At 53.1% G+C, this 111,689-nt stretch carries 110 protein-coding genes, 8 tRNA genes, 1 pseudogene and 1 riboswitch (1 of these 120 cut by a window edge); of the genes and pseudogenes, 60 read left to right on the top strand and 59 right to left on the bottom strand.

The annotated features are described in order from the left end of the window. Positions 1–185 precede the first annotated feature (185 nt). Entirely contained in the window at positions 186–1,304 is a 1,119-nt protein-coding gene (ald, locus tag Q3O59_RS07635) for an alanine dehydrogenase (RefSeq protein ID WP_305944993.1), read from the bottom strand. Between the two features lie 135 nt (positions 1,305–1,439). Here ald and lrp point away from each other — a divergent pair, with 135 nt between their 5' ends. From lrp to serS, 5 genes are all read left to right on the top strand, one after another. Continuing rightward, positions 1,440–1,922 (top strand): leucine-responsive transcriptional regulator Lrp, encoded by a 483-nt coding sequence (gene lrp / locus Q3O59_RS07630; RefSeq protein ID WP_228589621.1) that lies wholly within the window; start codon positions 1,440–1,442, stop codon positions 1,920–1,922. 139 nt (positions 1,923–2,061) lie between these two features. Beyond that, positions 2,062–4,554: a DNA translocase FtsK gene (locus tag Q3O59_RS07625; protein ID WP_305944992.1), complete on the top strand. Its 2,493-nt coding sequence runs from the start codon at positions 2,062–2,064 to the stop codon at positions 4,552–4,554. Then, positions 4,551–5,159: an outer membrane lipoprotein periplasmic chaperone LolA gene (lolA, locus tag Q3O59_RS07620; protein WP_305944991.1), complete on the top strand. Its 609-nt coding sequence runs from the start codon at positions 4,551–4,553 to the stop codon at positions 5,157–5,159. The genes Q3O59_RS07625 and lolA overlap by 4 nt, the downstream gene beginning before the upstream one ends. A gap of 5 nt (positions 5,160–5,164) precedes the next feature. After that, positions 5,165–6,508 (top strand): replication-associated recombination protein A, encoded by a 1,344-nt coding sequence (locus Q3O59_RS07615; RefSeq protein WP_305944990.1) that lies wholly within the window; start codon positions 5,165–5,167, stop codon positions 6,506–6,508. Positions 6,509–6,571: 63 nt separating this feature from the next. Next, complete coding sequence (gene serS, locus Q3O59_RS07610; RefSeq protein ID WP_305944989.1) at positions 6,572–7,870, top strand: serine--tRNA ligase; 1,299 nt, start codon at positions 6,572–6,574, stop codon at positions 7,868–7,870. Positions 7,871–7,874: 4 nt separating this feature from the next. Here serS and Q3O59_RS07605 read toward each other — a convergent pair whose 3' ends face one another. From Q3O59_RS07605 to Q3O59_RS07585, 5 genes are all read right to left on the bottom strand, one after another. Further along, positions 7,875–8,210 carry a TusE/DsrC/DsvC family sulfur relay protein gene (locus Q3O59_RS07605; RefSeq protein WP_305944988.1) on the bottom strand — a complete coding sequence of 112 codons (336 nt, stop codon included), beginning with the start codon at positions 8,208–8,210 and terminating at the stop codon, positions 7,875–7,877. Then, positions 8,192–8,464, bottom strand: coding sequence for a DsrH/TusB family sulfur metabolism protein (locus tag Q3O59_RS07600; protein ID WP_305944987.1), 273 nt, complete (start codon positions 8,462–8,464; stop codon positions 8,192–8,194). The genes Q3O59_RS07605 and Q3O59_RS07600 overlap by 19 nt, the downstream gene beginning before the upstream one ends. 1 nt (position 8,465) lies before the next feature. Next, positions 8,466–8,828 (bottom strand): DsrE family protein, encoded by a 363-nt coding sequence (locus Q3O59_RS07595; RefSeq protein WP_305944986.1) that lies wholly within the window; start codon positions 8,826–8,828, stop codon positions 8,466–8,468. Further along, positions 8,828–9,202: a DsrE/DsrF/TusD sulfur relay family protein gene (locus Q3O59_RS07590; protein WP_305944985.1), complete on the bottom strand. Its 375-nt coding sequence runs from the start codon at positions 9,200–9,202 to the stop codon at positions 8,828–8,830. Before Q3O59_RS07590 ends, Q3O59_RS07595 begins: the two co-directional genes overlap by 1 nt. A gap of 108 nt (positions 9,203–9,310) precedes the next feature. Further along, the gene (locus tag Q3O59_RS07585) at positions 9,311–9,976 is read right to left on the bottom strand and encodes a Bax inhibitor-1/YccA family protein (protein WP_228589630.1); all 666 of its coding nucleotides are present in this window, start codon (positions 9,974–9,976) and stop codon (positions 9,311–9,313) included. Positions 9,977–10,187: 211 nt separating this feature from the next. On the opposite strand from Q3O59_RS07585, the gene Q3O59_RS07580 reads away from it, so the two are divergent. The 10 genes from Q3O59_RS07580 to Q3O59_RS07535 all read left to right on the top strand — a co-directional run bounded on the left by Q3O59_RS07580 (position 10,188) and on the right by Q3O59_RS07535 (position 15,829). Beyond that, positions 10,188–10,278 (top strand) — tRNA-Ser (locus Q3O59_RS07580). A 70-nt stretch (positions 10,279–10,348) separates the two neighbouring features. Beyond that, a tRNA-Ser gene (locus Q3O59_RS07575) sits at positions 10,349–10,439 on the top strand. Positions 10,440–10,645: 206 nt separating this feature from the next. After that, positions 10,646–11,290, top strand: coding sequence for a UvrY/SirA/GacA family response regulator transcription factor (gene uvrY / locus Q3O59_RS07570; RefSeq protein WP_305944984.1), 645 nt, complete (start codon positions 10,646–10,648; stop codon positions 11,288–11,290). A gap of 26 nt (positions 11,291–11,316) precedes the next feature. Beyond that, positions 11,317–13,131, top strand: coding sequence for an excinuclease ABC subunit UvrC (gene uvrC / locus Q3O59_RS07565; protein WP_305944983.1), 1,815 nt, complete (start codon positions 11,317–11,319; stop codon positions 13,129–13,131). Positions 13,132–13,162: 31 nt separating this feature from the next. Then, a complete protein-coding gene (pgsA, locus tag Q3O59_RS07560; RefSeq protein WP_305944982.1) occupies positions 13,163–13,735 on the top strand; it encodes a CDP-diacylglycerol--glycerol-3-phosphate 3-phosphatidyltransferase in 573 nt (190 codons plus the stop codon). Between the two features lie 122 nt (positions 13,736–13,857). Further along, a tRNA-Gly gene (locus tag Q3O59_RS07555) sits at positions 13,858–13,933 on the top strand. Positions 13,934–13,953: 20 nt separating this feature from the next. Further along, positions 13,954–14,027, top strand: a tRNA-Cys gene (locus Q3O59_RS07550). Positions 14,028–14,062: 35 nt separating this feature from the next. Beyond that, a tRNA-Leu gene (locus Q3O59_RS07545) sits at positions 14,063–14,149 on the top strand. A gap of 31 nt (positions 14,150–14,180) precedes the next feature. Next, positions 14,181–14,256: transfer RNA gene (locus Q3O59_RS07540), tRNA-Gly, on the top strand. Positions 14,257–14,887: 631 nt separating this feature from the next. Next, positions 14,888–15,829, top strand: coding sequence for a hypothetical protein (locus Q3O59_RS07535; RefSeq protein WP_305944981.1), 942 nt, complete (start codon positions 14,888–14,890; stop codon positions 15,827–15,829). 198 nt (positions 15,830–16,027) lie between these two features. Here Q3O59_RS07535 and Q3O59_RS07530 read toward each other — a convergent pair whose 3' ends face one another. Next, positions 16,028–16,324, bottom strand: a complete 297-nt coding sequence (locus tag Q3O59_RS07530; protein ID WP_305944980.1) for a hypothetical protein — start codon at positions 16,322–16,324, stop codon at positions 16,028–16,030. A 305-nt stretch (positions 16,325–16,629) separates the two neighbouring features. Here Q3O59_RS07530 and Q3O59_RS07525 point away from each other — a divergent pair. After that, positions 16,630–16,705, top strand: a tRNA-Gly gene (locus Q3O59_RS07525). A 51-nt stretch (positions 16,706–16,756) separates the two neighbouring features. Here the strand turns inward: Q3O59_RS07525 and Q3O59_RS07520 are convergent. Further along, positions 16,757–18,196, bottom strand: coding sequence for an SLC13 family permease (locus Q3O59_RS07520; protein WP_305944979.1), 1,440 nt, complete (start codon positions 18,194–18,196; stop codon positions 16,757–16,759). A 178-nt stretch (positions 18,197–18,374) separates the two neighbouring features. On the opposite strand from Q3O59_RS07520, the gene Q3O59_RS07515 reads away from it, so the two are divergent. Further along, positions 18,375–19,340 carry an aldo/keto reductase gene (locus tag Q3O59_RS07515; RefSeq protein WP_305944978.1) on the top strand — a complete coding sequence of 322 codons (966 nt, stop codon included), beginning with the start codon at positions 18,375–18,377 and terminating at the stop codon, positions 19,338–19,340. A 69-nt stretch (positions 19,341–19,409) separates the two neighbouring features. Here Q3O59_RS07515 and Q3O59_RS07510 read toward each other — a convergent pair whose 3' ends face one another. After that, on the bottom strand, positions 19,410–21,623 hold the full coding sequence (locus Q3O59_RS07510; protein ID WP_305944977.1) for a hypothetical protein: 2,214 nt from the start codon (positions 21,621–21,623) through the stop codon (positions 19,410–19,412). A 118-nt stretch (positions 21,624–21,741) separates the two neighbouring features. Further along, on the bottom strand, positions 21,742–23,391 hold the full coding sequence (locus tag Q3O59_RS07505; RefSeq protein WP_305945127.1) for an electron transfer flavoprotein-ubiquinone oxidoreductase: 1,650 nt from the start codon (positions 23,389–23,391) through the stop codon (positions 21,742–21,744). A 321-nt stretch (positions 23,392–23,712) separates the two neighbouring features. Here Q3O59_RS07505 and Q3O59_RS07500 point away from each other — a divergent pair, with 321 nt between their 5' ends. The 4 genes from Q3O59_RS07500 (at position 23,713) to Q3O59_RS07485 (ending at position 26,522) form a co-directional block, all read left to right on the top strand. Beyond that, positions 23,713–24,468, top strand: a complete 756-nt coding sequence (locus Q3O59_RS07500) for an electron transfer flavoprotein subunit beta/FixA family protein (protein ID WP_305944976.1) — start codon at positions 23,713–23,715, stop codon at positions 24,466–24,468. After that, positions 24,465–25,391 carry an electron transfer flavoprotein subunit alpha/FixB family protein gene (locus Q3O59_RS07495; RefSeq protein WP_305944975.1) on the top strand — a complete coding sequence of 309 codons (927 nt, stop codon included), beginning with the start codon at positions 24,465–24,467 and terminating at the stop codon, positions 25,389–25,391. Before Q3O59_RS07500 ends, Q3O59_RS07495 begins: the two co-directional genes overlap by 4 nt. A gap of 152 nt (positions 25,392–25,543) precedes the next feature. After that, positions 25,544–26,038: a GNAT family N-acetyltransferase gene (locus Q3O59_RS07490; RefSeq protein WP_305944974.1), complete on the top strand. Its 495-nt coding sequence runs from the start codon at positions 25,544–25,546 to the stop codon at positions 26,036–26,038. 37 nt (positions 26,039–26,075) lie between these two features. Then, complete coding sequence (locus Q3O59_RS07485; RefSeq protein ID WP_305944973.1) at positions 26,076–26,522, top strand: hypothetical protein; 447 nt, start codon at positions 26,076–26,078, stop codon at positions 26,520–26,522. On the opposite strand, the gene Q3O59_RS07480 is transcribed toward Q3O59_RS07485, so the two are convergent. The 4 genes from Q3O59_RS07480 to bepA all read right to left on the bottom strand — a co-directional run bounded on the left by Q3O59_RS07480 (position 26,519) and on the right by bepA (position 29,427). Beyond that, entirely contained in the window at positions 26,519–26,959 is a 441-nt protein-coding gene (locus Q3O59_RS07480) for a DUF2069 domain-containing protein (protein WP_305944972.1), read from the bottom strand. The genes Q3O59_RS07485 and Q3O59_RS07480 overlap by 4 nt on opposite strands. Then, a complete protein-coding gene (gene wrbA, locus Q3O59_RS07475) occupies positions 26,956–27,540 on the bottom strand; it encodes an NAD(P)H:quinone oxidoreductase (protein WP_305944971.1) in 585 nt (194 codons plus the stop codon). The genes Q3O59_RS07480 and wrbA overlap by 4 nt, the downstream gene beginning before the upstream one ends. After that, positions 27,537–27,884, bottom strand: coding sequence for an arsenate reductase (glutaredoxin) (gene arsC / locus Q3O59_RS07470; protein WP_305944970.1), 348 nt, complete (start codon positions 27,882–27,884; stop codon positions 27,537–27,539). Before arsC ends, wrbA begins: the two co-directional genes overlap by 4 nt. A 64-nt stretch (positions 27,885–27,948) precedes the next feature. Beyond that, on the bottom strand, positions 27,949–29,427 hold the full coding sequence (gene bepA, locus Q3O59_RS07465) for a beta-barrel assembly-enhancing protease (protein ID WP_305944969.1): 1,479 nt from the start codon (positions 29,425–29,427) through the stop codon (positions 27,949–27,951). 197 nt (positions 29,428–29,624) lie between these two features. On the opposite strand from bepA, the gene Q3O59_RS07460 reads away from it, so the two are divergent. Then, complete coding sequence (locus Q3O59_RS07460) at positions 29,625–30,698, top strand: AI-2E family transporter (protein WP_305944968.1); 1,074 nt, start codon at positions 29,625–29,627, stop codon at positions 30,696–30,698. Between the two features lie 303 nt (positions 30,699–31,001). On the opposite strand, the gene Q3O59_RS07455 is transcribed toward Q3O59_RS07460, so the two are convergent. Beyond that, the gene (locus Q3O59_RS07455) at positions 31,002–32,129 is read right to left on the bottom strand and encodes a PQQ-dependent sugar dehydrogenase (RefSeq protein ID WP_369812364.1); all 1,128 of its coding nucleotides are present in this window, start codon (positions 32,127–32,129) and stop codon (positions 31,002–31,004) included. Between the two features lie 111 nt (positions 32,130–32,240). Then, on the bottom strand, positions 32,241–32,705 hold the full coding sequence (gene bcp / locus Q3O59_RS07450; protein WP_305944967.1) for a thioredoxin-dependent thiol peroxidase: 465 nt from the start codon (positions 32,703–32,705) through the stop codon (positions 32,241–32,243). A 139-nt stretch (positions 32,706–32,844) separates the two neighbouring features. Between bcp and Q3O59_RS07445 the strand changes: the two genes are divergently transcribed. Then, positions 32,845–33,585 carry an SDR family NAD(P)-dependent oxidoreductase gene (locus Q3O59_RS07445; protein WP_305944966.1) on the top strand — a complete coding sequence of 247 codons (741 nt, stop codon included), beginning with the start codon at positions 32,845–32,847 and terminating at the stop codon, positions 33,583–33,585. Then, complete coding sequence (locus Q3O59_RS07440) at positions 33,582–34,466, top strand: amidohydrolase family protein (RefSeq protein ID WP_305944965.1); 885 nt, start codon at positions 33,582–33,584, stop codon at positions 34,464–34,466. Before Q3O59_RS07445 ends, Q3O59_RS07440 begins: the two co-directional genes overlap by 4 nt. Position 34,467: 1 nt before the next feature. Here the strand turns inward: Q3O59_RS07440 and Q3O59_RS07435 are convergent, their stop codons facing one another. Genes Q3O59_RS07435 through Q3O59_RS07425 form a run of 3 tightly spaced genes read right to left on the bottom strand, consistent with a single transcriptional unit; the run spans position 34,468 to position 36,984 of the window. Then, positions 34,468–35,643: a mandelate racemase/muconate lactonizing enzyme family protein gene (locus tag Q3O59_RS07435; protein ID WP_305944964.1), complete on the bottom strand. Its 1,176-nt coding sequence runs from the start codon at positions 35,641–35,643 to the stop codon at positions 34,468–34,470. Between the two features lie 28 nt (positions 35,644–35,671). Next, positions 35,672–36,439, bottom strand: a complete 768-nt coding sequence (locus Q3O59_RS07430; RefSeq protein ID WP_305945125.1) for a class II aldolase/adducin family protein — start codon at positions 36,437–36,439, stop codon at positions 35,672–35,674. A 23-nt stretch (positions 36,440–36,462) separates the two neighbouring features. Further along, complete coding sequence (locus Q3O59_RS07425) at positions 36,463–36,984, bottom strand: glycine cleavage system transcriptional repressor (RefSeq protein ID WP_305944963.1); 522 nt, start codon at positions 36,982–36,984, stop codon at positions 36,463–36,465. Between the two features lie 243 nt (positions 36,985–37,227). On the opposite strand from Q3O59_RS07425, the gene dapA reads away from it, so the two are divergent. The 15 genes and pseudogenes from dapA to Q3O59_RS07350 all read left to right on the top strand — a co-directional run bounded on the left by dapA (position 37,228) and on the right by Q3O59_RS07350 (position 54,275). After that, on the top strand, positions 37,228–38,109 hold the full coding sequence (gene dapA / locus Q3O59_RS07420; RefSeq protein ID WP_305944962.1) for a 4-hydroxy-tetrahydrodipicolinate synthase: 882 nt from the start codon (positions 37,228–37,230) through the stop codon (positions 38,107–38,109). Positions 38,110–38,120: 11 nt separating this feature from the next. After that, positions 38,121–39,167, top strand: coding sequence for an NlpB/DapX family lipoprotein (bamC, locus tag Q3O59_RS07415; RefSeq protein ID WP_305944961.1), 1,047 nt, complete (start codon positions 38,121–38,123; stop codon positions 39,165–39,167). An 83-nt stretch (positions 39,168–39,250) separates the two neighbouring features. Beyond that, the gene (purC, locus tag Q3O59_RS07410) at positions 39,251–39,967 is read left to right on the top strand and encodes a phosphoribosylaminoimidazolesuccinocarboxamide synthase (protein ID WP_305944960.1); all 717 of its coding nucleotides are present in this window, start codon (positions 39,251–39,253) and stop codon (positions 39,965–39,967) included. A gap of 46 nt (positions 39,968–40,013) precedes the next feature. Then, on the top strand, positions 40,014–41,114 hold the full coding sequence (locus Q3O59_RS07405; RefSeq protein ID WP_305944959.1) for a DUF2066 domain-containing protein: 1,101 nt from the start codon (positions 40,014–40,016) through the stop codon (positions 41,112–41,114). After that, entirely contained in the window at positions 41,115–41,819 is a 705-nt protein-coding gene (gene hda, locus Q3O59_RS07400; RefSeq protein WP_305944958.1) for a DnaA regulatory inactivator Hda, read from the top strand. A gap of 30 nt (positions 41,820–41,849) precedes the next feature. After that, positions 41,850–42,830, top strand: a complete 981-nt coding sequence (pheS, locus tag Q3O59_RS07395) for a phenylalanine--tRNA ligase subunit alpha (RefSeq protein ID WP_305944957.1) — start codon at positions 41,850–41,852, stop codon at positions 42,828–42,830. 15 nt (positions 42,831–42,845) lie between these two features. After that, entirely contained in the window at positions 42,846–45,233 is a 2,388-nt protein-coding gene (pheT, locus tag Q3O59_RS07390) for a phenylalanine--tRNA ligase subunit beta (RefSeq protein ID WP_305944956.1), read from the top strand. A gap of 2 nt (positions 45,234–45,235) precedes the next feature. Next, a pseudogene (ihfA, locus tag Q3O59_RS07385) lies at positions 45,236–45,531 on the top strand (integration host factor subunit alpha). 179 nt (positions 45,532–45,710) lie between these two features. Then, complete coding sequence (locus tag Q3O59_RS07380) at positions 45,711–46,652, top strand: YbgA family protein (protein WP_305944955.1); 942 nt, start codon at positions 45,711–45,713, stop codon at positions 46,650–46,652. 1 nt (position 46,653) lies between these two features. Further along, entirely contained in the window at positions 46,654–48,075 is a 1,422-nt protein-coding gene (gene phrB, locus Q3O59_RS07375) for a deoxyribodipyrimidine photo-lyase (RefSeq protein ID WP_305944954.1), read from the top strand. Continuing rightward, positions 48,072–48,503, top strand: a complete 432-nt coding sequence (locus Q3O59_RS07370) for a nuclear transport factor 2 family protein (protein WP_228589369.1) — start codon at positions 48,072–48,074, stop codon at positions 48,501–48,503. Before phrB ends, Q3O59_RS07370 begins: the two co-directional genes overlap by 4 nt. A gap of 8 nt (positions 48,504–48,511) precedes the next feature. Then, positions 48,512–49,774 (top strand): NAD(P)/FAD-dependent oxidoreductase, encoded by a 1,263-nt coding sequence (locus Q3O59_RS07365; RefSeq protein ID WP_305944953.1) that lies wholly within the window; start codon positions 48,512–48,514, stop codon positions 49,772–49,774. Next, the gene (locus tag Q3O59_RS07360) at positions 49,764–50,522 is read left to right on the top strand and encodes a DUF1365 domain-containing protein (protein WP_305944952.1); all 759 of its coding nucleotides are present in this window, start codon (positions 49,764–49,766) and stop codon (positions 50,520–50,522) included. The genes Q3O59_RS07365 and Q3O59_RS07360 overlap by 11 nt, the downstream gene beginning before the upstream one ends. Then, complete coding sequence (locus Q3O59_RS07355; protein ID WP_305944951.1) at positions 50,503–51,759, top strand: SAM-dependent methyltransferase; 1,257 nt, start codon at positions 50,503–50,505, stop codon at positions 51,757–51,759. The genes Q3O59_RS07360 and Q3O59_RS07355 overlap by 20 nt, the downstream gene beginning before the upstream one ends. A gap of 107 nt (positions 51,760–51,866) precedes the next feature. Continuing rightward, entirely contained in the window at positions 51,867–54,275 is a 2,409-nt protein-coding gene (locus Q3O59_RS07350) for a bifunctional diguanylate cyclase/phosphodiesterase (protein WP_305944950.1), read from the top strand. Here Q3O59_RS07350 and Q3O59_RS07345 read toward each other — a convergent pair. The 3 genes from Q3O59_RS07345 to Q3O59_RS07335 are packed head-to-tail and all read right to left on the bottom strand — an operon-like array spanning position 54,267 to position 56,886. Then, positions 54,267–55,094 (bottom strand): CvfB family protein, encoded by an 828-nt coding sequence (locus Q3O59_RS07345; RefSeq protein WP_305944949.1) that lies wholly within the window; start codon positions 55,092–55,094, stop codon positions 54,267–54,269. The genes Q3O59_RS07350 and Q3O59_RS07345 overlap by 9 nt on opposite strands. Positions 55,095–55,134: 40 nt before the next feature. Then, positions 55,135–56,655, bottom strand: a complete 1,521-nt coding sequence (locus Q3O59_RS07340; RefSeq protein WP_305944948.1) for a DUF3413 domain-containing protein — start codon at positions 56,653–56,655, stop codon at positions 55,135–55,137. Between the two features lie 9 nt (positions 56,656–56,664). Continuing rightward, entirely contained in the window at positions 56,665–56,886 is a 222-nt protein-coding gene (locus Q3O59_RS07335; protein WP_305944947.1) for a YejL family protein, read from the bottom strand. A gap of 67 nt (positions 56,887–56,953) precedes the next feature. On the opposite strand from Q3O59_RS07335, the gene yejK reads away from it, so the two are divergent. Then, on the top strand, positions 56,954–57,964 hold the full coding sequence (gene yejK / locus Q3O59_RS07330; protein ID WP_228589361.1) for a nucleoid-associated protein YejK: 1,011 nt from the start codon (positions 56,954–56,956) through the stop codon (positions 57,962–57,964). On the opposite strand, the gene Q3O59_RS07325 is transcribed toward yejK, so the two are convergent. From Q3O59_RS07325 to Q3O59_RS07305, 5 genes are read right to left on the bottom strand one after another with little or no spacing between them, the layout of a single operon-like run. Next, positions 57,937–58,200, bottom strand: coding sequence for a hypothetical protein (locus tag Q3O59_RS07325; RefSeq protein ID WP_305944946.1), 264 nt, complete (start codon positions 58,198–58,200; stop codon positions 57,937–57,939). The genes yejK and Q3O59_RS07325 overlap by 28 nt on opposite strands. Further along, on the bottom strand, positions 58,197–58,889 hold the full coding sequence (locus tag Q3O59_RS07320) for a M15 family metallopeptidase (RefSeq protein ID WP_305944945.1): 693 nt from the start codon (positions 58,887–58,889) through the stop codon (positions 58,197–58,199). The genes Q3O59_RS07325 and Q3O59_RS07320 overlap by 4 nt, the downstream gene beginning before the upstream one ends. After that, positions 58,886–60,022 carry a succinyl-diaminopimelate desuccinylase gene (gene dapE / locus Q3O59_RS07315; protein WP_305944944.1) on the bottom strand — a complete coding sequence of 379 codons (1,137 nt, stop codon included), beginning with the start codon at positions 60,020–60,022 and terminating at the stop codon, positions 58,886–58,888. The genes Q3O59_RS07320 and dapE overlap by 4 nt, the downstream gene beginning before the upstream one ends. After that, positions 60,019–60,372, bottom strand: a complete 354-nt coding sequence (locus Q3O59_RS07310) for an ArsC family reductase (RefSeq protein WP_305944943.1) — start codon at positions 60,370–60,372, stop codon at positions 60,019–60,021. The genes dapE and Q3O59_RS07310 overlap by 4 nt, the downstream gene beginning before the upstream one ends. Then, positions 60,369–60,857 carry a PTS glucose transporter subunit IIA gene (locus tag Q3O59_RS07305; protein WP_305944942.1) on the bottom strand — a complete coding sequence of 163 codons (489 nt, stop codon included), beginning with the start codon at positions 60,855–60,857 and terminating at the stop codon, positions 60,369–60,371. The genes Q3O59_RS07310 and Q3O59_RS07305 overlap by 4 nt, the downstream gene beginning before the upstream one ends. Before the next feature lie 573 nt (positions 60,858–61,430). On the opposite strand from Q3O59_RS07305, the gene yfbV reads away from it, so the two are divergent. After that, entirely contained in the window at positions 61,431–61,883 is a 453-nt protein-coding gene (yfbV, locus tag Q3O59_RS07300) for a terminus macrodomain insulation protein YfbV (RefSeq protein WP_228589356.1), read from the top strand. Here the strand turns inward: yfbV and xthA are convergent. After that, complete coding sequence (gene xthA / locus Q3O59_RS07295) at positions 61,880–62,701, bottom strand: exodeoxyribonuclease III (RefSeq protein WP_305944941.1); 822 nt, start codon at positions 62,699–62,701, stop codon at positions 61,880–61,882. The genes yfbV and xthA overlap by 4 nt on opposite strands. A gap of 124 nt (positions 62,702–62,825) precedes the next feature. On the opposite strand from xthA, the gene Q3O59_RS07290 reads away from it, so the two are divergent. Continuing rightward, on the top strand, positions 62,826–63,542 hold the full coding sequence (locus Q3O59_RS07290) for a M48 family metallopeptidase (RefSeq protein ID WP_305944940.1): 717 nt from the start codon (positions 62,826–62,828) through the stop codon (positions 63,540–63,542). 73 nt (positions 63,543–63,615) lie between these two features. Continuing rightward, positions 63,616–64,365 (top strand): deoxyribose-phosphate aldolase, encoded by a 750-nt coding sequence (gene deoC / locus Q3O59_RS07285; RefSeq protein WP_305944939.1) that lies wholly within the window; start codon positions 63,616–63,618, stop codon positions 64,363–64,365. Positions 64,366–64,370: 5 nt separating this feature from the next. Here the strand turns inward: deoC and Q3O59_RS07280 are convergent, their stop codons facing one another. Beyond that, positions 64,371–65,999, bottom strand: a complete 1,629-nt coding sequence (locus tag Q3O59_RS07280) for a tetratricopeptide repeat-containing response regulator (RefSeq protein WP_305944938.1) — start codon at positions 65,997–65,999, stop codon at positions 64,371–64,373. 90 nt (positions 66,000–66,089) lie between these two features. Then, positions 66,090–66,174: transfer RNA gene (locus tag Q3O59_RS07275), tRNA-Tyr, on the bottom strand. 142 nt (positions 66,175–66,316) lie between these two features. On the opposite strand from Q3O59_RS07275, the gene Q3O59_RS07270 reads away from it, so the two are divergent. Next, positions 66,317–66,748: a VC2046/SO_2500 family protein gene (locus Q3O59_RS07270; RefSeq protein WP_305944937.1), complete on the top strand. Its 432-nt coding sequence runs from the start codon at positions 66,317–66,319 to the stop codon at positions 66,746–66,748. On the opposite strand, the gene Q3O59_RS07265 is transcribed toward Q3O59_RS07270, so the two are convergent. The 3 genes from Q3O59_RS07265 to Q3O59_RS07255 all read right to left on the bottom strand — a co-directional run bounded on the left by Q3O59_RS07265 (position 66,736) and on the right by Q3O59_RS07255 (position 68,284). Then, the gene (locus Q3O59_RS07265) at positions 66,736–67,260 is read right to left on the bottom strand and encodes a YchJ family protein (protein WP_305944936.1); all 525 of its coding nucleotides are present in this window, start codon (positions 67,258–67,260) and stop codon (positions 66,736–66,738) included. The two genes, Q3O59_RS07270 and Q3O59_RS07265, sit on opposite strands and share 13 nt — an antisense overlap. Before the next feature lie 42 nt (positions 67,261–67,302). After that, the gene (locus tag Q3O59_RS07260) at positions 67,303–67,713 is read right to left on the bottom strand and encodes a hypothetical protein (protein WP_305944935.1); all 411 of its coding nucleotides are present in this window, start codon (positions 67,711–67,713) and stop codon (positions 67,303–67,305) included. Positions 67,714–67,789: 76 nt separating this feature from the next. After that, positions 67,790–68,284, bottom strand: a complete 495-nt coding sequence (locus tag Q3O59_RS07255; RefSeq protein ID WP_305944934.1) for an SEL1-like repeat protein — start codon at positions 68,282–68,284, stop codon at positions 67,790–67,792. Positions 68,285–68,443: 159 nt separating this feature from the next. Here Q3O59_RS07255 and Q3O59_RS07250 point away from each other — a divergent pair, with 159 nt between their 5' ends. Next, positions 68,444–69,148, top strand: a complete 705-nt coding sequence (locus Q3O59_RS07250; RefSeq protein WP_228589347.1) for a DUF3581 family protein — start codon at positions 68,444–68,446, stop codon at positions 69,146–69,148. Positions 69,149–69,165: 17 nt separating this feature from the next. On the opposite strand, the gene wecA is transcribed toward Q3O59_RS07250, so the two are convergent. Further along, positions 69,166–70,218: a UDP-N-acetylglucosamine--undecaprenyl-phosphate N-acetylglucosaminephosphotransferase gene (gene wecA, locus Q3O59_RS07245; RefSeq protein ID WP_369812363.1), complete on the bottom strand. Its 1,053-nt coding sequence runs from the start codon at positions 70,216–70,218 to the stop codon at positions 69,166–69,168. A 151-nt stretch (positions 70,219–70,369) separates the two neighbouring features. Between wecA and Q3O59_RS07240 the strand changes: the two genes are divergently transcribed. The 5 genes from Q3O59_RS07240 to Q3O59_RS07220 are packed head-to-tail and all read left to right on the top strand — an operon-like array spanning position 70,370 to position 75,065. Beyond that, positions 70,370–71,419, top strand: a complete 1,050-nt coding sequence (locus tag Q3O59_RS07240; protein ID WP_305944932.1) for a glycosyltransferase family 4 protein — start codon at positions 70,370–70,372, stop codon at positions 71,417–71,419. 8 nt (positions 71,420–71,427) lie between these two features. Then, positions 71,428–72,153, top strand: a complete 726-nt coding sequence (locus Q3O59_RS07235) for a WecB/TagA/CpsF family glycosyltransferase (protein ID WP_305944931.1) — start codon at positions 71,428–71,430, stop codon at positions 72,151–72,153. Further along, positions 72,150–73,040, top strand: coding sequence for a glycosyltransferase (locus Q3O59_RS07230; protein ID WP_305944930.1), 891 nt, complete (start codon positions 72,150–72,152; stop codon positions 73,038–73,040). The genes Q3O59_RS07235 and Q3O59_RS07230 overlap by 4 nt, the downstream gene beginning before the upstream one ends. A gap of 1 nt (position 73,041) precedes the next feature. Then, positions 73,042–74,352: an O-antigen ligase family protein gene (locus tag Q3O59_RS07225; RefSeq protein ID WP_305944929.1), complete on the top strand. Its 1,311-nt coding sequence runs from the start codon at positions 73,042–73,044 to the stop codon at positions 74,350–74,352. Further along, the gene (locus Q3O59_RS07220) at positions 74,349–75,065 is read left to right on the top strand and encodes a YdcF family protein (protein WP_305944928.1); all 717 of its coding nucleotides are present in this window, start codon (positions 74,349–74,351) and stop codon (positions 75,063–75,065) included. The genes Q3O59_RS07225 and Q3O59_RS07220 overlap by 4 nt, the downstream gene beginning before the upstream one ends. Positions 75,066–75,083: 18 nt before the next feature. On the opposite strand, the gene fur is transcribed toward Q3O59_RS07220, so the two are convergent. Then, complete coding sequence (gene fur, locus Q3O59_RS07215) at positions 75,084–75,521, bottom strand: ferric iron uptake transcriptional regulator (RefSeq protein ID WP_305944927.1); 438 nt, start codon at positions 75,519–75,521, stop codon at positions 75,084–75,086. Between the two features lie 171 nt (positions 75,522–75,692). On the opposite strand from fur, the gene Q3O59_RS07210 reads away from it, so the two are divergent. Continuing rightward, the gene (locus Q3O59_RS07210; protein WP_305944926.1) at positions 75,693–76,160 is read left to right on the top strand and encodes a DUF4442 domain-containing protein; all 468 of its coding nucleotides are present in this window, start codon (positions 75,693–75,695) and stop codon (positions 76,158–76,160) included. 51 nt (positions 76,161–76,211) lie between these two features. On the opposite strand, the gene fldA is transcribed toward Q3O59_RS07210, so the two are convergent. From fldA to Q3O59_RS07190, 4 genes are all read right to left on the bottom strand, one after another. Beyond that, a complete protein-coding gene (gene fldA, locus Q3O59_RS07205; protein ID WP_228591167.1) occupies positions 76,212–76,742 on the bottom strand; it encodes a flavodoxin FldA in 531 nt (176 codons plus the stop codon). A 13-nt stretch (positions 76,743–76,755) separates the two neighbouring features. Next, positions 76,756–77,028 carry a LexA regulated protein gene (ybfE, locus tag Q3O59_RS07200; protein ID WP_305944925.1) on the bottom strand — a complete coding sequence of 91 codons (273 nt, stop codon included), beginning with the start codon at positions 77,026–77,028 and terminating at the stop codon, positions 76,756–76,758. Further along, positions 77,028–77,246: a DUF2788 domain-containing protein gene (locus Q3O59_RS07195; RefSeq protein ID WP_305944924.1), complete on the bottom strand. Its 219-nt coding sequence runs from the start codon at positions 77,244–77,246 to the stop codon at positions 77,028–77,030. Before Q3O59_RS07195 ends, ybfE begins: the two co-directional genes overlap by 1 nt. A 95-nt stretch (positions 77,247–77,341) precedes the next feature. Continuing rightward, positions 77,342–78,109 carry an alpha/beta fold hydrolase gene (locus Q3O59_RS07190; protein WP_305944923.1) on the bottom strand — a complete coding sequence of 256 codons (768 nt, stop codon included), beginning with the start codon at positions 78,107–78,109 and terminating at the stop codon, positions 77,342–77,344. 469 nt (positions 78,110–78,578) lie between these two features. Here Q3O59_RS07190 and seqA point away from each other — a divergent pair, with 469 nt between their 5' ends. From seqA to Q3O59_RS07160, 6 genes are all read left to right on the top strand, one after another. After that, complete coding sequence (gene seqA / locus Q3O59_RS07185; RefSeq protein WP_305944922.1) at positions 78,579–79,124, top strand: replication initiation negative regulator SeqA; 546 nt, start codon at positions 78,579–78,581, stop codon at positions 79,122–79,124. 9 nt (positions 79,125–79,133) lie between these two features. After that, a complete protein-coding gene (pgm, locus tag Q3O59_RS07180) occupies positions 79,134–80,783 on the top strand; it encodes a phosphoglucomutase (alpha-D-glucose-1,6-bisphosphate-dependent) (RefSeq protein WP_305944921.1) in 1,650 nt (549 codons plus the stop codon). Positions 80,784–80,992: 209 nt separating this feature from the next. Beyond that, complete coding sequence (locus Q3O59_RS07175) at positions 80,993–83,479, top strand: glycogen/starch/alpha-glucan phosphorylase (RefSeq protein WP_305944920.1); 2,487 nt, start codon at positions 80,993–80,995, stop codon at positions 83,477–83,479. Between the two features lie 172 nt (positions 83,480–83,651). After that, positions 83,652–85,139 (top strand): DUF1538 domain-containing protein, encoded by a 1,488-nt coding sequence (locus Q3O59_RS07170; RefSeq protein WP_305944919.1) that lies wholly within the window; start codon positions 83,652–83,654, stop codon positions 85,137–85,139. Then, positions 85,136–85,486: a P-II family nitrogen regulator gene (locus Q3O59_RS07165; protein WP_305944918.1), complete on the top strand. Its 351-nt coding sequence runs from the start codon at positions 85,136–85,138 to the stop codon at positions 85,484–85,486. The genes Q3O59_RS07170 and Q3O59_RS07165 overlap by 4 nt, the downstream gene beginning before the upstream one ends. 1 nt (position 85,487) lies before the next feature. Further along, positions 85,488–85,886 (top strand): CBS domain-containing protein, encoded by a 399-nt coding sequence (locus Q3O59_RS07160; protein WP_305944917.1) that lies wholly within the window; start codon positions 85,488–85,490, stop codon positions 85,884–85,886. Between the two features lie 42 nt (positions 85,887–85,928). Here the strand turns inward: Q3O59_RS07160 and rnk are convergent, their stop codons facing one another. From rnk to upp, 14 genes are all read right to left on the bottom strand, one after another. Continuing rightward, positions 85,929–86,339, bottom strand: coding sequence for a nucleoside diphosphate kinase regulator (rnk, locus tag Q3O59_RS07155; RefSeq protein WP_305944916.1), 411 nt, complete (start codon positions 86,337–86,339; stop codon positions 85,929–85,931). Between the two features lie 100 nt (positions 86,340–86,439). Then, entirely contained in the window at positions 86,440–89,661 is a 3,222-nt protein-coding gene (locus tag Q3O59_RS07150; RefSeq protein ID WP_305944915.1) for a sensor histidine kinase, read from the bottom strand. A gap of 71 nt (positions 89,662–89,732) precedes the next feature. After that, the gene (locus tag Q3O59_RS07145) at positions 89,733–91,217 is read right to left on the bottom strand and encodes an NAD(P)H-hydrate dehydratase (RefSeq protein ID WP_305944914.1); all 1,485 of its coding nucleotides are present in this window, start codon (positions 91,215–91,217) and stop codon (positions 89,733–89,735) included. Positions 91,218–91,224: 7 nt separating this feature from the next. Next, the gene (locus Q3O59_RS07140) at positions 91,225–91,578 is read right to left on the bottom strand and encodes a YdbL family probable chaperone protein (RefSeq protein WP_305944913.1); all 354 of its coding nucleotides are present in this window, start codon (positions 91,576–91,578) and stop codon (positions 91,225–91,227) included. Positions 91,579–91,588: 10 nt separating this feature from the next. Then, the gene (locus Q3O59_RS07135; protein ID WP_228591122.1) at positions 91,589–91,777 is read right to left on the bottom strand and encodes a YnbE family lipoprotein; all 189 of its coding nucleotides are present in this window, start codon (positions 91,775–91,777) and stop codon (positions 91,589–91,591) included. Between the two features lie 9 nt (positions 91,778–91,786). Then, complete coding sequence (locus tag Q3O59_RS07130) at positions 91,787–94,369, bottom strand: intermembrane phospholipid transport protein YdbH family protein (RefSeq protein ID WP_305944912.1); 2,583 nt, start codon at positions 94,367–94,369, stop codon at positions 91,787–91,789. Between the two features lie 122 nt (positions 94,370–94,491). Then, positions 94,492–95,595, bottom strand: a complete 1,104-nt coding sequence (locus Q3O59_RS07125; RefSeq protein WP_305944911.1) for a copper resistance protein NlpE N-terminal domain-containing protein — start codon at positions 95,593–95,595, stop codon at positions 94,492–94,494. Positions 95,596–95,709: 114 nt separating this feature from the next. Continuing rightward, complete coding sequence (locus Q3O59_RS07120; protein WP_305944910.1) at positions 95,710–96,585, bottom strand: alpha/beta fold hydrolase; 876 nt, start codon at positions 96,583–96,585, stop codon at positions 95,710–95,712. 69 nt (positions 96,586–96,654) lie between these two features. Beyond that, positions 96,655–97,152 (bottom strand): nucleoside triphosphate pyrophosphohydrolase family protein, encoded by a 498-nt coding sequence (locus Q3O59_RS07115; RefSeq protein WP_305944909.1) that lies wholly within the window; start codon positions 97,150–97,152, stop codon positions 96,655–96,657. Positions 97,153–97,312: 160 nt separating this feature from the next. Continuing rightward, complete coding sequence (locus Q3O59_RS07110; protein WP_305944908.1) at positions 97,313–98,443, bottom strand: ABC transporter permease; 1,131 nt, start codon at positions 98,441–98,443, stop codon at positions 97,313–97,315. Next, positions 98,443–99,612: an ABC transporter permease gene (locus tag Q3O59_RS07105; protein WP_305944907.1), complete on the bottom strand. Its 1,170-nt coding sequence runs from the start codon at positions 99,610–99,612 to the stop codon at positions 98,443–98,445. Before Q3O59_RS07105 ends, Q3O59_RS07110 begins: the two co-directional genes overlap by 1 nt. Then, positions 99,612–100,583, bottom strand: coding sequence for an HlyD family secretion protein (locus tag Q3O59_RS07100; RefSeq protein ID WP_305944906.1), 972 nt, complete (start codon positions 100,581–100,583; stop codon positions 99,612–99,614). The genes Q3O59_RS07105 and Q3O59_RS07100 overlap by 1 nt, the downstream gene beginning before the upstream one ends. 9 nt (positions 100,584–100,592) lie before the next feature. Then, the gene (locus Q3O59_RS07095) at positions 100,593–101,951 is read right to left on the bottom strand and encodes a TolC family protein (protein WP_305944905.1); all 1,359 of its coding nucleotides are present in this window, start codon (positions 101,949–101,951) and stop codon (positions 100,593–100,595) included. Between the two features lie 77 nt (positions 101,952–102,028). Beyond that, a complete protein-coding gene (upp, locus tag Q3O59_RS07090; protein WP_305944904.1) occupies positions 102,029–102,655 on the bottom strand; it encodes a uracil phosphoribosyltransferase in 627 nt (208 codons plus the stop codon). 147 nt (positions 102,656–102,802) lie between these two features. Here upp and Q3O59_RS07085 point away from each other — a divergent pair, with 147 nt between their 5' ends. After that, a complete protein-coding gene (locus Q3O59_RS07085; RefSeq protein WP_305944903.1) occupies positions 102,803–103,237 on the top strand; it encodes a DUF2059 domain-containing protein in 435 nt (144 codons plus the stop codon). Positions 103,238–103,288: 51 nt separating this feature from the next. Here the strand turns inward: Q3O59_RS07085 and thiH are convergent, their stop codons facing one another. The 5 genes from thiH to thiC are packed head-to-tail and all read right to left on the bottom strand — an operon-like array spanning position 103,289 to position 108,747. Then, positions 103,289–104,431, bottom strand: coding sequence for a 2-iminoacetate synthase ThiH (gene thiH, locus Q3O59_RS07080; protein ID WP_305944902.1), 1,143 nt, complete (start codon positions 104,429–104,431; stop codon positions 103,289–103,291). After that, positions 104,428–105,195 carry a thiazole synthase gene (locus Q3O59_RS07075; protein WP_305944901.1) on the bottom strand — a complete coding sequence of 256 codons (768 nt, stop codon included), beginning with the start codon at positions 105,193–105,195 and terminating at the stop codon, positions 104,428–104,430. The genes thiH and Q3O59_RS07075 overlap by 4 nt, the downstream gene beginning before the upstream one ends. A 1-nt stretch (position 105,196) precedes the next feature. Next, positions 105,197–105,397: a sulfur carrier protein ThiS gene (gene thiS / locus Q3O59_RS07070; RefSeq protein ID WP_305944900.1), complete on the bottom strand. Its 201-nt coding sequence runs from the start codon at positions 105,395–105,397 to the stop codon at positions 105,197–105,199. Further along, positions 105,378–106,940 carry a thiamine phosphate synthase gene (thiE, locus tag Q3O59_RS07065; RefSeq protein ID WP_305944899.1) on the bottom strand — a complete coding sequence of 521 codons (1,563 nt, stop codon included), beginning with the start codon at positions 106,938–106,940 and terminating at the stop codon, positions 105,378–105,380. The genes thiS and thiE overlap by 20 nt, the downstream gene beginning before the upstream one ends. After that, on the bottom strand, positions 106,927–108,747 hold the full coding sequence (thiC, locus tag Q3O59_RS07060; protein WP_305944898.1) for a phosphomethylpyrimidine synthase ThiC: 1,821 nt from the start codon (positions 108,745–108,747) through the stop codon (positions 106,927–106,929). The genes thiE and thiC overlap by 14 nt, the downstream gene beginning before the upstream one ends. Before the next feature lie 127 nt (positions 108,748–108,874). Further along, positions 108,875–108,995, bottom strand: a riboswitch (TPP riboswitch). A 165-nt stretch (positions 108,996–109,160) separates the two neighbouring features. Between thiC and Q3O59_RS07055 the strand changes: the two genes are divergently transcribed. Then, positions 109,161–109,406: a DUF4282 domain-containing protein gene (locus Q3O59_RS07055; RefSeq protein ID WP_305944897.1), complete on the top strand. Its 246-nt coding sequence runs from the start codon at positions 109,161–109,163 to the stop codon at positions 109,404–109,406. 58 nt (positions 109,407–109,464) lie between these two features. Here the strand turns inward: Q3O59_RS07055 and sbcB are convergent, their stop codons facing one another. Further along, complete coding sequence (gene sbcB / locus Q3O59_RS07050; RefSeq protein ID WP_305944896.1) at positions 109,465–110,886, bottom strand: exodeoxyribonuclease I; 1,422 nt, start codon at positions 110,884–110,886, stop codon at positions 109,465–109,467. 240 nt (positions 110,887–111,126) lie between these two features. Between sbcB and Q3O59_RS07045 the strand changes: the two genes are divergently transcribed. Continuing rightward, positions 111,127–111,689, top strand: the beginning of a protein-coding gene (locus Q3O59_RS07045; RefSeq protein ID WP_305944895.1) for a GNAT family N-acetyltransferase. 595 nt of this gene lie beyond the right edge of the window; only the first 563 of its 1,158 coding nucleotides appear in the window; its start codon is at positions 111,127–111,129; its stop codon lies beyond the right edge, outside the window.

Genomic DNA, 111,689 nt, shown 5'->3' with positions numbered 1-111,689 from the left:
AGGAACAAGTTGTGTACATAGGTCTGCATTACAGGCCAGACATCATCATATCAGCTATTTAGCGAATGTATAGTTATTTTTTGCACTGTCACAAAGGTTTCATCAAAAAAAGAGCGGCCCAATAAAAACGCCCGGCTAAAAGCGGGCGTTTTAAGACAAATCAAGCGGTTATTTGTTGTCAGCGCTTAGCTGTTCAAAGCGGTAACCGGCTCAATGAAATCAAACTTCAGCGCTTCGGCTACAAACTCATTGGTTACCTGACCGCGGTAGACGTTCAGACCATTGCGCAGATGTACATCGTCCAGCAAGGCTTGTTTGTAGCCTTTGTTCGCCAACCGAATGATGTAAGGCAGGGTCACGTTGTTCAGAGCAAAGGTCGAAGTGCGAGGCACTGCGCCTGGCATATTGGCGACACAGTAATGCACCACATCATCCACGATGTAGGTTGGATCCGCGTGCGTAGTTGGTTTGGATGTTTCCACACAACCGCCCTGATCGATGGCCACATCGACAATGGCAGCACCTGGCTTCATTCGTTTGATGTGATCAGCAGTGACCAGTTTTGGCGCTGCAGCGCCTGGTACCAGCACGCCACCAATCACCAAATCAGCGGCCAGCACTTCTTTTTCCAGCGCATCGGCTGTGGAGTAAACGGCTTTGACCGCACCATTGAACTGAGCATTGACCCGGCGCAGCACATCGACGTTGCGATCCAGCACCGTGACATCGGCACCCAGGCCAACCGCCATTTGAGCTGCGTTGGTACCGACCATGCCACCACCAATCACAACGACTTTCGCTGGGGCAACGCCTGGCACACCGCCTAACAACATGCCTAAACCGCCACAGGACTTCTCCAGGGCGCGGGCGCCTGCCTGGATGGACATCCGGCCAGCAACTTCCGACATAGGAGCCAGCAGCGGCAAGCCACCTTTGTTGTCGGTCACGGTCTCATAGGCAATGCAAACCGCTTTGCTTTTGATCAGATCTTCGGTTTGGGGCAGGTCAGGTGCCAGGTGCAGGTAAGTAAAGAGGATCTGGCCTTCACGCAGCATGGCGCGCTCAACGGCTTGAGGCTCTTTCACTTTGACAATCATCTCGGCTTTGGCAAAGACGTCGGCAGCTGTTGCCAGAACTTCGGCACCAGCTTCCTGGTAGTCGTCGTCGGTAAAACCAATGCCAATGCCGGCATTGTGTTCAACGATCACCTGGTGACCATGTTGGATTACTTCACGCACGCTGGCCGGGGTCATACCCACCCGGTACTCGTGGTTTTTAATTTCTTTAGGTACGCCAATCAACATAATGGAATCGCCTTTTTGTAGGGTGTAAAATTTGGTGCTAGTATAATGCTAATTTATGGAAATTAATCTCTGTTTTAATGGCGCAATGTAGTGTAAAGTTCTATTTAGATCTAAAAAAACAGAATAAGTGACTGCATGTTTTCGCAAAGTAAGAGCATTAAAAAGCTCGACAGAACGGATCGTAAGATTTTAGCTGAACTTCAGCGTGATGGCCGGGTTTCCAACGTGGAATTGGCCAGAAGGGTAGGGCTAAGCCCGACCCCCTGCCTGGAGCGGGTGCGTAAACTCGAAGCTGAACAATACATTCTGGGCTACAGCGCCCTGGTCGACCCGGTCAAAGTGGGGGCGGCTTTGCTGGTCTTTGTGGAAATTACCCTGAGCAAAACCTCGCCGGAGGACTTTGATGAGTTTAGCAAAGCGGTGCAAAAGCTGGATGAAATTCAGGAGTGTCACCTGGTCTCCGGCAGCTTCGACTTCTTGCTGAAAACCCGGGTATCCAACATGGCGGCTTACCGCGAGCTTTTAGGGGAAACCTTGCTACGTCTGCCCAGTGTGCGCGAAAGTCGGACTTACGTGGTGATGGAAGAAGTCAAACAAAGCAGTTTTATCAAACCCTGATCCAGCCTGGGTTCAGTTAAGGTGATTAAAGTTACCAATAGGGTGGAATTTCCAGCAGGCTGAGGCCAAACAGATGCATCCCAGGGCGCAGTCTGGTATCTTTCACCAAGCGGTTGAGCAACAACAGTGAGGCGCGCTTTTGCCACGGATATCCTTCTTTAATTTAAACGGCGTTCAGCGGTTGCTGGAAGTTGGGCTGATCCTTTGTTGTGGCCTGGCGCTGTTTTTACTGCTGGCACTGATTTCTTTTAACCCGGCTGATCCCAGCTGGTCACAGACCGGCTATCAGCACGGTGTTTCCAATTATGCCGGACCTGTCGGCGCCTGGCTGGCCGATCTTTTGCTGTTTAGTTTCGGCTGGATTGCTTATCTGATGCCGGTACTGGTGGCAGGGCTTGGCTATTTGCTGTTCAAACGCTTTCATCATGTGCTGGAGCTTGACTACCTGATCCTGGGACTGCGCTTGATAGGCCTGGTGCTAACCCTGATCAGTGCGACGGCGATCAGCAGCATGAACTTTAATGATATTTACTACTTTTCGTCCGGCGGTGTAGTAGGCGATGTATTCAGTGGTTTGCTGTTGCCCTATTTAAACTTTGTCGGCACCACCTTGTTGCTGTTGTGCTTTTTTGCCACCGGCCTGACGCTGATGACCGGTATTTCCTGGTTTACTGTGATGGACGCCTTAGGCGCCTGGGTATGGCAGCTTGGCATCTGGTTGTTGCAGCTGCCATCCTGGTTGCAACAAAAATGGCAGCAAAACCAGCAGGAAGTTGCGCAAAGTCGTGCAAAGTCGTCGCCTGAAGCGGACAAGGATTGGCTGGATGAACCTGCTTTAGCCGGCTCACCAACGATCAGCACTGGCTCAGCACCAGCACCTTCGGCAGCGTTCCCTGGCCGGGCCGAGCCCAAGCTGCCTATCCAACCGCTGGAGCAAAAAGATGCCCGAGCTTTTTACAGCGTTGACGATTTGGCCGAGGATACCTTGTCATTCAGCGCGGTTGATGAACCGGAGCTGCCGGAACAGATAGAAAAAACATTGCGTCATACCGAGCTCAAACCGAAAACAGCCCCGCTGCTACAGCCAGAGCTGGACGATGACGATGGCCCGGAGTCCGAGCCCCATGCGGTCACTGAGCTGCCGGGCCTGGAGCTGCTGGACCGACCGGATAAAGCCCAGAACCCGATTGATCCGGCCGATTTGGAGCGGGTATCCCGCCTGGTTGAAGCCAAGTTGCTGGACTTTAATGTCGAAGCCAAAGTGGTTGGGGTGCATCCCGGTCCTGTCGTTACCCGCTTCGAGCTCGATCTGGCCCCAGGGGTGAAAGTCAGTAAAATTACCGGCCTATCCAAAGATTTGGCCCGCTCTTTATCCGCCATCAGTGTGCGGGTGGTCGAGGTGATCCCCGGCAAGTCTTTCATCGGCCTGGAGTTGCCCAACAAGCACCGGGAGATCGTTCGTTTATCCGAAGTGATTGGCGATGCCACCTTTGAGCAATCGCGCTCGCCGCTGACCATGGTGCTGGGAAAAGACATTGCCGGTAAAGCCATGGTGGCCGATCTGGCCAAGATGCCACACTTGCTGGTTGCCGGTACCACGGGGTCGGGCAAGTCGGTCGGCGTCAATGTGATGATTTGCAGTATTCTTTACAAATCGACGCCCGATGAAGTTCGTTTCCTGATGATCGACCCCAAAATGCTGGAATTGTCGATTTACGAAGGCATTCCGCACCTGCTGACCGAAGTGGTCACCGACATGAAAGATGCCGCCAATGGGTTGCGCTGGTGTGTTGGTGAAATGGAGCGCCGCTACAAGCTGATGTCGGCGCTTGGCGTGCGGAACCTAAAAGGCTACAACGCCAAGGTGAAAGAAGCGATAGCTGCCGGCGAGCCGCTGATTGATCCCTTGTGGAAGCCGTCCGATGACATGCGCGATGAAGCGCCCAGACTGGAGAAGTTGCCTGCCATTGTGGTGGTGATCGATGAATTTGCCGACATGATGATGATTGTGGGTAAAAAAGTCGAAGAGCTGATTGCCCGTATTGCGCAAAAAGCCCGGGCAGCCGGGATCCATCTTATCCTGGCGACGCAGCGGCCTTCGGTTGATGTGATCACCGGCTTAATTAAAGCCAATATTCCGACCCGGATTGCCTTTCAGGTCAGCTCCAAGATTGACTCTAGGACCATCTTAGACCAACAAGGGGCGGAAAGCCTGTTGGGGCAGGGCGATATGCTGTATTTACCGCCGGGTTCCGGTGTGCCGAACCGGGTGCATGGTGCCTTTGTCGATGACCATGAAGTGCATGCGGTGGTGGCCGACTGGAAGCGTCGCGGTCAGCCGAAGTACATTGCTGAAATCTTAAGCGGTGAAACCACCGAAGAGAACTTATTGCCCGGGGAAACACTCGAAGGGGACGATGGCGAAGCCGATCCGCTGTATGATCAGGCCGTGGCCTTTGTCACTGAAAGTCGTCGGGCTTCGGTGTCTGGCGTGCAGCGGCGTTTTCGCATTGGTTACAACCGAGCGGCTCGTCTGGTCGAGCAAATGGAACACAGTGGTGTGGTCAGTGGTCCTGGCCACAACGGCAATCGTGAAGTACTGGCACCACCGCCAGTCAAGGGGAATGGATGAGACATTGGGCATTTGCAGCTGCAATGCTGCTGGGCAGTGCGGTGTGTGCTGCGGAGAACGCAGCCGAGACATTGCAGCAACAACTGAGTGGCATGACACGTTTTTACGCCAGCTTCGAGCAACAGGTCTTTGACATGCAGCAGCAGTTGGTGCAGCAAGGCGAAGGGACTTTGTGGCTGCAACAGCCGGGCATGTTTCGTTACGAAATGAGCTTGCCGGAGCCCATCCTCTTTGTTGGGGATGGCGAGACCCTGTGGTACTACCACGAGCTGCTGGAGCAGGTCAGTATCTTTGATGCCAAAGCAGAGCTGGAGCGTACGCCCTTTACCTTGTTGATGTCGGACGATACCGAGCTATGGCAACAATACCGCATCAGCAGCATCGAAGGTGGTTACCGCATCGAAGCGGAAGATCCGGCCAGCCCGGTGCAGTACCTGCAGTTGCAATTTAATGATGCTGGTTTACAGCAAATGCTGGTGCTGGACTTAAATGGCCAGCGCAGCCTCTTTACCTTTAGCCCACAGCCGGAAGCAGGCCAGGCCTTTGCTGCCAGCCTGTTTCGGTTTGAGCCGCCGGCCGATGTCGATATCGACGACCAAAGGTAAGGCCGGTGTCCAGCCTTAGCTTCGAATTTAATGACGATGTTCGGCCGCTAGCGGCCCGACTTCGCCCACAACGCCTGGCCGACTATGTCGGCCAGCAGCATTTATTGGCCGAAGGTTTGCCGCTGCGTCAGGCCATTGAGCAGGGCAAGGTGTTTTCGTTGATCTTATGGGGTCCGCCGGGTACCGGCAAAACCACTCTGGCAGAAATCATCGCCCACCATGCCGATGCCGAGTTGTGCAAATTATCAGCGGTGACTGCGGGCATTAAAGAGATCCGCCAGGCGATTGAGGATGCCAAAGCCCGGCAGTTGCAATGGCAAAAGCGGACCTTGCTGTTTGTCGATGAGGTGCACCGTTTCAACAAAAGCCAGCAGGATGCGTTCTTACCGCACATCGAAGATGGCACCATTGTGTTTATTGGCGCCACCACCGAGAACCCTTCCTTTGCACTGAACAATGCCATTTTGTCCCGTGCCCGCGTCTGTGTGTTGAATAAGCTGAGCGAAGACGAGCTCAAGCCTCTGATTCAGCGTGCTTTGACCGACTCTGAGCTGGGCCTGGGCCGGCTGCAGCTGAGCTTAAGTGCCGAGGCCGAAACTTTGTTGTTGCTGCTGGCTGGTGGCGATGCCCGGCAGTTGCTGAACCTGCTGGAATTGATTGCCGAGTACAGCAGTGCTTCAGGCCAGCAGCAGCCGGTGAGTGCCGAGCTGGTGCGTCAGCTGGTGCCCCGCAAACTGCCGGGTTTTGATAATCAGGGCGATCAGTTTTATGATTTGATTTCGGCTTTTCATAAGTCGGTACGGGGCTCAGCACCCGATGCTGCCTTGTACTGGTACTGCCGTATCCTGGAAGGCGGCGGCGATCCGCTCTATGTGGCCAGGCGCTTGCTGGCCATCGCCAGCGAAGACATCGGCAATGCCGATCCACGGGCGCTAACGCTGGCGCTCAACGCCTGGGATACTTTTCAGCGGGTCGGTCCGGCCGAAGGCGAGCGTGCCATTGCGCAGGCGGCGGTCTATCTGGCGCTGGCACCGAAAAGCAATGCCTTGTATTCGGCCTTTAAGCAAATGCGTCAGCTGGTGCGCGAACAGCCTGATCACGAGGTGCCGCCTCATTTACGCAATGCGCCAACCAAACTGATGAAAGAGCTGGGCTTTGGTGCTGAGTACCGCTATGCCCATCATGAAGAGGGCGCTTATGCTGCCGGTGAGAATTATTTGCCCGAAGCACTGTCCGATCTGCGGTTGTACCAGCCAACCGATCGCGGTCTTGAAAAACAACTTGCTGAAAAAATGCGCTATTTAGCCGAGTTGGACGCACAAAGTCCGAACAAACGTTACCGGGAATGATACAATCAACCCATTTCCTATAATCCGGCCCTGTGGCCTTTTAGCCTGGAAGTTAGAAACCCTATGTTGGATGCAAAGTTTTTACGTGGCGAACTCGCCCAAACCGCAGAGCGCCTGGCCAGTCGAGGCTTCTCATTGGATGTGGCTACCTTAACCCAGCTGGAAGAGCGCCGCCGTGAATTGCAGGTCCGCACTCAGGAATTGCAAAATCAGCGCAACAGCCGCTCGAAAGAAATTGGCCTGGCCAAAAGCCGTGGTGAAGACATCGCTCCATTGTTGCAGGAAGTCGCTGGCCTTGGTGAACAACTGGACAGTGCCAAACAGGCACTGGATGCGCTCTTAGCCGAGCTGGAGCAGATCAGCCTGAGCATTCCCAACCTGCCGGATCCATCGGTACCGCACGGCAAGGATGAAAACGACAACGTCGAAGTGCGCCGCTTCCTGGAGCCAACGACCTTTGATTTTGAACCCAAAGATCATGTCGATCTCGGGGAAGCGCTGGACAAGGGGCTGGACTTTGAAAGTGGCGTCAAGCTGTCCGGCACGCGCTTTGTGGTGATGCGTGGCCAGATAGCCAGGCTTAACCGGGCATTGACGCAGTTTATGCTGGATTTGCACAGCAATGAGCACGGCTACAGCGAGATGGTGGTGCCTTATCTGGTCAATCATGCCAGCCTTTATGGTACTGGCCAGCTGCCAAAGTTCGGCGGTGATTTGTTCCACACCAAGCCGGCCACCGAAGAAGGTCAGGGCATGGCTCTCATTCCTACTGCCGAAGTGCCTTTGACCAACCTGGCGCGCGATACCATCTTTGATTTGGCAGAGCTACCGGTCAAGATGACGGCTCATACCCCGTGTTTTCGCAGCGAAGCCGGCTCCTACGGCCGGGATACCCGTGGTCTTATTCGTCAGCATCAGTTTGATAAGGTTGAGCTGGTGCAATTGGTGCACCCGGATCACTCGATGCAGGCGCTGGAAGAACTGACTCAGCACGCCGAGCGGGTATTGCAGCTGTTGGAATTGCCGTATCGGGTGATGCTGCTGTGCACCGGCGATATGGGCTTTGGTGCCTGCAAAACCTACGATCTCGAAGTCTGGTTGCCAGCGCAGCAATGTTATCGTGAGATCTCTTCATGCAGCAACATGGGCGATTTCCAGGCCCGCCGGATGCAGGCGCGCTTTCGACTGGCGGAAGGTAAGAAACCCGAACTGTTGCATACTTTGAATGGCTCAGGCCTGGCGGTAGGTCGTACTCTGGTTGCGGTGCTGGAAAACTACCAACAAGCCGACGGCTCCATTCGGGTGCCGACCGTGTTGCAGCCTTACCTGCAAGGCCAGACGGTGTTAACTGCCGAAGGCTAACCGGTTAAAGACAGCGGGCAGGCTTCGGCAGGCCCGCGATGCGGGTGGCTTGCTTGGCCGGGCCATCCGGAAACAGCATAAACAAATACTTGCTGCTGCCTTTTTCAGGTCCGTACTGGCTTGCCATGGCTTTAACCAGCAAGCGGATGGCCGGTGAGGTCTGATGATGCTGGTAAAAGTCCCGCACAAAATGCACCACTTCCCAATGCGCATCGGTCAGCTCGATGCCTTCCTGCTCGGCAAAATAGCCGGCTAAGTCCTCATTCCAGAGCGTTAAATCGGCCAGATAGCCGTGTTTATCCAGCGGGATCCGCTGGCCGTTCACTGCAACTTCGGCCATAACACCACCTGATTTGCCTGGGCTGCCAGCGCAACCCAGTCTGCATCGTTAATAGCCTGCCAGCTGGCAGGCAGTTTTAGCCCCCGGCTCTGCAGATCGGTTGCCAATACCAGGGTGCGGCAGGGCAGAGTCGGCCAGTCCAACGGCAGGGTGTAGCAGCCATCCTGACGCAACAGCAACACATCGCTGGGAGTAAGTTGCGCCAGCAGTGCCAGGCCGGGCAGCTCCGGGTATATCCAATGCAGCAGTTTCATATTAAAAAGATACCACCTGAGAAAAATGACTTAATTGCTGCTGCCAGTCTGGCTCGGCCAGCAGGGTGCCGTCGTAAGCCAGCACAGCGGCATCGGGTAGATAGCGCGCCAGGCTGTGCTGACAGACCCAAGGCGCAGGCAGCTCGTACAATGGCAAGAGCCCCAGCTGTTTGCTGCAATCTTTTAGCTGCAAGCTTTGGCTAAAGTCGGCATGGGGTTGCAGCAACACCACGGCAGGGCCAGTTAACAGCAACTGTGCCGGCTGTTCCACGGCCGCCAGCGCCAACAGGTAATCCAGGGCTTCGCGCGCCCGACTGCTGTTGTAGGGGCTGCTATGCAGCCAGACAAGGGTTGGGCCGGCCATCAGAACTGGATTACCTTGTCACAGCCATCAAGGCGCATGGCATGCTCCGCCAGCCCAGCCAGCTGATAACTCTGTGGCTTGCTCTGTGCAGTAGTAAAAGTAACCAGGGACAGCCCACGTTTCTCCGCTGCGGTACTGCAAAACAGCAAGGGAATTTGCTGCGCTTGGCAAAAGTCTGCCAATAAACCGGCGACATTGGGTTCATCGCTGGGCAGATCAATGTCCGGGCTCGCCGCCAGCACCGCATCACGATACAAAAAAACATGGTCGATGCTGTGCCCGGTCTCAATGGCAGAGCGGGCAAAGCGCAGGCAACTTTGAAAAGCCTGGCCACCCAATGGTGATTCGGTCAGCAACAAAGCAAAGGTTGTCATAGGCCTCCAGAGTTGCCAAAAAAAATGCCTCGCAATAAAGGAGGCATTTTACTGAAAAACAGCGCCAGCACCAAGTCCATCAACCTGGCTTGATGCTGGTTCAGTGCTTTAATCGTTGTTCAGCACACCCAGCAGGCTAAGCAGGTGAACAAAGATATTAAAGATGTTCAAATACAGGGCGACTGTGGCACGGATGTAATTGGTTTCACCACCGTGAATGATGCGGCTGGTATCAAACAGGATCAGACCCGACATAATCAGAATCACCGCCGAGCTGATGGCCAGCGACAGAGCTGGGATCTGCAAAAAGATGTTAGCCAGCACCGCCAGCAGCACCACAATCAAACCGACAAACAAGAAGCCGCCCATAAAAGAGAAGTCTTTACGGGTCGTTAGGGCGTAAGCCGACAGCGAGAAGAAAATCACCGCAGTACCTGCCAAGGCTTGCATAATCAGGCTTGGGCCATTGGCCAGACCAACGTAGTAGTTCAGCATTGGGCCTAATGAAGCGCCAAGCAAGGCGGTAAAAGCAAAGATCCAGATAATGCCGCTGGCTTTATCGGCTTGCTTGTTGACGACGAACAGCAAGACAAAGCCAGCAATCATGCAGACCAGGGAAGCCATGGGCGAGATATTCAGCGCCATAGCAAAGACGGCAGCAATGGCACTGACCGCCAGCGTCATGCCGAGCAGGAAATAGGTATTGCGCAGCACTTTGTTGATTTCAACACCACGGCTCACCGAGCTGATGGTTTGGGTTTCTCTGTACGACATACAGGTCTCCTTGTACTTGTTGCCTAATTTTAGAATCGGGACTTCGTTAAAGCTTTGATAACTATCATACCCGCTAAGTTCCCTAAGCTCTAGTGCTTCCGTGGCAAAGCCGATGCAAAAAAGCAAATTGGTGAAAAATTAGCTGGCTGAATGCAAGAATGTCAAAAAGGGCTTTTCTTTGGGCTGCAAACTGATTAGTATACGCCTCGCTGGAGGGATGGCAGAGCGGTTGAATGCACCGGTCTTGAAAACCGGCGTGGGTTAATAGCCCACCGAGAGTTCGAATCTCTCTCCCTCCGCCATTTTTACCGGTTGGCTAAGCCCGTTAAAAATGCACTGTGATTAGCCCCCAGTACCGTATTGGGTTGTGCCGGAGGGATGGCAGAGCGGTTGAATGCACCGGTCTTGAAAACCGGCGTGGGTTAATAGCCCACCGAGAGTTCGAATCTCTCTCCCTCCGCCATTTTCTTCTTCCTCTGTTGCATCCCTTTCTTCCCCTTAATTTTTCAGTAAAGTTTTCGTTCCAAATTCCGACCGGATCTGGCAGACTAGCAGCCATAAAAATTGTGACAATAGATTGCAGACTCCCTGCAACCAGGTCGAGTAAATGGCTGTTCTCGACTAGACTCAATATAACGAATAACTAAACCAGTGAAGCGGAGAAGCAGCTTGATTAACGTACTTATTGTCGATGATCATGAGCTTGTTCGGACTGGCATCAGTCGTATACTTAAGGACGAGCGTGGTATCAAGGTGATAGGCGAAGCTGGTACCGGCGAAGAAGCTCTGCAATTTTGTCGTCAGCACACCCCGGATGTGGTGCTGATGGATATGAACATGCCGGGAATGGGCGGCATGACAGCCACCAAGCGGATCCTGCACTTTTGCCCGGATGTGAAGGTGTTGGCCTTGTCGGTGACCTGCGAAGAGCCGGTACCCACCAAGGTGATGCAGCTGGGCGCAGCCGGTTTTATTTCCAAGAATGCGGCGCCTTCCGAAGTCGTTTCTGCCATTCGTAAAGTGCATTCAGGAGTGCGGCACATCTCCGATGAAGTGGCGCAAAAGATGGCGCTTAGCAAACTCAATCATCAGGGGCAGAACCCCTTTGACGAGCTGTCCGATCGTGAACTGCAGATTATGCTGATGATCACCCGGGGTGAAAAAGTCAATGACATTGCCACCCAGCTCAACGTCAGTGCTAAAACGGTCAACTCCTACCGCTATCGGATGTTTGAAAAGCTGTCGATCAATGGTGATGTGGAGCTGACGCATCTGGCATTGCGCCACGGGATGATCGATATTGCCAAAGCCTGATGGCACAGTCCGCTGGTCCAGCCCTGATGTTTGATGCCAAAACCTTTCTACCTCAGGTACCGCAGCAGCCGGGTGTGTACCGGATGCTCAATGCCAAAGGCGTAGTCATCTATGTGGGCAAGGCAAAAAACCTGAAAAAACGCCTGAGCAGTTATTTTCGCGCTCAGGTCGACAGCATTAAAACCAGGGCTCTGGTCAGTCAAATCGCGCAGGTTGAACTGACCCTGACCGACAGCGAGACCGAAGCCCTGCTGCTTGAAAACAACCTGATTAAAGCGCACAAACCCAAATACAATATCTTGCTGCGCGACGACAAATCTTACCCATACATCATCCTGACCGAGCACAAACACCCACGATTAATGTCGCACCGGGGTGCTCGCTCGGTACCAGGCCAGTATTTTGGCCCGTACCCCAATGCCGGCGCAGTCTGGCAAAGCCTGAAACTGATGCAAAAGCTGTTTCCGATCCGTCAGTGTGAAGACAGCTACTACCAGGCCCGAACCCGGCCCTGTTTGCAATACCAATTGAAGCTGTGCTCGGCACCTTGTGTCGGCAAGATAGCCGATGCCGACTACCAAGAGCAGGTGCGGTTGGCCCGGTTATTTTTAACCGGCAAAGATCAGCAAATCCTGGCTGACCTCGTGCAGCAAATGGAGGCGGCCAGCCAGCAGCTGGCCTTTGAAAAGGCAGCTCGCTTGCGCGACCAGATCCAGGCACTGCGCCGGGTGCAGGAGCAGCAGTCGGTCAGTGGCGATCATGAAGAAATGGACGTGGTCGGCAGCTGCTTGTTGCATGGGAACGCTGCTGTGCATCTGCTCTTTATCCGCCAGCACAAGGTGATTGGCAGCAAAACCTATTTTCCCAAGCTGCCGGCCAACACCGCAGAAAATGAAGTTTTGCCAGCTTTTTTAACGCAGTTTTATTTGCAGCGGATGGGGGGGCAGCAGATCCCGAAGGAAATCGTGCTGGCACAATTACCCGAAGAAACCGAAGTGCTGCAGCTGGCCATCAGCAAGTTGGCAGAGCGGAAAATTCGTCTGACCACAGCCAAACGGGGTGAAAAAGCGCGCTACCTGGCGCTGGCCCAAAAAAACGCCCGTATCGCCTGTGATGGCAAAGTCAGTCAAAGTCAGAAAGTCCGGCTGGGGTATCAGGCATTGGGCGCTTTGTTTCAGCCCGCTGCCAGTATTCAGCGCATGGAGTGCTTTGATATCAGCCATACGCAGGGCCAGGATACCATCGCCTCTTGCGTGGTGTTTGATGACAAAGGAGCCAATAAAAGCCTGTATCGGCGCTACAATGTCAAAGGGGTGACGGCAGGGGATGATTACGCGGCGATGGATTTTGCGCTGCACAAACGCTACGGCAAAGTGACCGATGCGTCGCAATTGCCGGATTTGGTGCTGATTGACGGCGGCAAAGGCCAGCTGCAGCGGGCCATCGACTTTTTCAGCCAGCAGGACTTCAGCCGTTTGCCTCTGTTGATGGGGGTGGCCAAAGGCGAGGGGCGAAAACCTGGCCTTGAAACCTTGCTGATTCCGGGACAGACCGCGGTGCAGCTGGCAGCTCATGATCCTGCTTTGCATCTGGTGCAGCAGATCCGGGATGAAGCGCATCGCTTTGCGATAACCGGTCATCGCAATAAGCGAGGCAAAACCATGCTGAAAAGTCCGTTGGAACAAATCAGTGGCATCGGCCCGAAGCGACGTCAGACATTGTTGCAATATTTGGGGGGCTTGCAAGGAGTGCAACAAGCCAGTGTCGAAGAATTGAGCAAAGTACCCGGAATTTCCCGGCAACAGGCCGAAACCATTTACCAGCAGCTGCATAGCAAGTAGCATAGGACCAATTCGCAATGAGAAGTCGTGCATGATCAACATTCCCAATTTGTTAACGCTGTTTCGCCTGCTGCTGATTCCGGTGTTTTTGTGGCTGTTTTATTCCGGGCTGGAGACGGCAAAATTCTGGGCAGCGCTGGTCTTTGTGCTGGCTGCCATCACCGATGCACTGGATGGCTATCTGGCGCGCAAACTGGAGCAGTCCACCCCTTTTGGGGCCTTCCTTGATCCTGTCGCCGATAAGGTGATGGTGGTGATGGCGCTGGTGTTGGTGACGGTGGATTTGCAAAGCTTGTGGATGACGATACCGGCGCTGATCATGATCAGCCGTGAAATCATTATCTCGGCGCTGCGCGAATGGATGGCAGGTCTTGGCCGCCGCTCCAGTGTGGCAGTATCGGGCAGTGGTAAGCTCAAAACCATTTTCCAGATGGTGGCGCTGATTGGCTTGATTTGGCAGCCTGGTGCTGTCTGGCTAAGCTGGGTGATGCCACTAAGCTGGGGACTGCTCTACATCGCAACTTTGTTAACTTTGACTTCGATGTTCCAGTACGTCTATGCCTCGCGCAACGACTTTGGCAGCGAGCCGGAGCAGGGGAGCTGAGGCGGCTTTAGACTAGCAGCTAAAAAAATAAGCAGTCGATCAGCAATGTGACAATTTATTGTTGACTGACTGCTTGAAACCAGTAGAATGCGTCACGTGCTCAGGCACTTGTGCAGGACAATGCGAGTATAGCTCAGCTGGTAGAGCGCGACCTTGCCAAGGTCGAGGTCACGAGTTCGAACCTCGTTACTCGCTCCAAATACGCAAATCCTCACAGCGGCGGGTTGGCAGAGTGGCCATGCAGCGGATTGCAAATCCGTCCACCTCGGTTCGACTCCGGGACCCGCCTCCATTGCTTGATGCACAAATTGCTTCAAAACGTTGTCTGCCCGGGTGGTGAAATCGGTAGACACAAGGGATTTAAAATCCCTCGAGGGAAACCTCGTGCCGGTTCAAGTCCGGCCCCGGGCACCATTTACTGCAACCAGAGCAGTAAATCAGATTTGCGAGTATAGCTCAGCTGGTAGAGCGCGACCTTGCCAAGGTCGAGGTCACGAGTTCGAACCTCGTTACTCGCTCCAATTCCGCGTTTTAGCCCGTCTTTAAGGCGTTTCAATCAACCTGACATTTCCTCAACACGCAGACGAACCTAGCCTTTATCAAGCTAATTTTTGGCTCGCCAACTGTACTGGTATTTTGGACACTATGGTCTAACTATGTCTTCCCCGGTCCATATCCAGTCATTTGCTTTGTGATTTCAGTTGGTATCGGCTGAGCTCTGGTCACAAAGGCGAGTTTGCTGGTAGAGTGGGTTTTGTATTGATTGTTGCGAGTGCTGAAGGGTTTATAGATAGGTATTCCTGTCTTTGTCCGGTCTTACGTTTGCTGTGAAGGCAACCTGATTTTCATAGCTTAGATCGGCTCTGTGCCAATTGCAGATATTTATTTACCTTTCATTCGAGACTTAATTGCTGCGTTTATATTATATCCTATGCATTGATAATGCCTACCAGTGCTTTGATAGACGGTTGAACCTGTACTTGTCGGCCGAATTATCATCAATTATATCTATAAGCTGTTGTAAGCCCTAAGATAAAGGAGTAGTGTTCTTTATAACAAATTTACAAAAGCAGGTTGATCTGTGTTTAATTACAGGGCGACCTGCCGAATAAGTGTTAAACATCTATTATTCACTCGGAGGTGGGATCGCTAATGGCTGATAAGGACTTGTTAGTACTTGTAGGCGCCGGTGCGTCCTTTGGCCAGCATGATAAGTTCAGGCCTCCTTTAGGAGCCCGCTTAGCCGAGCACTTGCGCAGAAAAGATAGCAGATTCTCGGCAATAGAGAATTTCACAAAGGTCGAGTGCGGCGAGGATTTCGAAGAATGGATCTCGAAAATCGGGAATTGCCCTGAGGCTTTCACTGGTTCGGTAGCCGTAGTATCCCATTTCTTTAGGCAGTTCAAGCAGGTGCACAAAAGATCTCGATATTACGACCTAATATCAATAATCGGCGCTAAGAATATACAGCGAGCATCCTTCGTCTCTTTGAACTATGAGTCACTTCTAGAAATAGCCCTCCGCCGAAACGGCTATATATTGGACTGGGGGTCTTCTTCTATAAAAGGTGATAGATTTAATTCATCGAAGGAAGGTGAAAAAGTTCCATTCTATAAGCCTCATGGCTCGGCGCACTTTATTGCGCTTCTCGGAAGCGGTCCTGCAACCCCACAGGCAACGACTCTTGACCTCACATCCAAAATTCATATGGAAACGGATGTTATGGATCCAACCTCTATGGTTTTTCATGAAAATGTCCTGTCGGTAATTAGCGCCTACGAAGCTGAGAAGCGCAACCCATTTAATAACCCTTTCGTGGATGAGATTAGGGAGTCGACGCAGAAGGCTGCTAAGTCAGCGAAAACTCTACTGGTTATCGGGGTTAGATATATACCGAAAGATGCATTTTTGCCGAAGGTTTTTGGTTCCGCTTTTAAGTCAGGACTACAAATTGGATACATCGGTAGTTTGGCTGATTTTGAGGGTTACAAGGCGGAATTTGAGAGTGAAGATGTTGTAGTCTCTCATCTTGGGGAATATTTCGATGGGTCGAGCTTGCAGCGGATAGAAGAGTTCCTTGAGTGCACGATGTGATTATAAATCAATGCTTAACCAATGTGTCAACGGGACCGGTTTTCCGCTGGCGATCCAAACCGGCCCGTTACACAGACGTTAATATCCGCTTCTCGCTCAAAGCAGACTTATCCGTAGCTGCTTCAAGAAGTTCCTCAAGCTTGAACTAGGGTTTTGCAGTACTTAGCGAGCGTTAAACTTCTGGGTATTAAACTATGCTCAAGGTTTATCTTTTCCGCTTTTCTTAATGGGCGAATCAACGCTCTTTAAAACGTGTTTCATTATGATAGCGCCAACTCCCATAAAAAAGGTTGTTGCGATTGCTTGAAGTAGGTTGTTTTGATCGAGAGATTCATGCAAATGGTTTGAATTTTCTTCACAGCAATCTACGTCTTTGAATGCATCATCATAATTAATTCCTTCTTGATTACAGAGCTCTTCTAATGAAGAGTATGTTCCGTTATCAAGCATTTCCTGGTAATTATCATAAAGTTCAGATTCTTGAATATCTGACATTTAATTTTCCTTAACTGGCTTATTCAGCATTTTAACTGTGCAAAAAACGTTAATATTAATTATAGACTAAAAATTACAATCAAATACCAAGTGAGTCCAAAAGCTATGTGTAATGCATGTGCAGCAATTGACAACATTTCGAATTTTAAAGGTACATCCGATGATGTCATTCAAAGCACAAATGACTTCAAACCGAAACAGCATGAAGCCTGTGAGCGTTTTAAAATCCCTCGAGGGAAACCTCGTGCCGGTTCAAGTCCGGCCCCGGGCACCATTTACTGCAACCAGAGCAGTAAATCAGATTTGCGAGTATAGCTCAGCTGGTAGAGCGCGACCTTGCCAAGGTCGAGGTCACGAGTTCGAACCTCGTTACTCGCTCCAATTTCTAAAAAAGCAGCCTGATGGCTGCTTTTTTGCTTTGAACCCCTCGGTTCAGAAACTAAACACCAACTCGACCAGCCAATAGCAAAACAGCGTAATCACAGCGATGGCCATGATGTTGAGCGCAAAGCCGGCTTTGACCATATCGATGATCTTCAGCTTGCCAGAGGCGAAAACAATGGCATTGGGGGGCGTGGCCACCGGCATCATAAAGGCACAACTGGCTGCCAGAGCCGCAGGGATCACCAGCATGCCGACGCTGGTGTCCAGCGCCAGTGCGACTGGCCCCAGCAAAGGCAAAAAGCCTGCGGCGGTGGCTGTGTTGCTGGTCACCTCGGTTAAAAACACAATGATGCTGGTCACCAAAAGCACCAGCAGCAAAATGCTAATACCGTCCAGACCACCCACTTGCAGCGCAATGTAATCGGCCAGGCCGGATTTTTGAATTTGTCCGGCCAGTGCCAAGCCCCCACCAAACAACAGCAGAATGCCCCAGGGCAGTTTCTTGGTGTCGTCCCATTGCAGAATACGCTGGCCGCTGCGCCAGTTCACCGGCACAATAAACAGCAGACAGGCAGCCATGATGGCGATGATGGTATCGTCCAGAGGCCAACCGGTTTGGCTTTGCACGAACTCACGGGAGATCCAGCCTATAGCGGCGAATAAAAAGACCATCAAAACGCGTTTTTCACCGGTACTCATGGGGCCAAGCTGTTGCAGCTCGCTGTGGTACAAGGATTTGGTATCGCTCAGGGTTACCTGATCCAGCCGAAATGCCAGTTTGGTCAACCACAACCAGCACAAAACCAGCAGCACACTGGCAACCGGGACCCCAAGCAACATCCAGCGAGCAAAACCAATCTGAATGTCGTAATTGCTTTGCAGGTAGGCAGCCAGCAGGGCGTTGGGAGGAGTGCCTATCAAGGTAGCAACACCGCCGATACTGGCTGAATAGGCAATCGCCAGCATGATGGCGGTACCAAAGCCATTGCTGGTTTCACTGTGGCTTTGTTGCAGAGCCAGAATCGACAGGGCGATGGGCAGCATCATCACCGAGGTAGCTGTATTGGACATCCACATCGACAAAAAGGCCGTCACCACCATTAAGCCGGCAATTTGTTGGCTGGGATTGCTGCCGACAATCAGCATCACATGCAAAGCGATGCGTCGATGCAGCTCCCAGCGTTCCATGGCAATGGACAGCAAAAAACCGCCTAAAAACAAGAAAATCAGCGGGTGTGCATAGGGTGCGGTGACGGCGCTCAATGCGTCCAGCCCAAGCAGCGGGATCACGACAATGGGCAACAACGAGGTGACAGGGATGGGCACGGCTTCACTGATCCACCAAATCGCCATCCAGAGTGTTAGCGCCGCCATCAGCCAGGCGTGCTGGCTCATGCCATCAAAAGGCACCTCCAGGCTGCTGAGCAGTAAAAAGCTGAGCGGGCCAGCCAACAAGGCGAACAGGTAGCTTGGTTTGGATGATGGCATGGGATTTTGCTGCGTGCTAAAGACAATTGCTGTTTAGTCTAAGGCCATGCGCGCTTTGCTGCAATAAGGCTATACCCAAGTAACCTCAAGATGCGTCTCTGAAACTCGCATCTTGAGGTTACTTGGGTATATAGTGGCAATAACTTCAAAACAGCGAGAACGTGAACAAGGTGGGTGTATGAAATTTCCATTGCAGGCGGCTTTTCCCGCTGCCAGTCGCCTGGTCTATGGCTGCATGCAGCTCGGTGGAGCCTGGGACAATACTGAGATTAGCAACGAGCAGCGTCAACGGGCTTTCGCAGCCTTGGACGCTGCGATTGATAGTGGCATCTACTGTTTTGACCATGCCGATATTTATACCCTGGGTAAGTCCGAACAGGTGTTTGGCGACTACTTACGCCAGTCAGGCTGCGCCCGTGAGCATCTTTTTATTCAAAGTAAGTGTGGCATCCGGCTGGCAAAGGATGAGCAGCCGGGCTACTACGACTTTTCGCCTGTGCATCTGGAGCGCAGTGTTGAGGCGTCGCTGCAGCGGTTGGACTGCGATTATCTGGATCTGCTGCTGTTGCACCGGCCCGATCCGCTGATGGAACCCGAGCGGATTGCGGAGGTGTTCAATCGGATGCAGCAGCAGGGCAAGGTGCGGGCTTTTGGCGTATCCAACATGGCCTGGCCGCAAATGAAGCTGTTGCAACGTGCCCTGGAGCAACCTTTGCTGGTCAATCAACTGGAAATGAGCCTGGCCAATTACCATTGGCTGGAGGAGGGGATCTTAACCGGTATGCCGGCTGGCAGCGATTGTCACTTTTCAGCCGGCACGGTTGAGTACTGCCAGTTGGAGCACATTCAACTGCAAGCCTGGGGCAGTCTGGCGCAAGGCGTATTCAGTGGGGGGCGTTATCCGCGAAATGATGCTGAGCAAGCCACTGCAATTCTGGTGCAGCGTCTGGCTGCGGCTTACCAGGTGTCAGCAGAAGCAGTGGTGCTGGCCTGGTTAATGCGCCATCCTGCTGCCATTCAGCCTGTGATTGGCACCACCTCGGTGCGGCGTATTCAGGCCTGCCAGCAAGCCATGCAAGTGGAGTTAAGCCGCGAGCATTGGTATCAGCTTTACACTGCGGTACGCGCTCAGCCACTGCCTTAAGCAAACGGATAAAAATAACCCCAGGCTTAATTGCCCGGGGAGCAAGCAGCAAGTGTTAAGCCAGGCGAGCTAGCCTTTTTTATCGTCCGAGCTCTTGGAACCGGCTTTGGCCGGTGCTCCATTAAGCGAAATGACCTTGGTTTTGCTGATTTTGTGACGGTAAATCTCCCGTAGATACTTGATGGCTTTTTTCACGTTATCACGTGAGAGCCGGATATCGTTGATGGAGATAAACTTGTCTTTGCTGTGGATCAGCTCACGGTACTTTTTCTCGTACATAGGTTTAATGGCGTACCAGTTGGTATCCAGAATTTTCGCCGGGTTTTCATGCTCGTGCAGCATGCTGTCGATCAAAGCTTCATCAAACTCGTCGCTGCGGATAAAGTCGAGCATGGCCTCGTCCAACTGGTCATCAAACCGGTAGTTGTCTTTGGCAAAGCAGCGTTTGATGTAGGCTGCGATCAAGGTCAGGAAGTCATCGCTTAAACAGGGACTTTTCACGATCAGAGTTGTCAGCGAAATATTGGCGGATGCCCCAATGACCAGCGCATAGCGTTTTAAGGTGGTGTTGGGGAACAAGCTATTTAAGTGCGATTTCAACCGGTTCAGATCCATGTACGACAGCTTGTAGTCCTTCGGCAAGGAGACGATTGAGACCACGGATGAACAGTTTTTGAAGAAGTGCAGATCTTTTAACTCGCTGGCGTCATAGCCATTTTTCTGGTAATTGGCCAGGGTCTCGCGATAGCGCTTCGACTCAATCGGCAGCAAGCTGATGCCCTCAATGGCCTGTGTCACCTTGTTAAAGTGTGGCAAGTCAATGGAGCGGAAAAACAAGTCATCAATATTCAGGCCTGTGGCCGTTTGTTTATCGAACAGTTTTGTTTTTTCAGCACCACCAACATCGTTGGGCATCACCGATTCGGCATAGGCCACTGCCACTGGGCCGGCCAGACTCATAAAGAGATCATTGGCATCAAGTCGGATGGTTTCACCAATGTCGATGCCGGCACGGCGGAAATAATTTTCATCGTAGTCGGTGGTGACGGCCTGGGCGGTCAAAATGTTGAAAATTTGCTGCGAAATGTACTGATTGGCGTACTTTTCCATGGCGTTGACATCAATATGCTGAATATCACCATCGTCGGTTTCTTCAGCATAACGCATGATGTCGTTGGAGATCAGCATCATGGCATTCCAGGGCCGGATACGGTGCATCACACTGGCATCGCGGCTTTCTTCCTGGTCAAAATTGTACGAGAAGTCCCATTCTTCGGCCAGGTACTTGCAAAGCAAGCGGCCTGCGTTGATGTGCAGTGCCTCGGACATTTCGACACCATGATCGGAAATGTTGGGTAGGATGCAGATGCCACTGGTAAAAATAGGCTCAAAAACAAAAGAATGCCCGCGGTTTTCTTCATTTTCTGGTAGGGTGCGGGTGTCGAAGGTTTTGCTCATGTAGGCGTATTGCTGCGCTAAGCCAAACTCAGACGCCATCCCTGAGCCGGTACCACCGCCAGCGCTGAAGATATAAAAATACAGCCGGGATTGGTTGGCTTTGATGCCACAAGAGTCGATTAGATACGAATGAATGAATTTCCAATCGCTGTTGGAAAAACGCTGGGTATCTTTATTCAGAATAATCTTGGCCAGATACTGGCCCAAAATAGGGGCGTTACCGGCACCACCAGCATGAACTTCGGATAAGTCCATAATCTTCATTTTGGTGTAATCGTGCAGAAAGCCGCTCGACTCCCCTTTATTGGAAAAGCGAATCCGACCTTCGATGTCTTTATCCAGATCGCCCAGCATCACCAAAGGTTCGATTAAGAACACTGGCTTTAAACTGTTGGAAGGCTTGAGATGCAGGCTGCGTTTAATCCAGCGCATTGGCCGGTATTCCTGCTCGCGGTTTTGCTTTTCTTCGTTGTTGAACTCATTGAGGTAAAAATTGCGGGCGTTGTAAACCAGCGAAGCAACATCCAGCGCAATGTTCGAGCCGCAGCGCCCTAAACCAATTAAGCAGACGGAAGGGAAGTGTTGTTGCTTGGGGGCGCTGATTTCATGTTCGGTACCCGTGGTAGGAAACACGGTTTGTCGCAAGGAGTCCAGGTTGGCCAGGATGCGGTTTAAATCGCGTTCGGTAAAGTACATGTAGCGCTCTTGCCCAAAGGTCGCGGCACTCTGGGCAACTTTACTGCTGGCGGCTGGGCGGACGGCAATGACGTCATCTTCCGGCTGCTCAATGGGCTCAGGGGGGAGGACAGGTGTTCGTTTGGTCATAGCGCAAAATCCTGCTGTTTAATTGTTAAATGACCTATTAAAAGTAGACTGCTTTGTGGCCGAACACAAAATCAATGCAAAATGGCAGAAAAAAGGGAGCACTTGGCTCCCTGAATCCTTACATATTGGGGTAATTTGGACCCCCCGGGCCTTCTGGGGTGACCCAGGTAATATTCTGCGCCGGATCTTTGATGTCACAGGTTTTGCAGTGAATGCAATTTTGCGCGTTAATCTGGAAACGCACCTCGCCTTCAGCTTCCTCAATCACCTCATACACTCCTGCCGGGCAGTAGCGCTGGGCGGGCTCGCCATAGCGCGGTAAATTCTGGCGGATTGGAATGCTGGCGTCCTTCAGCTTTAAGTGGCAAGGCTGCTTTTCTTCATGATTGGTGTTGGATAAGTACACCGACGACAGGCGATCAAAACTGAGCACATTGTCTGGTTTCGGGTAAGGGATAGGCGAACAGGCACTGGCCTCTTTCAATTGGGCGTGATCCAGGCTGTCGTCTTTTAAGGTCCAGGGCAATTTGCCATCAAACCAGTTCTGCTCGATGGTATTGTAAGCGCCACCCCAGAAGGTGCCAAACTTGTGCATGGCCGGGCCAAAGTTACGCGAACGGTACAGCTCTTCATACAACCAACTTTGCTCAAAGCGTTGTTGGTGACTGCTGAGATCTTTACCACCTTCATCGCCACCTTGCAAAGCCTCGAAAATGGTTTCGGCTGCCAGCATGCCGGACTTCATAGCAGTATGGTTGCCCTTGATTTTGGCGAAATTCAGAGTGCCGGCTTCACAGCCAGCCAGGAGTCCGCCAGGGAAGCTCATTTTGGGCAGGCTGTTCAAGCCGCCTTTGGCAATGGCTCTGGCACCATAGCTGACGCGCTTACCTCCTTCGAGGTACTGCTTCATCACTGGGTGCTGTTTAAAGCGTTGGAACTCCTCGAAGGGGCTTAAATGTGGGTTGCTGTAATTTAAGTCGACAATCAAACCTACCAAAATTTGCTGGTTTTCGGCATGGTACAGGTAGCCTCCGCCCGAAGTGTCTTTATCCAGTGGCCAGCCGGCGCTGTGGACCACCAAACCCGGGTGATGCTTGCTGGCATCCACATCCCAGATCTCTTTAAAACCAATGGCGTAATGCTGCGGGGAGCGGTCTTTTTCCAGCTCAAATTGTGCCAGCAGTTGCTTGCCCAAATGGCCGCGACAGCCTTCAGCAAAAATGGTGTATTTGGCGCGCAGCTCCATACCCGGTTCGAAACTGTCTTTTGGGTTGCCATCGACATCCAGGCCCATGTCGCCGGTAATAATGCCTTTGACCACGCCTTCTTCGACGATAAGCTCTGACGCTGGAAAACCGGGGAAAATTTCTACCCCGAGCTGCTCGGCTTGTTCAGCCAGCCAGCGACAGACGTTGCCCATCGATACAATGTAGTTGCCGCTGTTGTGCATGGTTTTAGGTACCGCAAAAGCCGGCAGCTTTTTAGCCTGGCTTTCCGATTGCAGCAGGTAAATGTCGTCGTGCACCACCGGCGTATTCAGGGGGGCGCCAAGCTGTTGCCAATCGGGCAGCAGTTCTTGCAGTGCTCTTGGCTCAAAGACAGCTCCGGATAGAATGTGGGCACCGACTTCGGAGCCTTTTTCTACCACACAGACCATCAGTTCCTGTTCTGCTTGCTGAGCTTGTTGCATCAGGCGAATGGCTGCAGACAAACCAGCCGGACCGGCACCTACAATCACTACGTCAAATTCCATCGATTCTCTTTGCACGTCCACAGCTGACCTCTATCTCTATTGTTTATTATCTGGCGTTGTTCGGGCTTTTTAGGGATACCCCGTTGCTGGCATCCTGGCGCTGATTTTTATCAATTTTGCCCCGATTTGTGACGATTTGCTACTCGTCTATGCAGGGACTGGATGGTATTATTTACGGCGAATTCAGCATGAAACCACCAGTAAAGCCTATTGCAGGTTGACGTTTACGTCAACAGTAAGTAGATTGTGAGCTCGTTCTGCTGGGTAAGTTTACCTTAGCGTCAACCTGGCTGCCAGCAGCCGTTGACGGTTTCCCCTGTGCAATGTGAGGAATCTATGAAAATACTAGTGCCGGTTAAACGGGTCATCGATTACAACGTCAAGGTTCGGGTGAAAGCCGATGAGAGTGGCGTGGATTTAACCAATGTGAAAATGGCACTGAATCCATTTTGTGAAATTGCGGTTGAGGAAGCGGTTCGTTTAAAAGAAGCGGGCCAGGCGACTGAGGTGGTGGTGGTCTCTATTGGCAGCAAGGCCGTGCAAGAGCAATTGCGGACTGCACTGGCTCTGGGGGCCGATCGTGCTATTCAGCTTGAAACTGAGGCTGAGCTTGACTCCTTGCAGGTTGCCAAGCTGCTGCACAAGCTGCTGGAAAAAGAGCAGCCAGAGCTGGTGATCATTGGCAAGCAGGCCATTGACTCCGACAACAATCAGACCGGCCAGATGCTGGCTGCCCTGGCAGGCATTGGCCAGGGGACTTTTGCCTCCAAGGTCGAACTGACCCCGGACAGCAAGGTTCAAGTGACCCGTGAAGTGGATGGTGGTTTGCAAACGGTAGAACTGAGTTTGCCGGCTGTGGTGAGCACGGATCTGCGCTTGAACGAACCACGTTACGCTTCCTTGCCAAACATCATGAAAGCGAAGCGCAAGCCGCTGGAGGTGATCCCGGCCGATAGCCTTGGCGTGGCTTTAACCTCCAATGTGAAGCTGTTGAAAGTTGCTGCGCCGGCAGGCCGCAGTGGTGGCATCGTGGTGGAGTCGGTGACCGAGCTGGTTGACAAACTGAAGAATGAAGCGAAGGTGATCCAATGAGCATCCTGATTATTGCAGAGCATAACAACCAACAGTTAAAGCCGGAAACGCACAAAACGGTGCATGCTGCCCGGCAAATTGGTGGTGATATTCACTTGTTGGTGGCTGGTGAGGGGTGTCAGAGCGTGGCTGAGCAAGCCAGCAAGTTGACAGGAGTCGGCAAGGTGTTGGTGGCTGACCATACGGCCTACGGTCATCAGCTGGCTGAAAACATAGCGGCTTTGGTATTGGAGCTGGCCGAGGGTTACAGCCATATTCTGGCTGCTGCGACCACCACAGGTAAAAACTTTTTACCCCGGGTTGCCGCTTTATTGGATGTGGCTCAGATTTCCGACATCATTGCTGTAGAGTCGGCTGATACCTTTGTCCGTCCTATTTATGCAGGCAACGCCATTGCGACCGTGCAATCATCCGATGCGGTTAAGGTGATCACTGTGCGCAGCTCTGCCTTCGATGCCGTGACAGAAGAGGGCTCTGCTGCGATCGAGTCGGTCTCGGTGATCAAGGATCTGGCGGTATCGCGTTTTGTCAAAGACGAGTTGACGGTTTCCGAGCGCCCTGAGTTGACGGCGGCCCGGGTGGTGATCTCAGGTGGACGCGGTATGCAAAATGGCGACAACTTCAAACTGCTGGACGGCATTGCCGACAAATTGGGTGCTGCCATTGGTGCATCACGGGCAGCTGTAGACGCCGGTTTTGTGCCGAACGACATGCAAGTGGGTCAAACCGGTAAGATAGTGGCTCCTGAGCTTTACATCGCGGTGGGTATCTCCGGTGCTATTCAACACCTGGCAGGTATGAAAGACTCCAAGGTGATCGTGGCCATTAACAAAGATGCGGAAGCGCCCATCTTCCAGGTTGCCGACTATGGTCTGGTAGCTGATCTCTTTACCGTATTGCCAGAGTTGGAAGCTCAACTCTAATCCTCGTTTGGGCAGGTACAAATGATCTTGTGCCTGCCACCTTCCCGCTATATGCTGCTGATAACTACCAAAGTCCGTTGAGCCTGTCTAAGCAAGGCCGATGGCGTTCTCTGTTAATATTCGGATACATTTTTTCACAGAAGGATGCATTGATGCCGGTTATAATCCGTCATGCTGAACTGGCTGATGCCAGTGCTTTGCAACAAATTTACCAAGAGCCCAGCATCTATGCCAATACCCTGCAGCTGCCTTTGCAAGCCCAGGCCCATTGGGAAAAGCTCTGTCAACCGCAACCAGGTTTCTACAATTTTGTCGCTGAGCTGGAGGGGCAAGTGGTTGGGCAGTTGGGATTGCAACAAATGCAGAACCCACGACGCCGTCATGTGGCGGATATAGGTATGGCTGTTTCTGAGCCTTACCAAGGGCAGGGCATTGGCTCCAGCTTATTGCGTGCGGCATTGGACTTTGCGGACAACTGGCTGGCGATTCGTCGTATGGAGTTGCAGGTGTATTGCAGCAATGAGGCCGCAGTGGCTTTGTACGAGCGCTTTGGTTTTGAAGTTGAAGCTGAGCTGACAGACTACGCTTTCCAGTACGGCCGGTACGTTGCCGTATTGCAGATGGCACGAATTACTATCCCGCGGTAGCGACAATTGAGTGCTGCTACCGGAACAGGAGTTTATGATGATCAAAAATTCCGGGTTTACGGCACTCTGGCTGGTTGTCGTTACGGCATTGGCAGGATGTGTGCAATTGACAGAAGAACAACAGCGAGCAGCACTGCTAAGCGAGTTTGATGGCTCCTTAGCACAACTGCAGCTGAATTTGCGTCAGTTGGAGCGCCGCCTGGGCCACCTCACCGACGACAAAAGCTGCGAGCAGGACAGCCACTGCAAAGTGTTGGCGAAAGGGGTGCGGCCTTGTGGTGGCCCAGAGCAGTTTTTGGTGTATTCAGCCCTGGGAACGGATGAGCCGTTGCTGCTGCAAACCAGTGAGCAGTTCACGCTGCTGCGTCAGCAGCAACATCAACGATTAGGGACCATCAGCAGCTGTGAATTAGTGCTGGAACCTGTTGCCAGCTGCCAGCAGCAGCAGTGTGTGTTGCAGCAGCTGGAGTATGCCGGGCGTTAAGGCCTGGGATCATCTTTTAACCGTGGAATTTTGCGGCCCAGCTCCTGGCCGCGAAAGCGGGCATAATAGGTGCAGCCAAAGAACATCATTAGCGCCAATACCAATTCCAGTACCGACAACCAGAAATAGAGCCCTGCGGCCACCCACAAATTGGTCAGACTATGAATAAAGTAGATCATCACAATAAAGTTGGCCCAGGCAAAGGTGTAGGGCTCCCCTTTAAGGATGCCTGGTAATGGGAACCACAAAGGCAGCCACAACAGCAGCAATAAAACCATTGGATTGCCAAGGCTCGGTGGTGCCAGCCAAAGCAGCCACAAAGGAATTAAGGCAAAAAGTCCAAAGTAGCCGATACGGCCCAGCCATAAAAACTGTCTGGTTTTGTCCGCCATTGGCAGCTCGGATGTTTGAAGGTGTTCTGGTTTACCAGCATTCATGAGACGGCTTGCTCCTGATGCAATTGTTGGGCGAAGCGGGCAACGCGCTGGCCTAAAGCCAGGCAAAGTGCCTGTTCGTCTTGATGGAATGGTTTGTCGCCAGTCAGCCCACTGACGTGACTGGGCCCATAGGGAGTGCCCCCTTGTGGGGTGCTGTTCAGTGCCGGCTCACTGTAGGGCAGGCCGCACAGCAGCATGCCATGATGCAGCAAAGGCAGCATCATGCCCAGCAAGGTGGCTTCATTGCCGCCGTGCATGCTGCCGGATGAGGTGAAAACCGCGGCTGGTTTATCAATCAGGCTGCCGCGGATCCAATGCTGACTGGTTTGATCCCAAAAAGCTTTCAAAGGTGCGGCCATCAAACCAAAACGCACCGGGCTGCCAACAATCAGAGCATGACAATTTCGGATATCGTCTTCACTGACCACTGGATGCACAGGTTGTTCGTTTGGGTCCAGGGGCTGGATTGAGCGTAGCCGGGCTTCTGCCCCGGTTTGTTGTACGCCAATGGCAATTTTTTCCGCCAGCCGGGTGACAGAGCCGTGTCTTGAGTAATACAAAATCAGCACCTGCACCGTCATGCGAGCAGTTCCAATACCTTTTCGGGTGGACGGCCTATCACGGCGCGGCTGTCATCAAAGATCACCGGACGCTCCATCAGTTTAGGCTGCGCTAGCATGGCTTCGAGCAGGGCATCGTCGCTAAGTTCTGAATTGTCGAGCTGCAAGCTTTGGTAAGCCTCTTCTTTGGTGCGCAGTAAGTCCCGTGGCGTTATTCCCAGCTTGGTAACCACCGCGGTCAATTCTGCCTTGCTCAATGGTGTTTTTTGGTAGTCAATCACCGTCAAGTCTGCTTGGTGTTGCTGCAACAAAGCCAGCGCCTGACGGCTTTTGGAACAACGCGGGTTATGGAGAATGGTCAGCATAGGAGCTCCAGCGAATCAAATGGCGCTATTGTAGAGAAAGTACGGCCCGGGTGCAAAGCCGGACTTACATCCGGCGTAAACGATCATATTCAGCCTGAATTTGGCGGCGTTTTGCTTCCAGACGTCGGTTTTCCAGTGTCTCAGCACTTGTCAGGTGATTGAGCGCCTCTTGCAAATCATCAATGGCTCTGGGGTAATTGGCCAACTGGTAGTGAAAGTCGGAGCGTGCTTCATAGAAGCGCGCAAAATCCTCCAGGTTTTGATAGGCCCTGGCAATCAAATCATAAGCAAGTATATTGTCTGGTTTGTAATGCAGCATGTTTCGCAGCAGGTGGATGGCCAGCCGGTTGCCACCGGCTTTAATGGCGGCATTGGCATAGTTCAGTGTCACCACCTGATTGTTCGGGCGAATCCGGAAGTGGTACTCCAGCATTTCCAGGGCGTCATTGGCACGGTTTAATCCCAGCAACACATCGGTGTAGACATCGATGTAGTACAGATTGTAGTTGTCTTTTTCCAGCAAGCTTAAAATCAGCTCTTCTGCGTCTTGATAACGCTTAGCATCCAGATAGGCGATGGCCAGACCATATTGATTGGCTCGAGTATTGCCTCCGGTTTGCTTTAACCGCTGCTTGAAAATTGTCACCACATCTTCGCCTTTGTGGTGATGACGGGCTAAAACCCGAGCTTTGGCAAGGGTGTAATCCTGACTATCGGGGACATAACGCTTGGGAAAGCGTTCGGCGCGCAGTCTGGTATCGCTGACACGGGCTTGTGACAGAGGATGCGTTTGCAAAAAAGCCAGTTGCTGATTCATAAAGCGGCTGCGTTCGCTGAGCTTGCGGAAGAATTCGGGCACTGCATGAGGGTCAAAACCGGCATCGGCCAAAATTTGCATGCCGATACGATCCGCTTCCTGTTCATTGCTGCGGGTAAAATTGATGGATGCCTGGGCGGAAGCGCCCTGAGTGGCCATCATGGCAGCCATGCCTGCTTCCGGGTTTACTGTTGCCAGTACAATGGCGCCAAGCAAGCCTGCCATCGTTAATGGGGCCCGCTGGCTTTGTGCTTCAACAAAGCGGGCAATGTGACGCTGCGTCACGTGCGCAATTTCGTGCGCCATGACAGAAGCAAACTCGCTTTCGCTGTCGGATATCGCCAAAGTGCCGGTGTGAGAGGCAATGTGGCCGCCTAAAGTAGCAAAGGCATTGATGTTGCGATCGTCAATCCAGTAAAAGCGGAATGGGAAGCGCACATCGTTGGCGTTGGCGACCAGCCGGTTGCCAAGCGCATTGATGTACTCATCCAGCAGGGGATCAAACACCATCGGCAGCGAGCCTTTGGCCTGACGCATTAACACATCGCCAATAATCTTTTCTTTTTCCGGGGTTAGCGTGGAAAAACCACTGCCGCCTAAATCCGGTAAGTTAGGGCTGGCATGAGCTTCAGGCTGGACGCCAGCGAGCAGCAGCCATAGCAGCAGCGATACAAGCCAAGTGGGAAAAAGGGTTCGAGAGAAAGTGCGGTCGTAGTGTGCGATCATGCGTTCATACAGCCTAGTGGGTTAAGACAGCCAATCAGAGCTTTAGGCAGAAAAAGCTCGCTGAAGTTCAGTCCTTTGCTGGCAATTATCTTGTCACGGTTATCTGGTAATCTACCATACAAATCTGACAGATACAGAGCTATGCTGTATGGTATCTGCAGTTTTTAAGCGAAAAGTTCAATTAAGGAGCGCAATGCATGCTGTCCTGGCTGAAGAAGTGGTATCACCACAAGTTTTCTGACCCTCAGGTTGTGGTGCTTTTTCTGATGTTGTTGCTGGGGTTTCTGGCCATTTACTGGCTTGGACGGATTTTAGCGCCTTTGCTGGTTGCCATTGCGTTTGCTTACTTGCTGGAGTGGCCGGTCGCCAGGCTGACCCGATTGGGGCTATCGCGAGCCATTAGTACCAGCTTGGTAGTCTCTACCTTTATTGGACTCAGTACCATGGTATTGATGTGGACCATGCCATTGTTTTGGCATCAGGGGCGCACCTTGCTGCGGGATATGCCGCAGATGATCGAGCAAGGCAGGCAATATTTGCTGGAGTTACCAGAAGCTTTTCCCGGTGTGATCAGCACTGAACAAGTCAATATTTTTATGCAATCGGTTGATGAGCGTTTAATGGCTTTTGGCCGTGATATGTTGTCCTTGTCGCTGGCGTCCATCGTTGACCTGGTTGCTTTGATGATCTACCTGATTCTGGTGCCCTTGCTGGTCTTTTTTATGCTGAAAGACAAAGAGCTGCTGATGACACGCTTTGCGGCCATTTTACCGACAGAACGTAAGTTGATTGGCCAGGTCTGGCAGGAAATGAACTTCCAAATTATGAATTATGTCCGCGGGAAAATTCTGGAAATTTTGATTGTCGGCTCGGTCAGTTATGCTGTCTTTGCTTTGTTTGGCCTGAACTATCCATTGTTGCTGGGAGTCCTGGTCGGCTTCTCCGTGTTGATCCCCTACATCGGGGCTGCGGTTGTCACCTTGCCAATTGCATTGGTGGCATTGTTTCAGTGGGGGTTTAGTGCCCAGTTTGGCTACTTAATGCTGGCCTATGCCGTAATCCAGGCACTTGATGGCAATCTATTGGTTCCATTATTGTTTTCCGAAGTCATTGACTTGCATCCGGTGTACATCATCGTAGCGGTGTTGTTCTTTGGCGGTTTATTTGGTTTTTGGGGTATCTTCTTTGCCATTCCATTGGCGTCTCTAGTCAAAGCCACGGTCAATGCCTGGTCGGCTCGGGTGCAGGCCTCTTCCGAGGTGGCAGAGTAACATATACCCAAGTGACCTCAAGATGCGAGTTTCAGAGCCTTTGGGCGCTTTCAATGCAAGGCACACTGGCGACGCAATGTCGACCACCTTGCTAGCCAGGGTAACACCGCAGTGGAAGCGCCCAAAGGCTCCCACAGGGCGGGGCTAAAAGCGCTTTATGCCGCGTTAGCTGTTGTCGATTTGGAACCACCAAAGCTTCCAACAACTGCCTTGCCTAAAGCGCTTTTATCTCCCGCTGAAGCCTGCATCTTGAGGTTACTTGGGTATATACCCAGAGCTGCTTGTGCAGCTCTGGTTCGGTGGTTACTCGCTTGCCGCCGGTTTAAGCTGCAATACTTTGCCGTTGGGTTCGTCGGTCAGCAAGTAAACTTTGCCATCGGGTCCCTGACGAACATCGCGCACCCGCATGCCAATATCAATGCGCTCTTCGTGCGTCACCTTATTGCCATCCATTACCAGTCGTGCCACCAGCTGATAACGCAGGGCACCTACCAGGGCATTGCCTTGCCAGTCATTGAATAGCTCACCGGTGTAGAACACCATGCCGCTTGGCGCGATGGAGGGGGTCCACTGGTGAACCGGTTGCTCCATCCCTTCTTTGTGGGTCGGGCCAATGTGACCACCACCGTACTCTTCACCGTAAGTGATGGTCGGCCAGCCATAGTTTCTGGCGGCAAGCGTCAGATTCAGTTCATCGCCGCCCTGAGGGCCATGTTCATGGGTCCAGAGTTCACGCGTCACAGGGTGCAAATCAGCACCTTGGATGTTGCGGTGCCCATAGGACCAGATATCGTCCAGACCTTCCCGGCCCACAAAGGGGTTGGTTTCTGGAATGGTCCCATCGGGGTAAATGCGCACTACTTTGCCGTGGTGGGTATCCAGCGTTTGGGCATCGTGCCGGCGCGATCCCCGATCGCCTAAGGCAACAAAAAGATAGCCATCGTCAGTAAATACCAGGCGGCTGCCAAAGTGGTGACGGCTACGCATTTTTGGTTGGGCACTGAAAATAACCTCCAACTGCTCCAGCTGCATATCCTTTAAGCGAGCTCTGGCTACCGCAGTGCTGCTTCCTTCAGCTGAGGGCTCGTTGTAGCTGAAATACACCCATTGGTTGTTAACAAAGTCTGGATGGAGTGCCACATCAAGCAAACCGCCCTGACCGTCGACCAGAATATCCGGCAGGCCGGCAATTGGGTCGCTGATGCTGCCGTCCATGCTGACATAGCGCAAGTTGGCAGTACGTTCGGTCACCAGCATACGACCATCCGGCAAAAAAGTCATGCCCCAGGGGTGTTGCAGCCCCTCTGCAATGGTCGTCAGTTGGATAGGGCCATGTTCAGTGTCAATGGTTTGGGCTTGAGTTTGCGTCTGCACCAAGCCAGCCAACAGCATGGCAGCGGCAGTGAATGAGATCTTTTGGAGCGCGTGCATAAATCCTCCATACAAATTTGTGTCATTTTGGTCAACACGCCCTAGTATGCACAAAGTCAGAGCTCTTGCATGTCGGATCCGACCAAAGCAAGAGCTGGCAGGGCAAATGACTTATTGGTTCAAGTAATCGAGCACCACCTGATGGTGATCTTTGGTTTTAAACTTGTCGAACACATGGGCGATGGTGCCTTGTTCATCAATCAGAAAGCTGGTGCGATGAATGCCATCGCTGACCCGGCCCATAAACTTTTTCGGTCCCCAGACACCAAAGGCGTCAGCCACGCTGTGATCTTCATCCGCCAGCAGGGTGAAATTAAGCTCCTGTTTCGTGACGAAGTTCAGCAGTTTTTTCGGGGTATCCGGGCTTAAACCCAGCACCACAACCCCCAGCTTTTCCAGCTCCGCTTTGCTATCACGTAAGCCACAAGCTTGCACGGTACAGCCAGGCGTTGAAGCGCGCGGGTAAAAATACACCAGCACTTTCTTGCCGCGAAAATCAGCCAGGCTGACGCTCTGGCCGTTTTGGTCTTGCAAGGTAAAATCAGGTGCGGTTTGTCCGGCAGTCAGGGTTTGCATAGGGTATCCTTAGAGCATTGAAAACGAGTCTTAGTGTAACAGCCCGGTCAGAAGTCTCAAGCCGCGACCGACCAAAGCTGTTATGATACAACGAGTTTTAGTGATTGGATCAGGCCATGGGCCTATGGGGTTTGTAAGCATGCAAAACAAGGGTTCAAAGCCGGTTGCCGTGGTCACAGGTGGCAGTGCCGGCATCGGGGCGGCTGTGGCGGAAAAACTGCTGCAGCAGGGCTATCAGGTGATCAACCTGGATATTCAGCCAGGCCCCGGTGAGTATAAGGCCTGTGATGTCAGTAAGGTGGCTGAGGTGCACCAGGTGATTGCCGGGGTTCAGGCTGACTATGGCCGCATTGATCTCTTGGTGTCCAATGCCGGACGGCACCTTTCAGCCGATATAGAGCAGACCACTGAGGCGATGCTGGATGAGCTGTTTGCGCTGAATGTCAAAGGAGCTTTTGCCGCAGTGCAGGCGGTTTTGCCACAGATGAAACAGCAGCGCGATGGTGTTATTTTGCTGATGGCCTCGGATCAAGCGGTCATTGGCAAGCGCAACTCTTTTGCTTACAACCTGACCAAGGCGGCACTGGCATCAATGGCGCGCACCACAGCGCTTGATTACGCCAGCTTTAACATTCGCTGCAATGCCATCTGTCCCGGCACCATTGATACGCCCTTGTACCAGCAGGCCATTGCCCGCTATTGCGCAAAAAGTGGTCGTGAAGTATCTGAGGTGCACCGTGAAGAAGCAGCTGAGCAGCCATTGGGGCGTTTAGGGAAACCCGAAGAAGTGGCAGCGTTGGTGGCATTTTTGGCCAGCCCGGAGGCCGCCTTTATCACCGGCAGTCTGCAGCTGATTGACGGTGGTTATACCGCGCAATGAGAGAAGCTTCGCTTGGCATCATCGATCCGCATCTGCATGTCTGGCAACTAAGCGCTGGTGATTACCACTGGCTGCGCCCTAATAATCCACCTCACTGGCCTGAAAAAGCGGTGCTGCAGCAGGATTTTCTGCCGGCAGACTTAGCGTTGCAGTCACCGTTTCGCTTACTGGGAGCTGTGCACATTGAAGCGGGTTTTAATAACCAGCGGCCAGAACAGGAGCTTTCCTGGTTAAACCAGCAGCATTGGCCCTTCGCGTATCGCAGCGTAGCATTTTTGGATTGCGCTGCGCCGCTTAGCGAGGTAGAGCGGATGCTGCAGGCGTTACTGCCTTATCAGCCTGCCGGGGTGCGTCATATCTTTGAAGGGGAAGATGAGGCTGTGTTGCAGCGATCTGAGCTTGAGACCATTGCCGGTTGGCTGGCGCAGCATCAGCTGCTGCTTGAAGTGCAGTGCGATCTCAGTAAAGCTGGCAACTGGCAGCGCCTTGTCGAACTGGCAGTGAAACAACCCAAGTTGCAACTGGTGCTCAATCATGCCGGGCTGGTAACACCGGAGCGGTTCAGCGGCTGGCAACAGGCACTGCAGCAGCTAGGTCATTATCCGACTATTTCGATGAAACTCTCTGGCTGGGAAATGCAGCAGGCTGGGGTGGCGAGCTCCTTCGATAGCCGTTGGTTCCAGCGGGTGCTTTCAGCTGCTCTGGAGCTACTACCGACAGATCGCCTGATGCTGGCCAGTAACTTTCCACTGTGTTTATGGCAAGGCAGTTATCAGCACTTATGGCAGCGGTATGAACAGCTCTGCCAGCAGCTTGGTACCAGCCAAGCTGACAGGCAGTGGTTACGTTGCCAAACAGCAGCCCAAATCTATTTTAAATAGCTTATTTAATTTCAACACGTTGCGAGCGCATCACCACGTCGTCGTTCAGCTCAATGCCGATGCCCGGGGTCTCGGAGACCTGGAAAAAGCCATTCACCGGCTGCGGATCCTGCAGGCAGAGCTCACGGTTCCATGCCTTTAATGCATAGGTATGGTGCTCGTGGATCAGGAAATTGGGGATGGCGGTTTCCAAATGCAAAGAGGCCGCTGTTGCCACCGGGCCGCCGCAGACGTGCGCCTGAATACGGATATCAAAGATATCGGCGTAATCACAGACTTTCTTGGTTTCGGTAAAGCCGCCACAAAGGCCGATGTCGGGTTGCAGCACATCAATGCTTTGATCTTCAAAATAAGGACGCACGCCCCAGCGGTTGTACAAACGCTCACCACCGGCAATCGGGACTTTGACTTTACGGGCGACTTTGTCGTGCAGAGAATGGTTCAGGTAATTGACTGGCTCTTCGTAGTACATGCAGTCAAATTCTTCGGCGATTTCTCCAATCTGAATAGCGCTGGTGGCGCCGGGCAGGCTGTGGCACTCAAAAATAATGTCGACTTCATCGCCCACGGCTTCGCGAATGGCCTGCATCCGGGCCCGGTACAGTTTCATCTCGGCGCGGGAAATAATGTTGGTGCGGTCGTAGTAGGTGTTGCCGTCTTTGTCGTACTGAATAGGGTCTACTTTGACCGCATCGTAGCCTTCGGCAATGGCCTTTAAAGCGGCTTCGGCGTATTGTTCTGGGTGAACTAAGGCCTTGAACTCCGGGCCCCAGTCAAATTGCAGCTGCGAAGCGTAGGTGCGCAGCTTGTCGTTGACCTTGCCGCCAAGCAACTGGTAAACCGGCACACCCAGGGCTTTGCCTTTGATGTCCCATAAGGCGGTATCAATAGCCGACATGGCCGCATACACCACCGGGCCGCCGCCTAAGCCCCAGAAGCTTTCGCGCAGCATCCGCGACCAGAGTTTTTCAGTTTGGAAAGGGTCGTGACCAATCAAAAAAGCTTCGGCCATCTCTTTGATCATGGCCGCTGCTGCGCTGTGACCCAAATCATAGGCCAGGCCGGCTTCGCCAACGCCATGAATGCCTTCGTCGGTGTGGATGCGCACAAAAACCGGGGTCCAGGCCGGACGCTCAGGGCAGTGGATATCAAACACTTCAACACGGGTAACTTTCATAGCGCTTCCTTTTAAAGCAGAAACCTGATTAACGGGCAAAGCCAGGATCCAGTCGCCAGGCTTTGCGTAACATGGCAGGCCAGGCCTTCTGGCCGCCTGTACTGCCACTATGCACTACCTTGGCTTGCTGGTAAATACCATCCTGAATGGCTTGCGGGACTTCGATGATTTTCTGACCGCTGCTTTGCAGCAACAGCTGAATCTCGCAGGCACGTTGCAAATCGTACATCCGCATAAAAGCATCGCCTACTGTGGGCCCAACCGTTAAACCACCATGATTGACCAACAGCAGATGATTGTTCTGGCCCAGGTCAGTTTGCAGCCTGGCTTTCTCCTCTGCATTCACCGCCAGGCCTTCGTAGTGATGGTAAGACAAAGAGGGCAATGAAAACATGGAGTACTGGCTTAAGGGGCGCAAGCCGCCTTCGACACTGGCTACGGCGATGGTCGCCGGGGTGTGCAAATGAATGACACAGTGGGCATCCTCACGCACCTCATGGATGGCACTGTGTATGGTAAAGCCAGCTGGATTGATCTGAAAAGGGGTGTCATCCAGGATCTTGCCAGCCAGGTCGACCTTGACCAGATTGGAGGCTGTGACTTCGTCAAAGGCCAGGCCGAAGGCATTGACCAGGTAGTGATCGGTGCCAGGCAGCCGGGCCGACAAGTGGGTGTAGATTAAATCGTCCCAACCAAAATGCGCCACCAGCCGATAACAGGCAGCTAAATCCAGCCGTAGCTGCCACTCTTCCGTGGACACCTTGCCCTGTACATTCAATTCTGGAAGCTTTGGAATCATCGGAGGTTCCTTGTTAAGGGTTAAAGTTGAGCACTGAATTCGCCACTGAGTTGCAGCTCGTGCAGCAACTGCATCACTGCCTGTTTAATCTCAGAGACCGGATGGTCGTGCAAAAACTGCAACGTCATGCTGGCTTCCATCCACTGGCCATCATCTTTGGCAACGGTTTTGGAGCGTAAAGCTGTGATGGAGACCTGATGTTGGGCCAGCAAGGCGGTTATAGCACGCAAGGTTCCAACCTTGTCTGGTCCCTGATAGCTCAGCACCGCGTGACTGGCCACCGGCGGGAGGTCATGTGCTGGCGTGCGTTTCATCATGGTCAGCAAATCCAGCTCCAGGCCCAGGCTGGGGAGCAGATGTTCCACGCGACTGATGGCACTGGGGTCACCGGCCAGTAACATGATAAAGGTTAACTCATGACCAAAAATAGCCATGCGACTGTCGAGTATATTGCATTGGCAATCGGTGACCAGCCTTGCCAGTTGGCTTACCAGACCCGTGCGGTCGGTACCAATGGCTGTCACCACCAGATGTTGCGTCATGACAGTTCCTGTCCGTAAAAATGGTGGCTAAGTGTACCATAACACTGCTTACTGTCATGCGAATGTAGGGCGTGTTGACCTTTGCCTTGTATAAATATCAGCCAAGCAGCTGCAAAAACAAACGGCAAAGGTCAACACGCCTTAGAGCTGTCAGATGTTTTCAAGCGAACCTTGTGTTTAAGAGGCGCAGTCTTTAACATAGGCGCCCGAAACGAATTTGAGAGAGTGTGGGATATTTTGCGCATGTTGAAAGGCAGTTATGTGGCTTTGATCACCCCCATGCTGGCATCGGGTGAGATTGATTTTGCCAGCTTGGAGCGATTGGTTCGCTTTCATTTGGAAGCCGGAACCGACGGCTTGGTGGTGCTTGGTACTACAGCTGAAGCCGCTACGCTGGAGCAGGATGAACAGATTGCCATTGTCAAGGCAGTCTGTCAGCAAGTGGCGGGTGCTATTCCGGTCATTGTCGGCAATGGTGCCAACAGTACCAAAGCTGCGGTCGACAAAACCAGGCTGTTGGCAAACTTGCCTGTCGATGGCTTTTTAACCGTAACGCCTTACTACAACAAGCCAATGCAAAAGGGCATGAAGCTGCACTTTCAAGCCATTGCTGCCGCGACCGATAAGCCTATTCTATTGTACAATGTGCCTGGCCGCACGGCGGTCGACTTACTGCCGGAAACTGTTGCAGAGCTTGCCAAAGTACCGAATATTGTCGGTATCAAAGAAGCTACCGGTTCATTGGAGCGGTTGCAGGATTTAAAAGACTGCTGCCCGGCTGACTTTGCTTTATTTAGTGGCGATGATGGCAGCAGTGCAGAGTTTTTGCTGGCCGGGGGGCATGGCGTCATTTCAGTGACGGCCAATGTGGCACCGGCTCAGATTGCTGCCGTTGTGCAGGCTGCTGCAGTGCAGAATGCCGATCGGTGCCGCAGTCTGGACGCTCAACTGCAGCCATTGCATCAGGAGTTGTTCGTTGAGGCCAATCCCATCCCTGTTAAGTGGGCACTAGCCCATATGGGGCTCATTACCTCTGATTTTGTTCGCCTACCCTTGACGACGCTGGAACCAATTCACCAAGCCGGTATCGAACAAGCATTAGAACACGCCAGTATTGATTTTTAGGAGTTTACCAGGTGCATTATTCGGTAACCAGTTGTATCATTGCCAGCCTGCTACTTAGTGGCTGCTCCATCTTCTCTTCACCCAAAACTGAACAAGAGCCGATTGCAAGTCAGCCGCTTCAGGTTCCTGCGCATCTTAGTATGCCACCGCAACCCGCGCAATTCGATATTCCAGAGGTTCGTGCATCGAAGCAGTTGGTCGATACCAAGCCTCCGGGGTTGGTTGTTCCACTCTCAGCCAGCAGTCGGGTTGATGAAGAGGAGACCAAAGCAAGGATCTGGTTTGATCGCAATGATTACAGCGGTGATCTGCAACCATATTTAGAAAGCAAGCTTAGCGCGTTTTTTAATGAACAAGGTATCAGCTACCAGCAGGCAGATGAACTGGTTTGGACCACCGGCTGGGTGGTTCAAACGCGAACCAAAGGGGCCTGGTTTTGGAAATCTGAACAGCCACAGCAGCAGGCAAAATTTCGGGTAAGCATGGAGCCTCGACCACATGGTCGTAGCATTGCTGTCCTGGTTGAAATGCTTGAGCATCAATATTTCGAGGAAGATGCGTCTCTATTGGTAACTGGCGTAAAGCGTGAGGAGGCGGCTTTTTTAAACCGTTTCACCGCCTTTATTGGTGCTGATGAATTCAGGCAAGCGCAGTTACGGCGCAGTCGTCCAAGTGACAGCAGCCTGGAACTGGCGCAAGATGGCAATGGTGCTCCATCATTTTTATCCGAACAGAGCCTTGAGGTCGTCTGGACCCAGCTTGAATCGTTGTTTGATGAGCTCAGCTTGGCCGTGACGGACTTAAACCGCTCCACCTCCACTTACTACCTGAATTACCGTAAGCCTCGCCCGGGCATTTTTTCCCGGGTATTCCGCCGCAACACCAAGCCGGTGTTGCCCATCGCTGAAGGCAGTTACCAGGTGGTGTTAAGTCGGGTTGAGCAACAAACCAGCATCAGCTTCCGGGATGCGGCTGGTCAGGTGCTGACAGAGGCAACGTTAGCTGAGATGGAACCGGTATTGTTGGCAGCCATAGCAGAAGCACGCATTGAGCTGTAAGCATTGCTAAAAAAGTGATTTGAGATTGGCGCAAAGCCTCGTATACTTTGCGCCCTGAAATTTTGCTCAGGCCGGAGTTGCAGATGACGCATAAAACAACCGAATTGTACCGTGGTAAAGCCAAAACCGTTTACCACACCACCGATGCAGACAAATTGATCCTGCATTTTCGAAACGATACTTCGGCCTTTGATGGTGAGCGTATCGAGCAGCTGGCCCGCAAAGGCATGGTGAATAATAAATTCAACTTTTTCATCATGCAAAAGCTGGAGCAGGCCGGGATCCCGACGCAAGTTGAAGCCTTGCTGGCCGATGACGAAGTGCTGGTGAAGAAGCTGGCGATGATTCCGGTTGAGTGTGTGGTTCGAAACTTTGCTGCAGGCTCTTTGGTTAAGCGCTTAGGCGTTGAAGAGGGCATGGCACTGACCCCGCCAACCTTCGAGCTGTTTTTGAAAAATGATGCCTTGCATGATCCTATGATCAATGAGTCGCATGTGGTGTCTTTTGGTTGGGCTACCGCTGAACAATTGGCCGAGATGAAACGTCTCACGCTGCGGGTCAATGAGGTGCTGAGTACGCTGTTTGATAACGCGGGCATGCTGCTGGTTGATTTTAAACTGGAGTTTGGTGTCTTTAACGGCCAAATTGTACTCGGTGATGAATTCTCTCCCGATGGCTGTCGCTTGTGGGACAAAGCCACCCGTAAAAAACTCGATAAAGATCGCTTTCGGCAGGGGCTTGGGGGCGTGGTGGAAGCTTACGAAGAAGTAGCCCAACGTTTGGGTGTTCCCCTGGATTAACTTCTGAGCCACCAATTTGGTGGCTTTATCACGTATGAGGCAACCGATGACCCGTCCGCATCCAGCACAGTACTCAGCATGGCTTCCCGGGCTTAACAGCTTGCTGTTCGGACTCTTGCTGTGTCTGATATTGATGCTGCCAGTCTCAGCCCCGGTTGCCAGTCCTTTCTATACCGCTGAGGTCCCTGCTGAGCAGACACGCCAACAGTGGCAGCGTGAAGCCTTTGAGCAAGTCATTCGCCGTATAGCGGCCGATCCCGATGTGTTGTCGCACCCCGTGGTGCAACAAGAGCGGCAACGCGCCAATACCTACGTCAAGCAATTTGAAGCCATTCGCACTGAACAAGGGCCGAAAGTTCGGGTACTGATTGATCAGGAAAAAATCCAACAACTCTTTCGCGAGCAGCAGTTGCTTATTTGGGATACCCGACGCCCTCAGGTGTTGATTTGGCTGGTGCAGCAAGAGGATTCTGAGCGCCGCTTTGTCAGCCAGCGGCAACACGAGCTGGTGGCCGCCATGCAACAGCAGGCACAGCAACACCTTTTGCCGCTGATCTGGCCTTTGTACGACATGGAGGATTTGCTCAACCTGAACGAGACCGATGTTTGGGCCGGTTTCTGGCAGCAAATTCGCACTGCCAGTGCGCGCTATCAGCCCGATTTGATTGTCACGGTGCAGCTGAGTGCCAGCAACACAGAACAAGGCCTGACTCATCAGCTGTTTTGGCAGCTTGATCACCAGGGGCGGGTCGAGCGTTTTGAACTGACGGGCCAAGATCCGGTTGAGGTGTCATCCAAGATGATTGATGCATTGGCGGCTCAGCTTGCTCAGCGTTATGCAGTGCGTTACCTGACGGAAAGTGAGCCGCTTGAACTGAGTATTTCCGGTGCTGACGACTGGTCGGATTGGGTGCGACTGCAGCGGTTGCTGGAAAGTTTCCCAGGTGTTGGGCAGGTTGATATAAAAAAACGGGATGCAACCAACTTGCGGGTCAATTTGCGGTTGGCCATTCCGCAACAGGAGTGGCTGCAGCTGGTTGCATTGGAGCCATCGCTTAGCCTCCTGAGTAACCAGAGTGTGGAAAGTTTCAGTTTGCGGGCTCCGGCGGGCTCTGAGCCTATCCGTTTGCATTACGAACGTCGCTAGATGCAGCCAACGCAATTTACCTTGCCGGTTACCTTGCCGGAAGATGAAACCCTGGACAGCTTTTTTAGTCCTTCCCTACATCCTGCGGTTGACTATATCCGGCAGTATTTAGCTCAGCCTGCTGGAAAGGCTCCTTTGTATTTGTTTGGAGCCAGCGGCTGCGGTAAATCGCATTTACTTTACGCCGCCTGCGTCCAGGCGCAGGAAATGGGTTTGACCAGTCAGCTGCTAGCGCTGGAGCATTGGCAACAACTGGACGCCCGGGTGCTGGACGACCTCGAGCATTTGGACCTGGTCTGTTTGGATAACGTTCAGGCCATTGCCACCGATCTGAGTTGGCAAACCGCGGTCTTTGATTTGTACAATCGTATGGCCGAGCAAGGCAACTGCCTGATCATCGTCGCGAATCAGGCGCCAGCGCAGTTGGGACTGCAATTGGCGGATTTGGTGTCACGGCTGCAGGCATGCACCAGCTTTCAATTGCGGCTGTTAAGCGATGCCGACAAACAGCTGCTGCTGCAACACAAAGCTCATCTGCGAGGCATGGAACTAAGCAGCGATGTGGCACGTTATTTACTGAACCGTCAGCAACGCGATATCCGTGCATTGCTGGCCATATTGGACGCGCTGGATCAAGCCAGTATTGTTCATCAACGAAAAATTACCATTCCATTTGTCAAAGCCGTGTTGGCCGACGACGAATGAGAATTTACTGACAAAGAAGCTGAGGAAACGATGGAGCTGAAAGCATTGTTAGAACAGGCGACACAAGCCATCCAGGCCAGTGAGGACATCGCGGCATTGGAGCAGGTTCGGGTCGACTTTATGGGCAAAAAAGGCCGTATCACCGAGTTGCTTAAGTCGCTGGGTGGGATGGATCCTGAGCAGCGTAAAGAAGCCGGTCAGCACATCAATCAACTGAAGCAACAGGTACAGCAAGCATTGAATGACAAGCGTGACCAGTTGCAACAGGCCCAGTTGGCTGCCAAGCTGGCCAGCGAGCGCATTGATGTCACCTTGCCGGGGCGCCGGCTTGAAACCGGTGGGCTTCATCCGGTAACCCGCACCATAGAGCGCATTGAAAGCTTCTTTTCTGAGCTTGGCTTCAGCGTCAAGCAAGGGCCGGAAATTGAAGACGATTTCCACAATTTTGATGCGCTGAATATCCCGGAGCATCATCCGGCGCGGGCGGATCACGATACCTTTTACTTCAACCCCAAGTTGATGCTGCGTACTCAAACCTCAGGTGTGCAAATTCGCACCATGGAAGTTGAAGCTCCACCGCTGCGTATTATTTCGCCGGGGCGCGTCTACCGCAACGACTACGATCAAACCCACACGCCGATGTTTCATCAGGTCGAAGGCCTGATGGTGGATACCGACGTCAGCTTTACAGAGCTGAAAGGCATTTTGCATGACTTCCTGCAAAACTTCTTTGAAGAAGAGTTGCAAGTGCGCTTTCGTCCGTCCTTTTTTCCTTTTACCGAGCCATCAGCTGAAGTGGATGTGATGGGCAAAAATGGCAAGTGGCTCGAGGTGCTCGGCTGCGGTATGGTGCACCCCAATGTGCTGAAGTCTGTCGGCATTGATCCGACCAAATACAGTGGCTTCGCCTTTGGTATGGGGGTAGAGCGCCTGACCATGCTGCGCTACGGCGTCACTGATTTACGCGCATTCTTTGAAAATGATGTGCGCTTCCTCAAACAGTTCAGATAAGCAGGATCGATTGACATGAAGTTTAGTGAAAGTTGGTTACGTGAATGGGTCAATCCGGCGGTAAGCACCGAGGCGCTGTCTGAGCAATTGTCGATGGCCGGTCTGGAAGTGGATGCGGTGACACCGGTTGCCGGCCAGTTCAATGGTGTGGTGGTCGGCGAGGTGATTGCCTGCGCCCAACACCCCGATGCCGATAAGCTGCAAGTGACTCAGGTTGATGTCGGGGATGAAGCGCCTTTGGACATTGTCTGTGGCGCCAGCAACTGCCGCCTTGGCCTGAAGGTCGCCGTGGCAAAAGTGGGTGCAGTACTGCCTGGTGATTTCAAAATTAAAAAAGCCAAGCTGCGTGGTCAGCCCTCGATGGGGATGTTGTGTTCCTTATCTGAGCTTGGCATGGCCGAGGAGTCGGATGGCATTGTCGAGCTACCGGATGATGCGCCTGTTGGGCAGGACATTCGTCAGTACTTGCAGTTGGACGATGTCACCATTGAAGTGGACTTAACGCCAAATCGGGCTGACTGTCTTGGTTTACTGGGGTTGGCGCGTGAAGTCGCCACCTTAAATGCGATGGATTTCAAAGCACCGGTTTATGCGGCGGTGCCACCGGTGCACGATGCGAAGCGTCAAATTCAGTTAGAGGCCGCAGAGGCTTGCCCACGTTATCTGGGGCGGGTTATCCGCAACATTAACCCCGGCGTTGCCAGTCCGCTTTGGCTGGTTGAAAAATTGCGCCGCTCAGGCGTTCGTTCGATTGATCCTGTGGTGGATGTGACCAATTTTGTATTGCTGGAGTTGGGGCATCCAATGCATGCCTTTGATCTGGCAAAAATTGATGGTGATATTCAGGTACGTTACGCCAAACCAGACGAAAAAATGGTGCTGTTGGATGGCTCCGAAGTCAGTCTGCTTCCTGGGACTTTGCTGATTGCCGATCAGCAGAAACCACTGGCCATGGCCGGTATTTTTGGTGGTTTGCACAGCGGTGTCACTGAGCAAAGCCGTGATATTTTCCTGGAAAGCGCTTTTTTTGCGCCAAACGCCATGGCGGGTAAGGCACGGCAGTATGGCCTGCATACCGATGCCTCCCACCGTTATGAGCGCGGAGTTGATCCTGCTTTGCAGCGCCAGGCAATGGAACGGGCGACGGCCCTGTTGCTGGCTATTGTCGGAGGAGAAGCCGGCCCTGTGGTGGAGTCTGTCAGTGAAGCTCACTTGCCACAAGCCAACAGCATTCAGCTGACGGCCAGGCAGTTGAACAAATTGCTGGGTGTCACCATTGCGCCGGATACTGTCGAGCGCATTTTGCGTCAGCTGGGATTGGACGTTCAACCATCGGACGATGGTTGGTTGGTGCAAACGCCGTCCTGGCGATTTGACCTGGCCATTGAGGAAGACTTGATTGAAGAAGTGGCGCGTGTCTATGGCTACAACCAAATTCCCAATGAAGCTCCCACTGCGCACCTGACCATGCGCCGGTTTTCTGAAGCTGAAATTCAGCTCAGTCGCTTGCGCCAACTGCTGGTTGACCGTGGCTACCAAGAAGCCATTACCTACAGCTTTGTCGATCCTAAAGTGCAGCAGTTGCTGTATCCCGCCAGCGAAGCTTTGGTGTTGCCAAATCCGATTTCAGTGGATATGTCGGCCATGCGACTGAGCACCTGGCCTGGTTTGCTGCAAACAGTGCTGGCCAATCAAAATCGCCAACAATTGCAGCTGCGGCTGTTTGAGTCTGGCTTGAAGTTTGTGCCGGATGCGGCAGCAGACCATGGCGTTCGGCAGGTTGCGGTGCTGGGTGGTGTCTTGGTTGGAAGTCTGGGGCAGGGGCATTGGAACCTGACCGAGCGTCCCTATGACTTTTTTGATGCCAAAGGCGATCTGGAAGCGGTGTTGGCAACCTGCTCCGATAGCGAGCGTTTTGAGTTTGTGCCAGCCGAGCACAGTGCCTTGCACCCCGGCCAGACCGCCGAAGTACGATGCCAGGGCCAGCATGTCGGCTGGCTTGGCGCCTTGCACCCCGAGGCGAAGCGTAAGCTCGGCATCAAAGGCGAATGCTACCTGTTTGAGTTGGAGCTGGCAGCACTTGGAGAGCGCGCCATCGTGCAAAGCCAGGAGCTATCGCGTTACCCAGCCAACCGCAGGGATTTAGCCATTGTGGTCAAATCCGATGTGCGTTTTGCTGATATTCTTGCTACTATAAAAAAAGTTGGCGGAAATCAACTGGTTGGCCTAAAATTATTTGACGTGTATAGCGGGCAGGGTGTGGCAGAAGGCTGCAAGTCGCTTGCCATCGCTTTGACGTTACAGGATAGTGCGCGAACCCTTGAGGATAAAGACATCCAGCAGGTTGTTGATCAGGTGGTAGCGGCGCTGAAAGACGAGTTCAATGCAACGCTGAGGGATTAACCATGGCACTGACCAAAGCAGATATTGCGGAGCGTTTATTTACCAAGTTCGGTATCAGTAAACGCGATGCCAAACTGATCGTGGAAGCTTTTTTGAAGAAATTCGCTCAGCGCTGGAAGCTGGCGAACAAGTGAAGTTGTCTGGCTTTGGTAACTTTGATCTCCGTGTCAAAAATGAGCGGCCGGGGCGTAACCCCAAAACCGGTGAAGATATTCCTATCTCTGCACGCTGTGTGGTCACCTTTCGTCCGGGACAAAAGCTGAAGTCCAGGGTGGAAGAAGGTACCAGCAAGCTCTGATTGCACACAACAAAGCCCTGACTTGTCAGGGCTTTGCTTTATGAGCTGCCTACAGCGGCGGCACCACCCCACTGGGCTTGTTGAATAAAGCAGCAAAGGCATTTATTTTTCTGGTATTTGTTGATCCAGAGCCTTGCTGTGGCTGTATCGAAATGTATCCATTACCGTGAGTGTTGATCATGCAGTTAGCCATTGGCATCAGTGCCTGTTTGTTGGGACAAAAAGTTCGTTACGACGGCGGTCACAAAGCGTCCGAGTTTTGTTTAAGTCAGTTGCAACCTTATGTCCGTTATCAGGCAGTTTGCCCGGAGAATGCCATAGGGCTGGGGACTCCCAGGCCTGCCATCCGGTTGATGAAAAAAACACAGGGTGACATCCATCTTGTGCAAGTGAGCGATGCCAGCATCGATCATACCGATGCCATGCACCAATTCACCGAGCAAGCACTGCCTGCTATGTCCGCCTTGGCGGGTTTTATCGTCTGTGCCAAGTCACCCAGCTGTGGCATGGAGCGGGTGCGACTTTTCAATGAGCAGGGCCATCAGCTGGGCAAAGCCGGGGTCGGGCTTTTTACCCGACAGCTGATGCAGCGTTATCCCTGGTTGCCGGTCGAAGAAGATGGTCGGTTGCACGATCCGATGTTGTGGGAGAATTTTATTACCCGAATTTTTGCCTGCCACGACTACCAACAACTGTGTCGTGAAGGCTTCAGCGTCGGGGCTTTGGTTGCTTTTCACAGCCGTTATAAGTTTTTGGTGATGGCGCACAGCCCATCGGCCTACCGTGAACTGGGGCGTTTGGTGGCACAAGCCAAATTGTTTGAGCCTGAAGAATTAAAGCAGCGTTACTTGCAAGACTTGATGCATGCGCTCAAGCAAGCTTGCAGCCGAAAAACTCACGCCAATGTGCTGCAGCACCTGCAGGGATTTTTCAAAAAGCATTTATCCAGCAAGGAGCGGCAGGAGCTCAGTAGTTTAATCGACCGCTTTCGGCTGGGGCACTTGCCATTGATGGCGCCCATTACCTTGCTGCTGCATCATTTATCACGTTTTGAACACCCTTACCTGGCTGCACAAACCTACCTGCAGCCTTTCCCTGAAGCGTTGGGGTTAAGAGGTTAGTATGAGCGCAAGATTGCAGTTGGTGTGGTTTCGCTCGGATTTACGTGTTTACGATAACGCGGCCTTGGTTCAGGCGATGTCGCAAGGGCCGACCCTAGCAATTTTTATTGCCTGCCCTGACAGTTGGCAGCAACACGACATGGCGCCCATCAAGCAGGATTTGATCCGGCGCCGTGCTCTGGCGCTGCAGCAAGAGCTGGCTGAGCTGCAGGTGCCCTTGTTGCTGGCTGAAGGCAGTGATTACGAAGCTGTACAAGACATTTTCCGTGCCTTGGTGCCCTTAGGCATTGGCTGCGTTTACTCTGAGTTGGAGTACGAGCTTCGGGAGCAGCAGCGTGATCAGCAGCTGCAAGCTTGGTTGACTGAGCAAGGCATTGACTGGTGGCAGTGCGATCGGCAAACGGCCTTTACCCCAGGTCGTTTTGTCAACGGCAGTGGCAGCATGTATCAGGTCTTCACGCCATTTAAAAAACGCTGGTTGCAAGCGCTTGCCGAGCAGGAGCTGACGGTGCTGCCGAAACCCAAGCCGCAGCAAAAAATGGAGCTTGCACTGCCGCAGTTGCCGGTCTTTCAGCCGGGTAATGGCAGCTCGAAAGATTGGTCGGTCGACTCTGAGGAGCTGTTGCAGCAACTTCGTGATTACTGCCAGTCGAGGGTACAGCTTTACAAAAAACAGCGTGATTTTCCTGCTCTTGATGCGACCTCCAGGTTGTCACCTTATTTGGCTGTCGGGGCGCTTTCTGTCCGGCAGTGCATTCGCCGTTTGCAACTCGAAGCCGGGAATGCAATCTGGCAAGCGGAGTCAGGTGCTGCTGTCTGGTTGTCCGAGTTGATTTGGCGTGATTTTTACAAGCATGTGTTGGTGGCCTGGCCGGAGCTCATTAAACACCAGCCGTTCCAAAAAGATACCACTGCAATTCGCTGGCGCAATGATAAAACTCTGTTTGCCGCCTGGTGTGCCGGCCAAACCGGCTACCCATTGGTGGATGCAGCGATGCGGCAGCTGAACCAAACCGGTTGGATGCACAACCGCCTGCGGATGGTGGTGGCCAGCTTTTTGGTGAAAGATCTGCACATCGATTGGCGCTGGGGAGAGCGGTACTTTATGCGTCAGCTGATTGATGGTGACTTTGCCGCCAACAATGGAGGCTGGCAATGGGCCGCGTCTACCGGAACCGATGCAGCGCCTTATTTTCGAATTTTTAATCCGATCACGCAAAGTGAGCGTTTTGATCCTAAGGGACACTTCATCCGTAATTGGCTGCCTGAGCTTGCTGCAGTGCCGGATGCTGCCATTCATTGGCCGCATAAATTGACAAATCGCAATCAGTATCCAGCGCCGGTAGTGGATCATGCCAAAGCACGAGCGACTACGCTGGAATTGTTCCAGCAAGCCAGGCAGCAAGCAGGCGAGGGGTTATGAGTCGACTGGATGATTTTTTAGAGTTTTACAATGGTCTGAATAGCAGTGGTCTGCACCGGCTGGCGGAGCTGTATCACCCGAATGTAGTCTTTACCGACCCGGTGCATCAGTTACATGGCAGCGCAGCGCTGGCCAACTACTTTGAGCATGCTTATGCCCGGCTCAACCAGTGTCATTTTGAAAGCAAAACACGGTGCGAGCAGGGCGATAGCGGTTTTATCAGCTGGCAAATGACTCTGGCCCACCAGGCCATTGGCAACGGCAAGCTTATTCAGGTTGAGGGCTGTACAGAGCTTCGTTGGCATCAGGATGGTCGTATCCTGTATCACCGGGATTATTACGACCTAACCGAACTGGTGTATCAGCATCTGCCTGTCATTGGTTGGGCGACCAACACCATTAAGCAGCGTATGGCGAAAGCACACTAAGGACCACTATGAGAATTGCAGTTATTGGGGGTGGCATCGCAGGGATGATGTCGTTGTATTTGCTGCAACGCCAGCATCAGGTGGTGTTGTTTGAAGCCAACGATTACCTTGGGGGGCATACGGCGACGGTTGATATTGAGCTGGATGGTAAAAATCTGGCCGTGGATACTGGTTTTATCGTGTTTAACAACTGGACTTACCCGTTATTTAACCGGTTTTTGGCTGAGCTTTCGGTCCCGTTTCAGCCGACGGAGATGAGCTTCTCGGTGAAAGACGAGCGGTCAGGCCTAGAATACAATGGCAATACCTTTGCAACCCTGTTCGCACAAAAGCGCAATCTGTTTCGGCCATCGTTTTGGGCGATGCTGTCGGATATTGTTCGGTTCAATAAGTTAGGCAAACGCCTGTTGGCAGAAAATCATGATGATTTGGATCTGACTCTGGGTGATTTATTAGAAAAGTATCGCTTTGGCAAGGCGTTACGGGATCATTACTTGCTGCCAATGGGCGCGGCCATTTGGTCAGCTGGTCTCAGTGACATGCCTTCATTTCCAGTTCGTTTTTTTCTTCGTTTTTTCAACAATCACGGCCTGCTAAATGTGAACGACAGGCCCCAGTGGTCGGTGATTTGCGGTGGCTCACGCGAGTATGTTCGGCGGTTGCAGCAAAAAGTGCCGGCAGACTCCATTCGCATCGGCCAGGCCGTGCAACGAGTGCATCGTTTTGAGGATGGTGTTGAGCTGGAGCTGCCTGATGGCAGTGTCGAGCACTTCGATCAGGTGGTGTTTGCCTGTCACAGCGATCAGGCACTAAAGTTACTTGGTGACGCCACTCCTGCCGAACAGTCGGTTCTTGGCGCCATACCGTATCAGATGAATGATGTGGTGTTGCACACCGACAGTACCTTATTGCCAAAGCGTAAAGCCGCTTGGGCATCCTGGAATTATCATTTATCCGCCGCTGCCACTGACAAAGCCACCTTAACTTACAACATGAACATCTTGCAGCAGCTGGAGTCTAAGCAAACTCTCTGTGTCACGCTGAACAATACCGCAGCCATATCGCCTGACAAAATAGTGCGCCGCTTTCAGTATGCTCATCCGGTGTTCAATCCCTACAGCATGGCGGCACAGCAGCTCCGGGCTGAGATCAATGGCGTTAACCGCAGTTGGTACTGTGGTGCCTATTGGTACAATGGTTTTCACGAGGATGGTGTGCGCAGTGCCGTCGATGTGGCTCAATCACTTGGAGTACCTTTTGGTGACGATTGAACCGCATGCTCTCTATCAAGGGGAGTTAGGTCACCAGCGGCTGTTGCCAAAGCGGCACGGTTTTGCCTACCCGTTGCATTATTTTTGGCTCAATGCCAGTTCCCTGCCATCTCTGGGGCGAAGTTGGCTGCTGAAGTACGAAGGCTTTGCTGCCTTTAGTTATCGACGCAATGACTACCTCCCCGGTGCGGCCTGTTTAAAACAGGCGGTTTGCGACAAAATCCGGCAGCTGGGGGGGGATCAGCCTGTTACAGAGGTGTACTTACTGAGTCCGCTGGCGAACTGGGGGCATTACTTTAGCCCTTTGACGCTCTATTATGGTTTTGATGCAGAGCAGCAATTGCGCTATCTGTTGGCTGAAGTGAGCAATACGCCATGGAATGAACGGCATCATTACTTGATTCCCGTCTCAGCCAATGGTCGTTATCAACACGACAAAGATTTTCACGTTTCACCTTTTAACCCAATTGCGATGCAGTATCACTGGCAGATTGAGCCGCCTGGTGAGACCTTGGTTTGCAGCATTAGCAATCACCAGCAACAGCAGAAAGTTTTCAGCGCCTGGATGCGCTTGCAGCGGCAGCCTCTGAGCGCCAAAGTACTGCGCCGCATGCTGATCCGCAGTCCCTGGCCTAACGTACTGGTTAAAATACGAATTTATTGGCATGCCCTGAAGCTTCTTATAAAAGGCAACCCGGTCTATGCCCACAGCAAAAAAGGTAGTGTGTATGACGATGTCACTGACTGAAACTTCGGTTTCTCCAAAGCGCACCTTGTTGGACAAGGTCAGTCGCCGCTTTGTGCTTAACTTTATTGGCCAACTTCAACACGGTTTCATTCGCATCAGTGAAGGCGAGCACCGACTGGAGTTCGGCGATGCTCAAGCCGATTTGCAGGTGCAGATTCATGTGGTGGATCCCAGCTTTTACCGCAAGATGGTCAGCAGTGGTTCCATTGGAGCGGCTGAAGGCTATGTTGACGGCGCCTGGCATTGCGATGATCTAACCAGCCTGGTCCGCATTTTTGCCCGCAATTTAACCTTGCTGGATAAAATGGACTCTACCTGGGCCCGGTTAAGCCGTCCTTGGTTAAAACTACTCAATGCGCGCAACGCCAATACCAAAACACAATCGCGTAAAAATATCTCGGCGCATTACGATTTGGGCAATGCCATGTACCGACTGTTTCTCGATGACAGCATGATGTACTCAAGCGCAGTCTATCCGAGCGAGTCGGCCAGTCTGGAACAAGCACAGCAACACAAGCTGGAGCTGCTGTGTCAGCGCTTGCAACTGACAGCCGATGACCATCTGTTGGAGATAGGGACAGGCTGGGGAGGGATGGCAATCTATGCTGCAAAGCATTATGGTTGCAAAGTCACTACCACCACCATCTCCAGGCAACAATACGATTACGCCAAAGCGCAAGTACAGGCCGCAGGTTTAGAAAACCGTATTACTCTGTTGTTGCAAGACTACCGTGATCTCACCGGCAGTTACGACAAGCTGGTGTCGATTGAGATGATTGAGGCTGTCGGTGATGACTTCCTGGATACCTACTTTAAACAGTGCTCGTCATTGCTAAAGCCCAATGGCATCATGGTGTTGCAAGCGATTACCATGGTGGATCAGCGTTACCGCCAGTACGTGCGGGAAGTCGACTTCATTAAGCGCTACATTTTCCCTGGTGGCTGCTTGCCGTCAGTGCACCGGATGTCTGAAGCGGTCACCCGGCACACTGATTTGGTGATTCGCCAGCTGCAGGACATTGGTCTGGATTATGCGAAAACACTGCGTCACTGGTGCGAGCGTTTTCTACAGCAGAAAGAGGAAGTGTTGCGCCAGGGCTATGATCGCAACTTTATCCGGCTGTGGCATTACTACCTCTGTTATTGTGAGGGTGGCTTCCTAGAGCGGGCAACCAGCACTGTGCATCTGGTGCTGTCTAAACCTGACAACCGACAGGATTTTCCGGCAGTCGGTTAAAGCCTGAGCAACTTATTGGTCCAATTGGTTTTCTGCTGGTTTCTACTCCTTGTTCTATGCTATAAGCAAGTAACAGAGATCAACAATGTGAATGCTAAGCAGCAGCCATGAGTAAGCGCCACACCGATGACAGCACAACGAGCAGTCTGAAACAACGCTTAGCCGAGCTGTCAGAGCAAAACCACGATTTGCGTATCGTCAATCAGTTGTCGATCGAGTTGCATCAACTGAATGACGTACAGGCGGTGACGGACTTTGTGGTGCAAACTCTTTGCACCGAACTTGGTTTTGAAGATTGCACGATTTTCCTGCTTAATGAAGAGCAACAACTGACTCGATACTCGGAAGCTGGTTTACGAACCCAAACCAGCCAAGCCAATGCAGAGCTCCAGCATTTAAGTCTGCAGCAGGGTATTGTTGGGTTTTGTGCATACAAACGGCAAACCCAGTTGGTGCAAGACACCCGCTTGTGTGAGCATTACGTATTGGATCGGGTGCAAAGTTTGTCAGAGCTGGCAGTGCCTGTGGTCGATGAAGGTGAAGTGCTGGCGGTAATTGACTCAGAACATCAACAGGCCGGTTACTTCACTGAGCGGCATCAAGCGTTACTGGAAACGGTCGCGTTGATTCTGGCCAGTAAACTGCGCCGCCTACAAACCCAGGTGCAGCTTGAAGCTTCGGTTGAGAAACTCGAGTATGCTGAAAAACTGCAAAAATCCCTCTATGAAATTGCCGCTTTTTCCTATTTTGCCGATGATTTAACCGAGTTTTACAGCCATGTGCACCAGATTGTTAGTGCATTGATTTATGCGCCTAACTTTTTTATTGCGCTGTACGATGAAGAGAAGGAACACTTGTATTTTCCTTATTACGTCGATACGCGCGGTGATCTCGAACCCAGTGCGGTCTATCCGAAAGAAATTCTTAAGAACAGTTTAACCGGCTACGTATTCCGTACCGATCGCCCTTTGTTGCTGAACCGCCAGCAATTCACCGCTTTTTATGAACAACAGCAGCTGAAAGCCTATGGTGTGATGCCCGAGTGTTGGCTTGGGATCCCATTTCACTCTGGCGACAGTGTGCATGGTGTGGTGGTGGTACAAAGTTACATCGAGCAAATTAGCTATGATGGAAGTGATCTGGAGTTACTGACCTTTGTTGCCCAACACATCTCCAATGCACTGGAACGGGTGTTTTCAGAGCGAAAGTTACAGCATCAGGCGTTGCACGATAATTTAACCGGTCTGCCCAATCGGGCGCTGTTTCTGGATCGGGTGCACCATGCTTTTTTACGGATGCAGCGCTTCCCAGAGCAGCAGCTGGCCGTGATGTACCTTGATTTGGACAAATTCAAAGCTGTCAATGATACCCATGGTCATGCGGTTGGCGATGCATTTTTGGTCGCAGTGAGTCAGCAACTAAAAAAATGCATGCGGCAAAGCGATACTTTGGCCCGATTAGGTGGGGATGAGTTCGCTATTTTGCTGGAAGACGTGGACAGCATCAGCACTATAGAAGAAGTCGCTCAACGAATTTTAATGGCTCTGCAGCGTCCGGTAGAAGTCAATGAGTTGGCACTGTTGGCCTCCGCCAGTATCGGCATTAGTTATTGTCAGCTGGATGCTCCCGGCCTGATCCCGGATGAGCTGATCCGTCGGGCTGATATTGCCATGTACGAGGCGAAGCGGGACGGGCGGGGTGTTTATCGCATCTACGATGAAAGCATGCAGGCCGACGAATTACCAGGCTGGAACATTGAGCAAGCGCTCAAAGTTGCGCTGAATGACAATCAGCTGCACTTGCTGTTTCAGCCGATTATTGCATTGGAGAGCAATGCCATCAAAGGCTTTGAAGCCTTAGTTCGATGGCAGCATCCAGAGCAGGGACTGGTGATGCCGGACGATTTTATTCCCGTGGCAGAGCAAAGCCAGTTAATTGTCCGGTTGGATCATTACGTGTTGCGTCAGGCTGTACGCCAGGCGGCTTACTGGTTTGCGGCAGGCCACCGTTTTTACATCAGCGTCAATGTTTGTGGCAGTACTTTAGGCGAACCTGGCTTTGTACACTGGTTGCAGCAATTGCTGAAACAATACGGTATTCCGGCGCAGGCACTGGCGTTGGAGCTGACCGAGCGGGCTTTGATTGACAACATAGTGCAGGCCAAAGAAACGTTGCAGCAGCTGCGTGATTTAGGGATATGCATTTTGTTGGATGACTTTGGTACGGGTTACTCCAGCTTGAGCTATCTCAGCGAGTTTAAGCTGGATGTGCTGAAAATTGATCGCAGCTTTATCACCAATATGCAAGACGACGGTCGGGATCATCCTATTGTTAATACCATCATTGCGCTCGCAAAAACATTGCATCTCACTGTGGTGGCCGAAGGCATTGAAAGCTTGGAGCAGCAGCAGGTGTTGCAGCGCCTTGGTTGCGACTATGGTCAGGGCTATTGGTTTGCCCGGCCCTTAACCGCTTCACAGGCGCTGGACTGGTTAAAACACCGGGCCTTAAGCTAGGTAAATGCCATCTTGCTCAATGCGAATTTTCTTCGCTTTGAACAAGCGGCCAATGGCTTGCTTGAATGCTTTTTTGCTTGCTGAAAATTGCTGATAGATGGCCTCTGGGCTGCTTTTATCGTGCAAAGGCAGAAAACCGCCTGCCTGCTGCAATGCTTCTAAAATAGCCGGCTCCAGTGTTGTTGCTTTGGCAGCGCCTATTGGGTTAAGGCTTAAATCAATTTTGCCATCAGGGCGAACTTGCCGAATGTAGGCCGTTAGCTGCTGCCCTGGGTAAAGCCGCTCTTTCAGCTGATCTTTAAACAGCAAACCCCAGTGCTGTTGGTTGATAATGGCCTTGTAGCCAAGATCGGTGTGGTTGGCAATGATAACGGATACGGTTTGTTTTTCCTGATAGCTTGCCGGAACTTTATCCAAAAACTTATCAAGTTTGGCCGAGCCAATGATGCGGTTGCTTTTATCCACCAGGCAATGCACCAGATAGCGTTTGCCTGTTTGCATTGGGATAGGTTGTTCGCTGTAAGGTACCAGCAAGTCTTTGCTTAGCCCCCAGTCGAGAAAAGCGCCAACCTTGTTGACATCCACTGCGGTCAAAAGGGCAAACTGGCCAACCTGGATCTTGGGTATTTCGGTGGTTGCGATCAGTTGATCATCCGAGTCCAGGTACAAGAACACATTCAGCAGCTGGCCAATTTCAAGCCCAGCAGGAGCATAACGCTTCGGAAGTAAGATGTCTCCCCATTCCAATCCATCCAGAAAGTAACCGAAGTCGACTTCTTTTTTGACTGCAAGACGGTTTTGTTTTCCTAGTGCCAGCATTGGTTGTTCCTTGGAGTGAGGAGATGCTTCATGAGTGCCATTAATCAGTTGCCGGCTTGGGCAATCGTTGCAGCGCATCGACCAGCATCGGCATGTCAAAACGCTCATTCAACGGTAAACCAGTCGCGGCTGACCAAATTCCAAAGCTGTGGTCATCACGGATAATCACCAGCTTATCTTTGTAAAAACTGTAAATTTCATGCTGACTGATTGCCAGCTTGGGCAAGTTCCGTGGAGCCAACAGGTTATCACCAGCAAGTTGAGGGCGACTTTCACAGCCGGCATAGGCCAGCAGGGTAGGTAGCAGATCCAAATGCAGACTGGCCGCGGGCTGGATTTGTTGTCGTAGCTCTGGCCAGCGATACCAAGCCTGAACCGGGGCCAGGCGCCACTGACGGTGCTGAGCGGAAAGCTCCAAAATCAGAACAGGCCCTTGCTCAGGCAACTCCAGCAATCCAGCCATGTCATGGAAAACCACTTGCACTGGTGCATCCGGTTGACTGAAGTGGTGTAGCCACTCGGGTATATCTGTCGACTGACTTTGGATAGAAACACTAAAGCGGTCGGCTTGTTGCGTCAACCAAAATGGGGGCTGACTCAGTTGCTGCTGCAATTGATTTGCATCGGCAAACTGGCCAAAAAATAGCTGATACAAGGCTTCAGCGGGCACGGTTGGCGCAAAATGGGGCGCTAAATCTCTTAAACCCAATCCATCCAGCTGTTGTCGTTGGCTGCTATCCAGAGCTGGCAGCACAATCAGGGTTAAAGGGGGCCGGGCTGGCAAGAGCTGATCACACTGCAGCTGTGCATCGACCGTTTTCAGGTAATCCAGTGCATCCAGTTGTTGTTGGTGGCTGCTGGCGCGCTCAGAGCGGTCTAGTAGGCGATGTCTGGCCAGAAAGCTTTTGGCCGTGGCCGGATAGCTTAACGGCAGGACATTGTCCTGACGCACCACATCGAGGTTCAGTTGTGCATCGGCCCAGATATGAATCAAATGACTCAGGGCAAAGCTGCCCACAAAGAATACCCAAATTGGGCGGCCAAAGCCTGTGGCTTGCAAGCGGCTGACTTTTTTCCAGCAGTAATTGCTCACAATCAGCTGCACCACCAAAATGGCAACGGCGCTTAAGCTGACAATCAGCACAAAGTTGCGAAGATTGGTCACAATCTGTGAGCGCATCAGCTCGATGGTTTGCGGCCAGGCGGTATTGCCGATATGGTAGCCAAGGCTACGATAAACATAGGCATCGAAAATAAGCACCACCAGCGCCAAAGTCGCTAACACGGCGCCCAGGCCACGGACATGCTTTTGCGATGGGAACAGCAGACTAATCGGGAAAATGGTTAGAATAAAAAATAAAAAACACAAAAAAGCGGTATGACCCAGCCAGTTGCTGATTAAAAAGCTCCAGCCTGTCAGGCTTTGCGGCAAAGGTTCGGCCAGCCAATAACTGGCCGTGACCAATAAGGCCAGCAGAATATTGAAAAAGGTAAACCAATGACCCCAGCTCAGCAGCCGGTTTACTTTACTAACCAGGGATAAATTGTGCTCGAGCACCATAACCGGGGGTCAGCTTTTTACCGCGACACTGTCAGTCAGTGCCAGACAAAATTGCTGCACCAGCTCGGCGCGTTTTGCTGCTGGCACATTGTGGTTGACGATATGACTGACCGCGTTGCCGAGGCAGATCAAACTCAATTCGGTGGTGGCTTGTTGCTGACGAAGCTCGTCGAGCAAGACATTCACCAGATTTTCAATTTGTGAGGAAGAATACTTTGATACAATAGGCATGAGGTACCGGGGAAGTTCGCTTAACTGGTGTAAATTCTAACAGAAATCTGCAACATTAGGAAAATTTATGTCGGTCGATGTGTTCCAATTAACCATTCATTATCTCGAGCTGGATGAGCAGCAAGCACCCCAGATCCGCGAGCGTCAGGCGCTGATCCCAACCAGTGCCGAGGTGTGTCATTTGTTGGAACAATTGCACTTGTCGTACAACGCCAAACCGGCCAAAGGCTATGCGCGTTTTAGCACTGAAAAGCCACAGGTTTTTCATGACAGCATGACCTTATGGCTCGAACAACCGGACGATTTTCTGCTGCTGGCTAAAAGTGCAACGGCAGAATTGGTGCAGCAGCTTAGTCAGCATCAGCTGGCCGAGTCCGGTTATTTGTTGCTCAGCCATTACCGCTATCTGGCGACAGACTATCTGCTGCTGTGCTTGCTCGGCAGCAAAGAGCACTTTAGTGTCACCGCCGAGCTGGACCTGGCCGCAGCGAAGCATCTGGACATTGCCCGTATGCAGTTGGCAGCGCGCATTGACTTGACCGAATACCAGTTAAATCCGCAGCACCCGCATGCGATTTCTTTTATCCGTGGTCGGGCCGGGCGCAAAGTGGCCGACTTTTTTCTGGATTTTCTCGGGTGCGAGGAAGGCAGCGATGCCAAAGAAAACAGCAAACAGGTTCTCAGCTCCGTCGAAGAGTACCTCAGCGCGGCAAATTTTGACGCTGAGGAAAAGCATCAGGCAAGGCAGCAGGTTTATGAGTACTGCGAAGCGCAGAGCAAGCAAGGTCAGGACGTGGTGCTAAAAGAGTTATCAGAAAGCATGGATCCAAGCGATCAGCATGGTTTCCTGCACTACTGCGCCGAACAGCAGTTGGCAGTGGCTGAGCAGTTCCCGGTGGATGTGAAGAGTCTGAAAAACCTGGTGAAGTTCAGTGGGGCGGGGGCTGGTGTCAGCGTTAGCTTTGAGCAAAAGCACCTGGGGGAGCGGGTTGTGTACGATCCACAGCAAGATACGCTGACCATCCGGGGCGTGCCGCCTAACTTAAAAGATCAGTTGCAACGCTTTTTATCCTCATGAGCTGAGTTGGGTGCTTCGTCGGTTGCTGTTGCTTCGTCAGCGTCAGCTGCTTTGGTTTCAGCTTGGCCGGCAGCAGGAGGGCTGGGCTCTGTCTTGTCTGGTTTATCCTTTGTCTCCGCCTTATCTGGATTGGGTCGCATGGGACCGGACAGTTTGTCCAGATGAAGCAACAGCATCAAATTGCCAATGATGACGCCAAAAGCAAGTGCCAGTGCCGTGATCAACATCCAGTTCATGCACTGGCCTCGCAAATATTTTGCACATAATCAGACCAGATCCTGGGGAGCTGTGCCAGCACCAACTCCTGCCCCAGAATGGGTTCTTGCTCCAGCGCATGGCGCAGCATTTGCGGTGTAAAAGCTGACAGACATGGCTCAGACAACGGCTTAAAACTTATGTGCCACGGCTCGGCAGCTACCCCGCCGCGATAACTTTGGTAAGGCAGAAAAAAGCCGGCTTTAGCTGCGTGCTGCTGCAACCAGCTGCCTAGCCGGGCAAAGACACCCCCAGCTTGGTACTCGTCCGCCGTTAGTTTGAGCTGGTAGCCTGGCGGCAGTGCGGTTTTATCCATCACATCCAGCTCGGTGCCCCAATGATGCCGACTGGCACCAGGCAGGGCACTGAAGCGCAAAATAGCTTCGAGCTTTGGCCAGCCTGAAAGCTGCTCCATGGCCACAGGCCGCTGCTGCGCATCCAATACTGGCCTCGTTCCCTGATATTTTTGTTGCCAAATCAGTGCCTGACGTTGATAGCTGCGGTATCCGGAGACCATAGCCAGCTCAATACCATCCTGTGCCGCCAGTTGGCACAGTTGCTGCCACGCCTTTGCGGCGGCCGGGTGGAGACGATTGCCATCGCTCAGCTCGATCAGATGACTTGGATCCTGACCGGTAAGCTGACTTGCGCTGAGCGGTGACTGAATCATGTCAGGTTTTGCTCCAAAATCAGCTCGTACATCTCGGCCAGTCGATCCAGATCTGCCGCCAACACGCATTCGTTAACTTTATGAATGGTGGCATTGCAGGGACCCAGCTCAATGACCTCCGCACCGGTTGGGGCAATAAAACGTCCATCTGAGGTGCCACCACTGGTTTCCAGTCGCGGTGCAAAGCCTTGCACCTGTCGTACTGCCTTGACCGCAGACTCAACCAGTTGACCCGAGGAGGTGAGAAAAGGCAGGCCATTCAACACCCAGTCCAGCTGATAATTCAGCGCATGCTTATCCAAAATGGCGTAGACCCGCTGTTGCAGCTGCTCAGCAGTGACTTCCGTACTGAAACGGAAGTTAAACAGCACCTGCAGCTCGCCTGGGATCACATTGGTGGTGCCACTGCCGGCATGAATGTTGGAAATCTGGAAACTGGTGGCGGGGAAAAACTCATTGCCCTTGTCCCATTCTTGCGCTGTCAGCTCTGCCAATGCGGCCGCCGCCCGGTGAACCGGGTTTTCAGCCAGTTGGGGGTAAGCGACATGCCCCTGAACCCCTTTTACCAGCAGGGTGCCGCTGAGAGAGCCGCGGCGACCATTTTTGATCACATCCCCCAGCTGACGGCCGCTGGAAGGCTCCCCAACCAGGCACCAACGAATTTTTTCCTTTCGGGCTTCGAGCGTCTCGACCACACGTTTGGTGCCGTTGATAAAAGGACCTTCTTCATCACTGGTGATCAAAAAGGCGATATCCCCGGTAAGCTGGGGTTTGCGGGCTAAAAATCGTTCGGTAGCGACGATCATGGCTGCCAGGCTGCCTTTCATATCGGCAGCACCGCGGCCATAGAGGGTGCCATCAATCAGCGTCGGCTCAAAAGGCGGGGTGTGCCAATGCTGCTCAGGGCCTGGTGGCACCACATCGGTGTGCCCCGCGAAGCAAAACAGCGGCTTGCCTTGCCCCTTGCGTGCCCAGAGGTTGAGCGTGTCTTCGAAAAACATGGACTCAATGTTAAAGCCAAGCGGCGCCAGCCGCTCTGCCATTAGCTGTTGGCAGCCCGCATCTTCCGGGGTAATGGATGGTCGGGCCATCAGCTCCATCGCCAGTTTAACGACTGCACTGGATTCATTCATACCAGTTGCTCCTTCAATTCCTGATAGCTTTGTTCTGAGAATCCAACCCGATAGCCCAAAGCACAATGCAGCAAGGGACGTTTGATCAGGGTTGGGTGCGCCTGCAACAAGACGAGCACTTTGTTGGCATCGAGTTCGGTTTTATCCTCAGCAGAGAGTTGACGGTATGTGGTGCTGCGGGTATTCAGTAAACTGGTATAGCCGAGCTCATCCAGTGCGTTTTGCAGCTGCTCACGGCTTAATGGGTGTTCACGGTAGTCGATAAACTGATAGGGCAGTTGTTGTTGCTCCAGCCAGCGCCGGGCTTTTTTGATGGTGTCGCAATTGGCGATACCGTACAGCGTGATCATGGGTGTTTTCCTGTGACGTTGATAAAAAAACAAGGTTCTGCTGAGAGAACCGCTTTGGTGTTAGGCAGCGGTTCCGGCTGAATGGCTGGGTGCGGAAAAAATACCACGCTCAGCATGGCTTTGGCTTTTAACCAGGCGGGGTCTAAATCAAGCACTGCTTGACCCGCTTTCAGAGGGCCCTGGTGCCACTGCCAGTCCAATCCCTGACCATGGCGATCCAGCCAGTGCAAAGGCATGTCCATCCGGCACTGCATGCCACTGGTATGTTGCATTCGAATGCATGGATGAGGAAGAAAGTGCAGGCTGGCATGGCCGCTACAGGGGCTAACCAACTGCTGCTTTTCCGGTAGCAAGCAAAAGCCAAAACCTGCCAGAGAGCGCATGACGCCAGAAGCGCTAGCCTGCAATGGATGCATTAACCCGTCACTAGGTGCTAACACAGACAAACGGTAATTGGCTTTGTGCTGGTGAGCTTCTGTTGGCATTGGTATCCAACTCGATTCTGTCTTGCTACTAGCATAACCAAAATTTTCAATGGATGCATCTGTTACCCATCTGAAAGTGGGGGGGTGATACAGAGAAAATGTCATTTTTAGTGATTTAGCATGAATTCTTTATGAAGCTTGCATTTTTTGCTGTACAAAATGCTGACAATCCGGCTGAAGCTGAGGGTTTTCAGGTGTTCACCTTGTCCACAGATTCTGTGGGTAACTCTGTGGGTATCTGTGTTTAATTGCTTCATTCGTATGTTTTTTATGGAATAATTTCCTTGGCATGTTTTTTGTTTGTTTGTTTATAAAGGTAAAGCTGTTCATGAATGCTATAAATGCACCTTCTATCACGATTCTCAGATCAATGCCGAGTGTTCTATTCATTAATTTAGCATTACAACGGTGTTTTCGTCGTTTTTATTGGTTTCTACAAGATAAAACCAATCGGCTTGTTGGGTTAAAAACTCACAGCTCCCATCCTAACTCTGGCTGTGCTAAAGTTAAAAGATGCTGGAAATCTGCAACGGCTCGTCGCAAGCTGGCATTTGTGTTAAACGGAGGGTATCTATGCAATCGTCTTTGCGCAGTGTGATTCAGGCTGGTATTGCTTACAGCAAGGTTTGGCCACAACAATCGGATCTGAATAGTATCTTCCCGGAAAACCGTATTATTGCTTTGACCCAGTGGGCACAGAAAATCGCTCCGCCTTTTGTGGTGCTCAACGCTGTATTGTTGGTCAGTTGGCATGGCGGCACACAGCTCCCTTTGGTCATTGCCATGAGTTTGCTGCTGTTGTCGATGCCGCTGCATGGCTGGTACTGGCTTGGCGTTCGGTCGCAAAAAAAACTGCCTCCACCAACCCGCCATTGGTATCAGCAAATCCAGCAACAAATGCAGCAACACGGGGTAGCCACTGCCCTACCGCAAAAACAAGCCCTCTGTTACCATGATTTGGGCCGGTTATTGCAGCAGGCGTACCGTCAGTTGGACAGAACCTTTATTCGCGAAAGTCTGTATTAAGCTTTGGTTCCAAGCGCGAAGCTTGACCAAACGGGTGCATGATCCGATGGTTTTTCAATACCGCGTAACTCGTAGTCGATATCCGACTCTGTCAGGTGTTCGGTTAAAGCTGCTGTTGCCAGTACCACATCGATCCGCAGGCCGCGATTGTCCAGAAACCCCTTAGAGCGATAGTCGAACCAGCTGTATTGATCTGCCCGCTCTGGATGCAGCTGACGGTAGGTATCCGTCAAGCCCCAATCTTGCAAACGTTTCAGCCAGGCGCGCTCTTCCGGCAAGAAAGAGGTTTTGCCTTCCCGCAGCCAGCGTTTGGCATTGGCTTCGCCAATGCCAATATCCAGGTCGGTGGGTGAGATATTGATGTCACCAATCACCGCTAAAAGCTCATCAGGCTGATGATGACTCAACAAATAGTGTTGCAAGTCATCGTAAAATTTTTCTTTGGCTGGAAACTTAACAGGGTGAGCCCGATTTTCACCTTGTGGGAAATAGCCATTAAGCAGGGTGAGCTCCCGACCATCCAGCGTCGCAAATCGACCAATTAACATGCGACGTTGCGCCTCAGGGGTATCGGTTGGAAAGCCGTATTGCATGTGCAAAGCAGGGGTTTTACTTAAAATGGCCACGCCATAATGGCCTTTTTGGCCAAAATAGTAAGCATGGTAGCCCATGGCCTCTACGGCGCTGAGTGGAAACTCATCATCATGCACTTTGATTTCCTGCAAGCCAATCAAATCGGGCTGGTGCTTGTTGATCAAAGCTTCCAGCTGATGGAGTCTTGCCCGGAGCCCATTGATATTAAAAGAAACAATTTTCATGCTAAGTTCGCTTATGCTGGGAAGTAAGAGTCATTTTTCCGATCTTACCATTGTGCGGCGTCGGGGTAAAAAGCAAGCTTGAGCTGTTGGCGAAAAATCCCTATGCTAGCGCTTTGATGATGCAATGAACGGATTGATCTTGGCCAGTCCCCTTAGTGAACTTCGCTATAAGTTAGTACGGCACCCAAGGCGCAAGCGACTGGCAATCCAGGTTCGGCAAGGAACCGTGATTGTACGTGCGACCCTGCACTGTCCTCAGCAGCAGATAGAAGCCTTTGTCTGCAGTCAGCAGGACTGGATCCAGCTCCAGGTTAGACAGCAGCGTCATGCCATGCAGCAACTTGAAATGCAAAAGCCGCAACATGGGGTGATGTTGCTGGATCGGGAAATTTCGCTGCAGCGCTTGCAAGCGAAGGTTTCTGGCTACCATTTCGATGGCAATTGTCTGACGCTGTATACCGGGAGCCGGGTCAAGCCGGAGCGTCAGGCCGATTGTTACCAGCACCAGCTGAATTTATGGTATCAGCAGCAGGCTGAGCTTTGGATGACAGAGCGGTTAGGGTACTGGCAACAACAGATGGGCGTCCGCCCCCAGAGCTTTTATTTAAAGAGCTGGCGCCGGCGCTGGGGATGTTGTCATAGCGATGGTCGGCTGGGGTTGAATTGGCATTTAATCAAGGCACCAGCCTGGGTCATTGACTATGTGCTGGTGCATGAGCTGGCGCATCTGACATGGATGAGCCATTGCCCCGCTTTCTGGCAACGGGTTCATCAATTTTATCCGCAGCCAGCAACAGCCAAGGCCTGGTTGCAGCAGCATCAATGGCGTTTGCTGAGTTAGATGACAGCCAGGTGGCTACCCTGAACGAATGTTTGGAAAGTATCTGAATAACAAGGATAATCGAAGGTTCACCATGATAAAAAACGAACAGCTTCTGCAACTGATGTCACTTTTGGATGTGACCAGGTTGCAGGATGAAGACAGTCCAGAGCAAGTGCAACGCTGGCTTGAACAGCTGGGGCAGTCCGGTTATATGCCAGCTGCAATTTGCTTGTATACCGATTACTTGCCCTTGGTGCGCCAACTGGCTGCACCTTTGCCAACAGCGATTGCAGTGGCGACGGTAGTCAATTTCCCTGGCGGTCAGCAGAGCGCTGAGCAGGTGGGCCAGCAAATAGAGCAAGCGCTTGCTGCTGGTGCGAATGAAATCGATTGTGTCTTGCCCTATCAGGAGTTGATGGCAGGCCGGATTGCCGGTGTCAAAAGCTTTTTGCAGGATGTGCGACATGCCACTGGCTCTGCCGTGCTGAAAGTTATTGTTGAAAGTGGTGAGCTGGTTACCAGCCAACAGGTCGCCAAGGCGACCGAGCTGGTCATTGACAGCGGTGCCGATTTCGTTAAATCATCCACTGGCAAAGTGGCGGTGGGTTTGACCGATGAAGCGGCTGAAATCATGCTGACCGTGATTGCGGGCGCTGGGCGCCCCGTTGGGTTTAAAGCATCCGGCGGTATTCGAACCCTGGAGCAAGGCCTTGGTTTGATGCAAAAGTACCAACAAATTATCGGCCAGGCCGCCACCCCAAAACGGATGCGGATTGGGGCCAGTGCTTTGTTCCAAGAGCTTGTGCGTACACTCGATTCGGTGAAGACCATTTCCAGCTAGTTTTGTTAGCGTCGTCGCTCCGTACGAAGCTTTTCAAAGCGGCTTTGCAGCTCTTGATAGCGTATCCGGTGATGCTCTGGTAGCGGCATATGGTCCACCACCCGGAAGGTTTTTCGGCACCGCTCAAAAGCATCACCGACCTTGCTTTGTGGCTGTGACAGCAGCTGCAACAACGACTGAATGTAGTTTAAGGCGGCACCGGTGTTCATCGGTGCCAGTTCCAGCGCTTGTTCAAACTGCTGTGCAGCTTGTTGGTACTGGCCACTCTTGTACAGTTTGATCCCTTCTTTGTTGTATTCGGCAAAATGGCGGCGACGCTCGGTGGTATTTTCGGTTTGGCGCTGCAGCATGGCTCCAAGCAAAGGATTGCTCTTGGCACTTTCCGGTAGTTTTTGCTGCAAGCTCTCAGCTTCTTCGTACTCGCCAATTTGGTTCAGCAACATCACCGCATCGGCCAGACTGTGTTCTTGCTCTGTCAGCAAATCCGCTACCGAAGCATAGGTGCGTTTGGCTTGAAATTGCTGGCCGCTTAACGACTCAAGCCTGGCTTGACACAAGACTTCAAACAAATCGAAATCAATGTCTCGGATCATACTTTCATCCAGTCTGGCTCGTTGCAGGGCGATTAATGTTTCTTGCTGGTAACGGTTTTTTTGTTGTGGATCCTCGGAGTCCATTGCTGCTTCAATCACGGTCCGAATGTAGTTTTGCAGATGCATAACATCCTGCTTCAGTGAGCGGCGGGTAATCTCGTACAGCTGCTTACTGGCGATCACTTGCTGTGGGGTATCCTTGAGTGCCCGGGCAATGTCCAACACCAGATATTGGCGCTGAATCGAATGGGGGGCTACTTCAACGGCTTGTTGGATGGCTTTTAATGCTGCTTCTGGTGAACTTTGCGCCATGTAGCAGCGCGCTTTCAAATCCAAGGCTTCAGCAAAATAGCGGTTGTTTTCCAGCGCTTCATCGCAAAGTGCCAGACAGCCCTGATAATCCTGTTTGGAAAAGCAAATGCGTGCTTGCAACACCAAGGCCCAGCCACTGCGGTGCTGTTGCAGGTTTTGACTCAGAACTTGTTCTGCTGCATCAAATTGTTGCTGATTCAGCAGTGTTTCAGCCAGGACACGCTTGCAAAACTGTTGGTAGCGTCCGGTTTCACTGATTTCTTTTTGGCAGCGCTCAATCACTTGGTCATGCTGATCGTCATGCATTGCCTGGTACAGGGCTTTGAGCTGCTGTTTTTTTTGCTGGATTTTTGCGATGCGATTGCGCAGCACGCGTTGCGAAAAAGGTTTGATTAAATAGTCGTCAGGCTCCAGCTCGACGGCGCTCATCACCATAGGAACGGTGTTTTCACTGGTGACAATCATAAAGATGCTGCTGGGTTTGAGCAGTTTTTTTTCCCGTAAATCTTCCAGCAATTGCTTGCCGGTTTTGCCGGTACCCAAATGGTAGTCGACAAAAAGCACATCGTAATCGGCATTGAAGCACTTGGCCAGCGCTTGCTCTCCGGTTGGTGCGAAAGCCACATTGGTCGCTCCCATGGAGTACAGGATGCCTTTGAACATCAATTGAAAGGAGCGCTGGTCATCAACGATTAGCACTCGTAAATTTTCAAGAGCTTTTGATTCCATGCTAGGTTTCTTAAAACCGTTTTAAGCTAAGTGTCAGTAAAATAGTGGAAAATAGCAAGGAGAAAACAGAATGAACAGGCAAGAATGAAGTGGTGGAGGGGGAAGGATTCGAACCTTCGAAGGCTGAGCCGGCAGATTTACAGTCTGATCCCTTTGACCACTCGGGAACCCCTCCACACAAGGCCTGCATCATACCAAAAAAATAATTGATGTAAAGACAAAGCCTTCATTAATTCCGCTGTTTGCCGATAAAGCAAACAAAGGCAGAAAATAGTAGGAACTCGATGTTAGTTCACGAGTGGCAATTAGGTTCAAAAATGAACGAGTCGCTGCAACAGCAGCGACCGGCAGATTTTCGCCTGTGGCGGGCTTTCTTATCTCAGGCGGTCGAAGAGCAGGCCGCTTTTGTTCTTGAAGTGACATCACCTGAAATACCTCAGCCATCATGGCATCAGCGGTTTGGGATAAAAGCTGCCAGACCTTATCAGTGGCAAGAAGGTGATGAGCAATGTCTGGCATGGTGCGGTCAAGCTCTTCAGAGTGGCTGGGCGCAGAGCCGTTTGCAACAGCAGCTGGCGCCAGCACCATGGGTCCTTTGCGATGATGCGAAAAAGTTGGCGCCACGGGTTGCCGATAACCTGGACTTGCACAGCAGACGCCGCTGGCAGCAACAATCAGGCGAGCCGGTTGAGGCTGACGCGACTGTGCTCTATGAGGTATTGCAACAGCTTCGGACTCAGGCAGCCTGACCGGATGGGCAATGCTCTGTGCAAGCTTTGAATTTGCGACCGCTGCCGCACGGGCAGGGATCGTTGCGGCCAGGTTTGATGCTGGGCAGATCAACAACCTCGCCACCAGCGTAGCGCCAGCCTTGTTGCCAGACAAAGCGAGACAGTTCACGAAAGCTATGCAGTTTCTGTTGGTGTAAATACCAGACCTGAAAATAGACAAAGCCCTGTTGTTGCTCTGGGGCTTCGCTAGCGTCTACGACAGGCTCAGGCAAGGGCAGGAGTGATAAACCGGTAAAGTGCACCTGAGAAACAAAGCTGTGCAAATGCTCGGGGCTTTGTTCGATGGCGAGATCCTTGGTACAGCTTTGCTGCAGGTAAGCAAGGGCTGCACAGCAGAAAGCGCTGTAGCGCGAACGCATCAGCTGTTCACAGCTCTTCGGGTGTTGCTGGCCTTTGATGAAAGGTTGGCAGCAGTCAGAAAAAGCCTTGCCGGAGCCACAATAACACAGCAGTTCATTGGTATCGGGCATTGCAAAGCTCCTGGATTCATGAGGGACAGTGAATTGCCCGCTTTAGTGGCAATGACTGGCCGGATTGGCAAAGCAGTATACCTGACAGCCACAGCACTGTGCCAGCTCTGCCAACTCCGTCGATTGTTGCAAATCCCTTAATTCCGCAAAGTTAATAATGCAACTGCAGGTACCGGCCAGAATGGCTTTTTTTAACGTCTGGGCCAGATCCTGAATTTGTTTGCGGTGGATCACCAGGACCCGGCTTTGCTGTTGATACTGCAGTTCAGCCAAGGCTTTTAACGAACTGGTCTCAGGCGCCAGAATCAAAGTCCAGCCACTGGATGTCTGGTGTTGCTGCAACAAACGGTTGAGTTGATGTTGCTGAGCGTTGGCTGCCAAAGGCGAAAAATAATGCAGGCCGGCCTGGGTGGTGGTGGCAAGGCTGGTGGTGTTGTGTGTGGCAGTCGTCATGCAAGCTCCTAACTGTTATTTTATACAGTGTATGCATATACAGTAGTTGGGTTGCGGTGATAAATCAAGCATTTTTTCAAAGGTGTTGTTGTTTCCAGTCTTCGATGGCTTCGAAACGATCGGCCGCCAGTTCGGTTGCTTTTTTGATCAGATCCGCCGACATGCTCTGCTGCAATGACTTCAGTAACTGCATGGCAGCCGGCTCGCGTTCTTTCGCAGCCAACAGCAACCAACAATAGCCATGCCGTAACGAGGTTGGCACGCCTTGCCCCTTCACAAATAACAGCCCCAAATAATATTGCGCTTTGGCATGTCCGAGCATGGCAGCACGCCGAAAACTTTTTGCTGCCAGGGCATACTCTTTTTCGGCATAGGCTTTCAGGGCTTCGGTAAAGATTGGGCTACTTAGTGACTGACCGGCATCGGCTTGCAGCAAAGCGGGCAATAAAATGCCGCTTTCTTTCAGTAGCGCATTCAGCAATTGTTGATGCTCTAACAATTTATCTTCAAGCTCTGCCAGCGTTAGTTTTTTCATGGCCGCCAGGTGTTGGCGACTGGTTTTCAACGTCATGCTTGTCTCTCTTTGTGTCAACCGCACAGTGCTGTCTGCACGAGCCCTTCATTGCTTAAAGCATAAATCTTGCCAGCCTTAAAAAATAACACTGGCTGGACCAACAACAGCTAAAATTAGGGTAAAATGAACCCTTTGCAGTAAATCATCGGAAGCAGCATGTTTTTAGCACCTTATATCCAACAACAGGACCGCGAGTTTTGCTTTAGTCGCCACCAGGGCAGCACCTTTGCCAAGAAAGTTGCCGGTGACTTTAATCCATTGCACGATGAAGATGCCAAGCGCTTTTGCGTGCCTGGTGATTTAATGTTCTCATGGTTACTCAGCCAGTATGGCATCAGTGAACGGCTTTGTTGTACCTTTTCAGGTATGGTAGCGGCCGATGTCTGGTTGCACTTCGAGCAGCACGACAACGAAATCCGGATTTGTGACCGCGAAGGCAAGGTGTATTTGTCTTTAACGCAAGAAGGTGCGGTCAGCAAGGACATGGCACTGATTGAGGCCATCGCCACCGATTATGTGCAATTTTCAGGGAAAAACTTTCCACACATCCTGCACCCACTGATGCAGGCTCAGCAGGTGATGATTCACCCGCAGCGCCCGATGGTAATTTACGAGAGCATGACGCTGGAATTGACAGAGTTGCCTGAGTGTTTGCCGCAACTGGACCTGGCTGATGCCTGTCTTGAGGTTGCCGGTCGCCGAGGTAGTGCCTTGCTGGACTTTAGTCTGGCGTGTCAGGGGAAAACCATAGGCCAGGGACGTAAGCGAATGATCCTGAGTAATTTATCGCCATACGATGGGCCCAGTATGGAAGCAATGATTGCCGAATACAACCGTCGTAAGGATGCTTTTGCTGCTTAGAGCTTGGTCATTAGGCTCTAACCCAATCGGCGCTTGCGAACAGCCGACAGGATGCGCCAAACATTGGACAATACCATAAAGTAAGCTGCCGCCAACAGCAAAAAGAGCACCAGCATCAGGCTTTCAGGCAGCAGCAGGTACTCGGCCAGGGCGCCGAGGCTGGCGGCAGTCCCTGCCAGACCCAGAATAAATAGCAGCGCTTGCCGCGGCGCCAGGCCCAGCCGCAGAGAAATATGATGCAGATGCTCGCGGTCGGCTTTAAAAGGCGACTGGCCTTTGCGTAAGCGGCGGATCATGATCACCGCCATGTCCAGCAATGGGATGGCAATGATCCACAAAGCTGTCACAGGGCGAAAGCTGCTCTCAGCGCTTTGGCTGCCTTGCAGCAATAACCAAATCACCATCAGACCAATCAGCATGCTGCCGGCATCGCCAAGGAAGACCTTTGGCAAGCCGAAGCATCGTAAATTGGCTGCCAGGTAGGGCAGCAGCGCTGCGATCATCAACAAAGGTAACAAGGCATCATCTGGCTGTCCCCACATCAACATAAAGAAGCTAAGTGCCAGCATGGTGAGCACACTCAGGCTGCCGGCCAATCCATCGATGCCATCGGTCATATTAAAGGCGTTGATGGCGGCTATCACGGCCAGAACCGTCAGCGGTGGGCCAAACCAACCAAGCTCAATGTTTCCCAGCCCAAATAAGTTGCCTAATTGGGCCAGGTGCAAGTCCAGCAGCCACATCATGGCGATGGCCACCAGAGTCTGAACCAGCAAGCGAATGCCAACGGATAGATCCAAGGCATCATCCAGCGCGCCAAGCAGCACAATAATGAAGGCACAGCCGATGAAGGCCCAATGCATGGTGGAGCTGGGATCGGCTACCAATAAGCCTATGCTGACACCGCTGAAAACCGACAAGCCACCAATCAAGGGAACCTGACCACGATGTTGTTTACGCCCTTTGGGAATATCCAGCAGTCCCAGCCGCGGAGCCAGTGGCAGCAGCAACTGCACACAGAGGACTGTGATGACAAAAGCGGTGATCAAAGGCCAGAACAGCGAATACATACCCATCCTTTTTTGTTAAGCTAACTCGGTTCTATCTGCTCTTCAGTTGGTAGACGACAAAGCATCAGCGACCAGGCCAATTCAGCTTACAGTCATTGAGCTTGCGCTACGCTGAACAACCTGATTATTTTTTGGAGTCACCATCAGCTTGATGCAAATCTTATGGATTAGCAATATGGGGCCGAAGCCATCTGCGCCGGTGCAGGGACAGTTTGTCGAGCAACAGCGACAGGCTTTGCCGATCCCTACCGCCTACCACTGGATGCGTTGGCACAGCGATAGTCGGATAAACCGGCTGTTAAAGTACCCAGTGTGGTCGCTTGATTTTATCTGGCGCTATATTTTTTGCCGTCAGCGTTTTGATATTCTTCATGTGCACTTTTATTACCCAAGCATTTGGTTGGCGTTGCTGTATAAATGGCTGCGTCACCGCTCTGTCCGAATTGTAGTGACCTGCCATGGCAGCGATATTTATCAGTATCAACCTGCAGGCCACCTCTACCGGTGGTGCGCACGCTCGGTGTCTCAGTGGATCTTTACCAGTCCTGCGTTGCAGCAGGCGTTCTTTTGCCAACCTCAAAAGGCAGCGGTACTCTCGGCCGGTATTGCCAGCCAGTACCAACACAGTCAGCCGCTGAGCCTTGCGGGCAAAGACATCGATTTGCTCTTTGTTGGAACCTTAAACCACAACAAAGGGCTCGACCGGCTGGAGCGCGTGCTGCCTCAGTTGGCGGATAAGTCCATTTGCATTATTGGTCAGGGGCCGGAAGCGGCCAAGCTTGCCGACTGGCAGCAACGGTATCCGGCTCTGCGCTGGTTGCCCAGTCAAACGCCGGCACAACTGCAGCAATGGTATCAACGAAGCAAAGTATTGGTGAGCTTGTCCCGTCAGGAGTCCTTTGGTCTGGTGATGACGGAGGCGCTTGCTTGTTACACACCGGTGATCGCGACCGATACCGATGGTGCCCGTGCTCAGCTGCAGCCTCAGTTTGGCTGGGTTCTCAGCCAGCAGCAATCGGAAGATGCACTGACATCCGAGCTGCTGGCAGCACTGGAGCACTGCTGGCAGTTGCCAGCTGATGAGTATCAATGCATGCAACAAGCCGGCCGAGCCTATGCACAAAGCCAGCTATTGCCGGTTGTGGTCAGTCAACTGATGGCAATTTATCAACAGCTGTATCAACAGCGATCTACTGAGTAAGGAAGGCTATGAACTCACCCATTGCTTCTGTTTGCATCGGCCCGGTTGAGGTCGGAGCCTGGCAGCATCAGCAGCAGCTGTTGGAACACATTATCGATCACGAAGGCCAGGTACTGGCGGGCTCCGCCATAGCCATCAACCCCGAAAAGGTGATGGCCGCACGCGCTGAGCCAGAGGTTGCCCGGATGCTGGGCAACGCCAGCATTCGCTATGCCGATGGCATCGGGGTGGTGATGTTGATGCGCCGTCGTTTGCAACAGCCACTGCAACGGATCCCAGGCTGTGAGCTATGGCAGCAACTGATGCTGCGTTGTGCCCGCTTTGATGTGCCGGTTTATCTGGTTGGAGCAAAGGCGAATGTGCTGGCACAAACACGCGATAAATTGCAGCAACAACAAGTGCCGGTGGTAGGGGCAACCGATGGTTACTTTGAGGATGAACAGCAATTATTGGCCGACATCCGGCAAAGTGGAGCCAAAGTCATTCCGGTGGCGATGGGTTCGCCCCGGCAGGAGCGGCTGATTGAGCGGCTTCGACCTGAGTTGCCCGGTTGTTTTTTTATGGGGGTAGGGGGCAGTTTTGATGTTTTTACCGGTCAGGTCAAGCGCGCGCCTGACTTGTGGTGTCGCTTGCACCTGGAGTGGGCTTATCGCTTGTGCAAACAGCCCAGTCGTCTTGGCCGGCAGGGACGACTGTTCAACTACCTGTGGCTGGTTCTAAGGGGAAAACTATGACATCGCACCCCTTGATCACCGTGTATATGCCGACCCACAACCGCAAGCAGATGGCGGCAACTGCGGTGGACTCGGTACTGGCACAGGATTACCCGAATTTTGAGTTGATCGTGGTGGACGATGGCTCGACCGATGACAGCTGGGAATTTTTGCAGCAACGTTACGCTGCCGAGCCCAAAGTGCGTTTGTTGCGCCATCCCCAAAGTCAGGGAGCCTGCGCTGCCCGCAATACCGCCATAGCTGCCGCCAATGGGGACTTTGTGACCGGGCTGGATGATGACGACGTGTTTTACCCGGATCGTTTATCCAGCCTGATGGCGGCTTATCAAACCGGTGATGCCATGGTCTGTTCCGGCTATCTTTGGCATTATGGCACCGCCAGCAAAGCTTGTTTTGCCAGCGACGCGATCATTGAACTGGAGCAGCTGCTGGACCTGCATACCTTGTCCAATCAGGCGCTGGTGCCGACGGCTTCAATGCGAGCGCTGGGAGGCTTTGATACCCAGCTGGCCGCCTTCCAGGATTACGATATGTGGGTGCGGTTGGTGGCGCGTTTTGGCCCGGCAAGGCGTATTGGTCATATCAGTTATCAGGTCAATGCAGGGCATGAAGCAGGGCGGATCAGTGGCTCACCGAAACGGCTGCAGGCGCACGACGATTTTGTTGCCAAGCACCGGGCTTTAATGACGGCACGCAACCTACACAATCAGGCGTTTTATCGTCACAGCATGCAGCTATTGCCAATGTCACTCTGGCAGTTGCTGCGAAGCTGGCGTTTTGGACTGCAAGGCCTGAAACTGCGCTACTATCTGAAGCAGAAATTTGCCTGGCTTAGTCGCTTGCGATTAAAGTGGCTGCAAAAAGGCTGGCGAGGGTTGTTTGACTAGTATGACGCTATTGCCGCAGGCATCTCCCCGGCTTTGGTCCGGGCTCTTTATGCTGGCTGCCTGCACCTTGCTGCTGGATATGCTGCAAGGTGCCGCTCTAAGCTTAGGGCTGAGCGTGCCGCCGGTTGCTCAGGCATTAAAAGCTGCGTTGCTGCTGGCCATGTTAGCCCTGTTACGCGTAACCGATTTTAAGGTGGTGCTGGTACTGCTGGCTTTGGCACTTTGTATGATGACAGGGCCCTTGCTAACCCACTGGATGCTTGAGCCTGGCTTGTCTTTGATGGCCGAAGTCAGCTTGATAGCCAAGTTGCTGGCGCCCTTAGTGGCGCTGCTTGCATTTTACCGCTTTAGCCAGAGTGCGCCAGAGCAGGCTGAACGGGTGCTGCAGGCATTGATGCTGCTGTTTGCCACTGTGCTTGTGCTAAATTTACTGCTGGGCTTTGCCGGTTTTGGTTACGCGGCCTACAGTCCGATGGAAGACATTGAGCTGGCCGCGCTTGGCAGCAGCGGTTTTTTTGTATCGGCCAATGAGTTGTCGGCCTTATTGTTGGTTTTGACCGCTTATCTGTTGCACCGGAGCTGGCCTGACAATCGGTTTGGCTTTCTGCTGGTGGTGCTGCTGGCTTTGTTTTGTGCGGCGCAACTGCTTACCAAAACTGCGCTGTTGGGGGTTGTGCTTTTGACGGTGCTTATTCCCTGGTTGCATCTGACGGCATCGATGCGACGGCGCTCGGCACTGGTGCTGGTATTGTTTGCTCTGGTGCTACTGCTTAGCAGTCCCTTCTGGCTGGAGCCGCTCTTGGTCGCACTTGGTCTGCACCAAAAGTTACTCTGGGTATGGCAGGAGCGGGGGCTGCTCGGTTTGTTGCTGTCGTCACGGGAGCTGTATCTGCAGCAGAATCTGCAATTGCTGACAGAGCAGTATGCACCTTGGCATTGGCTGTTGGGTGTCGGTCAGGCTGGCATTGCGCTCTACCAAAAGAAGTACTTTGTTGAATCCGACCTGGTTGATTTGGCTATTTTCTTTGGCCTGCCGGCGCTGGTATTTGCAGTTGGCTGGTTTGGCTGGTTGCTGCGGCTGTGCTGGCATCAACGTCATCTTGCAACAGGGCGGGTTTTACTGTTGCTGAACGGTCTCTTGCTGCTGCTGGCAGTTTTGGTCGGCCATGTGCTAACCTCAGGCATACTCTGGTTGCCCTGGGGTGCCTGGTGTGGCTGGTTGCTGGCCCAGGCATCTGGCTCCAACCCGGCTTACAGCTTCGATACGTCTTTGCAGGCCACCCTAAAGACGGGCCAGAGGACAGACTTATGACCGACTTTATTCAGCTGCTGCTGTACCCACACAATCTGTTTTTGTATGCCTTGCTGCTGGCGGCCATCTGCTACCGCAAGAAGGGGCTTTGGTTGCTGTGGCTGTTGTTTTATCTGCTTGGCAACAGCTTTGTCGCCAATCAGGCACGCGATTGGCAACTGCAGCTGCTGCAAAATGGTCAGCCAAAGCCTGATAGCACTCTGGTGGTGTTGGGCTGTGGCGGTAGCCCTGAACAGCTTCCGGCTTGCGCCCGTAACCGCTTGGACCACCTGTTGCAGCTAACTGCGGCTGAGCCGATGCCAGTGGTGATCACTACCCGTCACTGCGGTCCTTACCTTGATTATTTGCAGCAGCAGGGCTTTGCCGGCGCCATGGATTGCTTTGATGGCGGCGCCAACACCTATCAGGAGTTTTACCAGCTATCGGCACGCTTTCATCAGCAGCAGCCACTTTTGCTGATTAGCAGTGATCATCACGGTTGGCGGGTGCAGCGACTGATTGCTTTGCATCAACTGAGTGCGGAGTTTTCAGCCGCAAGCACCAGCAGCTATCGCCCATTGCCTTGTCGCTGGCAATGCTGGCTGACGGTGAATTTAAGCAACTATGACTTCTTTGCCAAATTAAGCGGCGAGTGGTTTAGTTATGCCAGTTATCGGGTAAGTCGAGGCTGGTACAGCTGGCAGCAAGACACTGAAAAGGCCCCGGAGCAATGAGGCCTTTTATTCGGGGGCTTAGTTGTCGTTGTTGTGCGGGCAATTATTTTTTTGTTCGCACTCGCCATAGAGGTACAAACTGTGATTGGTCAGTTTAAGGCCATTCTTACTGGCAATCTCCAGCTGTTTACGCTCAATGGTGTCGTCTTCAAACTCAATCACCCGGCCACAGTTTAAACAGACCAAATGATCGTGATGGCTGTTGCCGGTAAGCTCAAACACCGACTTGCCGCCTTCAAAGTGATGGCGGGTTAAGATGCCCGCATCATCAAACTGGTTCAGCACCCGGTACACCGTGGCCAGGCCAATGTCTTCACCTGACTCCAGCAGCAGCTTATAAACATCTTCGGCACTGATATGCTGATTGTTGGGATCTTGCAGGATCTCTAAGATTTTCACCCGGGGCAGGGTAACTTTCAGGCCTGCTTTGCGAAGTTCGGCGTTGTGATCAGACATAGCATGCTTCAGTAGTTTAGGATTGATTTCGATTATAAAGCTTGTGTTGCGTTTATCAAATGCTAATTCGTTTGTTCGCTCAGCCAGTGTGCAATCCAACTTGGTTTCTGCTTGCGCTGTTAAGCTCCCCAGGTACAATAACAGCAAAAGGTCGTACCAGTTGAGGTGAAGATGCAGTGGGCGATGAAGCCGGGCTTGATGAAGCGGCTGTTGAATTTATGGCCGCCATTCTTTTTCAGCGGTATCAAGGTCGAGTGCATCCGCGATGACTTTTGTTATGTGCGGGTCAAGCTGAAGTGGCGTCCCTGGACACGCAACATCAACCAAAGTCAGTTTGGTGGCTCCATGTTTTCGATGACCGATCCTATTTACCCACTGATGATTATGGGTGCACTGGGGGCTGACTACTACGTCTGGGATAAGAAAGCGGATATTGATTTTATTGCGCCGGGGCGAGGGCCTTTAACGGCAGAGTTTTGGCTGTCGGATTCGGTGCTGGCTGCGATTAAAGCGGCAACCGAAGAGGGCGACAAGCATTTCCCGGAGTTTTTGGTTCACATCAAAGACAAGCAAGGCAACATCGTGTGCGAAGTGAACCGCACAGTGTATGTGCGAAAAAAGCGGGGTGCGCGCAGTTAGCCTTTAGAGAGAAGAGCCAAGGGCATGGCTGGCATGCCCTTGGTCGGATGATTAGAGGCCTTCCAGCTCTTTAAGGCACATCTCTTCGTACACCTGCTTGCACCAGGCTTTTACCCGCTGCTCGGTCAGTTCTGGCTGGCGGTCTTCATCAATGCCCAAACCAATGAAGTGGTTGTCATCGGCCAGCGCCTTGGAAGCAACGAAGTCGTAGCCTTCGGTTGGCCAGTGGCCGACGAGAATGGCGCCTTTGGGCTCAATGATATCGCGCAGGGTACCCATGGCGTCCAAAAAATACTCGGCATAGTCTTCCTGATCGCCACAGCCAAAAATAGCGACCAGTTTGTCGTTGAAATCGATGGCTTCCAGCTCCGGGAAGAAATCATCCCAATCGCACTGGGCTTCGCCATAGTACCAGGTTGGGATCCCCAGCAGCAGTAAGTCGAAGTTGGCGATGTCTTCTTTGCTGCTTTTGGCAATATCCCGTACCTCGACCAGATGTTTGCCCAGTTCTTTCTGAATCATTTTGGCGATGTGCTCGGTGTTGCCGGTATCACTGCCGAAAAAAATACCTACAGTTGCCATAAATGCATGCCTTTTACTTAATTAAAATCGTGGTTAAAACCTGCTCCAGGTAAGCGCTCCGGGTCAGTTCCGCTTGCTCAGCAGCCTGAGTGAGCTGCTGATACAGCTCTGCCGGCACTTTAAACTCAATACGCTTTAAGCCCTTCTCCCGATCCCGTTTCACCTGATTGCGCTTATTAAACTTCAGTTGCTCCTCGCGGGGCAGTGGGTTGGTTCTGGGTCGGCCGGGGCGCTTTTCCTGGGCAAATAAATCCGGGGTGGTGCGGTCGGTACTGCTTTTCGCCATCAACCCAAGCCTTGTGTTTCGTAAATAAACTGAATAATGCCTTTGGCGATAAAGCCTGCGCAGCCGGTAAAGAGCACTATCCAGACAAAAATACGGCCAAACAACGGCACCTTACCGCGTTTCAATACATCCTGAATGGCCATGCCAATAAAGAAAAACAAGATGGCGAGGCCAATCCAGAGTGCCAGAGATTCGTACTGCTCAATATCGTAGCCCATCGTATGCACACTGCCAGAAAAAAAACGGCGGCACTATAGCACAAAATCGGCATGGATTTCTTGTTTTATCACAAGCGATCTGCTGAAAAAAAGTGCTAGCAGTCGGTTTGAGCCTGCAAAAAATCCAGCACAATCTTATTAAATGCCGCTGGCTTTTCTGCGTGCAGCCAATGGCCTGCGCCATGAATAATTTTGGCCTGGGCTTTGGGAAACAATGCTTGGGTGGCGGCTTGATGCTCCGGCAGGATGTAATCGGAGTTGGCGCCTTTGATAAAAAGTACCGGTCCCGGATAGGCCCGGCCTGCTGGCGCGGCCAAAACCTGGGGGTAGCAACGGGCGATGGTGGCAAGATCGCAGCGCCAATGAAACCCCTCTGCATTCTTTACCAGATTCTTCAGTAAAAACTGCCGAACTCCGGGCTCGGCAATGGTCTTAGCCAGGTGCTGATCGGCTTGTTGCCGTGAGCTTAGATTGCTCAGGTTGAGCTGCTGCATGGCCTCGATAATCGAGCTGTGTCGGTCGTTGTATTCCACCGGTGCAATATCGGCTACCAGCAGCGCTTTGACGCGCTCGGGGGCACTTAACGCCAGTTGCATCGCAACTTTGCCGCCCATGGAGTGGCCCAACAAGTAAAAGCTGTCGGCATCCTCGGGCAGACTAGCAAGGACAGCCTGAGCCATCTGCGGGTAGTTCATGGCATCGCTGTGTGGGGAGCGGCCATGGTTGGGCAAGTCCAGACTGAGTACCTTGAAGTGGTCCTGAGCTGCTCTGGCAATGCCTGCCAGGTTGTCCTGACTGCCAAAAAGTCCGTGCAGCAACACCAGATAGGGACCCGAGCCGCGTTCTTCACTGTAGAGTTTCATGGCCATCCTGTGACTTTTAAACCCAAAGCATTGGGCTTGATGCAAATGTGATATATACCCAAGTGACCTCAAGATGCGGATTTCAGCGGGAGATAAAAGCGCTTTAGGCAAGGCAGTTGTTGGAAGGTTTGGTGGTTCCAAATCGACAACAGCTAACGCCGAATAAAGTGCTTTTAGCCCCGCCCTGCGGGAGCCGCTGGGTGCTTCCACTGCGGCGTTACTCTGGCTAGCAAGGTGGCCGACATTGCGTCGCCAGTGTGCCTTGCATTGAAAGCGGGTATAGGGATATACCGTTTCGCGAACCTGAGGATGGAAAGCACCCAGCGACTCTGAAGCTCGCATCTTGAGGTCACTTGGGTATATAGTAGCAGAAACGAGCAAGCAGTCGATACAGGCTGGTAACTGGTGAGGGGGCTTTATATAATGCAACAGAATCTACCTTTTGATGTTCCCGCAACAGGCCATATGCATGAAAACCATTGAAATTGATGAAGAGTTGTACCAGTACATTGCCAGTCAAACCCAGCAAATTGGTGAAAGTGCCTCCCAGATCCTGCGTCGTTTGTTACTGGGAGCCGCCGATGCGTCGGTGCCCGCGGTAGAGAGCCCGCAGGAGAGCGCTGTTGCTGAACCCGCACCGGCCAAAGCCAACAATAAAACCAGTAACTCGGGCACTGCTGCCTCCGTGCTGGATAGAATCAGTCGACAGGATCTGCAAGCAGAATCCAGCATTGTCGGCCGCTTTTTGCTGATCTTATCGGCGCTGGCTAAAGCCCATCCGGCTGACTTTGCCAAGGTGCTGGAGATCAAGGGGCGTGACCGTCAGTACTTCGGTCGCAATGAGGCCGAGCTGTTGCAAACCGGCAGCAGTACCAACCCAAAAGCCATTCCGGAAACAGACTTCTGGGTAATTAGCAACTCCAATACCACCCGCAAAAAAATGATGCTCACGGAAGCGGCGCTTAAACTTGGTTACAACGAGCAACAGGCGGAACAAATTCGCGATCTACTTTAAGGACTTTGTATGTCAGTGCACCCCAATGCTGGTCAGGTAGCTGCACAGGATCAGCTTATCGATGTTTGTCAGCTGATCAGCTGTTATTACGAGCGCAAGCCCGATGTGAGCAATCCGCAACATTTGGTCAGTTTTGGCACATCCGGGCATCGTGGCAGTGCATTAGCGCATGCCTTCAATGAACCCCATTTGTTGGCCATCAGTCAGGCTGTCGCGGAGTACCGGCAGCAAGCTGGCATCCATGGTCCTTTGTTGATTGGCAAGGACACCCATGCCTTGTCCGAGCCTGCTTTTGCTTCGGTGGTGCAGGTGTTGGTGGCCAATGGGGTACGGGTGCGTATCCAGCAAGGACATGGGTTTACGCCAACGCCGGTGATTTCCCATGCCATCATCAACCACAACAAGGTGCATGCCGAAAAGGCCGATGGGCTGGTGATCACGCCTTCGCACAATCCACCGCAGGATGGCGGCATTAAGTACAACCCGCCGCACGGTGGGCCAGCCGATACCGATGTGACCGATGCCATTCAGCAACGTGCTAATGCGTTATTGGCTTCGGGCTTAGACGGTGTAAAACGGATACCCCTCGACCAGGCGCTGGCTTCCGCCTTGTGCGAGCCATACGATTACGTGCAACCCTACGTGGAAGAATTGCAGCAGGTGGTGGATATGGCCGCCATCGCGAAAGCGGGCATCCGGATTGCGGTTGATCCCATGGGCGGCTCTGGCATTGGCTATTGGCCGGTAATTGCCAGGCACTATGGGCTGGATTTAACCGTGGTGAACGAGAAGGTCGACCCGGCTTTTGGTTTTATGCCGCTGGATAAAGATGGCGTGATTCGGATGGACTGCTCATCGGCCTATGCAATGAGTCATTTGATTCAACTGAAAGATCAGTACGACATCGCCATTGGCAACGATCCGGATTTTGACCGCCATGGCATTGTCACCCGCAGTGGTGGCCTGATGAATCCGAATCATTATCTGGCGGTGGCCATCAACTACCTGTTGAGTAACCGGCCAGACTGGCCTGCGGAGCTTAAGATTGGCAAAACCCTGGTATCCAGTGCGTTAATTGACCGGGTAGTGGCGGCTCGCGGTCGTGCACTCTACGAGGTCCCCGTTGGCTTTAAATGGTTTGTTGATGGTCTGGCCGACGGCTCTGTGGCTTTTGGTGGCGAAGAAAGTGCCGGTGCCAGTTTTTTACGTTTTGACGGCAGTGCCTGGAGCACCGATAAAGACGGTTTTATTCTGGGACTGCTGGCTGCGGAAATCCTGGCCAAAACCGGGGTCGATCCCTATCAGCATTATCAGGCTCTGACCAAAGAGCTGGGCAGTCCTTTGTACCGCCGGCTCGATGCCGCTGCAACACCTGCGCAAAAGCAAGCGCTGAAACAGCTGGATGCCAGCAGTGTGGCGCAAATCGAGTTGGCAGGGGATGCTATCTTAGGCGTGATGACCAAAGCACCGGGCAACCAGGCTGGTATTGGCGGGGTGAAAGTCGTGACCCAAAATGGCTGGTTTGCTGCCAGACCCTCGGGGACTGAAAACACCTACAAGATTTACCTGGAAAGTTTTGTCGATGGCGATCACCTGGCTTTGTTGGAACAGGACGCCAAAAGCTTTGTCGATGCCGTTTTTGCCGCGATCAACCCCTGATCGCGGCCATCAAGCTGTAATATTGTTACGATATTTTGCTGTCAATGCCTATGCAAACGTATTCCTGCCTTGTTTTTTGTAATCTTTTTACATTTAATAGCAAGAAATCTTTCACTTGTCTGGGCCTTGCCAGCAGCTAAGCTTTAGCATGCCCCCAAACGTCTTGTGGCCAGGGCAGACCGGTGAGCTACTAACCAACAGGATTGGCAATGACTAAAACAAAGATCTCCTCATCATCCACGCCGGCAACAGCGAGTCTGAACGCCGAGCAGTTGAAAGAACGCATTATTCGTCATCTGCACGCAACCCTGGGTACGGACATCAACAAAGCCAGCCCTCAAGCCTGGTGGCGGGCCACCTGTGCCGCCATCAACGAGTCGGTGTTCGACGGCCTGCGGACTACCCAGCGTGAACATTACCAGCAAGACACCCGGGCGGTGCACTACTTCAGTCTCGAGTACCTGATGGGCCGTCTGTTCAGCAACAACCTGCACAATTTGGGCTTGTATCAGTCGGCCAAACAAGCGCTGGCTGAACTGGGTCATGATATTGCCGATTTGGAAGACCAGGAAGAAGACATGGCGCTGGGCAACGGCGGTCTTGGCCGTCTTGCTGCTTGCTTTATCGACTCGCTGGCGACCATGAACCTGCCGGCGGTCGGTTATGGTATCCATTACGAGCACGGTTTGTTCCAGCAGGAGTTTCAGGCTGGCCGCCAAATCGAGCGACCGGACAGCTGGCGCGAGTACGGCAACCCGTGGGAGATTTGCCGGCCCGAGTCGGTGCAGGAAATCTCGGTCTATGGCTATGTCGAAACCGTCTACGATTTGCAAGGCCGGATGAAAAAAGTCTGGCACCCGGGGCGCATCATCAAAGGGGTGCCCTGGGACATTCCGGTGGTGGGTTACCATGGCAGCTCGGTCAATGTGCTGCGTTTATGGGAAAGCCGTGCCAGCGATTTCTTTAACTGGGATGTGTTTAACTCCGGCGGTTACGTCGATGCTTCGCGCGAGAACATCGAAGCGGAAACCATTTCCAAGGTGTTGTACCCGAACGATGAAACCGAAGCAGGCAAAGAGCTGCGGTTGATTCAGCAGTATTTCTTCTGCTCCTGCTCGTTAAAAGACATTATTCGCCGCTACAAACGCGCCCATGGCGATGACTGGAGCAAGTTCCCTGAGCAAGTGGTGATTCAGCTGAACGATACCCACCCGGCGGTCGCTATCCCGGAGCTGATGCGTATTCTGGTGGACCGCGCCGATATGCACTGGGATGAAGCCTGGGGCATTTGTCAGCAGGTGTTTGCTTACACCAACCATACTTTGCTGCCCGAGGCGCTGGAGAGTTGGTCGGTTCGGATGTTTGAAAAAGTACTGCCGCGCCATCTGGAAATCATTTACGAAATCAACCGCCGTTTCTTGCTGGAGCAAGTGGACGTGCGCTGGCCGGGCGACAACGACAAAAAGCGCAAGCTGTCGATCATCGAAGAAGGCCATGAGCCGATGGTGCGGATGGGGCATTTGTCGGTGGTGGGCTCGTTCCGGGTCAATGGCGTGGCCGAAGTTCATTCTAAACTGGTGCAATCCGATTTGTTCCCGGAAATGGTGGCACTGTGGCCGGAGAAATTTACCAATGTCACCAATGGCGTTACGCCTCGGCGCTGGTTAAAAGCCTGCAACCCACGGCTGTCGTCGATGCTGGACCGTTTGATTGGCAGCGACTGGCCAACGGATCTGAAGCAGTTGTCGAAACTGGCCGCTCATGCCGATGATCCTAAGGTGCAGGATGACTTTATGGCCATCAAGCAGCAGAACAAAGCCGATTTGGCCAAAGTGATTCAGGATTTAACCGGGGTGGCGGTCGACCCGGCTGCTATTTTTGACATTCAAATCAAGCGACTGCACGAGTACAAACGTCAGCATCTGAACTTGCTGCATATTCTGGCATTGTATCGTCGGATCCTGCAAAACCCGGATTACGACATGGTGCCGCGGGTGTTTATTTTTGGCGCCAAGGCGGCGCCTGGCTACAAGCTGGCGAAAGAGATCATCTATGCCATCAACAAGGTGGCCGAGAAGATCAACCACGATAAGCGGGTGAAAGATCGCATCAAAGTGGTCTTTATGCCGAACTACCGGGTAACGCTGGCCGAGAAGATGATCCCGGCGGCCGATGTGTCGGAGCAAATCTCCACCGCCGGTAAAGAGGCTTCCGGTACCGGCAATATGAAACTGGCGCTAAATGGTGCCATTACCGTGGGTACTCTGGATGGCGCCAACATTGAGATTGCCGAGGAAGTGGGCGAGGACAACATTGCCATCTTTGGCTTAACGGTGGATGAAGTCAAAGCGCTGCGTCAAAGTGGCTATCACAGCCGGGATTACTACCACAACAACCCGGAGATCAAAGCCATTTTAGACTGGCTGGAGACCGATTACTTCACGCCGGGCAAACCGGGCGAGCTGGCGGCAATCAAGCACAGCCTGCTGGAAGGCGGTGATCCTTATTTGGTGCTGGCCGACTTTGAAGGTTACCAGGCGGCGCAGCAGCAAATCGACGGCTGGTACCGCGATAAAGCCGGCTGGGCGAAAAAAGCCATGATGAACACCGCCTGTGTTGGCAAGTTCACCTCGGATCGCTCGATTCAGGATTATGTCGACCGGGTCTGGCAGTTGACGCCTTGCAAGGTAGACTGACGGTTCGCGCTTTCGTGCGGTTACAAAACAACAAAGTCCCGGCCTATGCCGGGATTTTTTTATTTTCGATCAATAAAATTAGGCAGAAACTAAGCTAGACTATAAGCTATAAAAACGAATGAAATACAAGCAGTTGCTATTAAAGCTTTACTGATCTCGAATTGGAGGCTGAGTGCAGTTCCTGAAGGACTTTCTGCATCAAATACTACATGCCAGTAAAAACCTGCTACCCATAGTGGTGGTGGTGGTGTTCTTTCAGGCGGTGATTTTACGGCAAATGCCCAACGATCCCTGGATGCTGGCGCTTGGGCTTGGCATTGTGGCTCTTGGCGTGGCGATGTTTTTGCAGGGACTGGAGTTCAGTATCTTTCCAGTTGGCAAAAGCCTGGCCAATCAGTTTGCCCGTAAAGGCTCCATTCCCATTTTAATGGCCTTTGGCTTTGCCATGGGCTTTTCGGCCGTGGTGGCCGAGCCAGCTCTGATTGCAGTGGCCCAGCAAGCCGAGCAAATCAGCGATGGCCGGGTTGATGGCCTGACGCTGCGGCTGATTGTCGCGCTGTCGGTGGGGGCGGTGATGGCCATTGGTGTGCTGCGCATTATTTTGGGCCATCCCATTCACTGGTACATGATCATCGGTTACATCCTGGTGGTGACGGTCACTTGGTTTGCGCCAGAAGAAATTGTAGGCCTGGCGTACGACTCGGGTGGGGTCACCACCAACATTGTCACAGTGCCGTTGATTGCCGCGCTGGGGTTAGGCCTGGCGGCATCCATTCGGGGCCGTAACCCCTTGATGGATGGCTTTGGTCTGGTGGCGATGGCGGTAATGGTGCCAATGATCAGTGTGCAGCTGTATGGCATCTGGGTGTACAACGTGGCGCCCACACCGGAGTTGGCGCTGGAGTTGGTTGCGACCGACATCAAAGCGGTGCATCCACTGCTGCAAATGCTGCTTGATTTACTGACCATGCTGCGCGATGTGCTGCCGATTATTCTGGTGGTGCTGTTTTTTCAGTATCTGGTACTGCGCAAACCGCTGAAAAATCCTGTCAAAGTAGTTTTCGGTTTTATCATGGTGCTGCTTGGTCTCTATGCTTTTGTCATTGGTTTAAAGCTCGGACTTTTCCCGATAGGCGAAGGCATGGCGGAGCAATTGATGGCGCGCAACTACCTGCCGTTTATTTACCTGTTTGCCTTTATGATAGGCTTTGCTACTACCATGGCTGAGCCAGCACTGATTGCCGTTGGTGAGCAAGCCGAGCAAGCCGCACCCGGTAAATTAAAAGGCAGTGTGATCCGTATTATTGTTGCCCTTGGCGTTGCGATTGGCATTGCCGTCGGCGTGCACCGCATTATTACCGGCGACTCCATCCACTATTACATCATGGCCGGCTACTTGTTGGTGATTTTGCTGACGGCGCTGGCACCCAAATACATTATTGCCCTGGCCTTTGATTTGGGGGGCGTGACCACCTCGGAAGTAACGGTGCCTTTGGTCACCGCCCTGGGCATTGGCCTGGCCACCCATATTGAAGGACGCAATGTGCTGATCGATGGCTTTGGCCTGATCGCCTTTGCCTCGATTTTCCCCATTATTACCGTGATGGCGTACGCAATTATCATGGAGTACGCCGCCAAATTCAGGAGACAACCCGCATGAAGTTCTCAGCCCTTGTGGCCATCGTCAACGATGAGTACGAAGAGCAAACCATCAAAGCTGCCCGTAAACATGGTGCTACCGGCATTACCATATTGGCGGGCAAAGGCATTCCCTGCGATGAGCGCAAAACCTTCTTTGGTTTGAGCTTTGAAGGCAGTCAGAGCGTGCTGATTATGGTGTTGGAAAAGTCATTGTCTTTGGGGGTGCTTAAAGCCATCAAAAACGTGGTGGCCAAAGATGAAGGCGGCTCTGAAGGTCTGGTTTTTACCGTGCCGCTGGAGCATTTAGCTGGCATTGATGTCAAACAAGTGCAGCGCTTTGAACAACATTTAAAAGAGGAACTCTAGTATGGACTCGGTTCGACTGGTGAAAGACATTATGGTGAAAGAGGTGGTGACGGTATCGCCTTTTACCACCTTGCGTGAAGCGCTTAGCCTGATGAAGAAGCACGACTTAAAATCTTTGGTGGTGGATAAGCAGCAGCCGTATGATGCCTATGGCCTGATTACCCACACCAATATTTTAAAAACCATTGTGGCAGAAAGTGGCGATATTGATTTATTGCACGTGTACGACATTTATACCAAGCCAGTGGTAGCGGTCGGCGAAGACTTAGCGGTCAAGCATGTGGCCGCTTTGATGAGCCAGCAGCGTATTAAACGGGTGCTGGTGTTGAACAACAACGAACTGGCTGGTCTCGTTACGATGCAGGATATTATGGACCCGATTCTGGAGATGGTTGAATAGGGCAGCGACGCTGCCCTTGTCATCATTATAGAGGCTGAATGCTTAGCGGTGGTATTCGCCTTTACGCTCGGGCTGATCAACCAGTTCAACAATTTCTACTTGATCCAGTTGTCCACCCGGCATCGGCCAGTCGATGTGCTGGCCGACCGCTAAACCAATCAGCGCAGCGCCGACCGGTGCGAAAATCGAAATGCCATCGCTGGTCGTTGCCAGCTCTTGCGGGTAGCACAGGGTTTTCTCAAACTCCTTGCCACTGCTTTTCAGTTTAAAGCGTACTTTAGAATGCATGGTCACCACATTGGCCGGAACGGCTTCTGGCTCAACCAATGTCGCCCGTTCCATTTCCAGCAACAGCTGTTCGTGTACTGGGCTCAGCTCTTTTTCTTTGGCCAGTAAAGCGTCAATGCGATCGTAATCCAGGCTTGAAAGAATAATCGCAGGTTGTTTGGACATTGCTATCTCCTGTCACATAAAAAAACCGCCTGCGGAACAGGCGGGGATAACCCTTATATTGGACCTTTTTGCTAAAAAAGCAAGTGGCTTGGGCCGCTGTTTATAGGGCCTCAGGTTGGCGTGGGAAGCGCACTAGGAAGCGGGTCCCCTCAGGGCTGCTGTGTTGCAACTCAATGCTGCCATTTAACACCTGACTGGCTAAGTTGTAGCTTAGATGCAAACCCAGTCCATGGCACTGGCTGCCTCGTTTGCTGGTGACAAAGGGTTCGAAAATGTGCTGCTGTATGTCAGGTGCGATGCCCTGGCCATCGTCTTCAATCAACAAATGGCACTCGGTAGCCGTAACGCTTAACTCAATACGCACCTGTTTTGAGCCGCTCATGGCAAAGGCATGCAGGCAGCAGTTTTGCAGCAATTGGAAAATAATTTGCTCCAGGGCCTGGGCACGCAGCTCCAGCTGCATCTGTGGGCAGGATAAGTGGAAGTCGATGTCTGGATAGCCGAGTTGATAAGGCTTGATCCGCTCTTGCAACCAGTGGGGCAGCTGAATACTTTGCAACCGGGCATCGTTTTGATCCACCGCGACCTGTTTGAAGTGATGCACCAGATCGGCACTGCGCTCAAGGTTTTTAATCAGCAGCTGCAAATGTTCGCGGCAGTGCTGCAGGAAGGATTGCATTTTCTGATTGGTGATTTGCTTTTGCTGGTAAAGCGCCGTCATTTGCTCAGTTTCATTTAACAAGACGGTGCTGGAGGTTAATCCGATGCCAAGCGGGGTGTTTAATTCATGCGCCACGCCTGCAACCACCTGCCCCAAAGAGGCCATTTTCTCTTTTTCTACCAGCAGTTTTTGTGCGGCTTCCAGCTCACGTTGCTGCCTGGCAACCTGATGGCGCAATGCTATGGCCTTGCGCCGCTCTGCGTGCATTCGCCATAGATACAGAGCCGTCAGCACAGCGACCAGCAAAAGCAAGCAGAGCAGGGCAAACCACCCCTGCTGCCATAGCTTGGGCAGTACTCGAATATCCAACGTCAGCAGCTCAGGGTTCCAATCGCCCTGGGCATTGCTGCTTTGGATCCGAAGTTGGTAGTGCCCTGGCCAAAGATTGGTGTAACTAAGCTGGCGTTGCGATGCATCCATGGTACGCCAGTCATCGTCAAAGCCTGTCAGTTGGTAACGGTAGCGCAGGGCATTGGCTTGAAGCAGATCGAGCGCAGCAAACTCCAGACTAAAACCGCGCTGCTGTGGTTCAATTTGAAGCTCAGCAGTCGGCAGGGAAGTAGCGCGGCCATCAATGTGCAGTGCGGTAATCACCAAGGGCGCAAAGACGTCCGAAGCTGGCTGATAGGCATCGGCATCCACCACCAGCAATCCCTCGGTGCTGCCAAACAGCATTTTGCCATCATGGCTTTGCTGGTAAGCGCGAAACCAGGGGGTACCGACCAAAAAACCATCGTGCTCTGCCAGGGGCTTTAGTTGGCCGGTGACGGGATTAAACAGCCGCTGCTGACTCCAAATCCGGCCGTGACTGTCTTGCAACAAGTTGGCACCAAAAGCACTGGAGGGTGCATCGGCGCTGGCTGTGTGCAGCAGCGGCTGCTCAGCCATAAAGTCATCGATAAAATACAAACCTTCAGGTGTATCCAGCCAAAGCTTGTTGTGTGCCACCAGCAAGCCAAGAATGCTCAAAATAGGGGTATCGCGATTGGCAAAGTGGACTAAGCTGGCTGCTGATTGGCCAGGGTGCAGCCGGTACAAACCGGTTGAACCACCTCCTACCCAAAGTTGCCCCAGTGGATCTTCTGTCAGTGCATTCAGATAATCGGCTTGTGGGGAGGGGGACAGCAATGGGTATGAAACCAGTTGCTGCACCCCATCATCCCAAAGATACAATCCTTGCTGGGTGCCCAGCCAAAGACGCTGCTGGCTGTCTGTAAAAAAACGGCGAACACTTTCATTAAAGTCGGTACCCGACAGCAACATCTGAACGGAACGGCTATCAGGCTCGACCTGGTAAACGCCATGAGGATAGGTAGCCAGCCAAACCCTGCCATCCGGCCGCCGTGTCATGGCGGTGACCCAGCCTTGTTGCAGTTGCCCGGAGTCGGCCCCCGGCTCGATGCGGGCAACAATGCCCTGGCCTGGTTGCACAATATCAACACCAGAGCCGCGGCTGCCCAACCAGATCTCACCGTTATTAAGCTCTAAAATGCTGCTGATATCCGGATTTGAAAGACTGTGTTGGTGCAGCAGGCTGTAACGCAGCATACTGACCTGGCGCGAGCGCTGGAAATGCTGCAAACCGCCACCGTAACTACCGACCCAAATCACTCCATCTCGATCTTGGTGCAAAGCGCGCACATCGGCATGGGCCAGACTGTAGCGATCGGACGGATCAGGCAGATCGCGATGCAACAGCTGCTGACTGCTGCGCTGCCAGCGCTCTATGCCACCAAGGCGGGCTAACCAGATTTCGTCATTGGGCAATAGCAAGAGATCATGCACCGGGCTGGCCGCTTCGGTCTGCGCTGTTACTGGGAAAGGCTGCAGGTTTTTCGTGTCACTTTTCCAAACATAAACACCAGCGCTGGCTGTTCCCAGCCAAATGCTGCCATCCTCAGCCAGTTGCATGCTGAGCACACTCTGGTCACTGAGTGCTGTGATTGCAATGGGATCAAGTTCCGCTGCATTAAGATCCAGTTGAATCAAGCCCTGACGATGACCTATCCATAAGCGGTTGTCATTATCGACCAGCAAAGCCCGGATACTGAGCTCCGATAAGGTTGGATGCGACAACAATTGACTCTGCCCGGAACCATCGATGTACGCCAGGCCATTGCGACTGCCAACCCAAAGCCGTTGTTGCTGATCTTCTGCCAATACCTGGGCACTTTGCCAAAAAGGCAACTGCTGCTCAGGGAAATCGTCAAAGGATGAAAAGCGCAGGGTTTGGGCATTAAAATGACTGACTCCTCCGGGCGCTGCAGTCACCCAAAGCTCACCATTTTGCCGCAAGTACAACGACTGGATAAAGCGGCCAGTTAATTGTTCACTCTGATCGCTAAAACGCACAAAGCGGTAGCCATCGTACCGGTACAGACCACTGCTGGTACCAATCCACAAAAAACCTTGTTGATCCTGCAAGATAGCGGTAATGATCTGCTCAGCAATTTGCTGCTGATTGCTGACCTGGAAAAATAACGAGGGCGTCGGGGGGTAACTTGGCCTGTGACCATTCGCCCAAAGCGGCACTGCCAGCAACCAGCCGGCTAACAGCAGCAAACAGGCACTTAAACCTTGGGGCGTTACGGCTGTGGGCATGGGGCGAAGCGGCCTTAAAATGCGGATACTCAGCTTAACAATAGGTGATTAAGTCATTGAAATCAATAAAACTACTCAAATAAATTCAGCGATTGGTTGAGGTGTTGCCGCACTGATGATAGTAGATCCGTGGCCAGCAATCCGCGGGGGCCAAAACGTGCAGCCTGGTGATCTGCAGCACAGGCATGCAACCAGCTGCCAAGCGCAGCGGCATCTTCAGCATTGAGACCTTGTGCCCATAAAGCCGCAATGATACCGCTAAGCAGATCGCCCATACCGGCAGATGCCATGCCCGGGTTGCCCACATTCAGTAACTGCGTGCCTTTATCACCTGCAATCAGGCTGCCATTGCCTTTCAGCAATACCGTAGTCTGATATTGCTGCTGCAAGGCCTGTACTGCATTCAAACGATGTTGTTGCACCTCTTGGCTGCTGCAGTGCAGCAAACGGGCTGCTTCACCTGGGTGCGGGGTTAGGATCAGCTGATTAAGCCGTGGAGCAGTCTGCTGGGCCAGCAGGTTTAGAGCATCCGCATCCAGCAGCACAGGTTTATTTTGCGTCAGTACTTGCTGCAACAATTGCTGGCCCCAAAACTGCTGTCCAAGTCCTGGGCCTGCCACTATCACACTGGCTTTCTGTAAAAGTGGGTGTAAATCCTGCTGCGCTTCTACGCCATGCACCATGCACTCTGGCCGGCGTGCAACCAATGCCGGAACATGCTCTTTTCGGGTCAGCACTGTCACTAGGCCGGCCCCACATCGAAGTGCGGCTTCGGCGCTGAGTAAGGGGGCACCAGCCATGCCGTGGTCACCGCCAATAATCACCACATGACCGGCCTGGCCTTTATGGAAGTTGGCTTTTCTTGGTGCTAGTTTTCGAAGTAATTGATTGCCATCGACTAGGGTTGCACAGGCTTGCTGTGCGGCCAGCAAAGGCTGTGGAATCGACAAAGGCTCCAGCAGTAATTCACCGCAGTGATCGGGGCCATCTGCTGTGAATAAACCAATTTTGTGACCGATAAAGCTCAGGGTGACATCGGCCTGAACAGCAGAAGCTAAAACCTGGCCAGTATCAGCGCATAGGCCGGAAGGAACGTCGACCGCTAGCACTGGAATGGTACTTTGATTGATTTGGGAGATAGCATTGAGGTAATCACCGCCAACCGGCCTGTTCAGACCAATGCCAAAGATTGCATCTACCAGCACATCTGCTCTGCAGGGATCGCAAAGATTAAGCAGAGGAACCTGAGCCTGCTCTGCTGCTTGTCTAGCCAGCAGAGCGGCTTTGGGGAGTGTGGTGTGATCGCCAATGCATTTGATAGTTACCCGGTAGCCCTCTGCTTGGGCGTAAGCAGCCAGCAGGTAGCCATCACCACCGTTATTGCCGTTACCCGCATACACCAGCAGGTTTTTCCTGCTTGGCCAGCGTTGCTTAAGCAGAGCCAGCAAAGCGCTGGCAGCTTGTTGCATCAGCACAAAGTCGCCCTGAGCCATCTCAGCAATGGCTTGCTGTTCGATGGCCCGGATTTGTGTGCTGCTATAAAGCCGGCCTGTCATAAGTGATTCAGCGTTTTCTTACCCATTGACCATCCAGTTTGACAAACTGGCCGGCAGGGGTGCGTTCAATCGCTCTTTGGCCTGCCCGTGCTTCCACATCGGCGACGGCAATGTTGTTATCGCGGGCGATACGGCTGTACTCAGCACGACGGGCATCGTTGATTAGCTCAACAATCTGCCGGGCTTCAGCACTGTCTTGCACCACCCCCAGATAACCATTGACTTGCTCACCAATCAATCCTTGCTCTTTGGCAGGGCCCAAAGCATTCATTGCTTGTTGAAGATTCATCGCCAGCACCGGCAAGGCCAGTAGCAGCAAAAAGGTTGCCAGCAGAGTTTTGACAGAAGTCGCTGTTTTCATGGGGAGCTCCTTAAAATAGACCACTGGAATCGCTGAACAACTGATCCAGTTCGCGATCGACCCGGATCAGAATTTCATGTTCAATCTTAACGTTCAAATTAATGGTGATCGGCTCGGATGGCGCAGCCACCTGAACGGTTGGGGTACAACCGCTCAGCCAGACTGCAAGAGCCGACATGGCTAGTGCTTTTACATGCATGGTTTTCTCCTATGGCCGGCGCGGCTGTTGCAGTCGCTGCTGGACCCGTTGTTGTATAACTTCGTTCAGTTGGTTGGTGAGCTGTAAACTGGTAATCAGCGCCGGAATATTTTCTTCCAGCGTGATGTTCAAGTGCACCGGGCGGCCACCTTCCATCGCCGGGTTCCGACCTTCCAGCCGCAGCGCCAACACCAGCTGTCCATCGGTGCTGTAACTGACATCGCTGCTCAGCACTGTGTAGTGAAAATCATCCAGCGCTGTGAACATGGTTTTCATGGCTGGATTACTGGCAGCCATGCTTTGCGCCTGAGGCGAGCGATAACTCAGGCTGCCACCAGGCTCCTTTGCCTGCAGACGCCCTTGTGCGACTTCGAAACCTTGGGGGGAAATAATCAAGGGGATCTCGCCATTGATCAGGCCATGGCCCATTAAGTCCGTTGTTGGGTGCTGTGTCAGCAGTTGTTGCAAATCCAATTGCTCAAGCTGCAATGGCAGCAGCCAGCGCTCTTCACGCAGATCCAGCGTCATTGCCGGCAGCTTGACCGCACCATTGAACAATCCGAGCGTCTTGTGCTCCAGCTGGACCATTCCTGTTGTTGGCGCATCAAGCGACGCCTGGTAGCTGGCTGCCAGGTGCAAAGGACCGGCGCGGACACCTTGTTCCAGCTCTTTTACGGTCAAGTCCGAACTGCGGATGGAAATCGTATCATCCTTGAGATGGAGTTCGAGCTGGCTAGTCAGGTTGCGAAAGAGGGTGGTGTCGTAAAAACCGGAAAGATCAAGCAACTGGGTTTCACTGCTGAGCGCCATGCCATCATTATTGAAGCCATAGTCCAGTTTACCCTGATGCCGGATGCGTCCGCGTTGAAGCGTCAGCAATTCTGGCCAGTCCGTCAAACTGCTGGCCAATGGATTGCCGGCCAACACAAATACATCCGCCAGCTGCCATGCCAGGCTGAACTGTTCGGCGCTGCTGCTGAGCTGGGTACTGAGTTCCAGGCCTGAAGAGGCGGTCAGCAGTCCTGTTGCTTGCAGCAGATCTGAAGCTTTGGATGCACTTTGCAGCTTGCCTTGCCACTGCCAGCTCAAAGGTTTGAGGACAGGGTGCTGCAATTGCTTGAGCTTAAGGTCTGCCTGGCTTTGCAGCTGCCAGCTGCTGGTGTCTGACTCGTTGGATTGCCAGGACACTTGTCCATTCGACAGTGCGAGCTCGAGCGCCTCAATGGTCAACTCAAGCTCCGGATTGTGCAGCCTTGCAACCGACAATTGCAGCGGCTCAAGTGTTTGCCAATGCTGTTGGCTCAGGCTCAGTTGGCCCGTTAGCTCAGTGCTTAACTGCAACTGCTGCAAAGACCAGTCCTGATAGTGAAGTTCAGGCAGTGCCAGTTGCAGCTGCAACTGTTGGATGCTGAGCTGTTGTGCCGGAGCATTGAGCTCCAGCGAGGCAAGCAGCTGCTGCTGATCGGCGGAGAGCAAACGGAGCTGCAATGGCAGGGCGGTCAGATCAAAGGCTTCCGTTTGCTGACTGCTTAAACTCCAGTACCAGCTTTGCGGCTGGACTCCGAGCTCCGTTAAACCCTGCGGCAATTGCAGCTCGCTCAGACGTCCACCTGCAGCCAGCCGGAAAGGCGATGCCTGGCCATCGGTAAAATGCGCATGGGCCTGAACTTCCGCCGTGATCAGCCCAAACTCAGGCAGGTAAAAGGGACTGGGGCTGCTTAGCTGCAGTTCGATGTCACCGTTCAGCTGCGGCCAAAAGGATTCGTCCAGCCTGGCTGGTACCTGCAACTGCCATTTACTCTGGGCTCGAATGCTTTGTTGAAACTGCTGCAACCAGCTCTCTGGCAGCTGCTGTTGCCACAACGCCAGCTCAGCCTGCACCCAGCCAGGCGGGGGCAGCAATTCAAGTTGCGTCGCACCTTGCCAATGGAGGGTTTGCGTCTGCTGCTCCTCGACCAGGGCGCTGTCGAACTGCATCGTTAGCAGCTCTGAGACATCCAGCATGACCGATAACTGCGGCCAGTTCTGAGCGACCTGGTACTCAAGTTTCAGGCTAAGGCCATGGGCCGGGTGCTGCAAGGAGCTGAATTGCAGCTGGGCGTCCAGACTTTCTGTCTGTTGCAGCGCGACAGAGCCTTGATAGCGGCAGCGGCTTTGCGCACAAGGCAGATCAAGCTGCAGCTGCTCAACGGTTGTGGTCGCTGGTAGCCACTCTGGCCAGTGCCAGCGCTCAGGCAGCAGCTTGTTGCTGGTGCTATCGGGCTTGGTGCTGCTGTCGGGGCCAACGGGGAAAGCGGATAAATGCAGCTTGGCGTTATGCAGGCCAAGCTGTTGCAGCTGAGGGCGGAAGCCTTGCCAATGCCATTGAAGGCTCAGTTGTTCAAGTTCAACCCGAAGGCTTTGCTGCTCAAGCGGGTAGCTAAAGTGCAGGTGAGCCAATTGCAATTGGCGCAGGCCCCAACCAGCTATCTGGTAGTCCAGCTGCTGGATGGGCAGTTGACGCAGTTGCTGCTGCAGCCACAGAAAAGCGACCAGCAACAGGCAAACCACCAGGGTGAGCAACAGACTAAAAATACGGACAAAGCGACGCATAAAAGCCCAGCCATCAACACTTTAACACAGCATAAACACTTTGAACTGAACAGGCAATGAATTGCTACCTTCAGGGCTGTTGCCAACCGGCAAGGGCCCTGAGGTGCTCAAAAGGAAAACCGTTAATTGGCGGCAGGTACCAACTGCATGATAACTGCATTGTTCTGAAAGAGTTGCAGCGCATGGCCATTGACCTCGGCGCGGTCTGCGTTTTGTAAGCTCTGGGTGAAACTTTGCTCGAGCTGGCTGCTCTCTTCACAGAATTTACGGGTCATCGCCAGATTGCTGATCTCAAGCGTATTGGCGCGTTGGCGATAGCTGCCATGGAAGTTGTTGCAACCGGCAAAGCCGTAGAGGGTGTTGTTGTCGCGAAACAGCACCCGGACATTCAATTGCTGCGGCACGTACTGCTCAGCAATTTTTTCTGCCCGCCATACCAGCCCATGCACGGCAGCCGGGGCATGACGTTGCGGACAGGCGGCTCCGGGCCAAAACTGTTCGAACTGATCAATGAACAAGGTGTTGCTGTCCTGGCCGTTACCCAGCCGGCCAGTCAGGGTGGCGATGACTGCCTGACCACTTAATTGCGGATCTTGCCGGTAATTGCGCAGCATTGGCATGTGATGTTGAGTCATGGCCACCTGAAAGCGCTCACCCGAATCGCACAGGGTAAAAGTGGCACTGTCGCCATTGACCTGATAGAGGCCAAGCATTGGACGGCGGGTGTCGATACTTTGCAGTCGTTCGGTCCGATCCAGATGGTAGTTCAGGCTGGAAACGATGGGTTTGCCAGCCATGTCCAGCATGGTGAGTCGGCGATTGCTAACAAACTGAAAGGTCGGCAGGGTGTGTTGCTGGTTCATCAGATGCAGGGTGCGTTGCTCCAGCAGCCAGGTGCCTTTCACCAATAAAATGTTGTTGCGCTCCAGATACTCTTGCCGGATCTCAAAGCGGCCATCGCGGTACAGGTTCAAATGAAAGGCAATGCCCGGGCAATCGGCACAAGGCAGGGTGCCGATAAAGCTCATGTCTTGATCGATAAAAATCATTTCAAAGTCGGTGGCAAGGGCTTGTGTGACCTCGGAGTCAGGCAGCTCCTCTACCGTGCTGACCTCTATCGGTACCACTGTTGCTGGCAGCAGCGGTTCGGAAGAGCGCTCAGGCTGGCTGCTGCACGCAACCATCATCACACTCGCCAGCATAGCAAAGGCAAAACGCATGTTCATGTAAACTCCAATCCAGAGCGATGGCAATAAAAAGCTCGAATAGTATACCTTGTTGGTGCTCATCCAGAAACAGATCCAGGCCAGAAACAGCACCAAGCCTGTAAAAGACCGGTTCTAATCAGCCGCCAAATGACGGACAACGGCGGCCGCTGTTTGTTCCGGCTGCTCTTGCATAAAACAGTGACCACCGCTGACTTGCTCCAGCGCAACCCTTGGGTTGAGCTTTTGCCATTTCATCAGAGCCTTGGCAACAAAAGGGTAGCTGCGGTCACCATAAAGCACCCGGGTAGGTGCGCAGGGTTTGGCCAGCTGCTGCCAAAGATCGCGCGGGAAAGAGCCAAAGATTTCAGCTTCCCGAACCGGCTGGCATTTCAGGCTTACGCCATGCTCGGATGGTTTGAGGGCATGGTCAATGTAGGCGGCCAGCGCCTCCGGGTGCCAGTTGTTGAAAAAGGCACGCTGCTGCAGGTAGTGACGGGCACTTTCTTTATCGGGCCAATGTTGGCGGCGCTTTAAAGCTGCCCGGGCATAAGGGTTGCGTTTATACAGTCGCACTATGCTCAGGGCTTTCATGCTGGTTAACATGCTGGGGGTGAACAACACCGGATCGAGCAAGAGCACTTGCTGAAATAGTCCGGGATCAGCCGCGTTGTTCAGCGCTGTTAACACCCCGCCAAAGCTATGGCCCAGGCCAATATGGGGCACATTGGGATACAGATGCCGGTGTGCCAGCCAGGCCTGCCTGGCCAGTTCCGCGCTTTCGTTCCAGCCAATAAAGGCACCACCATGATCGCTGTCACCATGGCCCTGAGCATCGGATAAGAACAAGTCGTAGTCGTCGGCCAGTTGCTGCAGCATGGGTTGGTACATCCGGCTGCAAAATCCATTGCCGTGCAGCACATGCAACACCGGCTTACCCCTGGGGGCACTGTGGTACCCCCGCAGGGTAAAGCCGTAGTGACTATGAAAAGACCAGGGCAGAAGTTCCACTAAGGTTGTCCCAGTTTTAATGCAGATGGCGGCAAGATGCCAGCTTTTCTATCTTGCCGCAAGTCGGGATCAGACTTTTTCCTTGTTGGCGGTCTGCTCTGCCAGTCGTTTGGCTGCCACTTCGGATAACTGGCTTTGTTCGTGCTCCAGCGCTTCTATCTGGGCACGGTCAGCATCGGTTAGTTCATCCTTGGCCAGGATTTCATCAATTTTTTCTTGCAGGGCTTCGTATTTCTCACGGTCAAAACCCACTTTTGCATCCGTCATCGCTTGCATCATCTGGCTGAGATAATCGACCTTTGCGCTCACCTCATCCGCGACCCGGCCATCCGGGCGGTAGGTGAGTGTCAAGGCATCGTCTTGACGGTTTGGCGTGCTCAGGGTGACCCGGTCCGGCTCTGGGATCGGCGTTGGCGCTAAGTCCGGCACCGGTTGTGGCTGAATATCGGGCTTACTGCCTTTGGGCACTTCTTTTACCGGCAATGGTTGCAGCTCAGCTTTGCCTTGATGAATGCGTTGCCTAAGACTTGGATCGAGCTCGGCTGTGCCCTTCAGGTTGTTCAGCATAAACGCCTCCTTGGATGGTTTTCCACCAGCCGTGTGCTGGCTGATGCATTGTGAACCAAAGGTTACGCAAAAATTGCGCCACTTTCATGCTGCTCAATTTAACGGGGGGCAGCTGGCGCTGTTGACCTTTTCCAAGCAGAAACCCGGCAGGATCTTGCCATTACAGGCGGGTATTTTTGCCGTCGGCTCGATACAACCACAAGCCAGCACTGATAAACAGCAGGGTCAAGCTGCCAAGCGCCAGCAGCTGGGGCAGAATGTCACTGAGTTGTGCCCCCAATTGGTTGATGCCAACAAAACCATGAATGCCGGCCGTCGAAGGTAGCAACCAGCGCAGGTAGGTTAAAACGGTCGGCAGGGACTCGGCTGGCCAGCTGTAGCCGGAGACAAACAACATTGGCACCGAGGTAATCAGCAGCAGTTGCAAACCACGCTCCCGTTTGTCGAAGGCGCGCGCCAGCATCAGGGCAAAAGCCGCAATGCACAGCGAAAACAGCAGACCAAAAAGCAGCAAATGCAGCAAAGGGCCTGCTTGTGCGTAGTGCTGAAGCTGCAAAGCCACCAGGAAAAAATACAGCGTATTGAGCAGGCCAATGCAGCCAAAGGTGAGCAGCATCCCCAAATAAGCCTTGTGTCCCCGTGGCTGCTGGCTGAGCTCATTCTGACGCCCCAGCACCAGGGTAACCCCTATCAGCAGGGTTTGCTGAATAATCAGCACCATCACAGCGGGTACGATGGCATGGCCGTAGCCATCTTGTGGGTTAAACCAGTGACGTTGTTGCACGCGCAGCGGTTGCACAGTATCCATTGCTTGTGCCTCGCTAAGGCCCAGGCTTTGCAGCTTGTGCAGGCTGATGGCAGCCCCCATGGTTAAAGCGGCTTCGTTGGCGCTCATCAGTGCTTTGCTGCCTGCCAGCAAGTAACCGCCATGGCTGGCAATTTGGACTTCGGCTGGTCGTCCGGCCAGAATATTGGCATGAAAATCGGAAGGGATAATGATCAGCGCCATCACATCGCCATGCCAGAGGGCCGCTTGAATTTCGGCCGACTCATTGCTGATCTGTTCAATCGAAAGATTAGGCGAGGCAAGCAGCAGTCGGCGCAAGTTGCGCGATGAGGCACTGTGATCCTGGTCGATTAAAATAACCGGCACCGACTCGACCTGCTCGTAGTGATAGGGCAGCGGATAGAAAAAGGAATACAAGATGCCGGCGACAAAGAGCAGCAAGATTGCGCCTTTGTCGGCCAGGATCAGGCGCCAGGTATGCAAACTGTGTTGCCAGATGCTCATTAGCGTGCTCCCCAGGACGCAGGGTTAAATGCCGAGCGCTTTAGCAGCAGATACCCGGCCAGGCTGGTACACAGCAGCATGGCTGCAAGCACCGACCAGGACGCGCCCACAGCGGAAAGCGGAGCCGCCGCCAGCCATTGCTGGTTGTAGATTTTCAGCCAATGGGTCAAAGGCAGAATACTGGCCCAGTACTGGGCGAAATCCGGCATCGCTACCAGTGGAAACGCCTGGCCTGAATAGGCGAAAGCCGGGGCACTGTAAAACCCGGCCAGGCTGAGTGCCATCCGGAAATTCCGAGTCAGAGCAATCAGCAGCAAGGCCACGGCCATGGCCGCAGCAATCATCAGCAACAGACTGACCCAAATCAGCAGCGCAGAGCCGGTGTAGCTGGCTGGAATGTATTGGTGGAAAAACCAGACATAGCCGCCTGCATAAGCGGCCAGCAACACAAAATAAGGCAGCAGCTTGCTGCTTAACGCCAACAGCACCGAACCACTGGCCGTTGCACGCCAGGCCATGGCGGTCCCGTCACGCAGCTCACGGCCAATGGCGGAGACCGTGACCACCATCGCCAGTATTTGAAACAATGCCGGGATCAGGGTGGCGGCCAGAAACACCTCGTAGCTTGGCCCTTCGTTAAACAAGGGCGTCGCCAATACCTGCACCGGTAGCAGGGTACTGAGGCTGGCCTCGGCCGAAAGGCCCTGGCGCTCAAGCCGGTCCAGGCCGATGGCCACGCCGGCGGTCATCAGCGCCTGGCGGATGCCCCGTTGCAAGGTGGAGGCGTAGGTGGTGTACTGACTGTTCAAATTCAGCACCAGCTCGCTGCTCTGCCCCTGATAAATGCGCTGCTCCAATCCTTGCGGCAGCACCAGCACCGCATAGACCTGTCGTTGGCGCAGTGCATCGGCTGCCGCTTTGCTGTCTTGCAGCTGCAGCGCTACCTCCACGCCTGGGCCGGCATCGACCAGTCGGATTAGTTGGCGGGAAAGGGCACTCTGATCCTGATCCAGCACCGCCATAGGCAATCGCTCGGGCTGTCCGGCAGAGAAAATCCAGCCCACCAGCAAACACAGCAAGGGCAGCAGCCAGACTGCCAGCAGTTGGTCGCCTTTGTCCTGCGTTAAATGCTGCAGTTCACGGTGGCTGCTGTGCCAAAAAGCCGGCATTAGTCCTCCAGCGCCAGGATCACCGTCATTCCGGCTCTGAGATCAGGCTGTGGTGCCTTCGGCCGGGCCTCGAGCTGGAAGGTTTTCAGATCGTAGCCGGGGGTTCCCCGCACCTGCTTCCAGTTGGCAAAAGAAGGCAAAGCATTCAGCCGGCTGACGCTAAATTCCAATGAGCGGTTCAAGGCGGGTACCCAGGCCTCGAAAGACCGACCCGGAACCAGCGCATTCAGTTTGTCTTCACGAATGCTGAATACTACCCAGCTGTCGCTTGGGTCCACCAGGGTGATAATGGGGTAACCAGCGGGTGCCAATTCGCCCTGTTGAATGACGATGCTGGCGACTTCGCCAGCCACCGGAGCTTTCAGCTGTGTTTCCAGCCGGTAGGCTTCGACTTCTGCCACGGCAGCGGCTGCCCGGCGGTTTTGTGCCTGAACAGCCCGCAGTTGCTCCTCTCTGGCACCGGCAGCCGCCATGCTGTGACGGGCCTCGGCCGCTTTGGCTTGATCCCGGCTTGCCTGCCACTTGGCCGTGGCTTCATCCAGTTGCTGCTGCGATACCAGGCCCTCTTGCTGCAAATTGCGCAGCCGGTTCAGGGTAGTCTGATACAGGTTTTGTTGCACCATGGCCCGTTGCCAGTCGAGTCTGGCCATTTCGACCTCTTCTTTACGAAGGCCTGCTTCGGCTTCGTCCAGCAGGGCCTGCGCCGCCGCCTCGGCCGCCTCAGCCTGAGCCAGTTTTGCATTCAGCTCCGGGCTATCCAGCTCCAGCAGCAACTGACCGGCGCTGACCTGGTCACCTTCGCGCACATGCAATCGTTGCACCCGAGCCGGAATTTTACTGGCCAGCCGCACTTCGCGCACTTCCACATCACCATGCAGCAGCTCTGGCTGCTGTTCAGGCCAAAGCCACCAAAAGAGTCCAACCACCAGCAGCAGTGCGGATAACGGGATCAGTATTTTTTTCAGGGACATGGGACTTCCTTAATCATCTAAGCAGGGCTGCTGTTGCTGCAGTGTGGGTAGCCAGCGGCCAAGCAGCTCTGGCTGGCCGGTCAGTTGGGCCAATTGCGCCAGGGCACTGGCATGTAAAAAGGCGGCCTGCAAGGCCTGGACTTCGGCAGCCGCTTGTTTTAACCGCGCATCGGTGACATCCAGTGAGGTGGCCATGCCTTCGGCGAATGCATGTTGCTGCAACCTGGCATGCTCCCGCGCCAGTTGCAGATCCTGTTGCAGCAGCTCAAAGTGTTGCTGCTGTTGTTGCACCAGGCGGTAGCTGCTTTCAACTGCCAACTGTATGTCTGCAGTGGCTTGCTGCTCAGTATATTGCAGTTGCTGCTGCCGGTTTACCACCGCAGTGGCACTGGCGCTGCGGTTAATCGGGGTGGTGAAGTGGTAGCGCATCCCCAGGCCGATACTCCAGTCTGGCTCGGTTAACGGCGTTGCCGAGCGATTTAAGTCGTAACTCGCCACCAAAAATACTTCGGGCAGTCGCTTGCCTTGTTCGATACGCAGTTGCTGTTGCAGTTGCCCGGTTTTGGCGCTGAGCTGCGAAAACACCGGGTTGTGCTGCTTCGCTAATTGCAGATACCAATCGGCTGGGTGCTCAAGTTGCACTGGGGCCGGCAGTGGCGTACTAAGGCAATGCAGTATTGGTATTTGCAGTAAATTCGCCAGCGCTGCCCGCACATCGCTCGCCTGGTGTTGTGCTTCTATCAGGCTTCGCCTGGCATCGGCATGGGCGACTTCTGCTTGCATGCGTTGCAGGGCGGTAATCAGGCCCTCTTGCTCGAAACGTTTGGCTTTATGCACATGCAGTTCCAGAGTGCTTAAGGCCTGTTGCCGCACCTGAACCACCTGGCGGGTCATCTGAGCGGAAAAATACAAATCGAATAAACGCTTGATCAGCTTTTGCTGCTGCAGTCGTTGCTCGGCTTCGGCTTCACCTACCCGCTCAGCAATCTGTTGTTGGGCGGCCTGAGTTCGGCCACCGGTATACAGTGGCCACAGTAGATTGAGCTGGGAGCGAATGCCGCTACGAAAAACATCCAGCTCGGCCGGTTGATTGATTACCGGGATGTCAAAACGCACGTCTTTTTCATAGGCAATCCCAGCAATGGTGACACTCAGCTGTGGCAGGTTCAGGCTGTTCAGTGCCTGCTGCTGTGCCTGCCAGGCATCAACATCGGCTTGTTGTGCCAGCCATTGCCAGTTGGTGGCCAGCTGCTGCTCCGCCTCGGCAAAGCTCAGGCTGCTGCTGTGTCCGTCGATTGGGCTGCCAAGAGTTGCCAGCAAAGCCAACACTGGGGCAGTTCGGGCTGTGATGAAGTTCGAACAGCGCATGGCGATCCTTTAGAGTAAAAGCTCTATTTTATTCTAGGCAATTTATCGCCCGGTTGCAACGACTACGATTGGAGCCCTTAGCGGGTACCAAACAGCTTATCGCCGGCATCGCCCAACCCTGGCAGAATATAGCCCTGCTCGTTCAATTTTACGTCAACGGCCGCGGTATAAAGCTCTATATCAGGATGGGCTGCCGAAAGGGCGGCAATGCCTTCCGGCGCGGCCACCAACACCAATGCCTTGATGTGCTGACAACCCTGTTGTTTTAACAGATCGATGGTGGCAATCATGGAGCCGCCAGTGGCCAGCATTGGATCAACAATAATCGCCAATCGCTGCTCAATATCGGGTGCAAGTTTTTGGAAGTAGGGGACAGGCTTCAGGCTTTCTTCGTCGCGGTAGATACCAATGACACTGATACGAGCACTGGGTAAGTGCTCGAGTACACCATCCATCATGCCTAAACCGGCACGTAAAATAGGCACTACGGTGACTTTTTTACCTTGAATTTGACGGATCGGAATAGTGCCGCACCAACCTTCAATACTGGTTTCCTCCAGTGGTAAATCGGTGGTCGCTTCGTAGGTCAATAAGCTACCTATTTCCCTGGCCAGTTCGCGAAACTGTTTGGTGCTAATATCAGCTGCGCGCAGCAAGCCCATTTTGTGTTGGATCAGCGGGTGCTTCACTTCAACCAGCTTCATGCGATCTCCTTCTGTATTCAGTATAAGTTTTAGCTTAGCACAGCATGGCTCTGCTCTAGTTTGCAACTTAGGTAAGCTTGTGCGAATTGCTTTAGCGCAATCTTTACGTTAGTTTAATCAATCTTTGGAAGGATGGACGAAAATTGTATGTTAAAAAAATCTTTATTACTCGCTGCGTTGCTTTGCTGTGCACCTTTAAAAGCGGAACCTGTGTATCAACTGCTGGATGTAATGGGCGGCAAAGAGCAGATGTCACAAATGCAGGAACAGATGGTGCAGATGATGGCTGGCTCCAATCCTGTATTGGCTCAGTACGAAGCGGTATTGGCTGAATGGACCCGTACCTACATGACCTGGGAGCAGATGCGCGAACCGATGGCGGCTTTGTACAACAAGCACTTTAGCAAGGACGAAATTGAGCAGCTGGTGGAGTTTTACCAAAGTCCGGTTGGTGCGAAAAGTGTCAACCTGATGCCACAATTATTTGCCGAAGGCGCGCAAATTGGCATGGAGCTGGCACAGCGGCACCAACCTGAGCTGTTGCAAATGCTGCAGGAAGCCGGGCTGGATCTTGGCAACTGATGCTATTTGACCACTGAACGCGCCAAAGGCACCCGAGGGTGCCTTTGTTGTTTAGCTCTCCCGACCAAGATAAGGCTCCCAGTCTTTCATTACCGGCGCTAACCCAAGTTGCTGCAAACGTTGTTGGTAGACTTTGGGGCTGCGGTTGTCGTCGATGCTGAATTGCTCGAGCGCTTCGGGATCCACCGCATACCCACCGGGGCGGGTGCTGGAGCCGGCGCTGCTGCTGGTGATGGCGATGGGAACCAGTTGATCGCGCAGCTCCGCCCGCTCGCGGGTGGATAAACTGATTTCCAGGCTGGGCGACAGCAACCGAAAGGCGCAGACCAGTTGCACCAGGTGCTTATCGCTGAGCGGGTGGGGCACCTCGATGCCACCGCTGCACGGACGGATCCTGGGGACCGACAGCGAGTAGCGGCTTTGCCAGTACCGATGCTGCAGGTACAGCAAGTGCATCGCCAAAAAAGTCGCGTCGGTGCGCCAGTCGGCCAGACCAAACAGCACCCCGATGCCAATTTTATCGATGCCGGCCTTACCCAGCCGATCCGGGCAATCGAGTCGCCACTTGATATCAGACTTTTGACCTTTCAGGTGATGGCGCTGGTAGGCGGCCTCTTGGTAGGTTTCCTGATAGACCATCACCGCATCGACCCCCAGCTGGCGCAGCTCCCGGTACTCGGCTTCGGACAAAGGCTGAACTTCCAACATCACACTGCTAAAGTGACGCCGTACCAGAGGCAGCATCTGGCGAAAATAAGCTATGCCAACCTTGCGCTCATGCTCACCAGTGACCAGCAGCACCTGGTTGATGCCTGACTGTCGCAGTGCCAGACACTCGCGCTCCACTTCATCGGCGGTCAGTACCCGGCGTTTTACTTTCTGGCTCATCGAAAAGCCGCAGTAACTGCACTCGTTGGCGCAAAGGTTGGATAAATACAGCGGTGCAAACAGCTGTTGGGTACGACCAAAGCGTTGCCGGGTCAGCTGCTGCGCTTTAGCGGCAAGCTGTGGCAACAGCGGCTCAGCCGCCGGTGACAGCAGCGCCTGAAAATCCGTTAGTGTCAGTTTGGGCTTGTTCAGTGCCTGCAGCACCTGTTCGCGGTGGTAGCTGCTGCTTTGCAGCTGATGCTGATGCCAGCAGGCTTGCTGCCATTGCTGAAAAAAATCGCCATGCTCAGAAGGTTCTGCTCTCATAACGTTTCCAAAAAGGCTGTCAGTGGGCTGGACGCATTGGCTTCGATTGAAGGCCCGGCAAGACCACCTTGCCGGGCAGCCATACCGGCCTGACAAGCCAAGCGAAAGGCTGAAGCCATGGCGACAGGTTCGCTGGCGCTTGCGATGGCGGTATTGACCAGTACGGCGCTGGCACCCAGCTCCAGTGCCTGACAGGCATGCGAAGGGGCACCCAGGCCTGCATCAATAATGACCGGGACACCGGCCTGCTCAATAATAATTTCCAGCATCGGCAGGGTTTGCAGCCCCTGATTGGAGCCAATAGGGGCGCCCAGTGGCATCACGGCGGCGCAGCCTACATCCTCCAGCCGTTTGCACAGCACCGGATCGGCCGGGCAATAAGGCAAGACCACAAAGCCCAGCTTGACCAACTCGGCAGCCGCAGACAGGGTTTCAATCGGATCGGGCAATAAGTAACGAGGATCGGGGTGAATTTCCAGCTTCAGCCAGTGGGTACCCAGTGCTTCACGCGCCAGCTCGGCGGCAAAAATGGCTTCACGGGCGGTTTTGGCGCCCGAGGTGTTGGGCAATAGGCGCACACCCAGCTGTTGCAGAGGTGTCAGAATATCATCCGTCGGCCCAGCAAAATCCAGCCGCTTCATCGCCAGGGTCACCAGCTCGGTGCCGGAGGCCTGTACCGCAGCCATCAACTGCTCGCTACTGGCAAATTTACCGGTGCCAAGCAGCAAAGGGCTGCTTAGCGTCACACCATCGATGGTCAGCATCTTAACCTCCAGTCACAATTTGAAAGGCGCTGACGTCGTCGTGCTCGGTCAGCAGGGTTTCTGCCCACTGGCTTTTGGCCACGATTTTTTGATTCACGGCCAGCGCCAATCCATTGGGGTTGAGCTCGAGTGTCTCCACCAGTTGCTGCAAGCTGCAAGGGGCGGTCAGTGTGGTAGGGGCTTCATTGACGGTGATAGGCATGGTGTTGCTCCCAAAGTCGTTTAAAGTGCTGCAACTGCTGCTCTGGCTGCTCGGTGGCCGTGATGGCAGAAACCATGGCGACCCCATGCACTTTGCTGGCGCAAACTGCGGCAAAGTGCTCTGCACCAATACCGCCGATGGCCACTGTGGGCGTTTCGCCACACAAAGGCACCGACAGCGCCAATCGTTGCAGCCCCTGAGGCTGCGATGGCATCTGTTTGGTTTGGGTGGGGAAGACATGGCCCAAAGCAACGTAGGATGGCCGCAGCTGAAGTGCCCGCGTCAGTTCAAAAGGTCCGTGACTGGACAGGCCAAGACGCAGGCCCGCTTGCTGAATGGCCTTCAGATCAGCACTGTGCAGATCTTCCTGGCCTAGATGAACACCATAGGCGCCATGTTCAATGGCCAGCTGCCAGTGATCATTGATAAAGAGGCGCACCTGATGCTGACGGCACAGCACCACCGCCATAGCAATGGCATCACTGATCTCGGGGGATGGGGCCGCTTTGATGCGCAGCTGAATGCAGCCGGGTTTAAGTGGAACCAGACGCTCCAGCCAGGCAATGGAATCGACCACCGGGTAAACCCCCAAGGGCTCCGACAAACCGGCAAAAGGGTTGGCGGGCGCTTTAGGCCAGTGGCTGCTGTGAATACTGGGCAAATAATTGGGTTTTACCGGCCAACCGCAGTGTCCAAGAGCACCTGGCCCCTGACCGGTGGCATAGCCATGGGCCAGGCTTTGCTGCAAGTAGGCCCGCGCCAGTACCAAGGCATCTTCAAGTGGGTACTGATGGGCTAAAAATGCGGCCAGGGCGCTGGCGAGCACACAGCCGGTACCGTGTTGATGACGGCTGGCCAGGCGCGGATTGCTAAGGGCAATCACTTGCTGGTCGGGATCGGCTGGGTAAAGCAGATCGGTCACCTGCTTGCTGTCCGAGGCATGGCCACCTTTGACCAGCACCGCCGAACCCCCTAATGCCTGCAACAAGGCCACCTGCTGATCCAGCGGTTGGCTGGCACGGCCGCTCAATAGTGCCAGCTCGGGTAAGTTGGGGGTCAGCACATCAATCGATGGCAGTAGCGCCCGCCAGGCATCCAATAAGGCATCGTCATGCCACTGGCTGCCGCTGCTGCTGCCAAACACCGGATCGGCGACCACCAGAACAGAGTGCTTTGCCTTGAAGGCTTGCAACCAGTCGGCCAGAAGCGCAATGCCCGCCGCATCCGGCAGTAAGCCCAGCTTGATGGCCTGTGGCGGCAGATCCTCAGCCAGTGCCGTCAACTGCTGTTGCAACATGGCGGTCGAAACCGGTTCTGTCGCCGCTACCGCCAACGAATTTTGGGCGGTGATGGCGCTGAGCACGGTGCAGCCATGACAGCCAAGATCGTGCAGTGTCAGCACATCGGCCTGAATGCCGGCACCACCGCCGGAGTCCGATGCTGCAATGCTCCAGACAATGGGCCTATGCTGGCTGGATCTGCGCAGATTAGGGCTTGCTGCCAGACCCAAATCAGGCAGCCGGCCGATGTTAGTTTTGCGCATCCTTTAACTCCGCAGTCTGAGCTTGCTCTGTTGATTCGTTGGCAATTTGCTGATTCAGCCGCATCGAGCAGAACTTGGGTCCGCACATCGAACAAAACTCATCGGTTTCAGCGCCTTCATGCCCAAGCGTTTCATCGTGGTAGGCTTTGGCGGTGAAGGGATCCAGCGACAGGTTGTACTGATCCAGCCAGCGAAATTCGTAACGGGCTTTGGACAAGGCATTATCCCGCAGCTGCGCAGCCGGGTGGCCCTTGGCCAAATCAGCGGCATGGGCAGCAATGGTGTAGGCAATCAAGCCTTGCTTGACGTCTTCTTTATTCGGCAAGCCCAGGTGCTCTTTGGGCGTGACGTAGCAGAGCATGGCGCAGCCATACCAGCCAATCATCGCAGCACCGATGCCAGAAGTAATATGGTCGTAGCCAGGGGCGATGTCGGTGGTCAGCGGCCCTAAGGTGTAAAAAGGCGCTTCATGGCAGTGCTTGAGCTGCTCGGTCATGTTTTCTTCAATCAGTTGCATCGGCACATGGCCCGGGCCTTCAATCATCACCTGCACATCGTAGCGCCAGGCGATTTTGGTCAGCTCACCCAGGGTGCGAAGCTCGGCAAACTGGGCTTCGTCGTTGGCATCGGCAATGCTGCCAGGGCGAAGGCCATCGCCAAGCGACAACGAAATGTCGTAGGCCGCGCACAGCTGACAGATTTCTTCGAAGTGCTCGTACAAGAAACTTTGCCGGTTAAAGATGCGGCACCACTGCGCCATGATGGCGCCACCGCGCGAGACGATGCCTGTCACCCGGCTGGCGGTCAGCCCAACGTACTCCTGTAGAACACCGGCATGAATGGTGAAGTAATCCACCCCTTGTTCTGCTTGCTCCACTAGAGTGTCTTTAAACACCTGCCAGTTCAGCTGACTGACATCGCCTTTGACTTTTTCCAGCGCCTGATAAATCGGCACTGTGCCAATCGGCACTGGGCTGTTGCGTAAAATCCAGTCGCGGGTTTGGTGAATACGCCGGCCAGTGGAGAGATCCATCACCGTATCGGCACCCCAACGGGTGGCCCAGACCAGCTTTTCCACTTCCTCTTCAATGCTGGAAGTGACCGAGGAATTGCCAATGTTGGCGTTGACTTTCACTTTGAAGTTTCGGCCAATGATCATCGGTTCGGCTTCCGGGTGATTGATGTTGGCCGGAATAATGGCGCGCCCAGCGGCCACTTCTTCGCGCACAAACTCAGCAGTAATCACTTTGGGCGTGCGGGCGCCAAAGCTGTTGCCCGTATGGCGGCGCATGCCATCGTCTTGCGCTTCAGCGCTGCGGCCCATGTTCTCGCGCAGCGCAATATACTCCATCTCAGGCGTAATGATGCCGGCCCGGGCGTAGTGGAGCTGGGTTACTGTTTTGCCGGCTTTGGCGCGCAGGGGCTGGTGGGTAAATTCGGTGTGCCATTCATCCAGTGCTATCTCCTGATAGGGTGGCAGCGGGGAGGCTTCCACATCCGCCCGCGCTTTGATCCAATCCAGTCTTAGCTTCGGTAGGCCCTTCAGTACATCGAGTTTTTGCTCCGGATCGCCATAAGGACCGGAGGTATCGTAGACATTCAGCGGTGGATTTTCGACGAGGCTGCCGTCTTTGTTCTTACTGGGATGCAGCTGAATGGATCGCACCGGGACTTTGATATCCGGACGCTCGCCTTGCAAATACCGCCGTACGGAGTTGGGGAAGGTTTCGCCTTGCAGCTGACGAATGTAAGCCTGGGCACGGGCGCGTTGTTCGCGCTTGGATACTGGGTTTGAATTCTCTGACATAGCAAGCTCCTGGGTTCCGATATCGGTTGAGGTTGCTTGTCTGGAGTGGGTGAACAAAGGCGGGGCAGCAGGCTGAGACACAGCCGGATACACCAGGCGCGGCAGCAGGGATCCCAACCAGCAGGACGGTGCAGCGCATCTTGTTCCCTTCGCAGGTATTAGCCTGAATCAGGTTCCACGGATCTCGCATCAGCGATCTCAGCTCTTTCGATTGCTTCGCAACCGTCAGGGCACTCCGACAAGTGGTTGTTAGTATATACCGAAGTTATCGTAAGAAGCCAGTTTCAGCATCGCTGGTCAATTTCCATGCAAGGTTCTTGCTTTTTCGTTGTGTTGTCATATGGTTACTAAGTGCTTCATCGGCACTCAGCTATGAAGTCAATCTGAAACAATAACAACAGAAGGAATTATCGATGAATCAGGTTTTATTTTTTGATTCGATGCTCACCCCTAAAATTATCACCTTTGTGTATTGGCTGCTTTTAGTTGGGGTGGTGGTGAGTGGACTGGGTACGATGTTTACCACCAGCTTCTTTGCTGGCCTGGGTATCCTGATTTTTGGGGCCATTGGGGTACGGATTTGGTGTGAATTATTGATTGTGCTGTTTAAAATTCATGAGAATCTGCGCAAAGTGGCAGAGAAAGATCAACCGATGTAATGGTTTCAGGCAGCGAGGCAGTCTTCGCTGCCACCTAATCATCGAAGTGCCTATAAACTTACAGTTGCTCGGCGTAATGGTACAAAGCTTTTAAAATCCGCATCGCCCGCTCATCGTGTTGATGCTGCTGAGCGGCCTGCTCCAGTTGCTGATGAAAAGCCTCCAGAGTCAGTGGCGGTGCATCCAGCCCATCGGTTAAGCGATCCACGCAATACTGCTGCCATTGCAGCATCTCCTGCTCATTCAAACTGGCGGGGTAGTTGCGCGCCCGGTAGCGAAACAGCAGTTGATTCAAACGTTCGTCACTAAAAACCGGCGCCTGCACTTCCAGCTGCTGCGGACTAAGCTGGTGCAACGCCATCATTTTTTGCTTATCGGCATCGGCCAAAAAGCCCTGATACAGTTGATAATCCGGGTTGGTCTCTTGCGGGAAGGCTTCGGCTTGTGCAAACACCTGTTCTGCTTTTGGCTGTACCTGCGGGTTGGCCAGCAGCCAATTCAAATGTGCCCGGCACTTGCTGCGATCAATACCCAGGGCATCGGCCCGCTGCTCGGATAAGGTTTTCGCCGGTGCCAGCACCGGGCATTTGTTCAGATGAATCAGTTTCAGGCCCAGCCGTTCTTCGCCTTCGGCTAAATCGGCGGTTTTGGTGTAGAGCTTATCGCGCAGCTGGTCGCAATCGAGTTCAAGCAAAGGGCTTGGGTCGGCCTGCAGATTCCAGACAATCAGTGCATTTTTATTGGTTGGATGAAACGCCAGTGGTACCACCCAACTGACACAACCCTGACTGGCCGGGAATTTTCCGGACACATGCACCAAAGGGGTTTGGTTGGCCAGATTGATGTACTTACCAAGGGCCTGCTTTTTCCGGTGCTCAAACAGAAACTGAAACAAACGCGGCTGTTTGTCACGCACAAGTTTTGCCAGCGCTATGGTGGCATAGACATCGGACAGCGCATCGTGCGCCTGCTCATGGGCCAGCTGATTGGCTTTGGCCAGGTCTTCCAGTTTAAAGCTGGGCGTGCCATCGTCCTTGAGTGGCCATTCAATACCCTCCGGGCGCAGCGCATAGCAAGCACGCACCACATCCAGCAAATCCCAGCGGCTGTTGCCCTGTTGCCACTCGCGGCCATAAGGCTCGTAAAAGTTGCGGTACAGGCTGTGGCGGGTCACTTCATCGTCAAACCGAATGCTGTTGTAGCCAAGCACGCAGCTGCCGGGCTCGCTGAAACGTTGCAGAATTTTGCCGATAAACTCGGTTTCCGGCAAGCCTCGTTGCTGGCAGAGCTGGGGGGTTAAACCGGTGATCAGGGCAGCCTGAGGGTGCGGCAGGTAGTCTGGAGCCAGTTGGCAATACCAGACATCCGGTTTGCCCAGAATCGTAAGATCCTCATCGGTGCGAATTCCGGCAAACTGAGCCGGGCGGTCACGCTTGGGGTCGGCTCCCCAGGTTTCAAAATCGTAGAAGTAAAAGGACATAGGGCCTGTCAACTCTTGGCTGGTCGCTTTGGAGCGGATTCAATGCTGGCGCTAGTGTAGCAGCTTCAGCAGGGCTTTGTACAAAGCCAGCAAAACTGGACACTTGACCCTGGGGTTTTTCTGTCCCAAGATGGCGAAAAGAGACCGGTTTTCGGTTACGCGTAACATGCCTTGATGTCTGTTGCTGAAGCCAGGCTTCAGTCCACAGGGCAAGCCATCGCAGGCAGGAGAGAACGCCTAATGAGCAGCTTACGACTAGAATGGACAGACACGCTTTCGCAGGTCTCACCCGAAGCCTGGGATGCGCTTTTTGCAACCCAGTACCCGTTTTGCCGCTACGCCTTTTTGTCGGCGTTGGAAACTGGCGGCAGTGTTGGCCCTGGTACCGGCTGGCAATCGAGCCACTTGCTGCTGTATCGCGATGATCAACTGATAGCTGCGGTACCTGCGTACCAAAAAGAGCATTCCTACGGCGAATACCTGTTTGACTGGGCCATTGTCGAAGCCTATCAACGCTACGGTCTGGACTTTTTCCCCAAACTGGTGCTGGCCATTCCTTTTACTCCGGCTGAAGGGCCGCGCTTTGGTTTCCTGCCTGGTGAAGATGAAGCAAGGCTGATGGCATTGTTGCTGGAAGCTTTGCAGCAACGCATGAAAAAACAGCGGCTCAGCAGCATTCAGTGTTTGTATCCCAACGAAGCGCAGCGCGACCTTTTGACCGCTGCGGATTTCTGGCCGCGGCAGGATGTGCAGTTTGAATGGCGCAATTATGGTTACGCGTTTTTTGATGATTTTATGGCGGG

Origin of the sequence: Alkalimonas delamerensis (assembly GCF_030717955.1) — a bacterium.
Classification (GTDB): Bacteria; Pseudomonadota; Gammaproteobacteria; order Enterobacterales; family Alteromonadaceae; genus Alkalimonas; species Alkalimonas delamerensis.
Note: the sequence above shows the minus strand (reverse complement) of the source record. Positions and strands in the feature narration are given on the sequence as shown.

Bases quoted from the DNA above. Each gene is read 5' to 3' on its own strand.
- ald (WP_305944993.1), bottom strand. From the start codon at position 1,304: ATGTTGATTGGCGTACCTAAAGAAATTAAAAACCACGAGTACCGGGTG.
- lrp (WP_228589621.1), top strand. From the start codon at position 1,440: ATGTTTTCGCAAAGTAAGAGCATTAAAAAGCTCGACAGAACGGATCGT.
- lolA (WP_305944991.1), top strand. From the start codon at position 4,551: ATGAGACATTGGGCATTTGCAGCTGCAATGCTGCTGGGCAGTGCGGTG.
- serS (WP_305944989.1), top strand. From the start codon at position 6,572: ATGTTGGATGCAAAGTTTTTACGTGGCGAACTCGCCCAAACCGCAGAG.
- Q3O59_RS07605 (WP_305944988.1), bottom strand. From the start codon at position 8,210: ATGGCCGAAGTTGCAGTGAACGGCCAGCGGATCCCGCTGGATAAACAC.
- Q3O59_RS07600 (WP_305944987.1), bottom strand. From the start codon at position 8,464: ATGAAACTGCTGCATTGGATATACCCGGAGCTGCCCGGCCTGGCACTG.
- Q3O59_RS07595 (WP_305944986.1), bottom strand. From the start codon at position 8,828: ATGGCCGGCCCAACCCTTGTCTGGCTGCATAGCAGCCCCTACAACAGC.
- Q3O59_RS07590 (WP_305944985.1), bottom strand. From the start codon at position 9,202: ATGACAACCTTTGCTTTGTTGCTGACCGAATCACCATTGGGTGGCCAG.
- Q3O59_RS07585 (WP_228589630.1), bottom strand. From the start codon at position 9,976: ATGTCGTACAGAGAAACCCAAACCATCAGCTCGGTGAGCCGTGGTGTT.
- uvrC (WP_305944983.1), top strand. From the start codon at position 11,317: ATGTTTGATGCCAAAACCTTTCTACCTCAGGTACCGCAGCAGCCGGGT.
- pgsA (WP_305944982.1), top strand. From the start codon at position 13,163: ATGATCAACATTCCCAATTTGTTAACGCTGTTTCGCCTGCTGCTGATT.
- Q3O59_RS07535 (WP_305944981.1), top strand. From the start codon at position 14,888: ATGGCTGATAAGGACTTGTTAGTACTTGTAGGCGCCGGTGCGTCCTTT.
- Q3O59_RS07530 (WP_305944980.1), bottom strand. From the start codon at position 16,324: ATGTCAGATATTCAAGAATCTGAACTTTATGATAATTACCAGGAAATG.
- Q3O59_RS07520 (WP_305944979.1), bottom strand. From the start codon at position 18,196: ATGCCATCATCCAAACCAAGCTACCTGTTCGCCTTGTTGGCTGGCCCG.
- Q3O59_RS07515 (WP_305944978.1), top strand. From the start codon at position 18,375: ATGAAATTTCCATTGCAGGCGGCTTTTCCCGCTGCCAGTCGCCTGGTC.
- Q3O59_RS07510 (WP_305944977.1), bottom strand. From the start codon at position 21,623: ATGACCAAACGAACACCTGTCCTCCCCCCTGAGCCCATTGAGCAGCCG.
- Q3O59_RS07500 (WP_305944976.1), top strand. From the start codon at position 23,713: ATGAAAATACTAGTGCCGGTTAAACGGGTCATCGATTACAACGTCAAG.
- Q3O59_RS07495 (WP_305944975.1), top strand. From the start codon at position 24,465: ATGAGCATCCTGATTATTGCAGAGCATAACAACCAACAGTTAAAGCCG.
- Q3O59_RS07490 (WP_305944974.1), top strand. From the start codon at position 25,544: ATGCCGGTTATAATCCGTCATGCTGAACTGGCTGATGCCAGTGCTTTG.
- Q3O59_RS07485 (WP_305944973.1), top strand. From the start codon at position 26,076: ATGATCAAAAATTCCGGGTTTACGGCACTCTGGCTGGTTGTCGTTACG.
- Q3O59_RS07480 (WP_305944972.1), bottom strand. From the start codon at position 26,959: ATGAATGCTGGTAAACCAGAACACCTTCAAACATCCGAGCTGCCAATG.
- wrbA (WP_305944971.1), bottom strand. From the start codon at position 27,540: ATGACGGTGCAGGTGCTGATTTTGTATTACTCAAGACACGGCTCTGTC.
- arsC (WP_305944970.1), bottom strand. From the start codon at position 27,884: ATGCTGACCATTCTCCATAACCCGCGTTGTTCCAAAAGCCGTCAGGCG.
- bepA (WP_305944969.1), bottom strand. From the start codon at position 29,427: ATGATCGCACACTACGACCGCACTTTCTCTCGAACCCTTTTTCCCACT.
- Q3O59_RS07460 (WP_305944968.1), top strand. From the start codon at position 29,625: ATGCTGTCCTGGCTGAAGAAGTGGTATCACCACAAGTTTTCTGACCCT.
- Q3O59_RS07455 (WP_369812364.1), bottom strand. From the start codon at position 32,129: ATGCACGCGCTCCAAAAGATCTCATTCACTGCCGCTGCCATGCTGTTG.
- bcp (WP_305944967.1), bottom strand. From the start codon at position 32,705: ATGCAAACCCTGACTGCCGGACAAACCGCACCTGATTTTACCTTGCAA.
- Q3O59_RS07445 (WP_305944966.1), top strand. From the start codon at position 32,845: ATGCAAAACAAGGGTTCAAAGCCGGTTGCCGTGGTCACAGGTGGCAGT.
- Q3O59_RS07440 (WP_305944965.1), top strand. From the start codon at position 33,582: ATGAGAGAAGCTTCGCTTGGCATCATCGATCCGCATCTGCATGTCTGG.
- Q3O59_RS07435 (WP_305944964.1), bottom strand. From the start codon at position 35,643: ATGAAAGTTACCCGTGTTGAAGTGTTTGATATCCACTGCCCTGAGCGT.
- Q3O59_RS07425 (WP_305944963.1), bottom strand. From the start codon at position 36,984: ATGACGCAACATCTGGTGGTGACAGCCATTGGTACCGACCGCACGGGT.
- dapA (WP_305944962.1), top strand. From the start codon at position 37,228: ATGTTGAAAGGCAGTTATGTGGCTTTGATCACCCCCATGCTGGCATCG.
- purC (WP_305944960.1), top strand. From the start codon at position 39,251: ATGACGCATAAAACAACCGAATTGTACCGTGGTAAAGCCAAAACCGTT.
- Q3O59_RS07405 (WP_305944959.1), top strand. From the start codon at position 40,014: ATGACCCGTCCGCATCCAGCACAGTACTCAGCATGGCTTCCCGGGCTT.
- hda (WP_305944958.1), top strand. From the start codon at position 41,115: ATGCAGCCAACGCAATTTACCTTGCCGGTTACCTTGCCGGAAGATGAA.
- pheS (WP_305944957.1), top strand. From the start codon at position 41,850: ATGGAGCTGAAAGCATTGTTAGAACAGGCGACACAAGCCATCCAGGCC.
- pheT (WP_305944956.1), top strand. From the start codon at position 42,846: ATGAAGTTTAGTGAAAGTTGGTTACGTGAATGGGTCAATCCGGCGGTA.
- Q3O59_RS07380 (WP_305944955.1), top strand. From the start codon at position 45,711: ATGCAGTTAGCCATTGGCATCAGTGCCTGTTTGTTGGGACAAAAAGTT.
- phrB (WP_305944954.1), top strand. From the start codon at position 46,654: ATGAGCGCAAGATTGCAGTTGGTGTGGTTTCGCTCGGATTTACGTGTT.
- Q3O59_RS07370 (WP_228589369.1), top strand. From the start codon at position 48,072: ATGAGTCGACTGGATGATTTTTTAGAGTTTTACAATGGTCTGAATAGC.
- Q3O59_RS07365 (WP_305944953.1), top strand. From the start codon at position 48,512: ATGAGAATTGCAGTTATTGGGGGTGGCATCGCAGGGATGATGTCGTTG.
- Q3O59_RS07355 (WP_305944951.1), top strand. From the start codon at position 50,503: ATGACGATGTCACTGACTGAAACTTCGGTTTCTCCAAAGCGCACCTTG.
- Q3O59_RS07350 (WP_305944950.1), top strand. From the start codon at position 51,867: ATGAGTAAGCGCCACACCGATGACAGCACAACGAGCAGTCTGAAACAA.
- Q3O59_RS07345 (WP_305944949.1), bottom strand. From the start codon at position 55,094: ATGCTGGCACTAGGAAAACAAAACCGTCTTGCAGTCAAAAAAGAAGTC.
- Q3O59_RS07340 (WP_305944948.1), bottom strand. From the start codon at position 56,655: ATGGTGCTCGAGCACAATTTATCCCTGGTTAGTAAAGTAAACCGGCTG.
- Q3O59_RS07335 (WP_305944947.1), bottom strand. From the start codon at position 56,886: ATGCCTATTGTATCAAAGTATTCTTCCTCACAAATTGAAAATCTGGTG.
- yejK (WP_228589361.1), top strand. From the start codon at position 56,954: ATGTCGGTCGATGTGTTCCAATTAACCATTCATTATCTCGAGCTGGAT.
- Q3O59_RS07325 (WP_305944946.1), bottom strand. From the start codon at position 58,200: ATGAACTGGATGTTGATCACGGCACTGGCACTTGCTTTTGGCGTCATC.
- Q3O59_RS07320 (WP_305944945.1), bottom strand. From the start codon at position 58,889: ATGATTCAGTCACCGCTCAGCGCAAGTCAGCTTACCGGTCAGGATCCA.
- dapE (WP_305944944.1), bottom strand. From the start codon at position 60,022: ATGAATGAATCCAGTGCAGTCGTTAAACTGGCGATGGAGCTGATGGCC.
- Q3O59_RS07310 (WP_305944943.1), bottom strand. From the start codon at position 60,372: ATGATCACGCTGTACGGTATCGCCAATTGCGACACCATCAAAAAAGCC.
- Q3O59_RS07305 (WP_305944942.1), bottom strand. From the start codon at position 60,857: ATGCCAACAGAAGCTCACCAGCACAAAGCCAATTACCGTTTGTCTGTG.
- yfbV (WP_228589356.1), top strand. From the start codon at position 61,431: ATGCAATCGTCTTTGCGCAGTGTGATTCAGGCTGGTATTGCTTACAGC.
- xthA (WP_305944941.1), bottom strand. From the start codon at position 62,701: ATGAAAATTGTTTCTTTTAATATCAATGGGCTCCGGGCAAGACTCCAT.
- Q3O59_RS07290 (WP_305944940.1), top strand. From the start codon at position 62,826: ATGAACGGATTGATCTTGGCCAGTCCCCTTAGTGAACTTCGCTATAAG.
- deoC (WP_305944939.1), top strand. From the start codon at position 63,616: ATGATAAAAAACGAACAGCTTCTGCAACTGATGTCACTTTTGGATGTG.
- Q3O59_RS07280 (WP_305944938.1), bottom strand. From the start codon at position 65,999: ATGGAATCAAAAGCTCTTGAAAATTTACGAGTGCTAATCGTTGATGAC.
- Q3O59_RS07270 (WP_305944937.1), top strand. From the start codon at position 66,317: ATGAACGAGTCGCTGCAACAGCAGCGACCGGCAGATTTTCGCCTGTGG.
- Q3O59_RS07265 (WP_305944936.1), bottom strand. From the start codon at position 67,260: ATGCCCGATACCAATGAACTGCTGTGTTATTGTGGCTCCGGCAAGGCT.
- Q3O59_RS07260 (WP_305944935.1), bottom strand. From the start codon at position 67,713: ATGACGACTGCCACACACAACACCACCAGCCTTGCCACCACCACCCAG.
- Q3O59_RS07255 (WP_305944934.1), bottom strand. From the start codon at position 68,284: ATGACGTTGAAAACCAGTCGCCAACACCTGGCGGCCATGAAAAAACTA.
- Q3O59_RS07250 (WP_228589347.1), top strand. From the start codon at position 68,444: ATGTTTTTAGCACCTTATATCCAACAACAGGACCGCGAGTTTTGCTTT.
- wecA (WP_369812363.1), bottom strand. From the start codon at position 70,218: ATGTATTCGCTGTTCTGGCCTTTGATCACCGCTTTTGTCATCACAGTC.
- Q3O59_RS07240 (WP_305944932.1), top strand. From the start codon at position 70,370: ATGCAAATCTTATGGATTAGCAATATGGGGCCGAAGCCATCTGCGCCG.
- Q3O59_RS07235 (WP_305944931.1), top strand. From the start codon at position 71,428: ATGAACTCACCCATTGCTTCTGTTTGCATCGGCCCGGTTGAGGTCGGA.
- Q3O59_RS07230 (WP_305944930.1), top strand. From the start codon at position 72,150: ATGACATCGCACCCCTTGATCACCGTGTATATGCCGACCCACAACCGC.
- Q3O59_RS07225 (WP_305944929.1), top strand. From the start codon at position 73,042: ATGACGCTATTGCCGCAGGCATCTCCCCGGCTTTGGTCCGGGCTCTTT.
- Q3O59_RS07220 (WP_305944928.1), top strand. From the start codon at position 74,349: ATGACCGACTTTATTCAGCTGCTGCTGTACCCACACAATCTGTTTTTG.
- fur (WP_305944927.1), bottom strand. From the start codon at position 75,521: ATGTCTGATCACAACGCCGAACTTCGCAAAGCAGGCCTGAAAGTTACC.
- Q3O59_RS07210 (WP_305944926.1), top strand. From the start codon at position 75,693: ATGCAGTGGGCGATGAAGCCGGGCTTGATGAAGCGGCTGTTGAATTTA.
- fldA (WP_228591167.1), bottom strand. From the start codon at position 76,742: ATGGCAACTGTAGGTATTTTTTTCGGCAGTGATACCGGCAACACCGAG.
- ybfE (WP_305944925.1), bottom strand. From the start codon at position 77,028: ATGGCGAAAAGCAGTACCGACCGCACCACCCCGGATTTATTTGCCCAG.
- Q3O59_RS07195 (WP_305944924.1), bottom strand. From the start codon at position 77,246: ATGGGCTACGATATTGAGCAGTACGAATCTCTGGCACTCTGGATTGGC.
- Q3O59_RS07190 (WP_305944923.1), bottom strand. From the start codon at position 78,109: ATGAAACTCTACAGTGAAGAACGCGGCTCGGGTCCCTATCTGGTGTTG.
- seqA (WP_305944922.1), top strand. From the start codon at position 78,579: ATGAAAACCATTGAAATTGATGAAGAGTTGTACCAGTACATTGCCAGT.
- pgm (WP_305944921.1), top strand. From the start codon at position 79,134: ATGTCAGTGCACCCCAATGCTGGTCAGGTAGCTGCACAGGATCAGCTT.
- Q3O59_RS07175 (WP_305944920.1), top strand. From the start codon at position 80,993: ATGACTAAAACAAAGATCTCCTCATCATCCACGCCGGCAACAGCGAGT.
- Q3O59_RS07165 (WP_305944918.1), top strand. From the start codon at position 85,136: ATGAAGTTCTCAGCCCTTGTGGCCATCGTCAACGATGAGTACGAAGAG.
- Q3O59_RS07160 (WP_305944917.1), top strand. From the start codon at position 85,488: ATGGACTCGGTTCGACTGGTGAAAGACATTATGGTGAAAGAGGTGGTG.
- rnk (WP_305944916.1), bottom strand. From the start codon at position 86,339: ATGTCCAAACAACCTGCGATTATTCTTTCAAGCCTGGATTACGATCGC.
- Q3O59_RS07150 (WP_305944915.1), bottom strand. From the start codon at position 89,661: ATGCCCACAGCCGTAACGCCCCAAGGTTTAAGTGCCTGTTTGCTGCTG.
- Q3O59_RS07145 (WP_305944914.1), bottom strand. From the start codon at position 91,217: ATGACAGGCCGGCTTTATAGCAGCACACAAATCCGGGCCATCGAACAG.
- Q3O59_RS07140 (WP_305944913.1), bottom strand. From the start codon at position 91,578: ATGAAAACAGCGACTTCTGTCAAAACTCTGCTGGCAACCTTTTTGCTG.
- Q3O59_RS07135 (WP_228591122.1), bottom strand. From the start codon at position 91,777: ATGCATGTAAAAGCACTAGCCATGTCGGCTCTTGCAGTCTGGCTGAGC.
- Q3O59_RS07130 (WP_305944912.1), bottom strand. From the start codon at position 94,369: ATGCGTCGCTTTGTCCGTATTTTTAGTCTGTTGCTCACCCTGGTGGTT.
- Q3O59_RS07125 (WP_305944911.1), bottom strand. From the start codon at position 95,595: ATGAACATGCGTTTTGCCTTTGCTATGCTGGCGAGTGTGATGATGGTT.
- Q3O59_RS07115 (WP_305944909.1), bottom strand. From the start codon at position 97,152: ATGCTGAACAACCTGAAGGGCACAGCCGAGCTCGATCCAAGTCTTAGG.
- Q3O59_RS07110 (WP_305944908.1), bottom strand. From the start codon at position 98,443: ATGAGCATCTGGCAACACAGTTTGCATACCTGGCGCCTGATCCTGGCC.
- Q3O59_RS07105 (WP_305944907.1), bottom strand. From the start codon at position 99,612: ATGCCGGCTTTTTGGCACAGCAGCCACCGTGAACTGCAGCATTTAACG.
- Q3O59_RS07100 (WP_305944906.1), bottom strand. From the start codon at position 100,583: ATGTCCCTGAAAAAAATACTGATCCCGTTATCCGCACTGCTGCTGGTG.
- Q3O59_RS07095 (WP_305944905.1), bottom strand. From the start codon at position 101,951: ATGCGCTGTTCGAACTTCATCACAGCCCGAACTGCCCCAGTGTTGGCT.
- upp (WP_305944904.1), bottom strand. From the start codon at position 102,655: ATGAAGCTGGTTGAAGTGAAGCACCCGCTGATCCAACACAAAATGGGC.
- Q3O59_RS07085 (WP_305944903.1), top strand. From the start codon at position 102,803: ATGTTAAAAAAATCTTTATTACTCGCTGCGTTGCTTTGCTGTGCACCT.
- thiH (WP_305944902.1), bottom strand. From the start codon at position 104,431: ATGAGAGCAGAACCTTCTGAGCATGGCGATTTTTTTCAGCAATGGCAG.
- Q3O59_RS07075 (WP_305944901.1), bottom strand. From the start codon at position 105,195: ATGCTGACCATCGATGGTGTGACGCTAAGCAGCCCTTTGCTGCTTGGC.
- thiS (WP_305944900.1), bottom strand. From the start codon at position 105,397: ATGCCTATCACCGTCAATGAAGCCCCTACCACACTGACCGCCCCTTGC.
- thiE (WP_305944899.1), bottom strand. From the start codon at position 106,940: ATGCGCAAAACTAACATCGGCCGGCTGCCTGATTTGGGTCTGGCAGCA.
- thiC (WP_305944898.1), bottom strand. From the start codon at position 108,747: ATGTCAGAGAATTCAAACCCAGTATCCAAGCGCGAACAACGCGCCCGT.
- Q3O59_RS07055 (WP_305944897.1), top strand. From the start codon at position 109,161: ATGAATCAGGTTTTATTTTTTGATTCGATGCTCACCCCTAAAATTATC.
- sbcB (WP_305944896.1), bottom strand. From the start codon at position 110,886: ATGTCCTTTTACTTCTACGATTTTGAAACCTGGGGAGCCGACCCCAAG.